The following is a 106,927-nucleotide window of genomic DNA, read 5'->3' on the forward strand; positions in this document are numbered from 1 at the left end:
TGCAGCGGGTCCAGGAGGAGATCGCTCGTGCCGAGGTGCTGGGGGAGGCGGGCGCGGGCATGGTCAAGGTCACCATGAACGGCCGCCATGACGTCAGCAAGGTGGATATCGATCCCAGCGTCATGGAAGAGGACAAGGAGCTGCTGGAGGATCTGCTGGCCGCTGCGGTGAATGATGCCGTTCGCAAGGTCGAGGCCAACTCCAAGGCCAAGATGTCCGAAGTCACCGATGGCATGAATCTGCCGGCCGGTTTCAAGATGCCGTTCTGATGAGCTTCTCCCCCCTCATCGAGCAACTGATGGAGTCGCTGCGGGTGCTGCCCGGCGTGGGGCCCAAGACCGCCCAACGCATGGCCATGCACCTGCTGGAACGCGATCGCGACGGCGGTCGGCGGCTCTCCTCGGTGCTCGACGACGCCCTGGCACGAGTCGGCTACTGCCGGCGCTGTCGAACGCTCACCGAGGAGGATGTGTGCCAGCTGTGTGCGAGTCCACGACGTGACGACGACCTGCTCTGCGTGGTGGAGTCGCCCGCCGACCAGCTCGCCATCGAGGAAGCCGGCGGCTATCGCGGCCGCTACTTCGTGTTGCATGGCCACCTTTCGCCTCTGGACGGCATCGGTCCCGAGGATCTGGGGCTCGACCGGCTCCTGGCCAGAGTCGGCGAGGAGGGGGTCGAGGAGGTTATCCTGGCCACCAACCCCACGGTCGAGGGGGAGGCCACGGCCCACTATATCGCCGCGCAACTCACCGCCCACGGGGTTCGCCTGTCGCGCCTCGCGTACGGCGTGCCCATGGGCGGCGAGCTGGAGTATGTCGACGGTGGCACCCTGAGTCGCGCCTTCAATGGTCGCCTGCCGTTCCGGAGCGAGTGAGCCTGCGCTCGGTTGCTCCACCCCATTCAACACTGCCGGAACCCTGATGCCCCTGACCCCCGAGATACACTGGATCGATACCCCCGAGGCGCTGGATGCCGCCTGTGAGGCGGTGAGTAATGACGATGTCATCGCCCTGGATACCGAGTTCTTTCGCGAGAACACCTTCTACCCGGTGCCGGCTCTGATTCAATTTTCCGCCGGCGGCGTGGCCTGGCTGGTGGATCCCCAGGCCGTGACATGTACCGCCGCCTTCCAGCGTCTGCTGGCCGAAGGGCCGCTCAAGCTGCTGCACGCCGCCAGCGAGGACCTGGAGGTCTTCACGCACTGGGCCGGTGTGACACCTCGCCCGCTGGTGGATACCCAGGTCGCCCAAGGCCTGCTGGGCGACAACCCCGGCATGGGCTATCAGAAGCTGGTGGAGCATTGGGTCGGCGAGACCCTGCCCAAGGACGAGACCCGCTCCGATTGGCTGGTACGTCCGCTATCGGAAACCCAGCTGCAGTATGCCGCCCTGGATGTGGTCTATCTGGTGCAGGTATGGGAGCAGCAGCGCCTCGAGCTCGAGCGGCTGGGGCGTAGCGAGTGGCTTCAGGCCGATGGTGAGGCGATGCTGGCCCAGGCCGAGCGCAGCGTCGAGGCCGATGGGCAGTGGTATCTACGCCAGCGTCAGCTGTGGCGCCTGGCGCCGCGCCAGATCGAGGCCTACCGGCGGATGACCATCTGGCGCGAAGGCGAGGCCCGCGCTCGCAACCTGCCGAGGGGCTGGCTGGTGCATGATCGAGTATTGTTCGCGATTGCCGAGGCGATGCCCCGGAATCGCCATGAACTGGCGCGGATCGAAGGTGTCAAGCCGAGTCTGGTCAAGCGCGACGGCGACACCCTGCTGGCACTGGTGGCCGAGGCGCAGCACCTTGATGAGACCGAGCTCCCCGGCGAGCTGCCATCGCCCATGGAGCCCGAGTTCAAGCGTGGCATCAAGACGCTGAAGAGGGTGGTGAATGCCGAGGCCGAGGCGCTGGGTGTTGCCCCGGAGGTACTGATGCGTCGCCGCGACCTGGAGGCCCTGCTGGTGGCCCATCTGGAAAAGCGTGACCCGCCGCTGCCGACGGGGTGGCGCGGTGAACGCCTGAACACGGGGCTGATAAAGGCCCTGGAGGAACTACCGAGATGAGTGATGACCGGATGTCCGGCAACCGCCTGCTGTGCCAGGTATTCAAGAGTTCGCGCAAGGATGAGATGTATCTCTATGTCGACAAGCGCGAGGGCACGCAGCGCGTTCCTGCTCCCCTGCTAGAGCGTTTCGGCAAGCCGGTACCGGCCATGACGCTGATCCTCAGCCCCGAGAAACGGCTGGGGCGCGCCAGTGCCGTGGAGGTGATGCAGGCGATCCGTGATAACGGCTTCTATCTGCAGTTGCCCCCGGCCAAGGAGGAGTATCTGCTGGATCTATATCGCACCCCAACTCAGGCGCGTTACTGACCCAATGTGCCCGGCATCGGCCGCGATAAACAGTGTCGCGCCCGACGACGCACAAACTCCGTTCAACCCAGGGGCGCCGGGGGCAGGCCGAAGAGGAGGTCCTACGCCAGGGAAGGCGTCGGTAGCGTACAGGGAGGTATTCACAGCGCCTCCTCGCAGGCCAGCCGCCGGTTCAGCCCCGAGATGCCTGCTGTTCAGCAGGAAGACTGGAAGGTGCCATGCGAGAACGTTTCTGGGAGCACTACCCCCTCGAAGAGCTGACCGCCGAGGAGTGGGAGGCGCTCTGCGACGGGTGCGGTCAGTGCTGCCTGCTCAAGTTCCAGGATGACGAGACCGGCGAGCTGGCGGTACTCAACCTGGCCTGCGAGCTGCTGGATATCCAGAGCTGTCGCTGCAGCGACTATCCCAACCGCCTGGAGCGAGTGCCGGAGTGCACCCAGCTGACGCCGGAGCGAGTGGACGAGTTTCGCTGGTTACCGCGCTCCTGTGCCTATCGGCGGGTCGCCGAGGGCCGCAAGCTGGCCGCCTGGCATCCGCTGCTCAGCGGAGATCCGGAGCGCGTTCATCGCAAGGGCGTCAGCGTTCGCAACTTTGCGGTCAGCAGCAGAGGTGTCCCCGAGGAGCACTACGAGGACCATATCATCGCGATCCTGCCCATCGATGGTTGATATCGCCAACCCTTCACCACGATACCGTCATCACACTATGCCTGCGACGCCTCGCCGATGGGCGTTCAGGCCCCGTCACCTTGCACCCTCGATTTATGCGCTCGTTATATGGCGGCGACCACCGCCGGGAACTATCCTTGATATGTGTAACAGTTTGTTTTAGGCATGGGCATATTTGCCCAACGCATGACGCCGCTTATTGAGAGGTGCGGGGTCGGGGGGATCGAACATGAAAGGTTTCAGGAAACTAGCGTTGGTCATGGCGGTGGGTGCCCTGGCCTCGTCCGGCGTTGCGGCGCAATCCTCTTCGTGGAGCGGCGATCCGCTTAGTGATGATGAGATGGCGGAGATGTTCAATGACCTCATGAACGAGGGCCGCGTGCTCGACAACCAGGAGATGGCGCAGCTGCAGTCGTGGCTGCCGACGCGGTTAAGCCCCGAGCAGTTGTTGCTGCTCTACCCGCCGAGCGCTGGAGACCAGGAAACGGATATGTCTGGCGCTCGCGACGGAGGTGAGGGCGTGTTGGTTGCCAGCAACGACGGCAGCGACGATGGAGCGGATGACGGCTCCGATGACGGAACGGATGATGGCTCCGATGACGGAACGGACGACGGCTCCGACGATGGAACGGACGACGGCTCCGATGATGGAGCGGACGACGGCTCCGATGATGGAACGGACGATGGCTCCGATGATGGAACGGACGATGGCTCCGATGATGGATCGGACGACGGCTCCGATGATGGAACGGATGACGGCGGTGGCGAAGGTGGCGGCTCCGGTGGGGGCGGCTCGGGGGGGGGTGAAGGTGGCGGTTCCGGCGGCGGCTCCGGTGGAGGTGGCTCGGGGGGTGGTGAAGGTGGCGGTTCCGGCGGTGGCTCGGGTGGCGGTTCCGGTGGCGGTTCCGGCGGTGGTTCCGGCGGTGGCTCGGGTGGTGGTTCCGGCGGCGGCTCGGGTGGTGGTTCCGGCGGCGGCTCGGGTGGCGGTTCCGGCGGTGGCTCGGGTGGTGGTTCCGGCGGTGGCTCGGGTGGTCGTTGACACCGCGCCATGCACTTTATGCGCATGTCACAGGGGCCCGGTTTCGGCCGGGTCCCTGCCGTCAGGGCGCTGTCATCAAGCATCAAGACATCATGCCTCCTGATCTGCCAGACCCAGCGCCCAGAGGATAAAGGCGTCCTGGCGGGCGCCGTCGTGCCACGCCTTGAAGCGTCCGGAAGCCCCACCGTGGCCGGCGGCCATATCGGAACGCAGTAGCACCGGCCCGCGAGCGCTGCCCAGCTCGGTGAGTCGGGCATAGAGCTTGGCCGGTTCCCAGTAGGGTACCCGAGTGTCGTGCCAGCTGCCCTGCAGGAACAGTGCGGGGTAAGGGGCCGCCTCCAGATTGTCCAACGGTGAATAGTCGGCAATACGTCGACGGACAGCGGCTTCGGCGGGGTTGCCCCACTCGGTGTATTCGGCGGTGGTCAATGGCAGGTCGGGGTTTTCCATGGTGCGCAGTACATCCACGAAGGGTACATCGAGCACCGCCGCACAGAACGCCTGCGGCGCCAGGTTGAGGCTGGCACCCACCAGCAGGCCGCCGGCGCTGGCACCGTAGGCGGCGATACGCTCACCGTCGCTGATACCGTGCTCCACCAGGGCGTCGCGTGATGCCAGAAAGTCGTGGAAGCTGTTGGCCTTGTGTGCCAGCTTGCCGGCCAGGTACCAGGGTTCACCGCGGTCACCGCCGCCTCTGACATGGGCCACGGCGAAGGCCACGCCACGAGAGAGTAGCTCCAGGCGGGCCACCGAGAACCAGGGGTCGAGTACCTCACCATAGGCGCCATAGCCGTAGAGCAGAGTCGGCAGAGTGTGACCGACCCGATCGGCGCGCATTACCACCGAGATGGGAATACGTTCACCATCGTGTGAGGTGGCCCATAGTCGCTCACAGGCGAGTTGTTCGGGTTTGAGGTCGCCATGAACCGGCTGCTGCTTGAGCAGGCGACGCTCGCCGCTGTCGAGGTCGTACTCCACCCAGCTTGCCGGCAATACAAAGGACTCTTCGACCAGACGCAGTCGGCGACTGTCGAAATGGGGCGTGTCGCCCAGCGCTTGACTGCAAGGTGTCTCCGGTAGCGGGAGGCGCTCGTCTCGGGTAACGACATGCTCGGGGTCGAACTCCAGGACCCTCAGGTGTACCTGGGCCTCGTTATGGTCGCGCTCGGTGGTCACGACTCCCCAGCAGAAGGCATCGACTCCCTCCAGAGTGTAATGGTCGCGATGGGGAATCAGCGGTTGCCAGTGCTCGGCATCGGCGGCCATCTCAAGAGATGATTCAGCCAGTCGGTCGAGCCGAAAGTGGGGGGCACCGCGGTTGTGCAGCAGGTAGAAGTAGCCGGGGCGGTGGTCCAGCGCGACTTCCACGCCGCTCTCGCGGGGGCGCAAGCAGCGCGGTGGGGTGGCCGGCGCCCGAGCCGGTATCAGGTGGCACTCGCTGGTATCCTTGGAGGCGCTCTCGAGCACCAGCCACTCCCGGGAGCGTGTCTTGCCCAGTCCCAGCCAGAACTCGGGGTCCTCCTCGCGCAGGACCAGAATCGGCTCGTCAGCCACCCCCTCGTGCAACCCCAGGCGCCATACGCTCTCGGGACGTTGAGTGGCATCATAGCGGGTGAACAGCAGGGTGGCGTTGTCCTCTGCCCAACTCAGCTCGGCGCCGATGTTCTCCAGCAGGTGGACGGGTTCTCCATCAGGGAGCCGCACCAGAAGGAGGTCGAATCTCTCATCACCGGTGGTGTCTTCGGTCCAGGCCAGCCAGCGTTCGTCCGGCGAGAGGGCCATATCGCCGAGCTCCAGAAAATCGTGGGCCGCGGCACGTGCCTCAAGATCAAGGAAGGGTGTGGCGCGATCGGGTTCTTCGTTGGGATGTCGCCACCATACAGGGTAGTCGGCGTCGGCCGCGGTCTCGCTCCAGTAGGTATAGTGGTCCAGCGGGGTGCGCAGACCATGCACGGCAAGCTCGCGACGTGCGAGATGGCCGTGGTAGAGCCGTTCGACCAGCGGCTCCAGGGGGCTAAACCAGGCATCACACTCGGCATTGGCGGCCTCCAGGAAGTCGGTGACCCCCGAGTCCTCGCGCTGCTCAAGCCAGTGCCACTCGGGGTCTTCTGGGCGGCGGAAGCGGGCGACGGGAGAAGCAGAGGAGTGCTCAGGGCGCTGTGGCGGCTGTGCTTTCATGGCGCGGGATGTACCATACTCGGATAAGTGAAAAGTGAGGTGGCAATGCCTATTACCGAATCGATGAGCCTACTATGGCTGAGCTACGGCGTCTTGTCGCTGGTGATATTGCTCACCGGTTATCTGGGGCTGGCCTTCCTGCCACGATTGTTGAGATTGCCAATCACCTGGCTGGTGGCGGGTGTCATGTGGATGCCCGCGCGTTTTCAACTCCCGCTGCTTGAAGATGGGGATGTCTACACCGGCTTTGCACCGGCAGTTGTCGTGGCCGCGGTTGCCTTTCTCGAGCGCAACGCCGACGCGTTGATGCCGGCCCTTGTCCTGACGCTGCTGGGTGCGGGGTTGGGGGCGCTCTTCGGACTGCTGCTGTGGTGGCGTGGCAGGGGCCCCAGCAAGTCGGTTTCCCCGGGAGAGCCTGAGAATGGCGCTGGTGTCGGTCCGCGTGGTGCCGTACGGCGAGAGCCGGTGGTCGGCCAGGGGTGACCGAACCAGGGGTAAGCGAATAAGGAGGCCGGGATGGCCAGCAGAGTCCGGGACAGGGCAGGGCGGTATATGGGTGCCTGGCTGGTGCTCACCTTCCTGTGCGCACTGGCTCCCGCCGTGCTGGCACAGCCGGTCGAGGAACGGCCCGAGGTGCGGGTGATCATCGATGTGTCGGGCAGCATGCGCGCCAACGACCCGGATCGTCTCAGGGCCAGCGCCCTTGAACTGCTGGTATCGCTGCTGCCCGAGGGCACCTCCGCCGGAGTCTGGACGTTCGGCGAGACGGTGGCGAATCCGCTGCCATCCGGAGAGGTCAATGCCGTCTGGCGACGTCGAGCTCAGGCGCTGGGCCCTGCGCTGGCGGGTGTGCAGCCCTATACCGATATCGAGGCCGCGGTACGCCGCGCCGCGGCGCCAGCGGCCGATGGCTGGCGCCACCTGGTTCTGCTGACCGATGGCGTGATCGACCTGCCCCCAGCGCGAGGCTCCAAGCCCGAGGTGGATGCGGCCTCGCGTCGAGAGCTGCTCGACGAGCTGGCAGTGGAGCTTGCCGATTCCGGGGTGGTCGTGCATGCCATCGCCTTCTCCGATCAGGCCGATATGGCTCTGGTGGAGTCGCTTTCCCGCACTACCGGTGGTTTGCCCGCCCTGGTAGCGTCTCCCGAGAGCCTGCTCGTCGCCTTCCTGGACATCGTCGAACGCATCTTTCCCACCGACCGTGTTCCCTTGGAGGGTGGACGCTTTCATATAGAGCCCGGCATCGAGACCTTCTCGGCGCTTCTCTTCCACGACCCCAATGCCGAGCCGCTGATGCTGTTGGGGCCGGAGGGCAGGGAGTATCGTGCCGACGCGCCACCCCAGGGGTGGCGATGGCAGGTAGAGCCTCGCTTCGACCTGCTGCGGGTTCCCGATCCCATACCCGGCGAGTGGCGCATAGAGGGCGAGGTGACCGAGCAGAGTCGCATCGGCGTTACCTCGGCACTGACCCTGCGTACCGGGGAGTTACCTGCCACGGCCTTCCTGGGCTTCCCAATACCGGTAGAAGCCTGGCTCGAACGCGATGGTATGCCCTACACAGACGAGCTAGAGGGGCTCTCGTTGCGTGCCGACCTCGCCGCCGCCGATGGCGAGGTGTGGGCCACGACCCGGCTTGCCCACGACGGCGAACGCTTTCGTGGCGAGCTGCCAGCCCCTACCTTGCCGGGGGGGGCGCGTCTGGTGATCACGGCCGAGGCCGAGGGGATGGTCCGTCAGCGCAGCCAGGCGATCAACCTGCTGGCCCCACTCGAGGCGAGCCATCAGCCCGAGTCGCGGCGCGTGGTGCTGACCGCTCGCCACCCCGAGCTGGCTCATCATAATACGCGTCCCTGGGCGGAACTGGCCGGGGAGCGCCTCGAGATCGAGCCTCGGGGCGAGCGAAGCTGGATGGTCGCCCTGCCCGAACTGGATGACAGCGTCAGTCGCCCCCTGAAGCTGGGCGCCGAGGTGCGCCTTCAGGCCCAGACCCATGAGCTGCGTCTGCCCCCCCTGATGCTGTTTGCCGAGTCTGCCACCGGCCTCGACCTGGCCAGAGGACGTGGCGAGCTTTCTGCCGAGCGTTTCCACCAGGATCTGGCCGCCGGTCATGGTAGAGACGCTGACCCTGGTGGTGTCGTCGAGCGATTTGTCGGGGCTATCAATCGGGGGGTTGCGTCCGGGGTAGAACATTGGCGCACCAGCTGGCAGCCGCGGCTATCGGGGCTGGCCGCCAGGCCGCTGGTCTGGGCGCTGGCCGGCGGCGCTGTTTTGATAGTGATACTGCTGTTCTTGTTACGCGGTCGTCGCCAGCGGCGGCGTCCTGCCCATCGGGAGGATCCCCATGTGTGAACTGTTGGGCATGAGTGCCAATGTGCCGACCGATATCTGTTTCAGCTTTACCGGTTTTCTGCACCGGGGAGGGGGGACAGGGCCGCATCGCGACGGCTGGGGAATCGCCTTCTACGAGGAGGGGGGCTATCGCGACTTTCGTGACCCGCACCCCTCGGTGCGCTCGCCCATCGCACGCCTGATCTGTGATTATCCGATCAAGTCGCATATCGTGATCAGCCATATTCGCCAGGCCAATGTGGGACAGGTGCGGCTCGCCAATACCCATCCGTTTGTCCGCGAGATGTGGGGACAGCCGTGGTGTTATGCCCATAACGGTCAGCTCGAAGGGTGGCAGTCGCTCCCCCTCTCCTTCTATCGCCCGGTAGGGGGTACCGACAGCGAGCACGCCTTCTGCTGGTTGCTGGGCGAGCTGCGCCGCGGTTTCCCTCGGCGTCCCGAGAACGCAGAGCAGCGCCAGGCCTTGTGGCGCTTGCTTCATGAGCTCTGCGAACGGCTCCGGGGGTTGGGGGTATTCAATCTGCTGCTTGCCGATGGTGACTATCTCTACACCTACTGCTCCACCAAGCTGGCCCATATCACCCGGCGTGCCCCCTTTGGCAGTGCGAGCCTGTCGGATGCCGAGCTGACGGTGAATTTCGCCGAACATACCACCAGCCGCGATATTGTCTCGGTGATTGCCACCGAGCCGCTGACCGATAACGAGGCCTGGGAGCGGATGGCGCCCGGTGAGCTGCTGGTGTGGCGAGATGGTCAGATACAGGCCCGTTTTGGCCAACGCGAAGAAGCACGGGACGCGCCAGGTCAAGAATCTAAACAGGGGTTTTAATCAATCGTTTTACAGCGCGGCAGGCACGGTAGTAAGGTAGCCTCGGGATAACAAGAAGCGTCGATGTCATATCGTCGATACTGCGGAGACACGTGATGAGTGAACATGCCCACGCCCCCATTCTCGAAGGCCCCGAGCTCAGCGGCATGGAGGCGTACCGGTCGGTCACCGACATCTTCCACGCGGCGGTGGGCAAATATGCCAAAAAGCCCGCCTTCAGCTGCATGGGGCAGACGCTGAGCTTCGCCGACCTGGAGCGTCTCTCCGGTGACTTCGCGGCCTGGCTGCAGCATGAAACCACCCTGCAGCCAGGTGATCGCATCGCCATTCAGCTTCCCAACCTGCTGCAGTTTCCGGTGGCGGTGTTCGGTGCCATGCGTGCCGGCCTGGTGGTGGTCAACACCAATCCGCTCTATACCGAACGCGAGATGGCCCACCAGTTCAAGGATTCGGGCGCCAAGGCGATCGTGATACTCGCCAACATGGCAGGCAAGCTCGAGAAGATCCTCGATCGTACCGATATCCAGCACGTGGTGGTGACCGAGCTTGCGGATCTGCATGGCTTTCCCAAGCGACCGCTGATCAACCTGGCGGTCAAGCATCTCAAGAAGCTGGTGCCGGCCTATCGGCTTCCCGGCCACACGCCGCTGCGCCAGGCCCTCAAGGTGGGAAGCGCCCAACAGCATCGCGAAGTGGAGCGCGAGCTCGATGATGTGGCGGCACTGCAGTACACCGGGGGGACCACGGGCCTGGCCAAGGGCACCATGCTGACCCATCGAAATCTGGTGGCAAACATGATCCAGGCCGGCCAGGCCATCGGCCCGGGTCTCGAACATGGCAATGAGGTGGTGATCGCGCCGCTGCCTGTCTATCACATCTATACCTTTACGGTGAACTGCCTGTTTCTGATGGAGACCGGCAACCACTCGCTGTTGATCACCAATCCGAGGGATCTCCCGGGCTTTGTGAAGGAGCTGCGCAAGGTGCCCTTCACCGCCTTTATCGGTCTCAACACCCTGTTCAATGCCCTGTGCAACCGCGAGGATTTCCGCTCTCTGGACTTCTCTCGCCTGCACCTGACCATCTCCGGGGGCATGGCCCTGACCAGGTCGGTGGCCGAACGCTGGAAGGAGGTCACCGGCTGCGAGATTGCCGAAGGTTATGGGCTGACCGAGACCTCTCCGGTGGTCAGCTTCAACCCCGTCGACGCGATACAGCTGGGGACCATTGGCAAGCCGGTTGCGGGTACTCGGGTCAAGGTGGTGGATGCCGATGGCAATGACCTGGCCTTCGGGGAGCCGGGTGAGCTCTGTGTTCAGGGTCCTCAGGTCATGAAGGGGTACTGGAACCGTGATGACGAGACCGCTCAGGTGATCGATGCACAGGGCTGGTTCCATACCGGGGATATTGCCGTGCTGCAGGAAGATGGCTATATCCGCATCGTCGACCGCAAGAAGGACATGATTCTGGTCTCGGGCTTCAACGTCTATCCCAACGAGATCGAGGACGTGGTGGCACAGCATCCCGATGTGCTGGAGGCGGCGGCGGTGGGGGTGCCCGATGTTGCCAGCGGCGAGACGATCAAGCTGTTCGTGGTGCCCCGTGGCAGCGCCGAGATCGACCCCGAGGCGTTGCGCGCCTGGTGCAAGAAGCAGCTCACCGGCTACAAGGTGCCGCGGGTCGTCGAGGTGCGTGACGAGCTGCCCAAGACGAATGTGGGCAAGGTGCTGCGTCGCCAGCTCAGGGACGAGGAGCGGGAGAAGTCGAGCGGGGCGAAGTAGGCAGCTTGCTGCCCAAGACGCTGATATGTTCAGCAAGGTGCTGCGTCGCCAGCTCAGGGACGAGGAGCGGGAGAAGGCCGGCACGGCCGGCTAGTGCCACTTGGAAGGGCGTCGTAATTAGCATGCGGCGATAGCGAAAGGCGCCGGGGATAGGTCGGAGAGGGGGTCCGAGGACCAGGGAAGGCCGAGGTAGCGTACAAGGAGGTATTTACAGCGCCCCCTCGAAGGCCTGTCGCCGGGAAAGCCTTGAGCGGTGTGGGCATCTGCGATCGCCCTGGTGAGCCACACTCATCGATTGGCCGCCGCTGCGGCCGCGGCGTTACAATAGGACGCCCGCGTCGGAGTCTCCGGCGCGGGCTTTGTTGTCACCCCTTGGTACCAGCCCCTAGTTGCCAGTCCTTACCGGAGTCGCCGTGCCCGACGAGACCCCTGCCATCACCTCACAAAGCCTGTCCGATGCCGAGCGACTGCGCCAGTTGCGCCTCGGACTGGATAGCGTGCTGTTGCGCGACCACCCGAACCTGGAAAAGCGCCTCAATGGGCTGTCGCGTCGCCTGAAGGAGGGCAAACCGGTGGATCGCGGCCTGGCCGAGGTGGAAAAAGCCATGGCGCGCTCTCGCGGCCTGATGGAGCGCCGTACGGCCCGGCCGGTCACGCTCAACTACCCGCCCGAGCTGCCAGTGGTAGAGCGTCGCGAGGATATCCTGGCGGCCCTTCGCGACCATCAGGTGGTAGTGGTGGCCGGCGAGACCGGCTCCGGCAAGACCACCCAGCTGCCCAAGCTCTGCCTGGAGCTTGGACTGGGGCGGCGCGGACTGATCGGCCATACCCAGCCACGCCGGCTGGCCGCTCGCTCGGTCGCCACGCGCCTGGCCGAGGAGCTCGAGACACCGCTGGGCGAGCAGGTGGGCTACCAGGTGCGCTTCACCGACCAGAGCGGCGATGACACCCTGGTCAAGCTGATGACCGACGGTATCCTGCTGGCCGAGACACGACACGATCCGGACCTGCGCCGTTACGAGGCGATCATCATCGACGAGGCTCACGAGCGCAGCCTCAATATCGACTTCCTGCTCGGCTATCTGCGCCGGCTGCTGCCGCGGCGCCCCGATCTCAAGGTGATCATCACCTCGGCGACCATCGATGTGGAGCGTTTCGCGGCGCACTTCGCGCTGCCAGGTGCCGAGGGAGAGGCGACACCCGCGCCGGTGGTGGAGGTCTCGGGGCGCACCTACCCGGTCGAGGTGCGCTACCGACCGCTGGTGCGCGAGGCCGATGACGAAGAGGACCGCACCCTGCAGGAGGGGATCCTCCACGCCGTGGAGGAGATCGAGCGTACCGAGCGCGAGAAGGGGTGGCGTCATGGCCCCCGTGATGTGCTGGTCTTTCTGCCCGGTGAGCGCGAAATCCGTGAAACCGCCGACACCCTACGGCGTGCCGATCTGCGTGGCACCGAGGTCCTGCCGCTCTATGCGCGGCTCTCCAATGCCGAACAGAATCGGGTCTTCGCCCCCCATGCCGGTCGACGAATCGTGCTCTCCACCAACGTCGCCGAGACCTCGCTCACCGTGCCGGGCATCCGTTATGTGATCGATCCCGGCCTGGTGCGTATCAGCCGCTACAGCTACCGCTCCAAGATCCAGCGCCTGCCGGTGGAGCCGGTCAGTCAGGCCAGCGCCAATCAGCGCAAGGGGCGCTGCGGGCGTATTGCCGAGGGTGTATGCATTCGCCTCTATGACGAGGAGGACTTCCTCGCTCGTCCCGAGTTTACCGATCCCGAGATCCGGCGTACCAATCTGGCCTCGGTGATCCTCTCGATGTTGTCGCTCAAGCTTGGCAGTATCGAGGCGTTCCCCTTCGTCGACCCGCCGGATGCGCGCTTCATTACCGACGGTTTCAAGCTGCTGTTCGAGCTGGGCGCGGTCGACCAGGAAAGCCGCCTGACCCCCATCGGACGCAAGCTGGCCCGACTGCCCATTGATCCGCGACTGGCGCGCATGGTGCTGGCCGGTGCCGAGCAGGGCGGGCTGCGTGATGTGCTGATTGTGGTGGCAGGCCTGGCGGTGCAGGACCCCCGTGACCGCCCGGCGGACAAGCGCCAGGCCGCGGACCAGGCTCACCGCCGATGGCAGGATCCCGAGTCCGACTTCATGGCGCTGCTCAACCTCTGGCACGGTTTCGAGGCCGCCCGGGAAGAGCTCTCCGGCAACCGTCTCCGGCGCTGGTGCAAGGAGCGCTACATCAACTACCTGCGCATGCGCGAGTGGCAGGATACCTTCCGGCAGCTGCGTCAGCTGCTGCGCGACATGCAGATCGAGGTGCCGCCACCGGCGCCTCTTCCCGTGGCCGATGAGAGTGAGCCCACGGAGGCCAGCCGTGAGGCGAGACGACAGAGCAGCGTGGCGCTGCATCGCGCGCTGCTGCCGGGGCTGCTCTCCCACCTGGGTTTGCTCACCGAGAATCGCGACTACCTGGGGGCCCGCAATCGCAAGTTCGTGATTCACCCGGGGTCGGGGTTGGCCAAGAAGTCGCCCAAGTGGCTGATGGCCTTCGAGCTGGTGGAGACCACGCGGCTTTTCGCCCGCACCGTGGCGAAGATCGACCCACGCTGGATCGAGCCCGTGGCCGGCCATCTGGTCAAGCGCAGCTACGCCGACCCGCACTGGGAAATGAAGCGGGCCCAGGTGGTCGCCAGCGAGCAGGTCACCCTCTTCGGCCTGCCCATCGTCAGTGGCAGGCGGGTGCACTATGGGCCCATCGCACCGGCCGAGGCCCGGGAGCTGTTTATCCGCCGGGCCCTGGTGGAGGGGGAGTTCAGAACCCGTGGGGAGTTCTTTACCCACAACCGGGCGCTGATCGAGGAGGTCGAGGATCTCGAGGATCGTGCGCGCAAGCGCGATATCCTGGTCGACGAGGAGAGCCTGTTTGCCTTCTACGATGAGCGCATCCCCGCCGAGATCCATCACGGCAAGGGCTTCGAGGCCTGGCGCAGCAAGGCCGAGCGCGATGACCCCGGCATCCTCAAGTTCGACCGGGATGCCCTGCTGGCGCGGGAGGCCAGCGAGGTCACCGCCAGCGACTATCCGGATGTGCTCTCGCTCAATGGGGTGCGCTACCCCCTCGACTATCACTTCGAACCTGGAGCGGTGGACGACGGGGTCACCCTCACCGTGCCGGCGGCGATGCTGCCACAGCTGCCGCTGGCACGGCTGGAGTGGCTGGTGCCGGGCATGCTGCGCGAGAAGTGCATCGCCCTGATGAAGTCGCTGCCCAAGTCGGTGCGCCGCCAGGTGGTGCCGATCCCCGACTGGGTCGATGCCGCCCTGGAGGCCATGGTTCCCGATGATACGCCGCTGACCGAGGCGCTGGGCGAGTTCCTGCGCCGCAGAACCGGCGTGCGGCTGCATCCCGATGACTGGCGCCTGGATCAACTCGACCCTCACCTGGTGATGAACCTTCGGGTGGTGGATCACGCCGGTGAGCTCCTGGGGCAGGGGCGCGATGCACGTGAACTGGAGCGGCGCTTCGAGGCGGCCGCCGGGGAGGGCGCCCGGGCCCTGGCACGGCAGGCCAGTGTGGCCGATGACCTGGAGAGCCTGCCCGCGGAGGGGCTTCCCGAGTCTCGGGTGACCACTCAGGCGGGCATTCGCGTCGAGGCCTTTCCGGCGCTGGTGCCCAGGGGGGATGCCTTCGGGGTGGAGCTCTTCGATCATCCCGACAAGGCGCGTCAGGCGCATCGCGATGGCATCCTGACGCTGGCCATGCGCAAACTGCCCCAGATCGTGCGCGAGGTCGAGCGGCTCAAGGGGGTGGAGACCTGTGCGCTGCTGTTTGCCAAGGTGGGCAGCCGTCGTCAGTTCGCCGATGATCTGGTGCGTGCGGTGTTCGCCAGCACCCTGGCGGTGGAGCCGCTGCCGCGCTCTACCGACGACTTCGAGACGCGTCTGGCACAATACCAGGAGGCGCTGCTGCCAGAGGCCAAGCGGCGTCTGGCCATCGTCGAGGATGCCCTGAAGGGCCATCTGGCCGTGACCAAGGCGCTGAAAGGCAACCTGAATCTGGCGCTGGCGCTGGTCTACGCTGATCTCAAGACGCAGATGGCTCGCCTCGTGCACCCCGGTTTTATCAGTGAGGCAGGCGAGTGGCTGCAGGCGTATCCTCGCTATATGGAGGCGGCGCTGATTCGCCTGGAGAAGGCTCCCAAGGAGCGCAATCGTGACCAGATGCATATGCAGCAGGTTCAGGAGCTCGAGGCGCGGCTCTCTGCGCGGCTGGAGAGCGAACGCCGCGGCGGCATGGTGCCGCCCGAGCTTGACGAGTTTCGCTGGTGGATCGAGGAGCTGCGCGTCTCGCTCTTTGCCCAGCAGCTGGGCACCGCCTTCCCCGTATCCGCGAAGCGACTCGAGAGGCGCTGGGCCGAAATTACCGGGCGTGGTTGAGCGTCCCGTCACACTGGGCGCCGCGGTGACCCTGGCGGTCGCGGCCGTCGCAAGGAGAATGGCATGAATCAAGTGGTGATAACCGGCACGGGACTCTATACGCCGGAACACAGCATCGACAACGACGCCCTGGTGGCCTCGTTCAATGCTTGGGTAGACGCCGAGAATGAGCGCCGCCAGCGGGCCGGCAACGAGCAGCGCCTGGCGCACTCGAGCAGTGATTTTATCGTCAAGGCCTCGGGCATTCACAGCCGCCATGTGCTCGATGCAGCGGGCATTCTCGACCCAGAGCGTATGCGCCCCAGGCTGCGCGAGCGTGATAACGACGAGCCCTCGATCCAGTGCGAGATGGGCGCCAGGGCCGCCCGTGAGGCCCTGGAATACGCCGGCGTGGAGGCCGGTGAAATCGATCTGGTCATCGTCGGCTGTTCCAACCTTGAGCGCCCCTATCCGGCGCTGGCGGTGGAGCTACAGGCCGAGCTCGGTGCTGGCGGTTATGCGTTCGACATGAATGTCGCCTGTTCCTCGGCTACCTTCGCCATCGAGACGGCAGCCAGCGCCATCCGCGCCGGCAGCGCCAGTCGTGCCCTGGTGGTCAACCCCGAGATCTGTTCGGCGCACCTCAACTTCCGGGATCGCGACAGTCACTTCATCTTCGGTGACGCCTGCACGGCGATCGTGCTGGAACGTGACGATCTGGCCACTGCCACGCAGCGCTTCGAGGTCCTCGGTACTCGTCTGGTGACACGCTTCTCCAATGCGATCCGCAACAATGCCGGCTTCCTGAATCGCGTGACCGATACCGATCCGCTGGCTGAGGACAAGCTGTTTGTGCAGGAAGGGCGGCGAGTCTTCAAGGAGGTGTGTCCCATGGTGGCGACACTGATCCGTGATCATCTGCAGAGTCTTGGCCTTGGAGGCGATGACCTGGCCCGCATGTGGCTGCATCAGGCCAACCGGCATATGAACGATCTGATCGCTCGTCGCGTGCTGGGGCGTGACCCCGACGAGCATGAGGCGCCGGTGATCCTCGACCGCTATGCCAATACGAGCTCGGCAGGCTCGATCATCGCCTTCCATCTGCACCGGGATGACCTGGCCGTCGGCGACAGTGGCGTGATCTGCTCGTTCGGTGCCGGCTACAGTGCCGGCAGCGTGGTGGTTCGGCGCGTCTGATACCAGAAATTCAGGGAGATGATGATGAGCGATGCCAAGGGGCAGGATAAACGGGTGTGGCGTGGTGTGCTGGTGCTGGCCATTGCCGGGGTATTGGCCGGATGCGCAAGCGGTGGCACGCAGCAGGAGCGTCATCCCGATGACCCCTGGGAAGGCTTCAACCGCAAGATGTTCGCCTTCAATGATGTGCTGGATCGATATGCGCTGAAACCGGTGGCGCGAGCCTATCGCTTCGTCACGCCAGACCCGGTGGAGACTGGAGTGGGTAACGTTTTCTCCAACCTTGGGGAACCGCGTACCGCGCTCAACAGCCTGCTGCAGGGCAAACCGCGTAACGCCAGCGTTGCCACGGCACGTTTCCTGATCAACTCCACCGTGGGGGTAGGGGGGCTGTGGGACGTCGCCAGTCGCCTGGAGGTCACCGGCAGGAAGGAGGACTTCGGCCAGACCCTCGGCGCCTGGGGGTGGGAGGAGTCGCGCTATCTGGTACTGCCGCTGTTCGGCCCGAGCACCGTGCGTGATGCCGGAGGCCAGCCCGTGGACATCTACTCCTACCCGACGACCTACATCGAGGATGATGGCACCCGTCTAGGGCTGACGGCCCTGCGCCTCGTCGATACACGGGCAGGGATACTCGACCAGGAGGCGCTGATCCAGGGGGATCGCTACAGTTTTGTGCGTGATGCCTGGTTGCAGCAGCGTCGTTTCGAGGTCAGTGATGGTGAGCTGGGCGACGATCCCTTTGCCAGCGACGAATTCAACTTCGATGATGGCGATTTCGACGACGCCTTTGCCGACTGAGGCCTGAACATGGAACGTCCCAAGCAGCTGATCGGCGTAATCGACATGCCAGGCCCGGCACGCGATGCGCTGGCAGAAACCATCGCCCGGGATGGTCTGGCGGTAGTGGCCGTCGCCGACAGTGAGGCTCTGCCTCCTGAAGTGGCGCTGGTGGTGGCCCATGTGCGGGCGGTACCGGCGGCCGACTGGCCAGCGTTATGCGAGAGCCTGCCGACCCTGGTGGTCAGCGATAATCGTGATGCTTCCGATCTGCTCTCGGCGGTGGATGCGGGACTCGTGGATTATATCGTCGAGCCTTGTCGGCACGGTCAGCTGCTGCGACGCATGATCCGCAAGGCGATTCGGCTGCATGAGCTCGAAGAAGCGCGCCGCCGCGACAAGCTGCGCCTGGAAGAGCTCAACGAGACCCTCGAGACACACCTGGCGATGTTGCGTCTCGACCAGCAGGCCGGCGGCCAGATCCAGCGCAAGCTGCTGCCGCCCAGGCCCCAGTCCCTGGGTGGTATCACCTGTGACTACTGGTTTGCCCCCTACCTCTACCTCTCGGGAGATTTCCTCGACTTCCATCTTCTCGATGAGCGCTATCTGTTGTTCTACTTTGCCGATGTATCGGGGCATGGGGCGTCATCGGCCTTCGTTACGGTACTGCTCAAGTACCTGGCCAATCGCTGGCAGGCCGAGTGGGATGGCGAGCATCCCGAGGCATTACCGGCACGCTGGCTGGAGGGTCTCAACCAGGAGTTGCTGGAGACCGGCATCGGCAAGCACGCCACCCTGTTTGTGGGTATCATTGACCTCGAGCGTCGCTATCTGCACTATTCGCTGGGCGCGCAACTGCCTATGCCGATGTTAATGACGGACGGCAAGGTGACCACTCTGGCGGGCGAAGGCATGCCGGTCGGGCTCTTTCCGGGCGCCGATTACCCGACCCTGGGCTGTTCGCTACCGGAAAGGTTTCACCTGTGGCTGTGTTCGGATGGCGTCCTGGAGTGCCTGCCGGGTGATACCCTCGAGGCGCGACTTGTGGAGCTCGAGCGGCAGATTCAGGCCAGCGCGACACTGGCGGACCTCACGGCCAATCTGGCCCTGGACACCGCGCCGGGTGACAAGGCGTTGCCCGACGACCTGACGATCATGATGTTGAGCGGATTTGGCCATGCTGATTCATGAAGGGCGTATCAAGGCGGCATTCGATGCCGGGGTATTCGTCCTCAAGCTTTGCGGCGACGTACGGCTGACACTCTGTGCCACCCTGGACCGTCAGGCCCAGCAGCTGGCGAGCACTCCAGGGCTCGAGTCGTTGATCATCGACCTGCGTGACGCCAGCAACGTGGACTCCACCGCGCTGGGCTTTCTGGCCAAGGTGGCCATGGCCGTCCAGGGGCGGCTGGCGGAGCGACCCACCATCGTGGTCGACAATCCTGACGTTCAGCGCATGCTGGATGTGATGGGCTTCTCGCGTTTCTTCACCATGGTGGAGTCGCCCATCACCGAGGTCTGTGAGCTCTGTGATCTACCCGAGATCCCCATCGATGTCGAGGAGACACGACGCCGGATCCTCGAGGCGCATCGCATCCTGATGCGCATGAACGAACACAACCGCGAGGAGTTCCAGCCCCTCGTGGAGATGCTCGAGGCTCAGGAAGACGCCTCCCGCCAGCAGTGAGGGGGAGGCCTCGGTAGGCTAGCCCCTTCTTAGCTCACTCAGCAGGCTTTCCAGCTTGCGCTGGTCCTCCATGAACTTGCGAATTCCCTCGGCCAGCTTCTCGGTGGCCATGGCATCCTCGTTGAATGCCCAGCGAAACTCGGCTTCGTCCAGCGGCTCGGGGGGACGGGTCTCGGCCCCCTGGGGCGTCAGCCGTCGCTCGAGAGGGCCGCGGGTCTCGGCAAGCTCGGCGAGCAGGGCCGGGGAGATGGTCAGGCGGTCGCAGCCGGCGAGGGCGAGAATCTCGCCGCTGTTGCGGAAGCTGGCGCCCATCACGATGGTCTGGTAGCCGTGGCCCTTGTAGTGCTCATAGATGCGTTTCACCGAGCGAACGCCGGGATCGTTGTCGCCGCTGAAGTCGGCCTCCGGCTGCTGTGCCTTGTGCCAGTCCAGGATGCGCCCCACGAAGGGGGAAATCAGGGTGACGCCCGCGTCGGCGCAGGCCTGGGCCTGGGTGAAGCTGAACAGCAGCGTGAGGTTGGTATGGATGCCCTCACGCTCGAGCTGACGTGCGGCGCGGATGCCCTCCCAGGTGGCGGCGACCTTGATCAGGATGCGTTCGGGACCCACGCCATGACGAGCGTAGCGTTCGATCAGCGAGTGGGCTCGTGCCAGGGTGGCGTCGGTATCGAAGGAGAGGCGAGCGCTCACCTCGGTGGACACGTAGCCAGGCACCAGTTCGCTGATCTCGCTGCCGATCTTCACCGCCACCGCGTCCAGGGCGTCATCGAGATCGATGGCCGAGCGGGCGATCTCGCCGAGACGCTGGCGGCGCGCCTCCTGTTGGGCCGCCTGCAGGATCAGCGAGGGGTTGGTGGTGGCATCGCTGGGTTGGAAGCGGCGGATGGCCTCGATGTCGCCGGTGTCGGCGACTACCGTGGTCATGTCCTTGAGTTGTGATAGCAGATCGTCGGCCATTGTGTGCTCCTCCATGAAGTGGACTCCCACTCTAGCAAGCTAGCCGGAGAGCGAACAGATCCGGCAAGTCGCGACGTTATCGGTTATTATTTGCAGGCTATTTAACTTCCACACGCTATCCGCAAGGAGCAGCCTTGACGCTCAACGCCCGCCGCCTGGCACTGCTGGTTGCGGCCAATACCGCGCTTGCACCCTTCGCCATCGATGCCTACCTGCCGGCAATGGCCGCCCTGGCGGAGGATATCGGCGCCAGCATTCATCATACCGAGCTGTCGCTGTCGGCCTTTCTGGCCGGTTTTGCCCTGGGCCAGCTGATCTTCGGCCCTGTCTCCGATCGAATAGGCCGCAAGCCGGTGCTGCTCGGTGGGCTGGTGGTGTTTCTGCTCGCCAGCCTGGTGATTACCACCGTGGGATCGCTGCCTGAACTGCTGGCGTGGCGCTTCGTCCAGGCCCTGGGCGGTGGCGCTACCGTGGTCAACTCGGCCGCCATCGTGCGCGACTGCTTCCAGGGCCGTGAAGCAGCCAAGGTGATGTCGACCATGGCCATCATCATGCTGATGGCGCCTCTCGCGGCACCGGTGGTGGGCAGTGCGTTGCTCTACCTGGGCGACTGGTGGTTGATCTTCGTGTTCCTGGCTGTCTACGCGAGCTTCCTGATGTGGCTGCTCGGTACGCGCCTTCCCGAGACTCGCGCCCCCGGGCGCTTCGCAACCACGCCACGGCAGGTGCTGGGCAACTACGTGTCGGTGCTGCGCGACCGCCGGGCCATGGGCTTCATCGCCGCCGCGTCGATGACATTCGCTGGTCTGTTTGCCTTCGTCACCGCCTCGCCGTTTCTCTATCTGGAGCATTTCGGCCTGACGCCCTCGCTCTATCCGCTGGTGTTCGGCGTCAATGTGGTGATCATGGTGGCCGCCAACCGTCTCAACATTCGCCTGCTGAGGTGGTATACGCCGCTGCAGAACTTGCGCCTGGGGCTGGGGATTCAGCTGGTGGCGGGTCTTGGGCTGGCGCTGCTGGTGGCCACCGGACTGGAGTCGCTGGCCACCATGGTGCCGCTGATCATGCTGTTTGCCGGCACCATCGGTCTGGTGGCGCCCAACGCCATCACTTCGCTGCTCGATCGCTTCCCGCATATGAGTGCCACGGCGGCAGCCCTGCAGGGCAGCATTCAGTTCTCCTGCGGTGCGCTGGCTGGAGTTCTGGTCGGAGCCTTCGAGATCGACAGTGCCTGGCCCATGGTGGGCACCATGCTCGGGGCGACGCTGCTGGCGAACCTGGGTATTCGAGTGCTGGCAGGCACGGCAGAGCCGGAGCAGCGGGCTCATGGCTGAGTCGCTGCTGCCGAGCGGGTTCGAGATGAACGGCGCGACCTGGTTGGGCTGTGCCCTGGTGCTGGCGCTGGGGGCCTTCGTGCAGCGTGCCACGGGGTTCGGCCTGGCGGTGGTGGGGGCGCCTCTGCTGCTGTTGCTGGAGCCGCGTTTAGTGCCGGTAGTGCTGGTGCTGTTCGGCTTTACCGTCTCGCTGTTGACCCTGCGCCATTATTTCCATGAGGTACGCTTCGGCGAGATCGGTGCGGCCCTGGTGGGGCGGCTGCCCGGCAACGGGTTGGGTGCCTGGCTGCTGCTGTCCGCCCCGATGGCAGTACTGGAAAAGCTGATCGCCGGCAGCGTGCTGTTTGCCGTCGCGGTGACCCTGTTTCGCCTGCGCTTGCCGGTCAATCGCGGCACGCTGTTCGGCGCCGGCGTGCTGTCCGGCCTCTTTGGTACGGTCGCGGCCATCGGTGGGCCACCGATGGTGCTGCTGCTGCATGGCCTCTCACCGGATCGTCTGCGCGGGACACTCTCGGCCTTCTTCGTGGTGACCTCGCTGATGACCCTGGCCACCCTGGGGCTGGTCGGCAGGGTTGATGTCTGGCATCTGGGCATGGCGGTGAGTTTCGTGCCGGCGGTGCTGTTCGGGACCTGGCTGGCCAATCGCGTCGCCCATCGTGTCGATCGTCGCCTGCTGCAGGGCGCCTCGTTGGCGCTCTGTACCCTGGCGGCGCTGGGCCTGCTGCTCTAGCGAGGAACTTCTAGCGAGAGCCCTGGGGGGCACTGGTTCTCTGATGGGCCTAGTGATGTCATAAAGCTGTCATCTGTGTGGGGCAAGGTGTGTGTCGCGAAGGTTGCACACCGTACCCATCAGGAGATCGCTCCATGAACCGCATCCTCACCAGCCGCACATTCAAGACCACGGCGATTGCCGCCGCCGTCATGGGCATGGCCACCGTGGCCCATGCTCGTGACCAGATTCGCATCGTCGGTTCCAGCACCGTCTATCCGTTCGCCAGCTACGTGACCGAGGAGTTCGGCGCGGTGACCGAGTACCCTACACCGGTCATCGAGTCCACCGGCTCCGGCGGCGGCATTCGTCTGTTCTGCAATGGCGTGGGTGAGGGGACGCCGGATATCTCCAATGCCTCGCGTCGCATCAAGGCCGCCGAGCTCGAGCGCTGCATCGAGAATGGCGTGACCGATGTGACCGAGGTCAAGATCGGCTCGGACGGCATCGTCTTCGCCCAGTCCAGTACCAACGAGGGTGTCGACCTGACCCTGGAGCAGCTGTTCCTGGCCGTCGCCGCCAAGGTGCCCGGACAGGGTGACAAGCAGGGCGAGCTGATCGACAACCCCTACCAGAAGTGGAGCGATATCGATGCCTCCCTGCCGGAGCGCGAGATCTCCATCTACGGCCCGCCGAGCACCTCTGGTACCCGTGATGCCTTCGAGGAGCTGGTCATGGAGGCCGTCTCCGAAGAGATCGATGGCTATGGCGGCGAGGGCTATACCGATATCCGTGCCGATGGCGCCTATATCGATGCCGGCGAGAACGACAACCTGATCGTTCAGCGCCTCACCGAGGACACCGACGCCTTCGGCATCTTCGGCTACTCCTTCCTGGTCGAGAATCCCAACGCCCTGATCGCCGCGGATATTGACGGTGTCGAGGCCGAGTCCGAGGCGATCAGCGCCGGCGACTACCCCATCGCGCGCTCACTGTTCTTCTACGTCAAGAACCAGCACGCCGACGCCGTGCCTCCGCTGTATGAGTACGTCGACATGTTCGTCTCCGAGATGATGATCGGTGAGGAAGGCTATCTGGGTGATTTGGGTCTGATTCCGCTGCCCGAGGGGGAGCGCGAGCAGACCCGCGAGAAGGTCGCCAACCGTGCCGCACTGCAGGTCGCCGATCTGTAAGGGAGCAGGACTCGGGCAAGGATGCCTGACCCGGCCGGCAGCCCTGGCTGCCGGCCGCTGCACCTTCCGACAGCCCGACTGTCGATGAACGCCATCGAGAGATCCCTATGCAGACCGATCAACTTCTTTCCCTGTTCGGCGGCGTGCTGCTGCTGCTGGGTCTGATCGCCTTCTTCCTGGGGCGTGCCAAGGCCGCGCGGGTGCGCGCCGGAGGCTCGACCATGCATGCACAGCCTGACCAGTATGCCTGGTTTGCGGTACTCGCCACCGCCGGCCCGGCCATCGTCGTAAGCGCGGTGGGGGCCTTCCTGTTGCTGTTGCTGGAGGTCGAGATTCCCCAGCTCGGCCTGCTGGCCGGCAGCCTGGCGGTGGCCGCCATCGGGCTGGGGGTGGGGATGCGCCAGGTAAGGCCCGACTTCCATGCTCGCAAGGCGATCGAACGGGTGATTCGTGGCGCGCTGCTCACCGCGGCCCTGATCTCCATCCTGACCACCTTCGGCATCCTGATCTCCATCGTCTTCGAGGCCCTGCGCTTCTTCCAGATGCACAGCTTCTGGGAGTTCATCACCGGCACGGTCTGGAATCCCGGGGCGAGCTTCCTGGCCGCCGCCGGACGCGCCGAGGAGGGCGCCAGCGCTGCCCAGTTCGGCTCGCTGCCGCTATTCGCCGGCACCTTCATGATTACCGCCATCGCCATGCTGGTCGCCATTCCCGTCGGTCTGCTGGCGGCGATCTACATGGCCGAGTTCGCCCCCAGGGGGGTGCGTACCCTGGCCAAGCCGACCCTGGAGGTGCTGGCCGGCATTCCCACCGTGGTCTACGGCTTCTTCGCCGCCATCACCGTGGCGCCGATCATCGTCTCCATCGCCAATGCCTTCGGCCTGGACGCCGCCTTCAACAACGCCGTGGCGCCGGGGATCGTGATGGGCATCATGATCATTCCCTTTATCTCATCGCTCTCCGACGACGTGATCAATTCGGTACCCGACAGCATGCGCCAGGGGGCACTGGCGCTGGGCATGACCAAGGGCGAGACCATTCGTGACGTGGTCATCCCCGCGGCGCTGCCCGGGATCATCTCCGCCTCGCTGCTGGCGGTCTCCCGGGCGCTGGGCGAGACCATGATCGTGGTGATGGCGGCGGGCATGCGCCCTAACCTTACCGCCAACCCCTTCGAGGACATGACCACGGTGACGGTACGCATCGTCGCCGCGCTGACCGGTGACCTGGAGTTCGAGAGCGCCGAGACCCTCTCGGCCTTCGCCCTGGGGCTGGTGCTGTTCGCCGTCACCCTGAGCCTGAATCTGGTCTCGGTGCTGATGATCCGTCGCTTCCGCGAGAAGTATCGCGTCAACAACCTGTAACGCCGAGGAATCGCCGAGATGAGTCAAACCTTCGACGAGATCAGCGCCCAGTTGCGCCGCCGCCATCGACGCTCGGCGCGGCTCAAGTGGGTCTCCATGGGCGCCCTGGGGCTGGCCGGCCTGTTCCTCCTGTGGTTCTTCTCCGACATGCTGGGCAAGGGGCTGCCGGCCTTTCAGCAGGCGCAGATCCACGTGGAGATCGACTACAACGAGGATGCCGCCCGCATGGGGCGGGCCGCCCTCGACCGTGACCTGTCACGCCTGGTGAGCCGCACCTTCGAGCGCATGATACCCGTGCAGATGCGCGAGAATCCCGAGCTGCTGGGCAGCAAGGAGACGCGCTGGGTGCTGGCCGACAGCGAGGTCGACCAGTACCTCAAGGGGCACCGTCACAAGCTCAACGACGCCCAGCGGGCCCTGGTCGACGAGCTGGAGGCCGAGGGACGGGTCGAGCTGCGCTTCAATACCACCTTCTTCACCACCGGCGACTCCAAGATGCCAGAGGCCTCGGGCATCCTTTCCGCCGCGGTCGGCACCATCATGACCATGCTGGTGACCCTGGCCATCGCCTTCCCCATTGGGGTGATGACGGCGGTCTACCTGGAGGAGTTCGCCCCAGATAACCGCTTCACCCAGCTGATCGAGATCAATATCAATAACCTGGCGGCAATCCCCTCGATCCTGTTCGGGCTTCTGGGGCTGGCGATCTTCATCAACTTCTTCGGAGTGCCTCGCTCCTCGCCGCTGGTGGGCGGCATGACCCTGGCGCTGATGACCCTGCCGGTGATCATCATTGCCACCCGCACGGCGCTGCGCAGCGTGCCGGATGCCATCCGTCATGCGGCCTTCGGCGTGGGCTGCTCGCGATGGCAGGTGGTCCGCGACCATGTGCTGCCGCTGGCCATGCCCGGCATCATGACCGGCTCGATCATCGGCCTGGCCCAGGCCATGGGCGAGACCGCGCCGCTGATCATCGTCGGCATGGTGGCCTTTATCCCCGACGTCTCGGCCTCCCTGACCGAGGCCGCCACGGTGCTGCCGGCGCAGGTCTTCACCTGGGCGGGGGAGCCCGAGAAGGCGTTCGTCGAGAAGACCGCGGGCGGCATCCTGGTCCTGCTGGCGATCCTGATCTTCCTCAACGCCACCGCCGTCATCCTGCGCAAGAAATTCGAGCGTCGCTGGTAAGCCCGCGCGCCATGGAGAACTCCGACATGAACATCCAAGCCGTTTCTCGTCACACCGGGGGTAGCGTCCCCGAGGTGGGTCAGCCCCATACCCGCAATGAGGCCGCCTGTCACGACCTGAGCATCCGCGTGCGCGATCTCAGCCTCTGGTACGGCGACAGCCAGGCGCTCAAGGGGCTCGATATCGACCTCTTCCAGAAGAACATCACCGCGCTGATCGGGCCCTCCGGCTGCGGCAAGTCGACCTTCCTGCGCTGCCTCAACCGCATGAACGACCTGATCCCCGGTGTGCGCATCGAGGGTCTGGTGGAGATGGATGGGCGTGACGTCAACCAGGTGAAGATGGACGAGGTGGCGCTACGTCGCCGGGTGGGTATGGTCTTCCAGAAGCCCAATCCCTTCCCCAAGTCGATCTACGAGAACATCGCCTATGCTCCGCGCATGCACGATCTGGTCAGCCGCAAGCCGGAGCAGGACGAACTGGTGGAGAAGGCACTGCGCGATGCCGGCCTGTGGGAGGAGGTCAAGGACAAGCTGCATCAGCCCGGCACCTCGCTCTCCGGCGGCCAGCAGCAGCGCCTGTGCATCGCTCGAGCCATCGCCGTGCAGCCCGACGTGATCCTGATGGATGAGCCCACCTCGGCACTGGACCCGATCTCCACCGCCACCATCGAGGACCTGATGGATCGCCTCAAGAAGCAGTTCACCATCATCACGGTGACCCATAACATGCAGCAGGCGGCACGCGTGGCGGACTACACCGCCTTCTTCCACCTTGGCGAGATCATCGAGTACAACGATACCAACACGATGTTCGCCAATCCGGCCACCAGGAAGGCCGAGGACTACATAACCGGCCGCTATGGCTGAGGGGACGTCAGAGGCTGGATCTCGGAGATTGAGCGGCATCACGGGGAGGCTTTGGCCTCCCCGTCGTCGTTTGTACGTGTCATGCAATTGACATCGCGGCGGTTTATATATGGAATTCCAGATATTATTATCTGTCCAGGGGAGACAACCATGAGCTTATCCATCGGCATCAACGGTTTCGGGCGCATCGGTCGGCTGGTACTGCGCAGCCTCTGGCCTCGCGTCGCGGCCGGCGAGGTCGAACTCGTGCGCCTCAACGACCCGGGCGGCGACGCCGCCACCTTCGCCCACCTGCTCGAGTTCGACTCGGTGCACGGCCGCTGGTCGCCGGGGCAGGGCATCCGCGCCGAGAAGGAGGCCATCGTGATCGACGGCCACCGCATCGCCTTCAGCGGCCACGACACCCTCGCCGCCGCTGACTGGTCCGGCTGCGACCTGGCCCTCGAGTGCTCCGGCAGGATGAAGACCCGGGAGGCGCTCCAGGCCTACCTCGACCAGGGCGTGGCGCGGGTGGTGGTCAGCGCGCCGGTCAAGGAGCCGGGCGTGCTCAACGTGGTGATGGGCGTCAACGACGACGCCTTCGATCCCGACGTCCATCGCATCGTCACGGCGGCGAGCTGCACCACCAACTGCCTGGCGCCGGTGGTCAAGGTGATCCACGAGACCTTCGGCATCCGCCACGGCTCGATGACCACGGTGCACGACATCACCAACACCCAGGTCATCCTCGACGCCCCCAGCTCCCCACAGAAGCCGGACCTGCGCCGTTCCCGGGCCTGCGGCATGAGCCTGATCCCGACCACCACCGGCTCGGCTAGGGCGATCACCGCCATCTTCCCGGAGCTCGAGGGCAAGCTGAACGGCCATGCCATTCGCGTGCCGCTGGCCAACGCCTCGCTCACCGACATGGTCTTCGAGCTGGCGCGCGATGTGACGGTGGAGGAGGTCAACGCGGCGCTCCAGGCCGCCGCCGAGGGCGAGCTCGCCGGCATCCTGGGCTATGAGGCGCGCCCATTGGTCTCCATCGATTACCGCACCGACCCGCGCAGCGCCATCGTCGACGCGCCCTCCACCATGGTGGTGAACGGCACCCAGGTGAAGCTCTACGCCTGGTACGACAACGAGTGGGGCTATGCCAACCGCACCGCCGAGCTGGCCCTGAAAGTGGGAAAGGAGTCGGTGGGCCATGTCTGAGGCGGGCGGTATCGCCGGGCGCATCAGGACGCTGCCCGTCGAGGTGCGCCAGTACCTGCTGATCACCGGCAACTACTGGGCCTTCACCCTCACCGACGGTGCCCTGCGCATGCTGGTGGTGCTGCACTTCCACCAGCTGGGCTACTCGCCGCTGGAGGTGGCGCTGCTGTTCCTCTTCTACGAGGCCTTCGGCGTGATCACCAACCTGGTGGGCGGCTGGCTCGGGGCGAGGCTTGGGCTGAACCGCACCATGAACGCCGGCCTCGCCCTGCAGATCGTGGCGCTGGCCATGCTGATGGTGCCGGCCAGTGTCTTGACCGTGCCCTGGGTCATGGCCGCCCAGGCACTCTCGGGCATCGCCAAGGACCTCAACAAAATGAGCGCCAAGAGTGCGGTGAGGGTGCTGGTGCCCAAGAACAGCCCCAGTGCCGGCTCCGCGCTCTATCGCTGGGTGGCGATCCTGACCGGCTCCAAGAACGCGCTCAAGGGGGCCGGGTTCTTCCTCGGCGGTGTGCTGCTGTCCGTCGTCGGCTTCCGTGGGGCGGTCATCGTCATGGCGGCCATGCTCATTGCCGTGTTGGCGCTGTCCCTGCTGAGGCTCAAGGCCGACCTGGGGCGCCAGAATCGCAAGCCGAAGTTCCGCGAGGTGTTCTCTTCCTCAAGGGCCGTCAATGTGCTCTCGGCGGCCCGGCTCTGCCTGTTTGCCTCCCGGGATGTCTGGTTCGTGGTGGCGCTACCAGTGTTTCTCTATGACCAGCATGGCTGGAGCCACTGGACGGTGGGCGGGCTGCTGGCGATATGGGTCATCGGCTATGGCGGGGTTCAGACCCAGGCGCCGCGGCTGACCGGCCTGGTCAAGGGCGAGGCGCGAGGCGTTACGGTCTTCTGGGCTCTCGCCCTGGCCGGACTGCCGGCCCTGCTGGCGCTGTTGCCACTGGCCGAGGTGGGTTGGCTGGTGGCGGGCCTGCTGGCCTTCGGCGTGCTGTTCGCCGTGAACTCCAGCTGGCACAGCTACCTGATCGTCCACTATGCGCGCGCCGATGGCGTCTCCATGGACGTGGGCTTCTACTACATGGCCAACGCCATGGGGCGCCTTGCCGGCACCCTGCTTTCCGGCTGGGTCTACCAGGCCCATGGCTTGGCCGCCTGCCTGTGGATCTCGTCGGCCCTGGTGGCGGCCAGCGCCTTGATGGCCCTGGCCCTGCCCAGGGGAGCGCGAGCCTGAACTTGGCTCGGGCCTTGGCGTAGAATGGCCGAAAGCCTCGACAAGGAACCCCCGATGACGCTGGACCCGCTGCGCCTGTTCAAGTGCCTGAGTGATGAGACGCGCCTGATGCTCACCCTGCTGATCCTGCGTGAGGGGGAGCTGTGTGTCTGCGAGATGACCCATGCCCTGGAGGCCTCGCAACCCAAGGTCTCTCGTCATCTCGCCCAGCTGCGCCACTGCGGGCTGCTCAACGACCGCCGTGAGGGACAGTGGGTCTACTACGGCCTGGCACCGGCACTCCCCCAGTGGGCGGCGGCCGCGCTGGAGGCTGCGGGCGAGGGGCACGCAGGCGCCCTTGTGACCCTGCAGGAGCGCCTGGCGCGCATGGGCAATCGACCCGAACGGCGGGCGGCACTGTGCTGATCAGCCTTGGCGTCTCTCGGCCTTGTCCCCCGATATGACAGAAGATCGTGCGTCGACGACCGGAAAGTGGACGCGTGTCTTATTGGCGATACGCACCAGCGCCAGCATCAGGGGGACTTCCACCAGCACGCCGACCACCGTGGCCAGGGCCGCGCCGGATTGCAGGCCGAACAGGGCGATGGCGGCGGCCACCGCCAGCTCGAAGAAGTTGCTGGCGCCGATCATCGCCCCGGGGGCGGCCACCGCATGGGGTACCCGCCACGCCTTGGCCCAGCCGTAGGCGATAAAGAAGATCAGGAAGGTCTGAATGATCAGCGGGATGGCGATCAGCACGATATGCAGCGGCGCCTCGAGGATCACCTCGCCCTGGAAGGCAAACAGCAGCACCAGGGTCACGATGAGCCCAATCGGTGTCACCGGGCCGATACGCTTCATAAAGACGGTGTCATACCACTCGCCGCCGCGGCGGGCGATCAAGGCGCGCCGGGTCACGACGCCCGCGGTGAGCGGGATCACGATGTAGAGCACCACCGACAGGGCGACGGTATCCCAGGGTACCTCGATATTGGAGACACCGAGCAGGAGTACCACGATGGGCGCGAAGGCGAACAGCATGATCAGGTCGTTGAGGGCGACCTGGATCAGGGTGTAGGCGGCGTCACCGCGGGTCAGGGTGCTCCAGACGAAGACCATGGCGGTGCAGGGGGCCGCCCCCAGCAGAATGGCCCCGGCCAGGTACTGGCTGGCCAGCGCCTCCGGAATGAAGGGCCGGAAAACTACCGTCAGGAAGAACCAGGCGATGGCGAACATGGTGAAGGGCTTGATCAGCCAGTTCACCGAGGTGGTGATGACCAGGCCCCGAGGCTGGCGGCGCACCCCGAGCACCGCAGAGAAGTCGATCTGGGCCATCATCGGAAAGATCATCGCCCAGATCAGGATGGCGACGGGGATCGATACCTGCGCGACTTCGAAGCGTGACAGCGTCTCGGGCACCGCCGGGACGAGCTGGCCGAGCAGCACCCCGGCGATGATGGCGAGCGCCACCCAAAGGGAGAGGAAGCGCCCGAAAAGCCCCATGCCCTCGGTGGTCACGATGGTGTTGGAAGTAGCGTGGTGGGCCATGGTGGCAGCCTTTGGCGAGGTGAATGAGAGTCCGTTGAAGATATTCGATTATCCATATGTCTTCAACATACATGCCATTGTGGCTGACCGCTGTTCGTTGGCCGCGAGCGTGCGCCTGCGCCTGGATCGTCTGTCTCGCCCCAGGGGATAGTCGGTCTCTTACCTCACTTGTGTACTCTCTCTTGTGTGCTTTATGTCGTCGCCACGGGATATGCTGGAATTAAATAGACGACTGGTCTATATTAATCTCATGACACAGGCAATCTCTCAACACCCCCGTCGCCGAGGCCGGCCCCCTAAGGTGCCACGGGACGATCCGGACACCCGTGCCGCACTGATCCGCAGTGGGCTCGAGGTCCTGACCGAGCAGGGCTTCACCGTTTCGGGCATCGACGGCATCCTCAAGCGTGTGGGGGTGCCCAAGGGCTCCTTCTACTACTACTTCGACAGCAAGGAGGCCTTCGGGCGTGCCGTGATGGAGCAGTATGGTGCCTATTTCGCCGCCAAGCTCGAACGTCATCTGGATGATGATTCACGGTCGCCGCTGGCGCGCCTCGAGGCCTTCGTCGAGGACGCCACGGCGGGCATGGCTCGGCACGACTATCGGCGTGGCTGCCTGGTGGGCAACCTGGGGCAGGAGGCCGGCAGCCTGCCGGAAGGCTACCGACAATGGCTGCGGGTGACGCTTGCCGACTGGCAGCGGCGCCTGTCCCGCTGTCTGCGCGAGGCCCAGGGGGTGGGCGAGCTCGCCGAGAGTGCCGACTGCGAGCGGCTCGCCGAGGCATTCTGGATCGGCTGGGAAGGGGCCGTGATGCGCGCCAGGCTGGAGGGTGGCCCGCGCCCCCTGGAGACCTTTATCGCGATCTACATGCAGGGGTTGCCCCGCTAGTTCGTGCAGAACGACCCGGAACGGCGGGATATTCAGGCCTTTTTATAGACGACCAGTCTAAAAGGGCGTCAACAACGTGAGGTGCATGATGTTCAAGGCAATTCTGATCGAAAAGCAGGACAACGGTCATGACAACAAGCAACGGGTTGGCCTCGAAACCCTTGATGAGTCGCGACTGCCGGAGGGCGACGTCACCGTCAGGGTCGACTGCAGTACCCTCAACTACAAGGATGCACTGGCCATCACCGGGAAGGGGCCGGTGGTGCGTCAGTTTCCGATGGTGCCGGGCATCGACCTGGCCGGCATGGTGGAGGAGTCCACCAGCGAGGCCTATGCCCCTGGAGATGCGGTGCTGCTCAACGGCTGGGGCGTCGGAGAGGCCCACTGGGGAGGCCTGGCCGAGAAGGCGCGGCTGGATAGCCGCTGGTTGATTCCGATGCCGTCGGCGTTCACCCCGCAGCAGGCCATGGCCATCGGCACCGCCGGGTACACCGCCATGCTCTCGGTGATGGCGCTGGAGCGGCAGGGTGTCACCCCGGATCAGGGCGAGGTGCTGGTGACCGGTGCCAACGGCGGGGTGGGAAGCTATTCGATTGCGCTGCTCGCGCAACTGGGTTATCGCGTGGTGGCCTCCACCGGGCGCCTCGAGGAGGCCGATTATCTCAAGGGACTCGGTGCCGAGCAGGTGATCGATCGGGCGGAGTTTTCCGAGCCGGGGCGTCCGCTGGCCAAGGAGCGTTGGGCAGGGGCCATCGACTCGGTGGGTAGCCACACCCTGGCCAACGTGCTGGCCTCGACCCGCTATGGTGGCAGCGTGGCCGCCTGCGGGCTGGCCCAGGGCATGGATCTGCCGGCCAGCGTGGCGCCCTTCATCCTGCGTGGCGTCAACCTGATGGGGATCGACAGCGTGATGCGCCCCTATTCGGATCGTGTGGAGGCCTGGCGGCGGCTCGGGGAACTGCTGGTGCCCGAGCAGCTCGATGCCATCACCCGCACCATCGCCCTGGAAGACGCCATCCAGGCGGCCGACGATCTGCTGGCCGGAAAGGTTCGTGGCCGCGTGGTAGTGGCCATGTCGGCCTGAGGCAGCCGGCGGGCGACATGGATGTCGCCCGCCTGCCCCTTAATCGATCAGCTCGACGGCCACCGCCGTGGCTTCACCGCCGCCGATGCAAAGGCTGGCGATGCCGCGCTTGCCACCCTTGGTGCGCAGGGCGTGGATCAGGGTCGCGATGATACGCGAGCCGGTGGAGCCGATGGGGTGGCCCTGGGCGCAGGCACCGCCGAAGACGTTGACCTTGTCATGGGGGATGTCGAGTCCGTCCATGGCCAGCAGGGTGACCACGGCAAAGGCCTCGTTGATCTCGAACAGGTCGACGTCGTCCACGCTCCAGTCGAGCTTCTTCATCAGCTTGTCGATGGCGCCCACCGGGGCGATGGTGAACTCGCTGGGGTGCTGGGAGTGGGTGCTGTGGCCCAGCATGCGTGCCAGAGGCTTGGCGCCGAGCCGCTCGGCGGCGGCACCGCTTGCCAGGATCAAGGCCGAAGCGCCATCGGAGATGGAACTGGCGTTGGCCGCGGTGATGGTACCCTCCTTGGCGAAGGCGGGGCGCAGCGAACGGATCTTGTCGAGCTTGGCCTGGAAGGGCTGCTCATCGTGGTTGACCACGCTCTCCCCCTTGCGGCTGGTGACGGTGACCGGTGCCATCTCGGCATCCAGGTGGCCGGCGTTGGTCGCCTCCATGGCACGTTCCAGCGAGGCGATGGCGAAGTCGTCGAGGCGCTCGCGGCTGTAGTCGCGCTGGGTGGCGATATCCTGGGCGAACACGCCCATCAGCTTGCCGGTCTCGGCATCCTCGAGACCGTCGAGGAACATGTGATCCTTCAGCTCGCCATGCCCCAGGCGATACCCGGCGCGGGCCTTGGGCAGCACATGGGGGGCGTTGGACATGGACTCCATGCCGCCGGCCAGGGCAACCTCGGCACTACCCGCGCGAATCAGGTCATGGGCCAGCATGGTGGCCTTCATGCCCGAGCCACACAGCTTGTTGATGGTGGTGGCGCCGATGGCATCTGGAATGCCGGCCTGGCGCATGGCCTGGCGTGCGGGCCCCTGCTTGACGCCGGCCGGCAGCACGCACCCCATGATGCCCTCATCGATGCTCTCGGCGTCGATGCCGGCACGTTCGATGGCGGCGCGGATGGCCACGGCGCCGAGCTCGGGGGCGGTGAGGCTGGAGAGGCTGCCGAGCATGCCGCCCATGGGGGTGCGAGCGGCGGAGAGGAAGACGATATCGTTGGAGTGGCTCATGATGGTTCTCCCGATGTGGAGAGCGGTTCCCGATGGAGCCGCGCTGTAATGGTCGTTATGGCTGTGATGGTCGTTATGGTTGTAGGTTGCCCTGTGTCACGTTGACCGACTGGCGGGGCTGTGGTTCTCTCACATTCAACCAAGCAAGCGCTAGTGTGAATGCCGATGAATGTAATGAATGCGTCCCCACGCCGCAAGGAGTTGACCCGCCTGGCCGCCCAGTTGTTCGTCCAGGAGGGCTTCGATCGTACCACGGTGCGTATGCTGGCCCAGGAGATGGGCATCAAGTCCGGTAGCCTCTTCCACCATTTCCGCGACAAGCAGGAGATCCTGGCCGCGGTGATCGAGGAGGGCACCGAGAATGCCCTGGTCATCGCTCGAGACGCGCTTGCCCGCTGTGACAGCGGTGCCTCGGCACGCTTGCATGCCATGGCGCGTGCCCACCTCGAGACCCTGCTCACCGATCGCAATGCCCATGTGGTTGCCCTCTATGAGTGGCGCCGACTCGACAGCGAGGCGCGTGCCCATCTGAGCCACCTGCGCGACGCCTATGAGGCGCTGTGGGAAGAGGTGATCGACGAGGCGCTGGCCGAAGGCCTGGTCCACGGTGATCGCTTCCTGGTCTCCCGTTTCGTGATGGGGGCGCTCAACTGGACGGTACGCTGGTATGACCCGGAAGGCACGCGTACCCCCGACGAACTGGCCGATGAGCTGGTGGCCATGATCACGCGCTCGGCCTCAACTCCTTGAATCCGGCGCCGCCTCGACCATCGTCTAGGCGCTTCTCTCTGCTCCTGCTCTTGTTCTGTGCGGTCCGACTCGCTAGGTTAGACCTAGCGCTTGTTAGGTTTACGCTTACGTTAACTGCTAACCATAACAATCACAAAACAACCCATGAGGACAGCCCATGAGCACGCACGCCAGCCTGCCCAACTACCGTGACTACCTGGAGCGATTCTCCATCGATGACGTCATCGCCCGCCTGGACGACCACCAGGATGGCAAGTTCAACGCCTTCGAGTCCTGCTGTGGCCGCCACCTTCGAGCCGGGCGGGGCGACGTGCTGGCCCTGGTCCATGAGGACACTCAGGGCAACGTCAACCGGATGACCTACGCCGAGCTCGAGGCCGAAAGCGCCAGGCTCGCCGGCTGGTTCGCCGAGCGTGGCCTCGGCGTGGGGGACCGCATCGCCTGCATGCTGCCGCGCTCGCCTCAGCTGCTGGTCGCCATACTGGCCACCTGGCGCATCGGTGCCGTCTATCAGCCACTCTTCACCGCCTTCGGCCCCGACTCCGTCGACTACCGCCTGGGGCGTGCCGATACCCGGCTGGTGATCACCGATCACGCCAATCGTTATAAGTTCGACGGCTTGAGCCAGTGCCCGCCGGTGCTGGCGGTGGGAGGCCCCAGCAGCGAGCATGCCGACGATCTCGACTGGCACCAGGCGCTGGCTCATGCACCGGTCGAGACCCAGCCGCCGCGTCTGGAGCGCGAGGCGCCTTTCCTGCAGATGTTCACCTCCGGCACCGTGGGCAAGCCCAAGGGCGTGGCCGTCCCGCTCGCCGCGATGCCGGCCTTCGCGCTCTACATGGAGCTGGCCGTCGGGCTGCGTGACAGCGACCGTTTCTGGAACATGGCCGATCCGGGCTGGGCCTACGGCCTCTACTACGCCATCACCGGACCGCTGCTGCTGGGTGTGACCACGCATTTCTGTGAGGCGGGCTTTACGGCCGAAGGCGCCCTGGCCTTCATGCGCCGTCACCGGCTTACCAACTTCGCCGCTGCCCCCACCGCCTATCGCCTGATGAAGGCTTCCGGTCTGTTCGATGATGCCCATGAGACGCTCGAGCTACGCGCGGCCAGCTCTGCCGGCGAGCCGCTCAATACCGAGGTGGTGAACTGGGTGGAGCACTCCCTGGGGTGCCCGGTAACCGACCACTATGGTCAGACCGAAACCGGCATGACCTGCAACAACCATCAGGCCCTCGAGCATCCCAAGCATGCCGGTGGCATGGGGGTACCCATGCCCGGCTATCGCCTGGCGATCCTCGATGCCGAGTACAACGAGCTGCCGCCGGGCGAGCCCGGGGTGCTGGCGGTGGATATCAAGAACTCACCGGCCTTCTTCTTCCCCGGTTATACCTGGCAGGAGAAGCACCCCTTCGCGGAGGGGTACTACCTGACCGGCGACGTGGTGGTCCGCAACGAGGATGGCACCTTCCAGTTCGCCGGCCGCGATGACGATATCATCACCACCGCCGGCTATAGGGTTGGGCCGACCGATGTCGAGAATAGTGTCATGACTCACCCGGCGGTGGCCGAATCGGCCGCCGTGGGCCAGCCTGATGAGATCCGCGGCGAGATCATCAAGTCCTATGTGGTGCTGCGCGATGGCTTTGAACCGAGCGATGTCCTGGCCGATGAGATCCGTCAGCAGGTCCGCGAGCGCCTCTCGACCCACGCCTTCCCGCGGGTGGTCCAGTTTGTGGATGAGCTGCCCAAGACACCGAGTGGCAAGATCCAGCGCTTCAAGCTGCGTGCCGATGCCGTCGACAAGGCCGCAGGCGAGTAATTCGAGGAGTTCCTATGCAGATCAAAGACAGTACCTTCCTGATTACCGGGGCCGCCTCCGGGCTGGGTGCGGCCACCGCCGAACGCCTGGTGGCCGCCGGTGGCCGCGTGGTGCTCTGTGACCTGAGCGATGCCGTGCATGACCATGCCGAGCGCCTGGGGGAAGCGGCCCGGGCAATACGTGGCGATGTCACCTCGGGAGAGGAGATCCAGGCCGCGGTGGACGCCGCCGTCGAGCTCGGCGGTGAGGGTGGTCTTGCGGGAGTTGTGCACTGTGCCGGTATCGTCAGTGTGGGCAAGCTGGTCGACCGCGAGGGCAACCCTGCCGACCTGGAGGCCTATAACCGTGCGATCCAGATCAATCTGGTGGGAACCTTCAACGTGATGCGCCTGGCCGCCGCCGCCATGTCGAAGAATGCACCGGGCGAGGATGGTGAGCGTGGGGTGATCATCAATACCGCCTCCATCGCCGCCTTCGACGGTCAGGTGGGGCAGTGCGCCTACAGCGCCTCCAAGGCCGGGGTGGTAGGCATGAGTCTGCCGGCAGCGCGTGAGCTATCGCGTCACGGTGTCAGGGTCATGGCCATCGCCCCTGGGGTCTTCGAGACCCCCATGATGAGCGAGATTCCCGATGAGGCCGCCCAGGCCCTGGCGGCCGCCGTGCCCTTCCCCAAGCGCCTCGGCCGGCCCGAGGAGTTTGCCCGCATGGCCGAGCAGATCATCACCAATACCATGCTCAATGGCGAGGTGATTCGCCTCGACGGTGGGATTCGCATGCAATAACCGGTTGCCTCGGAGCTGTAAGCCATCATCTATCAGCTCTAGAAAATGCTCGCGGTGTCGTTGAATAACACCCCGAAGGCTGGACACTCGATCCAACCTTCGGGGTGTTTTCTCTTTCGGGGTGTTTTCTCTTTCGAGGTGCTCTATGGGGGGTGGCAGCAGTGCCCGTGTCGTTCGAGTTTTCAAACGAACGCTTGACTCTCGGTTGTGTGGCGGCTAATTTCAAACACATGTTTGAAAGCGGTTGCCATTGCCTTCCTGCAATCGACAACAGGCGCCACTCTTGTGGTTCACCGAGACATTGGAGAGTTCGAGATGCCCGACTATCAGGCCCCCCTGCGTGACCTTCGTTTCGTGATGGATGAGATGCTGGACTACCCGGGCCACTATGCTCGCCTGCCCGGTGGGGAAGAGGCGACGCCCGACGTGGTCGCTGCCATCCTGGAGGAGGGGGCGCGCTTCTCTCGCGAGGTGTTGCTGCCGCTGAATCAGAGCGGCGACCGCGAGGGCTGCCTGCTGGAGGGTGGCGAGGTGAAGGCTCCCAGGGGGTTCAAGGAGGCCTACGCCCAGTATGTCGAGGGTGGCTGGCCGAGCCTGGCCGCCGACCCCGCCCATGGTGGTCAGGGATTGCCTCACTCGCTGGCCATGGTACTCAACGAGATGGTCTGCTCCACCAACCTGGCCTGGGGCATGTACCCGGGGCTCTCCCATGGCGCCGCCGACGCGCTGCGTCATCACGGAACCGAGGAGCAGCAGGCCACCTATCTCACCAAGCTGGTGGAGGGCACCTGGACCGGCACCATGTGCCTGACCGAGCCTCACTGTGGCACCGATCTGGGCCTGATCAAGACCCGTGCGATGCCCAATGACGATGGCAGCTACGCGGTGACGGGCACCAAGATCTTTATCTCCGCCGGTGAACATGATCTGGCCGAGAATATCGTCCATCTGGTGCTGGCCAAGCTGCCCGACGCGCCCGAAGGCTCCAAGGGCATCTCGCTGTTTGTGGTGCCGAAGTATTTACCCAATGAGCACCTGCCCGATAGTGATGGCAACCCCGGCGAGCGCAACGGCGTCACTTGCGGCTCCCTGGAGCACAAGATGGGCATCCACGGCAACGCGACCTGCGTGATGAACTTCGACTCGGCGAAGGGCTTCCTGGTCGGGGCACCCAACAAGGGCCTGGCCTGCATGTTCACCATGATGAACGCTGCCCGCATCGGGGTCGGCATCCAGGGTCTGGGCCTCACCGAGGCCAGCTTCCAGAACTCGCTGGCCTATGCTCGCGATCGCCTGCAGATGCGTGCACTCTCCGGTGCCAAGGCGCCCGAGAAGGTCGCCGACCCGATCATCGTTCATCCGGATGTGCGGCGCATGCTGCTGACCCAGAAGGCCTTCGCCGAGGGCGGCCGGATGCTGGTGCTGTATACCGCCCAGATGATCGATATCGTCGAGCAGGGCACCGATGCCGACGAGAAGGCGCGGGCCGAGACCCTGCTGGGCCTGCTGACGCCTATCGTCAAGGCATTCCTTACCGAGGTGGGCTTCGAGGCGACCAACGAAGGCGTGCAGGTCTTCGGTGGGCACGGCTTCATTCAGGAGTGGGGCATGGAGCAGCTGGTGCGCGATGCGCGCATCACTCGCCTCTATGAGGGCACCACGGGTATCCAGGCCCTCGACCTGCTGGGTCGCAAGGTGCTGATGAGCCAGGGCGAGAGCCTCAAGGCCTTTACCAGGGAGATCCACAAGTTCTGCCAGGCCGAGGAGGGCAACAGCCAGCTCGCCGAGTTCGTCCGCCCGCTGGCCAAGCTCAACCAGGAGTGGGGCGAGATGACCATGGCGATCGGCATGAAGGCGATGGCCGATCGTGAGGAGGTGGGGGCGGCCAGCGTCGACTATCTGATGTATTCGGGTTACGTGACCCTGGCCTACCTGTTCGCCCGTGCCGCCCGGCAGGCTCGCGCCGCACTTGCCGAAGGCACCGACGAGGCCGCCTTCTACCGCGCCAAGCTGGATACCGCGCGCTTCTTCTATCAGCGCCTGCTGCCGCGCACCCGCGCCCACAAGGGGGCACTCGAGGCCGGGGCCGATCCGCTGATGGCCATCAGCGCCGAAGATTTCGGGCTCGGCTTCGAGATCTGATACCCGATTTTCCTGGCAATAAAGATCGATGGGCGGCGAGGGCAACCTCGCCGCCTTTCTTGTTGGGGGCTCTGGTGCCGGCGGGGCTTGGCAGGCATTATGCGAGACATACACGGTGTATCGACGCGCGCCCTGGGCGCCGGGAGGCCAGCATGACCCGTTCCACCCGCCTGCAGACGCTCATTCGGCTCCTGCGCCATCGCCAGGAGCCCATGCCTGGCCCCGCCCTCGCCGAGGCCCTGGGCGTCTCGCTGCGCACCCTCTATCAGGAGATTGCCGTGCTTCGCGCGGTGGGTATCGAGGTGGTCAACGAACCCGGCCGGGGCTATCTCTTGCCCCCTGAGGTCGTGCTGCCGCCACCGGCTCTACAGGAACCCCAGGTGGTCGGACAGGGTGGAGGGGCCTCATCCCAGCCGACAGTCGACGCGCTGGTCTTCTATACCAACCCGCTGTCGCGTGGCGGTATCGTGCACTGGATGCTGGAAGAGCTTGGCATCAACTACCGCACGGTCACGCTGGAGTACGGCAGCGCCATGAAGTCCCCGGAGTACCTCGCCATCAATCCGCTGGGCAAGGTGCCCGCCATCCGTCATGGCGACACCGTGGTGACCGAGGCCGCGGCGATCTGCGCCTATCTGGCCGATGCCTTCCCCGAGGCGGGGCTGGCCCCGCCATTGGCCGCGCGGGGCGACTACTATCGCTGGCTGTTCCTTGCCGCCGGTCCACTGGAGAGCGCCATCGCCCTCAACGATCTGGGCGTCACGCCCACCCCGGAGCAGGCGATGCGCCTGGGTAGCGGTGACTACTGGGCGCTGGTGGAGACCCTCGCTGGCGCCGTGGCGGACAAGCCCTTCATCGCCGGCGACGCCTTCAGTGCGGCGGATGTCTATGTGGGCTCGCACATCGGCTGGGGCATGCACTTCGGCACACTCCCTCGCCGGCCTGAGTTCGAGGCCTACTGGGATGGCCTGCGCGAACGTCCGGCCCAACGGCGCTGCGAGGCCTTTATCGAGCGGGTGCTGGCTGGAGGTACCTGACTTCCCTCAGGCGCCGTGCAGGCGGCGGTGCAGAGAGCGGATCCGTTCGGCGAAGGCCGGTACCGGCCCCTCGACCACGGCGCCCGGCACCACCTGCTCGATGGGCAGTGGCGCCACCGGCGCCGGCGCAACGCCCATCTCCTCGAGCCAGCCGATCAGCTGCTCGGAAGAGCTGGCGTAGACGATGCGCCCCAGCCCCACCCAGCCATGGGCCGCTGCGCACATGGGACAGTGCTCGCCGGAGGTATAGACGGTCGCCCCGGCGCGCTGCTCGGGTGTGAGGTGCTCCGCCGCCCAGCGGGCCAGAAAGAATTCGGGGTGCTGGGTGGCGTCGCCGCCGGCCACATGGTTGTGGTCCTCGGCCAGCACCTCGCCCTCTGCACTCACCAGCACCGAGCCGAATGGCTCATCGCCCGCTTCCAGTCCCTTCTCCGCCAGCGCCACGCAGCGCTCCAGATGAATCATATCGGTGGCATCGATCATCGTTGGGTCTCCAGTGGTGAAAGGGCCTCCAGCATAGGAAGCCTCGCCGCGGTTTGCATCCCCCCCCGTCCATTGCCTGGCGGCGAGGTCCGGGCCGACCGAAGCGCTGGGGGGCGGCTGCCAGTCCTGTTACCAGAACTCGTCCAGCATCAGCAGCAGGGTGGCTCCCACGGCGGCGAGTAACAGGGCGTTGCGGACCCAGCGAATGCCACGGGTCAGGGAGCATAACCATCCGGCGGCGTTGGCGCTTTCGACCGTCACCTCCCTTTCCTGCCTCGCCCCCATGGAGCCGAGCGACAGCCGCCCCCTCAGCCAGTCGATCAGCGTCAGTGCGCTGACGGTGACCGCCGGCAGCCTGTCCAGCACCGCAGACAGCGCCGTCAGCAGCAGGACGACATAAAAGAGTGCGCCGATGCCCAGCAGCGGAGCCACCTCCGCTTCCCATCCCGGTGATATCTGAAACCCCGGTAATTCCGAGCGCACCATCGTGATGATACCGACCATGACTCCCAGCGCCTGCTGCAGATGGGAGAGCAGCCCCAGCAGCAGCAGGGTGAGCTCCGTGATGGCCAGCCAGCCCTGCCGGGCGGCATCGCTAAGCCACAGGCCGGCCCGGCGCAGCAGGGTTCGCAGGACGATCGGCAGCGCGAAGATCGCCGCGACGCTCAGGGCCAGGAGCAGCAGGTCCCGCGCCTCTCCGGGCTCGAGCCCGAGGATCAGCGGCAGACTCACCGTGCTGACCAGGGCCAGTCTGACCCAGCGCCCAGGGTGCCAGGGGGTGTGGGTGCCTTCCCGACGATCGCGCAGGCCGCTGCCCAGCGCACCGAAGGCGAAGGCCACCACCGGGGCGCCCAGGTTGGCACTGCTCCAGGCCAGGAGGACTCTGCTAGCCTCCACGATGGCGGCCATGCATATCACTCCGGCGACCCCGCGTCGCCGATAGCACCAGCCGGCCAGTAGGGCCGCCAGCGGGAGAGCGAGTCTGCTGCCCACGGGAGCGAGCTGGCGGAGCAGGTCGCCATGCTCTCCCGCCTGTATAACGAGAAAATGCCAGGCCGGATACCCGCCCCATAGCACCAGCAGCAGCGCACAAGTCCCAAGTGGCCTGGCCGGCAGCGGCGTGATGGGCCCCTGCGCCTCATGGAGCTCGCGGTGGTATCGCCCGGCCAGAAAGCAGGCCGCCCCGGTCAGGAAGTCGGCGGGGGTGTCGAGCCGGTAGCCGATCCGCCTGGGCAGCTCCAGCAGTGTCCCGTCGAGCAGGGCCAGGGCGAGCCCCGCGGCGGTGGCCAGGGCCAGGGGGGCCAGCACCGACAGTACCGGAGCTCGGGCACTACCGAGCAGAAACAGCAGGAAGAACAATATCGGCAGCAGACGGATCGAGACATCGATATCGACGCCATTGTCGAGCCCCTCCCTGGCCACGACCAGATGCAGCGGCAGCAGGAGGAGGGCGGCAAGGAAGCCGAAGCCCGGCCGGAAGCGATCGGCAAGGTCCGGCACCCTCCATCCGGACGCCAGCAGTGCGGCAAGCGCGATCGCGGCCAGATAGAGGCCGGGCTCGGCGGGAAAGCTGCCAACCGGTAGATAGAGACCGAAGGGAAGCAGCGATCCACCGACCACCACCATGCCGACTCCCCGCCAGCCATGGCGGTCGGCGGCGAAGGCCGCCAGTGGCACACAGGCGAGGGCGGCATGGAAGTACAGGGCACCGGTCAGGGGCCACTGGAAGGAGAGCAGCATGAGGCCAGGAAGCAGCCAGTAGGGGCTTGTCATCATTGCCTCTCCCGGGACCCGGTCGACTCGCCTCGGTCGCCTGCCCACGGCAGGTCAAGAGCGAAAGGTCCGCTCCTTCAATATAGTGAGCGTAAGGCCGTCACGTCGCCGCCACCGGCTGGGGGGGGCACTGACGGGCCGGGGAAACTGTCTGCCGTGGTGAGCCTGACTCCTTCAATTCCGGTGTCGGTCCGGGACGGCCTGGAGCCACCGCCCGCCACAGACGTTCTGCTAAGATGGCCGGCCCAGACCGGATGCTTCTGCCAGGAGTGGCTCGCTCAACATGATCCCCGACCGTCTTCCCCCGCTCGACAGCATCGCCGCGGAGCGTGCCGTGCGACGCCTCGACCAATTGACCAAGCCCCCGGGTAGCCTGGGGCGCCTGGAGCGTCTGGCCGTGGAGTTGGCGGCCATCCAGGGGGAGTCACTCCCCCAGGTTGCGCCCCCCGCCATGCTGGTGTTTGCCGCCGACCACGGGGTGGCCGCCGAGGGGGTGTCGGCCTTTCCCCAGGAGGTGACCGCCCAGATGGTGGCCAACTTCACCGCCGGCGGGGCCGCCATCAACGTTTTCGCTCGGCAACACGCGGCACATCTTGAAGTCATCGATGTGGGGGTTGCCACTCCCATGCCCGATGATGTCGCCCGTCACCCGCGACTGGTGAACGAGAAGGTTCGTCTCGGCACCGCCAATATGCTGGAAAGCGACGCCATGACACGGGACGAGGCCCTGCAGGCCATGGCGGCAGGGGCGCGCGCCGCGAAGCGTGCCGCCGCGGCCGGCTGTCGTTGCCTGATCATCGGCGAGATGGGCATCGCCAATACCACGGCGAGCAGTGCCTTGTTGGCCGTGCTGACCGGCGGTCCTGTGGCCGGGCTGGTCGGAAACGGTACCGGTCTCGATGCCAGTGGTGTGGCCCACAAGCGGTCGGTGATCGAGCGGGCCCTGGGGGCACGTCGGCCGGATCGCAACGACCCGCTGGGGACTCTCGCCGCGGTGGGGGGGCTGGAGATTGCCGCCATGGCCGGGGCCTTTCTGGGCGGTGCCGAACAGCGCCTGCCGCTGCTGGTGGATGGCTTTATCGCCACGGTGGCGGCGCTGGTGGCCCGTCGCCTCTGTCCCGGCCTGCGTGAATATCTGATCTTCGGTCACCGCTCCCAGGAGCCGGGGCACGAGCTGGCACTGAAGGCCCTCGATGCCCGGCCGCTGCTCGACTTCGGGCTGCGCCTCGGCGAAGGCACCGGCGCCGCCCTGGCCTTTCCGCTGCTGGACTCGGCGTGTCGCTTGCTGTCGGAGATGGCCACCTTCGATGATGCCGGTATCGGCGCTGGGTCATGACGTCGGAGACTATCCAGCTCGGCTTTGGGCCGGGGCTAACCCTGGCCGTCGATGAGGAGTGCGTGCACCTTGCCAGCCCTCAGCCACTCTGGACGCTGAGCAGCGCCCTGGTGGGTGGTGGCTTCGGCTGGCGCCACCACTTCTGCAACTTTCATGTAGACAAGGATTACGCTGGCCACGACCCGGCCGGGGAACTGGCGAGATGGCTGGCGGCGCGCGGTATCCCGCTAGAGGGGAGCCTGGCCATGATGACCGCGGTGCGACTCGAACACCTGACGCTGGTGGAAGGCGATGGGGTAGTGGTGGCGGTGACCGCGGGGGCAGGCAATGCCGTGGATATCACCGCTTCCCTGGTTGGCGATCCACGACCGGTAGGCACCATCAACACCCTGGTGCTTATCGATGGGTGCCTCAGCGATAGCGCCATGGTCAACGCCTGCCTGTCTGCCAGTGAAGCCAAGGTGCGCGCCCTTCAATCGCTGGAAGTGCGTGACCCCCACAGCGGCACGCCGGCCAGTGGTACCTCCACCGACTGTCTGGCGATCGCCGCGACCCAGCAGGGAGCGATGACGCCCTACGCCGGGTCCGGTACCCGACTGGGACGCGAGCTTGGCCAGGCGATATATCGGGCCACTCGAGAGTCGCTGCTCGCCTCCCAGGAGTGGCGGCGTGGTGCCGAGAAGCGGGCGGTCTTCCATGGCTGAGCCGCTATCGCTTGCACTGCTCGGCCTGGTGCTGGCCGCCGTGGGATTCGACCTGCTGATCGGTGACCCGCGTCGCCTGCCGCATCCGGTGGTGGGCGTGGGGCAGGTGATCACTCGTCTGGAAGCCGCCTTGAACCATGGCAGCCCGGTGAGTCGTCGGTGCAAGGGGGCGTTGATGACGGCGCTGGTGGTACTGGGCACCGGGGGGCTGGGCTGGGTGTCCATCACGCTACTGGCACGTGTTCATCCCTGGCTGGGCTGGCTCGCCGAGGGGTGGCTGCTGGCCAGCTGTCTGGCGATCAAGGGCCTGCGCGATGCCGCCCTCGCCGTGGCGACGCCGCTGGCGAGTGGTGACCTGCCAGGCGCTCGCCGGGCACTTTCCATGATCGTCGGGCGTGATACCGTCGAGCTGGATGAGGCCGAGATCGCCCGTGGCACGGTGGAAACCGTGGCCGAGAACAGCGTGGATGGCATCACCGCTCCGCTGTTCTTTGCGCTGCTCGGCGGTGCGCCGCTGGCGCTGGCCTACAAGGCGATCAACACCCTCGACTCCATGGTGGGCTACCGCAACGCACGCTATCTCGACTTTGGCTGGGCCTCGGCCCGACTCGATGACCTGGCCAACTGGCTGCCAGCACGCCTGACTGCCCTGACGCTATGGCTCGGCGCGCGACCGAGCGCTGGGTGGCGGAGCCGGGGAGCGCTGGTCGCCACCCGCCGGGAAGCGCCGCGCCACCTTAGCCCCAACAGCGGTTGGCCCGAGGCCATGGTGGCGAATCTGCTGGGCGTGCAGCTCGGTGGCAACAACCACTATCTCGGCGAACTCTCCGAGCGGGCTCGGCTTGGCTCCCCCCATGAGGCCCTCGGTGCCCGGCATATCCCGGCGGCGGTTCGCTTGATGCATGGCGGTTGGGTCCTCTTTCTGGCGCTGCTGGCCCTTGTCATCCTGTTCAAGGAGATGCTGACATGAGTGCGAAGGAGTGGCCGCTCCACGGCGGGCAGCCGGCGCCCTTGCTGGCTCGCTTCGGGCTGGCCGACGACACGCCGGTGCTGGATGCCAGCGCCAATCTCAACCCCCTGGGGCCGCCGACCTGGCTCGCCGACTGGGTGTCGGCTCGTCTGCAGGGAGAGGCACTGGCCCGCTACCCCGATCCCGACTATCGCGAGGCGCGAGAGTCGATCGCCGCCCGCGATGGGGTGGCACCCGATCAGGTGCTGCTGACCAACGGTGGCGCCGAGGCGATCTTTCTGGCCGTTGCCCTCCATGCCCGGGAGTTCCCTGCCGCTCCCGTGGCCATCGTCGAGCCCACCTTCGCCGAGTATGCACGAGCCTGCGCGGCCCATGGCCTGCCAGTCACTCGCCTGACGCTCGAGCCACCGGACTTTCGCCTCGACCCGGAGGCGGTGGTCGCCGCCCTGGGCGAGGCGCGACTGCTCTTCCTGTGCCGCCCCAACAACCCCACCGGCACCCTGGCGACGAAAGCCTCGGTGGAGCGGCTACTCGAACTCACCGCGCAGCGCGGCTGTCGCGTGGTGGTGGACGAGGCCTTTATCGATTTCGTGGGCGACGAGGCGGGAAGGCCGGCGGGGGAGGAGGCCTTGACGCCACTGCTGACCCGCTTCGAGCACCTGATCCTGCTGCGCTCGTTGACCAAGCACTTTACCCTGCCGGGGTTGCGCCTGGGCTATCTGCTGGCCGACCGCGAGACGGTGCGCCATGCCGCCAGCTGTCAGCCCGCCTGGAGCGTCAATGGGCTGGCGGCGGCACTGGTGGCCCCGCTGCTCGCCGATCGCGACTTCGCCGGTCACACCGAGGCGTGGCTCGCCACCGAGCGGCCGCGGCTGCAGGTGGGGCTCGATGCCCTGGGCCTGGAGGTGATCCCCAGTCGGGCCAACTTCTTCCTGGTGCGTCACCCCGGGGGGCGCGAGGCGACGCGCCAACTGCTGCCGGCGCTGCTGCGCCACGGTGTGCTGGTGCGTCATACCGAATCCTTCCCGGGTCTCGACGGCGGCTGGTTGCGTCTAGCCCTGGGCGATGCCACCACCAATGCGCGCCTGCTGGCGGCCCTGGCCGAGGTGTTGCGGGAAGCCGAGGAGGGCGGGTCATGATCGCCTTCGTCGGTGGTGGGGCCCGCTCCGGCAAGAGTCGACATGCCGAGACGCTGGCCGGCGCCTTGCATCGATCCCGCGGTGGCGCGCTTGTCTATCTCGCCACGGCCCAGGCCACGGACGACGAGATGGCCGCGCGAATAGCGCGCCATCGTCACGAGCGCGGCACCGGTTGGCGCACCCTTGAGGCGCCCCTGGCGCTGGACACGGCCCTTGCCGAGGTGGCCGAGGGAGATAGCGTGCTGCTGGATTGCCTGACCCTCTGGGCCAGCCAGTGGCTCTATGCCGGTGGCGGCCAGGAGGCTGAAGGGGAGGCGATGCTGGCCCGGGTGATCGAGATGGCCCGCACGCGCGATATCGCCCTGGTGGTGGTCTCCAACGACCTCAACGAGGATCTGCCACCAGCCGATGCCGAGACCTGGCGCTACCTGGCCTTTCTCCAGCGACTGCATCGCCGGCTGGCGCGAGAGGCGGACCGGGTGATCGAGGTGGTGGCCGGCATGGCGCTCGAGTGGAAAGCCACCGACGGCCAGGCTGCCGGGGAATGTCGCCCAGAGGCGAGACGATGAGAGAGGCCCTCCATGGGCTGGTGCTGGCCCTGCAGTTTCTAACCCGGGTTCCTCTGCCTGTTGCCTGCCCGTGGCATGCCGGCACCTGTCGCTGGGCGTTGCGCTGCTATCCCCTGGTGGGCCTGCTGATCGGCGCCGCCCTGACGGTGGTGGCCGCTCTCGGGGAAGGACTTCCCACCCCGCTGCTGGCGCTGACCCTGCTCAGCCTGTGGGTGGCGCTCAGCGGGGGGCTACACCTCGATGGCGTCATGGATCTGGCCGATGCACTGGGCAGCAATGCGCCCCTGGAGCGGCGCTGGGCGATCATGAAGGATAGCCAGGTGGGCAGCTTCGCCATTCTCGCCCTCGTCTTCCTGCTGGCCTGGAAGGGTGTGCTGATATGGGCGCTGCTCGACGCCGGGATCAGCCCCTGGCTATGGGTGGCACTGCCGGCCCTGGCGCGCTTCGGCGCCCTGGCGCTGTTGCGCCTGGCGCCCCTGGCACGCCGCGAAGGGTTGGCCTGGACCTGGCGGCAACACCTGAGGCATCGCGACCTGGCGCTATCGCTACTGCCGTTGCTGGCCATCTTCGGCTTCGTGCCCGGTGGGATCTGGCTGCTGGGGGCGCTGCTGGTCTTTCTATGCCTCTATGGCCTCTTTATGGTCAGGGCCTTTTCCGGCATCAACGGCGATATCGTGGGTGCCGCCATCGAGGGAGGAGAACTATGGCTGCTGCTCGCCGCCTGGAGCTGGTGGTGGTTCGGCATGGCGTGACGCGCTGGAATCTCGAACGACGCTACCAGGGGCAGCGCGACATCCCGCTTCTGCTGCCCGATGCCGTGCCAGACATGGAGCGATTGCGTGAGCACCTGTCGGGCATCGAGTTCGATGCCATCCACTGCAGTGACCTGGCCCGCTGCCGACAGACGCTGGCCCATGTTCAGCCGGGCCGCGACACCTCGGCGCTGTTCGACCCGCGCCTGCGAGAACTCGACTTCGGCGACTACGAGGGCCGCACCTGGGACGAGCTCAAGGACGATCCGCTCTATCGGGCATGGATCGATAGCGCCGGCATGCGGGCACCGCCCGGCGGTGAGTCGTCCGATGCACTCTGGGGCAGGCTCTCTGCCTGGCTGGAAGGTGTGCTTGCACAGTCAGGTGATCGAGAGCGCGTGCTGGCGGTCAGCCACGGGGGCGTGATTCGCGAGCTGCGCCGTCGTCTGGAGGCCGTCGACTTCTGGGAGGGCGTGGTGGGTCAGGCCCAGGGGCGTCACTTCACGTTTATCCATCAGGAGGGAGGCTGGCGATGCAGTGCTTCATCGGCGGTGCCTGTTCAGGGCGACGCGAACTAGTCGACGAACGCTTTCCGGCGGCGCACTGGGAGCGGCTGAACCCGGGGCAGGGTGTGGCGGACTGGCTCGGCGACCTGCCTGAAGGTGCGACCCTGGTGGTCACCGGCTGGGCCGGCTGGCTTACCGCCGCCCTGGCGGAAGATGGAGACGACGGTGTACGGCAAGGCTGGCGTGCCATGCTGGAGGCCCTGGCGGCGCGGGAGACCCGGGGGCTGGAGGTTGTTCTGATTCTCGACGAGATGGGGCGCGGCATCGTGCCCATGGCGCCCGAAGCTCGCCGGCTGCGGGATCTCAACGGCTGGCTGGTCCAGGAGGTCGCCTCACGCTGCTCGGCGGTGTGGTATGTGCGCCATGGCCTGGCCAGGCGACTGGACAGCGGAGAGTAGCGACCAAGCCTATGACGCCGCGTTGACGCTTCCCATGGGGATTGGTAGCTTACGCGCACTCTCAGGTGCTGGCGGAGTGAATGCCGCCAGGTAAACGGGAAGTCGGTCCATTCCGACGCTGCCCCCGCAACGGTGATCGAGTCAAGAGCCGCCACTACCTTCAAGGGTATGCCACTGTGCCCATCGGCATGGGAAGGCGGCGGTTCTGCAGGGTCGTTGGCGTCACGCCAGCCCCTCGCTCGTCAGCCCGGAGACCGGCCCGAGAGCGCATGCCGGACCGCGGAGGGTGGTCAACAGGCAGGGCCTCGACCGCACGCTTCCTCGCCGTCTCCCTACCTTCCGTCCCTCTGCACCGGCCCTAAAAAAGCAGTATGACACCGTGCGGGTGAGTACGGTGAGCAAGGGACAGAGATGAACACGACACACGCAACCCGTGGCCTGGCGACCTTCGCACTGGCCGCACTCCCCTTGGCTGTGCAGGCCGCTGACGCCCAGACCGCCGACACCGGCGAGACTCAGGTACTCAACCCCATGGTGGTCACTGCAGCTCTGGCGCCGCGTACCGCCGACGAGAGCCTCGCCTCGGTAACGCTGCTGGATGAGGTTACCCTGCGCCGCCAGGACCCCACCAGCCTGACCGATCTCTTCCGCGGCCAGCCGGGGGTGGACGTCAATACCAGCGGCAGTTTCGGCAAGGCTAGTAGCGTCTATATCCGCGGTACTTCGAATAACCAGAGCCTGTTGATGATCGATGGCATTCGCCTGCGCTCCGCGACACTTGGTGGCCCGGCGTGGCAATTCCTCGATCCGCGCATGTTCGAGCGTGCCGAGATTGTGCGCGGCCCCCGCGGTAGCCTCTATGGCGCCGATGCCATGGGTGGGGTGATTCAGCTGTTTACCCCCGAGGGAGAGGAGGGCGGGGCGACACCGCGCATCTCCTTCGGCGGCGGCTCCTTCGATACCCAGCGCTACAGCGCCAGCCTCTCCGGTGCCGAGGGTGGCACGCGATACCATTTCGCCGCCAGCCGCTTCGATACCGAGGGTGCACCGGTTCGACGCGACGGCGACGACAAGGGCTTCGACAATACCACCGGCCTGGCTCGACTCTCGCATACTTTCGAAAACGACGCCGAGGTGGGGGTGCTGGCGCTGCGGGCTCGTGGCAATACCGAGTTCGACAGCTTCGGTGCTCCAGCCGAGACAGACTTCGTCCAACAGGTGGCCGGTGTTTACGGCGAGATTCCTGTCAGCGAAACGTGGCGCAGCCGCCTGACGCTTAGCGAGGCGCGCGATGAGCAAGAGAATTTCTACGACTGGGGGAGGACGGTTTTCGATACCAAATCACGCACCGCCCGTTGGGAGAACACTTTTGGCTTGGGAGCGCATGAGCTTGTAGTAGGGGCTGAGTACTTGAAAGAATCAGTTACGACTTCTGATAATTATCTGGTGGAAAGTCGCGATAACGTCGCAGCCTTCACTCAAGGTCTGTTAGATTTTTCACCTTTTGCCATCCAGGCCAGCCTGCGTTATGACGACAACGAAGCCTATGGTAACGAGCTAACGGGTAGCCTGGCGCTGGGTTATGATTTCGATAACCATCATACCCTGCGTGCTAGCTATGGTACGGCCTTTAGGGCACCCACTTTCAATGACTTGTACTATCGGGACGAATGGGGAAGCGCTGGTGATCCCGGTTTGAAGGCAGAGACATCCAAAAGTTTTGAGCTCGGGATGAGAGGCCAATATCAACGTTATTTTTGGGATATAGCAGCTTATCAGACTGATGTAGATGATCTGATTCTATGGAAAGATCAAGGGAATTACATATCAGCTCCGGAGCAGGTTGACCGTGCTCGTATCCGTGGTGCCGAGCTTTCCATAGGGACCGAGATCGAGGACTGGACCCTGGCAACGGCGCTTACCTATACCGACCCTGAGGACCGCAGTACTGGTAATCGCCTGCCGCGACGTGCCAGCCAGAGTCTGCGCTTCGACGTCGATCGCGAAATGGGCGATTGGTCGCTGGGCGGGTCCTGGATCGCCCAGAACCATCGCTACGAGTATGACTATTTAACCGGTGAGCCCACGCGCCTGGATGGCTTTGGCCTGCTTAATCTGCGCGCCGGTTGGGAGTTTGCGCCGATGTGGTCGGCTCGCATGACTCTCGAGAATGCCCTGGACAAGGAGTACGAGACCGCGAAGGATTACATCAACGCCGGCCGTGCGGCCTTCCTGAGCGTGCACTTCGGACCGTGATAACGAGACGGCTTTCTCGGCTACTCCTGGCCGGCCTCGCGCTGCTGCCCCTGGCGGCGGCGCAGGCCCGGGCCGACATATGCGCGGTAGATGCCCTGGATCGCGAGGTGTGCCTGGAGCGGCCCGCCTCGCGCATCGCCGCGCTGTCACCGGGTGCCACCGAGCTCGCCTTCGCCGCCGGCGCGGGTGATCGGGTGGTGGCGGCAGTCGAGTACAGCGACTATCCGCCCGAGGCCCTCAAGATTCCTCGAGTCGGCAGTCATGGCCGCCTCGATCTGGAGCGCCTGCTGGCGCTCACCCCGGACCTGGTGATTGGCTGGGTCACCGGCAACCCCGCCGAGCAGCTCGAGCGCCTGGAGGCGTTGGGCATGGCGGTGTTCTATATCGAGCCACGCAACTTCGACGAAATAAGTGCCACGATCGAGCAGTTGGCCCGCTTCGCCGATACCCGGGAAGCGGGCGAGGCAGAGGCCGAGCAATTCCGCCGGGAGATGGCGGCACTGGCCGAGCGCCATGCCCAGGCCGAGCCGGTTTCTGTCTTCTACCAGGTGTGGGACCAGCCGCTGATGACCATCAACGACAGGCACTGGATCGGTCAGGTGATAGCACTATGCGGTGGCACCAATGTCTTCGGTGAGCTCGAGCGACTGGCGCCCCGTCTCGATGAGGAGGCGTTGCTGGCGGCGAACCCCGAGGTGATCCTCGCCGGTGGCAGAGGGGAGGATAACCGGGACTGGTTGGCACACTGGCGGGAATACCCGTCGCTCACGGCGGTTGCCCAGGACAACCTCTTCTTCGTGCCGCCCTCGCTGATCCAGCGTCCGACGCCCCGTCTCCTGGAAGGCGCCAGCATGGTCTGTGAACAGTTAGATCGGGCTCGGGCACGGCGTGAGGGGGAGCAGTGATCGCGCTGTTTCGCCCCCTGGGGGTGCTGACTCTCGCCGCACTGGCGGCGCTGGTGCTCTCCGTGGCGCTGGGTAGCGTAGCGCTGCCGCCTGGCGACGTTCTGGCGGCCCTGAGCGGGCGCGGCGAAGGGCTCGCGCGTACCCTGATCCTCGAGTTGCGCCTGCCCCGCTCGCTTGCCGCCTTTGCGGTGGGCGGGCTGCTCGCCGTGGCCGGGGCGCTGATGCAGGTGCTGCTGCGCAACCCTCTCGCCGACCCTTATGTGCTGGGGCTCTCCGGAGGGGCCGCGGTGGGGGCGCTGATGGCCATGCTGGCGGGCGTGGGAGGCCTGTTGATCTCGGGCTCCGCCTTCGTGGGAGCCCTGATCTCGACTCTGCTGGTGTTCGGCCTGGCCCATGGTCGTGGCGGCTGGACACCTTCACGGCTACTGCTGACCGGCGTGGTGGTGGCGGCCGGCTGGGGGGCGGTGATCACACTGATGCTCTCGGTCAGCCCCGTCGAACGCCTGCCCGGGATGCTCTACTGGCTAATGGGGGATCTCGCTCATGCCGGCTCACCCTGGCCGCTGTTGGCGCTGCTGCTGGGCGCCTGCCTGCTGGTGGTGCCCCTGGGGCGCCACCTCAATGTCCTGGCGCGGGGCCCCTTGCAGGCCGCCGCCCTGGGGGTGGCGGTGCGACGCCTGGAGTGGGGGCTCTATCTGACGGCAAGCCTGTTGACGGCGGCGGCGGTGACCGGTGCCGGCAGCATCGGCTTCGTCGGCCTGGTGGTGCCGCATATGCTGCGCCTGGCGCTGGGTAATGATCAGCGCCTGATCCTGCCCGCCTGTGCGCTGGCCGGGGGCACCCTGTTGCTGGTCGCCGATACCCTAGCCCGCACCGTGATCGCACCCGAGCAGCTGCCGGTGGGGGTGATCACCGCGCTGCTCGGCGTTCCCACCTTCCTCTACCTGCTCTATCGAGGCTCCTGATGGTCGATCCAGTGACACCGCCGCTGGTGGCCCGCCATCTGGTGATCGATGTGCCAGGACGCACCGACGGTGACGCCCTTGACCTCCGGGTCGAGCCGGGGCAGGTCTGGGGCGTGCTGGGGCCAAATGGTGCCGGCAAGACCACCCTGCTGCATACCCTGGCGGGGCTGCGCCCGCCTCGCGCCGGTGAGGTGCTTCTGGGGAAGGCGCCGCTTGCCTCGCTGCGTCGTCGTGAGGTGGCCAGGCGGCTGGGACTGGTGTTTCAGGAGCGCCACGACGGCTTTCCAGCCACGGTGCTAGAGACGGCGCTGATCGGCCGCCACCCTTGGCTTTCGCCCTGGCAGATGGAGGATGGCGAGGATCTCCGCCTGGCCGAGGCGGCACTAAAACGGCTCGATGTGGCCCATCTGGCCGAGCGCCTGGTGAGCACCCTTTCGGGGGGCGAGCGTCAGCGGCTGGCCATCGCCACGGTGCTGACCCAGGCACCGGCGATCTGGCTCGCCGATGAGCCCACCAACCACCTCGACCTGCATCATCAGACGGCGGTAATGGCCCTGCTCAACGAGCTGGCCGGTGAAGGGCGTGCGGTGATGATGTGCCTGCATGATCTCAACCTGGCCGCACGCTGGTGCGACCATCTGTTGCTGCTCTACCCGGATGGACAAGCGTGCTGGGGGCCGGCGCAGGAGATGCTGGTTCCCGAGGCGCTGGAGCGCCTCTACGGTCAGCGGCTGGCGAGTGCGGAGATCGATGGAGCCCCTGTCTTCGTACCGGCGCGCTGATTCGTTGGCGTTGGCGCCGAGGTATCTTGTTACAGTGTGACCCGGTCGATAAAGCGGCGGAAGTACATCTCCAGGCGCAGGGTGAGCGCCCAGCGGTGCTCGTAGTCCACATCGCGGGGGAAGTGCAGGGAGGGCGCGATGTCCAGAAAGGTGAAGCCCTTGTGGATATCGCGACGGAAGCGCAGCTGCAGATAGCTGTCCTCGATGGTGGTATGAGAGAGGCTCTCGCCCAGCACCACGGCGGAGTAGCGCAGTACACTGCGGCTGTTGATGCGCTGGTTCAGCTCGGCGGCCTGGCTGAACTCCAGGGTGTCGACCTCTTCGCGCCACTGGGCGTTACTGATGAAGCGAAGATGGCGCTTCTCATCTATCGGACGGCCGAGATCCCAGCGGGTACGCGCCGAGTAGCCGTCCTCGTTGAACCAGGAGAAACGGTTATCGCTATGCAGCTTCCAGGGTCCGTCATCCAGGGTCCAGAGCCGCTGGGTGGTGAGGCGGGCATAGGGGTCGAGGGGCAGGCGAACCTTGATGCCGGCGCCGATCTCGGTATCCCACTCCCGGGTCCTGTCGCCTTGCCCCAGGTGGCGTAGTCCCACCAGCACATCCTCGATGCTGTCGATACGATCATCGCTAAGCGACGACTCTTGCTCGCCGAGAGTGCCGCGCGTCTCGTCCGGCTCGCTCTCGATGATCAGGCGCAGTCGCTCCTCGGTGGTGGGCAGGTCGAGGCGGAAGCGAGCTCCCAGGTCATGATCGAACGCTTCGCCTTCCTTCCAGGCATTCTCCTGGCTGATGCGCAGGTAGGAGTCGGAGTCCACCGTCAGGGCGTCGGTGGTACCGAAGAATCTGTCGATGCTGCGCGAAGTACCGTCCACCCAGTCGGTCATGGTGGCATGGAAGGGGCCGATACGCTTCTCGGCCCATTCCGGGAGGTCGCTGTCATCATCGGGCTTCGGGGTATCGGCTTGTGCGGCCATGGTTAGGCAGGCCGTCAGGGCGATCAGCGCCTTCTTCATCTTGTTGATCTCGCGTCGGTTCCGTCTTGCGCAGAGTCTATCTGAACCAGCCCTTCATGACTTCGGTAATCTGCCGGATTTGTGCCTCCGAGGTGACATAGGCGGGCATGGTGTAGAGCCATCGGCCGATGGGGCGCAGCCAGATGCCCTGTTCACGCGCCCAGTCCGCTACGCCGTCCAGGGCGGCTGCGTCGTGAGTCTCAATCACCGCGGTGGCGCCGAGTACGCGTACATCCGCTACCGCCGGGTGCTCGGTCAGTCGCGTGTCCTCGAGCAGTTCCTGGCGCAGCACATCGCTGAGGAGAGCGATACGCCCCAGGTAGTCCTCCTCTTCGAACACCGCCAGGCTCTCCAGTGCTACCGCGCAGGCCAGCGGGTTGCCCATGAAGGTGGGGCCATGCATGAAGGCGTGTTCGGGCGAGTCGCCCACGAAGGTGTCATGCACCCGGGTGGTGGCCAGTGTCGCCGCATGGCCCAGATAGCCTCCCGTGAGCCCCTTCGACAGCACCATCATGTCCGGGGTGACGTCGGCGTGGTCGGCGGCGAACATTCGGCCGGTGCGACCGAAGCCCGTGGCCACTTCATCGAATATCAGCAGCACGTCGAACTCGTCGCATAGCTCTCGAGCCCCACGAAGGTAGTGGGGCGAGGTCATGTTCAGCCCGCCAGCGGCCTGCAGCAGTGGTTCCACCAGGAGGGCGGCGATCTCCTGGTGATGGCGTTCCAGTACGTTGCGCAGGGCGGCCAGGTCCGCCGCTACCGCTTCGGGGTCGGCATCGAAGGGGGCCTCTGGCGCCGGGGCGAAGTGATGGCGGGGGAGGTAGCCGGCGAACAGGGAGTGCATGCCCTCCTCGGGATCGCACACCGCCATGCAGCCTGCGGTGTCGCCGTGGTAGGCCTTCATCAGTGAGAGCATCCGGTGCTTACCGCTCCTGCCGCGCAGCTGATGGAACTGAATGGCCATCTTCATGGCCACCTCCATGCCTACCGAGCCGCTGTCGGAGAAGAACACATGGTTGAGCCCCCTGGGGGTGATGCGTACCAGCTCGCGTGCCAGGCGATCGGCGGGGTCGTGCGTCAGGCCCCCGAGCATCACATGACAGAGGGTATCGGCCTGCTGCTGGATGGCGCTTACCAGCCGCGGATGGCGATAGCCATGAATCATGCACCACCAGGAGCAGGTGGCGTCGAGCAGGGTCTCGCCGCTCTCCAGCCGGAAGCTCGGGCCTTCGCCGCCGACTACCTTGGGTGCCGGTTGCTGGGTCTTGAGATGGGCATAGGGGTGCCAGACGGGGGATGAGTCGAGTGAGCTAGACATCAGCAGGATCCAGGGCCGTTGAGGTCGGGAACGTTGTGAAGGGAAACGACAGACACGCGGAAACTCCGTACATCTCGTTGGAGATGACGGGGTGTTGGCGTTGGATGCTGGGGGGACTACTGGGGGAGAAGATGGTGCGGATGGGGAGACTTGAACTCCCACGCCCTGAGGCACCAGAACCTAAATCTGGCGTGTCTACCAATTCCACCACATCCGCACGGATAGGCTGGCGTGGTATTTTACGGACGCACACGGACAAGTCAATGATCATCGGGCAACTCCAGGTGGTCGGCAGCCGCCGCGGCCAGGGCCGGCGGGTCGCAGGCCGGCAGGTGCGGAACGACACCCAGGCAGGGGGCGTCCAGCGTTCTCGCCAGTGTTGCCAGGTTGTCGCGATAAAGACCTTCGTCGTTGCCGAATGCGGGGTCGACGAGGCTGCCGGCCCAGCCGGCCAGCCGCAGACCATCGGCGCGTATTGCCTCGGCCGTCAATCGTGCGTGACTGATACAGCCTAGCCGGAGGCCAACCACCAGAATCACCGGTAGCGCCAGCTGGGTTGCCAGGCCGGAGAGGTCCTCCCGGGCATTCAGCGGCACCCGCCAGCCACCGGCGCCCTCCAGCAGAGTGAGGTCCCGACCCAGGCCCAGCCCTTCGCGCATGCTCTCGCTCAAGGCGTCAAGCGTGAGCGTGACACCCGCATCTCGAGCGGCGAGGTGAGGCGCTATCGCCGGCGAAAAGGCGTGGGGATTGACCGTGGTATAGGGCACCGCGGGGTGGCTGCAGGCCTGTAATGCCAGGGCGTCGGTATTGCGCAGGCCCGCATCGGTGGGCTCACTGCCTGAGGCGACGGGCTTGAGGCCCAGGGTCGTTAGTCCCTTGCGGCGTGCCAGGGCCAGCAAGCCAGACGTGACCAGGGTCTTGCCGGCGTCGGTATCCGTGCCGGTGACAAGGTAGGCGGCCATATTAGCGTTCGAGCTCCAGCGTCAGTAGGTGATAGGTGACGGGCAGCCCCTCGGGTTCACGCAGGGCTTCGAACCGTTGTGAGGCGTGAACAAGGTCGGCCCGGGTCAAATGGCCCCTGGGGCGTGAGGCCTGGGCACCGATGCCCTTGATGGAGGCCATTACCGCGGTCATGTCGGGATAATGGAATCTTGGCCGACTTACCTCGACCGCGACGCGACGAAAACCCGCCAGGCAGGCGGCCTTGCGATAGTGTTCGGGGCTGCGAAAGTCGAGCAGGGCGGCGTGACGACCGGGCCGCTTCCAGGCGAAGCCCACTTCGCACAGGGTCTCGGGGCCGAGGGTGTTGATCAGGGCGCGACCGCCGGGGCGCAGCGTACGATACAGCTCGGCCATCACGGCGTCGAGGTCGGGGCACCATTGGAGGGCCAGGTTGGAGAACACCAGCTCCAGGCTGGCATCGGGCAGTGGTAGTGCGCCGGCATCAGCGCAGACCCAGTGCACCTTGTCGCCTCGCTCTCGTTGGGCGACTTCCAGCATTCCCGGGGCGATATCGAGGCCAATGACGCGGGCGTCGGGTGCATAATCATCGGCCAGTCGCTGGCTCCAGCTACCCGGGCCGCACCCGAGATCGAGGATTTGCATCGCTCCCCGGGGGAGCCTGGCCCAGAGAGTTTCGCCCATGTCCTGCTGTGCCGCCGCCAGGCGCTCGTAGTCATCGGCGGCGCGTGAAAAGGCATGGGATACACGCTGTTGCCAGCCGCCGGATGCCACCGTGGGAGTCAAGTCTGGTGAATTCATGGCTGGTGAATTCATGGCAGCACCTCGAGATTGGCCGCGCTCCTACTCCCAAGGCACTCCCGGGAGAGTTCAATCAGAGTCGTCACCAGGGTGGCTGGGCGTGACAGCATGGGGCAGTGGCCGGCCCCGTCGATGGTGCGATCGGCATCTTGCCGTCGTGTCGCGGGCAGCAGTGGGTCGTCGGTTCCAGACAGGAGGCGCATCGGGCAGGGTGGCTCGGCCAGGGGGCGACTGTTGTCAAGCTCGGCAAGCCATTGCAGCCCGGCGGCAAGGCTAGTCAAATCGGGGGGAGGGCCCTCCCCGAGCAGGTCGAGAAGGTGTCGGTATGCGTCCCGGGGAGACGCCTCTCCGCGCAGCATCCAGCGTCGAAAATGTGCCAGGGTCGCGTTCGGGTCTCGAGCGAAGGCACGGCGGAAGCGGCCAAGCTCCTGCTGTGTCACCCCCTCTGGGTGGCAAAAGCGTGGGCCCATGCCGATCTGGATCAGCCCCCGGGGCGGGGGAAGCGCAGTCGACGCAAGGCCGAGCAGGGTGGTTGCCAGCATCCCGCCCAGGGACCAGCCAACCCAGACGGCGTCTCGGGGGAGGTCGTCGATAAACGCCCCGGCAAGGGCTTCGAGGTCTGCAGGGTGCTCAAGGGCCGGCTGGGCCCCGTAGCCTGGCCAGTCTGGCGTCTCGATGGTGACCCCGGCCGGCCATATGGGCGCCAGGGGCTGCCAGACTCGCGCATCGATACCCCAGCCGGAAAGTAGCACCAGACGGATCATGCCAGGGGCTCCCCATTGGCCATGAGGCTCCTCTCCTGGCATTCGGCCAGGGCATCGATCAGGGCGTCTATATCATCGTCGGCATGGGCGGCGGAGAGGGTAATACGCAACCGAGCCTTCCCGCGTGGCACGGTCGGCTCGCGAATGGCGCCGACATTGATGCCACGCTCGGCGAGCCGTGTGGCCCAGGCCATGGTCGTTGTGTTGTCGCCGAGCACGATTGGCTGAATCGGTGTGGCGCTGGCCATCAGCGGTAGCCCGAGCTCGCTTGCTGCCGCGCGGAAGCGGGCAATCAGGGCATGCAGACGCGCGCGCCGTTCCGGCTCTTCAGCAAGGATATCCAGGGCTGCCAGGGTGGCGGCTGCCACCCCGGGTGGTTGAGCCGTTGTGTAGATGTAGGGGCGCGCGAATTGGATCAGATGCTCGATCAGTGCCTCGCTCCCCGCGACGAAGGCCCCGGCGGTGCCAAGCCCCTTGCCCAGGGTGCCGACCAGCGCGGCTACCTCATCGACGCCGTAGTTGCGGCCCACGCAGCCGTCGCCTCGCTCGCCCAGCACGCCCATGCCGTGGGCATCGTCGATCATCAGCCAGGCAGCGTGACGACGAGCGGTGGCCGCCAGGCCGGGAATATCGGCCACGTCGCCATCCATGCTGAAGACACCGTCGCTCACCACCAGCCTGGGGTGGTCTGCCGGGCTGCGCGCCAGTAGTCGCTCGAGGTCGGAGAGGTCGGCATGGTGGAAACGACGCGAACAGGCGCCGGCCAGCCTGGCGCCATCCAGCAGTGAGGCGTGGTTGAGGCGGTCCTGAAAGACCCGGGTATGCGGGTCACAGAGCGCCTGAATCACACCCAGGTTGGCCATGTAGCCGGTGGAAAAGAGCAGCGCTCGGGAGCGGCCGGTGAGCTCGGCGATACGACTCTCCAGGGTCTCGTGAACCGCCAGGTGGCCGTTGACCATGTGCGAGGCTCGGGCCCCGCCTCCGTAATGCCGTGCTCCCTCGGCCATGGCCTCGGCCAGGCGCGGGTCCCGAGAGAGGCCCAGGTAGTCATTGCCGGCAAAGTCACGCAGCCGGCTCGCCGGCTGACGTGTCGCGCGGTGTCGCCACAGACCGCTAACGCGGCACGCGCGGGCGCGTTCGGAAAGACGGCTTGGCCAGTCGTGCTGGGTCATGGCTCAACGCTTGTCGCATCGTAGGCCAACTCGCCGACCCGAGCGGCGGCCTGCTGTGCCGACTGCTGGACAAGGTCGGCTTCAACGCTTGCCTGGATCCAGTCGTCGTCGGCGCAGGTTTCCCTGCGCTCCGGATGCAGGCCGAGCCGGGAGAACAGGGCCCTGTCGCGCTCCGCCTGGGGATTGGCGGTGGTCAGAAGTCGATCACCATAGAAGATGGAGTTGGCGCCGGCCAGGAAGGCCAGGGCCTGGGTCGAGTCATCCATCTGCTCGCGTCCGGCGGAGAGGCGCACATGGCTCTGCGGCATCAGGATGCGCGCCACGGCGATGGCTCGAATGAACTCGATGGGGTCGAGATCCTCGACATCTTCCAGAGGGGTGCCGGGGACCTTGATCAACATGTTGATCGGCACCGACTCCGGATGCGGCTCAAGGCGTACCAGCTGCTGGAGCAGGGCGGCTCGGTCGCGGGGAGCCTCACCCATGCCCAGAATCCCCCCCGAGCAGACCTTCATGCCTGCCTCACGGACCTGGGCGAGCGTATCCAGACGCTCTGCATAGGTTCGCGTGGTGATGATCTCCCCGTAGTAGTCGGGAGAGGTATCGAGGTTATGGTTGTAGTAGTCGAGCCCTGCACGGGCGAGCCGCGCGGCCTGGTCGCCATCGATCATTCCCAGGGTCATGCAGGTCTCGAGCCCCAGCGCCTTGACCCGGCGGACCATCTCCAGCACCACCTCGAGATCCTTGTCACGCGGGCTCTTCCAGGCCGCCCCCATGCAGAAGCGACTGGCCCCGGCGGCCTTTGCCGCCTGGGCCTCCTCCACGACCCTCTCGATCTCCAACAGCTTCTCCTTGCCAAGGCCGGTGTTGTAATGGCCGGACTGGGGGCAGTACTTGCAGTCCTCGGGGCAGGCGCCGGTCTTGATCGAGAGCAGGGTGGAGACCTGAACGGCGTTGGGGTCGAAGTGGGCGCGATGCACCTGCTGGGCACGATAGAGCAGGTCATTGAAGGGCAGTGCGAACAGCGCCTCGATCTCATCGAGACGCCAGTCGTGGCGCATCTCGGCCGGTGCGGCTAGGGTCTGGGAATCGGCTGTACAGGCTTGCGACGCTTGAGACATGGGGGGAGACGCCTATGGTCAACTTGGTTCGTAGAGAAAAGTTGACGAACAGCTTACGGGCCGGGTTCGAGATGTCAACCAGAATAAAACTTATGGTTGACAGAGCCCTGCGCCGCGCCCTGCCTGGCCGCTGTGCCTTCTGCCTGGCCCCAACTCTCGATGATCGCCCCTGGTGTCGCGACTGCTTCGAGACACTGCCCTGGAACCTGGCCGCCTGTCCTGTCTGCGCCGAGCCGCAGCCGGTGGCAAGTCAGGGGCGCCGGTGTGGTACTTGCCTGCGACGCGCTCCTGCCTTCGTGCGTGCTCGGGTACCACTGCGCTATAGCGAGGAGGTGGTCTGGCTGGTGCGGCGCTTCAAGTTTCGGGCCTCGCCGAGGGCAGGGATGGTGCTGCTGGCGTTGCTGGAGGCGTCGCTCACCGAGGAGGCGCGGGCCTGGCCCCAGGCACTGGTACCAGTGCCGCTGCATGCCAGCCGTGCCCGTGACCGAGGTTTCGATCAGGCTGAATGGCTGGCGAAGCGCCTGGCCCTGCGACTGAGGGTACCGTTGCATCATGGCACTCGTCTGCGTGATACGCCCAGTCAGCGTGGACTCGATCGCCAACAGCGCCGGACCAACCTGCGGCGCGGATTTAGCGTGGTGGAGCCTCTGCCATCTCGAGTGGTGTTGCTCGACGATGTCATGACCACCGGGGCGACCCTGGAGGCGCTGGCCCTGGCCTGCCTGGCCGCCGGGGCCGAGGAGGTCGAGGCCTGGGCGATAGCCCGCACGCCGCTGGGGGGAAACATGAGTCAGGCCTGGTAGAGTAGGGGTTTTCTGGAGGATGGACCATGGACGCCGATCATCACCCCTTCTCCACGCTGTCGCCGGCTCGGGTCGTGGCGGCCATCGAGTCGCTGGGGTTCTGGCTGCCCGGTGAGCCCTTTGCGCTGAACAGCTACGAGAACCGAGTCTACCTGGTTCATGATGACGAGCGTCGTCGCTGGGTGGCGAAGTTCTATCGACCAGAGCGCTGGAGCGACGCGTGCATTCAGGAAGAGCACGACTTCCTCGCCGAACTCGCGTCAGCAGGCGTGGCGGTGGCCGCACCGTGGCGTGATGAGGATGGCCGCAGCCTGCTGCATGCCGAAGGGTTTCGCTTTGCGCTCTTTCCACAGCACCCCGGCCAGGCCCCGGAGCTGGAGAATCCCGACCATCTGTTTGCCCTGGGCGAGCTGATCGGCAGCGTGCATTCCGTGGGGGAGCGTGCCTCCTTCAGGCAGCGAGGTGTGTTGGACCTGGATGCGATGGTGATCGATGCCCGCGAGCGGGTGCTCGCCGGCCCCTGGCTGGACCAACGACAGCGCCAGGCCTATGAGCGGGTCACGGCGGCACTGCACGAGGCGCTGGTGGAATATCGCTGGAGCCCGGAGCGGCAGATTCGGGTCCACGGTGACTGCCATATCGGGAATATCCTGGGCCGCGACGACCACTTCGCGCTGGTGGACTTCGACGACTGCCTGATGGCCCCGGCAGTGCAGGACCTGTGGATGCTGATCACCGCACAGTCGCCCGAAGAGCGGCATATGCAGCTCTCGGAAGTGATCGAAGGCTATGAGCAGCGGCGTGAGTTCGATCGCCGTGAACTGGCTCTGAGCGAGCCATTACGGACCCTGCGGCTGCTGCGCTACAGCGCCTGGCTGGTATCACGCTGGGAGGATCCGGCCTTTCCGGCGGCCTTCCCCTGGGTGGCCGATAACGGCTACTGGGAGTCGCATATCAGAACGCTGGAGCAGCAGCGCCTGGCGCTGGATAGCGCGCCGCGCTGGCTGGCATAAGGGCAAGGGCCTGGTCCTGTCGCAGGACGACAAGGCCAGGCCCTTGCAAAACCAGGCCCTTGCAAAAAGTAGTGCAGGTCAGGGTTACGAGTCGTCGGGATCGGGCTGATCGGCGGGGATCGGGTTGGCGACACCGCTGCCTTCGGCCTGACGCCGTTCGATATTGAGCTGTTCTGAAGGGTTCTCCTGCTCCTCGATGGCCAGGTCGCTGGCCAGCTGGAGTTCGAAACCGTGCTCCGGAGAGAGCTCGCAGCGGCCATCCTGACAGGCGTCGATGCCGAACTTGCCGTCGCTGCCGTAGGCCGCCGCGGAGATCTCGCCGCTGTAGATATGGCTGTCGCTGCCTTCGGTGTCGATACAGGTGACGCTGGAGGTGGTGATGCGGATGCGCTCACCATCGAGCTGCGCGTCGCCGACCATCACGCAGTAATCGGGCACCTGGTGGCTCCCGCTGCCGTTGGCCACCGGCCGCAGCAGGACGTCGTCATGGCGGGGTGTGTCGGGGTCGAGGCTCAATGACTCGACAACCTGCACTTCCAGGCGAGCATCGGCAGGCAGTTCCAGGGTGGCGGCGAAGGCCAGGGAGGGGGCCAGCAGCAGGCCCAGCAGCAGGGATGTCTTGGTCATGTCGGGCTCTCGCGGAAAGGTCTGCACAGCATGAAAACCTGCATACTATCACAGCCTGATGCATCGACTCATCGACCTTGTCGGGGTGCGGCAGCATGTCGCGAGTCGAGCAGGGGACAGGGACAGCGAGAAAGTGGCGGCGAAGTGCCGAACCAGGAGGGCGGACTGATAGACTATAGGCTCGGGATGTTAGAATCTTGTACATTTTGAAGATTCTGTATATATATTGCATATGAAACGCGGCAACCAGCGACGACTTGACGGAGCCCCCCATGACAGAAGAGCTCGCCAACCACTATCGGCAGATTATCCTTGCGCTAGGCGAGGACCCCGAACGGGAAGGGCTGCGTGATACGCCAAAGCGGGCCGCCAAGGCCATGCAGTTTCTCAACCACGGCTATCTCCAGTCGCTGGAGGAGATCGTCAATGGCGCGGTCTTCGAGTCGGAAACCGACGAGATGGTGCTGGTCAAGGACATCGAGCTCTACTCCATGTGCGAGCACCACCTGCTGCCCTTTATCGGCAAGTGCCATATCGCCTATCTGCCCAATGGCAAGGTGCTGGGCCTCTCCAAGTTTGCGCGTATCGTCGACATGTTTGCTCGGCGCATGCAGATCCAGGAGAGCCTCACCCGGCAGATCGCCGAGGCCGTGCAGGAAGTAACCGGCGCCCGGGGCGTGGCGGTGGTAGTCGAGGCCCGCCACCTGTGCATGATGATGCGTGGCGTCGAGAAGCAGAACTCCAGCATGACCTCTTCGGTGATGCTCGGTGGCTTTCGAGAGAATCAGGCGACCCGCCAGGAGTTTCTGACCCTGATCAACGGGCGCTGAATCGATCCAGGCGCACGACACGGATGTAATTCACAGGTGCACTTATTGAGGAGAGTCGGCCATGCCGCTGCACGCCATCGATGACCAGCACTTCGATCACGGTCTGGCGACCATTCGCATCAAGAACCTTCGCCTGCGCACGCATATCGGCATCAAGGAGGAGGAGATTGCCAACCGCCAGGATGTGGTGATCAATGCGGTAATTCGCTATCGCGCCGACAAGGCAGTGGCGTTCAACCATATCGAGCAGGCGTTGAACTACCGCACCATCACCAAGCAGGTGATCGCCCACGTCGAGGAGAACCGCTTCCTGCTGCTCGAGCGCATGACCCGCGAGGTACTCGACCTGATCATGTCCCACGAACAGGTGCTGACGGCCCAGGTCGAGATCGACAAGCCCCATGCCCTGCGCTTCGCCGACTCGGTTTCCATCACCCTGTCCGAGAGCCGCAAGCCGCGTTGATCTTACCGTGGGAATAAGGTGGCCCCGTCACTTGGAGTGTCGGGGCTTTTGCGCTTAGCATGAGGGCAAACCGGTCAAAGCCGCAATGCGGCAGGAGAACGTCATGGAAGCCCTCAAGGAAACGCAACTCTACTGCCCCTTCGCCTATATCGACGGCAGCTGGGTGGCCGCCGACAGCGGTGAGCAGATTCAGGTGATCAACCCGGCCAACGGCGAGGCCGTAGGCGATGTGCCGCGCCTGGGGCTTGCCGAGACCGAGCGGGCCATCGATGCCGCCAACGTTGCACTGCCGGCCTGGAGGGCGCTGAGTGCCCTGGAGCGCGCCGATATCCTGATGAAGTGGCATGACCTGATGCTGGAGCATCAGAATGACCTGGCAATGATCATGACCCATGAGCAGGGCAAGCCACTCAAGGAGGCCGCCGGGGAGATCGCCTATGCAGCCAGCTTCCTGCGCTGGTTCGCCGAGGAGGCTCGGCGCATCTACGGCGAGACCATTCCGCCTGCCAAGGCCAATCAGCGCATCGTGGTGACCAAGCAACCCGTCGGTGTGGTGGGCGCCATCACCCCCTGGAACTTCCCGGCGGCCATGATTACCCGCAAGGCAGGCGCGGCGTTGGCTGCGGGCTGCACCATCGTCTGCAAGCCAGCCAGCCAGACCCCATTCTCGGCCACCGCGCTGGCGCTGCTGGCCGAGCGCGCCGGCGTGCCACGGGGGGTGTTCAATGTGGTGCCGGGGCGGGCGTCGGAAATTGCCGCGGCCATGACCGAGTCGCCGTTGGTGCGCAAGATCACCTTCACCGGTTCGACCGAGGTGGGGCGCGAGCTGATGGCCAGCGCCGCGCGGCATATCCAGAAGATTTCCCTGGAACTGGGCGGCAATGCGCCCTTTATCGTCTTCGAGGATGCCGATCTGGACGCCGCGGTCGAAGGCGCCATGGCGGCCAAGTTCCGCAATGCCGGCCAGACCTGCGTCTGTACCAACCGATTCCTGGTGCAGTCCAGCGTCGTCAATGCCTTCTGCGAAAAGCTTGCCGTGGCCATGAACAGCGAGCTCAGGGTTGGTGATGGCACCGAACCGGACGTCAATATCGGTCCGCTGATCGACGACAAGGCGGTGGCGAAGGTCAGCGAGCATGTCCAGGACGCCGTGGACAAGGGGGCAGAGCTGCTGCTGGGGGGGCATCCACACCCGCTGGGAGGCAACTTCTTCACGCCAACTCTGATCAGCTTCGCCACCGAGCAGATGCAGGTGGCCCGCGAGGAGACCTTTGGCCCGCTGGCGGCGGTATTCCCCTTCGATGACGAGGAGAGTGCCGTGGAGATGGCCAATGACACCGAGTACGGCCTCGCCGCCTACTTCTACTCCCGCGATCTGGGCCGCGTATGGCGTGTCGCCGACGCCCTGGAGTACGGCATGGTGGGGATCAATACCGGGCTGATCTCCAACGCCGCCGCGCCCTTCGGTGGTGTCAAGGAGTCTGGACTCGGTCGCGAGGGCGGCCACCAGGGGCTGGACGAGTTCCTGGAGACCAAGTACCTCTGCATCGACCTGGGGTAGTAGGGACGAGGTTCGAGGGGCGAGGGATCTCGCCCCTCGCCCCTCGCTTCAGGCGTTAGTGGCGGAAGTGACGCATGCCGGTAAACACCATGGCGATGCCCGCCTCGTTGGCGGCGTCGATCACCTCCTGGTCACGCATGGATCCGCCAGGCTGAATCACCGCGGCGATGCCGGCGGCGGCGGCGGCATCGATGCCATCACGGAACGGGAAGAAGGCATCGCTGGCCATCACCGAGCCGGGCACCGAGAGGCCCTCATCGGCGGCCTTGATGCCGGCGATCTTGGCCGAGTAGACACGGCTCATCTGGCCGGCACCCACGCCGATGGTCTGCCCATCCTTGGCGTAGACGATAGCATTGGACTTGACGTACTTGGCCACCTTCCAGGCGAAGGCCAGATCGCGTAGCTCCTGCTCGGTCGGCACACGCTCACTGACCACGGTGAGCTCATCGCGTCCCACCATGCCGAGGTCACGATCCTGCACCAGCAGGCCACCGGTGACACGCTTGAAGTCATGGGCATGGCCCCGCTCGCCAGGCCAGCTGGCACCCACGTCGAGCAGGCGCACGTTCTGTTTCTCGGCGACGATCCTGGCGGCCTCGCCATCGACTCCGGGGGCGATGATCACCTCGACGAACTGGCGGTCGATGATGGCGCGAGCGGTGTCGGCGTCCAGTGGCACGTTGAACGCAATGATGCCGCCGAAGGCGCTGGTGGGGTCGGTGGCGAAGGCCTTGTCATAGGCTTCCCTCGCGCTGGCGCCTACCGCTACGCCGCAGGGGTTGGCATGCTTGACGATGACACAGGCGGTATCGGTGAAGGCCTTGACGCACTCGAAGGCGGCATCGGTATCGGCGACGTTGTTGAAGGAGAGGGCCTTGCCGTTGAGCTGCACGGCGGTAGCCACGCTGGGTTCACTGGCACCGGCCTCGACGTAGAAGGCCGCCTGCTGGTGCGGGTTCTCGCCGTAGCGCATGGACTGCTTCTTCTCGAACTGCAGGTTGTAGGTGCGCGGGAAGCCATCCTCACCACCCTGCACCCGCTGACCAAGGTAGTCGGCGATGGCAGCGTCGTAGCCCGCAGTGTGCTCGAAGGCCTTGACGGCCAGGTCGAAACGAGTGGCTTCCGACACCCTGCCATCCTGGGAAGCGATCTCGCCCAGCACTCGGGCATAGTCGGCGGCATCGACCACGATGCTGGTGTGGGCATGGTTCTTGGCGCAGGCGCGCACCATGGTGGGGCCACCGATATCGATGTTCTCGATGGCGTCCGTGAGGGTGCAGTCGGGCTTGGCGACGGTCTGGGCAAAGGGGTAGAGGTTGACCACCACCATATCGATCGGCGTGATGTCATGCTCGGCCATCACCGCGTCGTCCTGACCACGACGGCCGAGGATGCCGCCGTGGATCTTCGGATGCAGGGTCTTGACGCGACCATCCATGATCTCGGGGAAGCCGGTGTGCTCGGACACCTCAATGACCGTGACTCCGTTCTCCTGGAGCAGGCGGAAGGTACCGCCGGTGGAGAGTAGTTCAACGCCGTGCTCGCTGAGTCCACGAGCGAACTCGACGATGCCGGTCTTGTCGGAAACGCTGATCAGGGCACGGCGTACCGGGAGGGAGGAGACTTGGGCCATGGGGTCACTCTCTTGACGTCTAGGGCGATGGATGGGGATGCGAATGGGATGCTGGCGGCGCGTGAAACGCGCCGAGGAGGGCCAGAGGCTCTCCGCTTTATATCAGATCATACTGCTTCAGCTTCTTGCGGAGGGTGCCGCGATTGAGGCCGAGCATTTCGGCGGCGCGGGTCTGGTTGCCTTGGGTATGTTCGAGCACCGAGGCGAGCAGCGGAGCCTCGACCTCGGCCATCACCATGGCATGGAGCCCGGTCACCTCGCCGCCATCCAGGTGGGCGAAATAGCGGCGCATGGAGAGCTCTACCGCTTCACGCAGCGGTGGCTGCCCGTCTGTCGGCGCGGACAGCTCGGTGCTGGCATCATTCGGCGAGCGACCTGTTGCAATCTGTGGGTCGGAGGGAAGGGCTTGACTGGTCATGCGGCTCGTATTCCTTTCGCGGTCGCGCCCTGCTCGTCCGGCGCAGTGGCAGGCGAGGGGGCATGACCAAAGAGGTCGTCGATAAAACGATACTGGTCGGCACGGCTTTCGAGACGGTTGAAGTGTCCCTTCAGCTCACGCCGCTGCGCCTCGGTGAGTCGAGCATCGCCGGCCAGGTACCAGCCAACGTGCTTGCGCGCGATGCGCACCCCCATGGTGTCACCATAGAAGTCATGTAGTGCGACCAGATGGTGGCGGAGCACACTCGCACGTTCGCCATCACTGGGGGGAGGGAGGCAGTCACCGTGACACAAGTAGTGGTTGATTTCACGGAAGATCCAAGGGTTGCCCTGGGCGCCTCGGCCGATCATCACCGCATCAGCGCCAGTATAGTCGAGGACGGCGGCGGCCTTCTCGGGAGAGTCGATATCGCCATTGGCGAAAACCGGGATCTTCACCTCCGCCTTGATGGCGGCAATGGTGTCATACTCGGCATAACCAGCGTAGCGCTGCTGACGATGGCGGCCGTGCACCGCCAGTGCCTGGATGCCGGTCTCTTCGGCCAGGCGCGCTATCCGTAGGCCATTATTGCTTTCGGCGCACCAGCCGGTACGGATCTTCAGCGTGACCGGTATATCCACCGCTGCTACCACCGCCGTCAGGATCTCGGCCACCAGCGCCTCGTCGCGGAGCAGGGCAGAGCCGGCGGCCTTGTTGCAGACCTTCTTGGCCGGGCACCCCATGTTGATATCGATGATCTCGGCGCCCTGGTCAGCATTGAAGCGGGCCGCCTCGGCCAGCATGGCGGCATCGCCGCCGGCGATCTGCACGCTGCGTGGGCCCGGCTCGCCCCGATGGTCCATGCGTAGCCTTGATTTGCGGGTGTGCCACAGGCTCGGGTCGGAGGTCACCATCTCGCCCACCACCATGCCGGCGCCCAGCTGCCGACACAGCTGTCGGAACGGGCGGTCGGTGACGCCGGCCATCGGTGCCAGGATGGTCCGGTTCGGCAGCGTATGGTGGGCGATGCGGGGCAGTGACTGGCTAGCGTCGAACATGGCTCGGAACGATGGCGGCAAGGGGGGCATATCATACGCCCCGCGTCGAGTAGGGTGAAGTGGTGTTGTCGGGCCAGGCTAGCTCGGTCGACGCCCGGTGAGACGAACCCACCCTTCGCGAGTGACCGGCTCATCCATCCGCAGCCCCTGCTCGCGATAGGCCTGAAGCACCTGTTCGGCCTGGCCCTCGAGGATGCCGGAGAGCGCCAGGCGCCCCCCGGGAGCAACATGGCTGGCGATCATAGGCGCCATCTCGACCAGTGGCCCGGCGAGGATATTGGCCACCACCACGGGGAATGTCTCCGCGCCGTCGAGCTGCTCGGGGTAGCAGAGCCGCAGGGCCTGTTCCTGTACCCCGTTACGCTCGGCATTGTCGCGACTCGCCGTCAACGCCTGGGGATCGATGTCGGTCGCCACCGCCTGCCTGGCGCCCAGCTTGAGGGCGGCGATGGCCAGGATACCCGAACCGGTGCCGATATCGAGTACCGTCTGGCCCTCGAGGGCCTCGCAGATGGCGAGAGCGTCGAACCAGGCCAGGCAGAGGGCGGTGGTGGGATGTGTGCCGGTGCCAAAGGCGAGGCCCGGATCGAGATGCAGGTTGACCGCGCCGGGTTCGGGTGGCGTGTGCCAGCTGGGTACGATCCACAGGCGTTCACCCATCTGCAGCGGCACGAAGTCCTCCATCCATTCGCGCTCCCAGTCCCGGTCGGCGACCAGTTCCACCTCGATCTCGGGGCAGGGCTCTTCGGGTTGGGCGACGGCCCAGGCGTGTTGCACCCGCTCGAGCATGGCGTCAACGCCTTCGAGGTCGTCGTACAGTCCGGTGAGCACCGTTTCGTGCCACAGCGGCGTGCTGCCGCGCTCGGGCTCGAAGACTGGATCGTCGTGGGCGTCCTGCAGGGTAATGGCAGTAGCCCCCTCGGCGAGCAGCAGCTCCTCGAGGGTCTCGGCCTGTTCCGGGGCGACATGGGCCTTGAGTTGCAGCCAGGGCATGGTATCTCCGATAAGCGGGGGGAAGCGCAAGCGGGGCGGCCGAGGCCGCCCCGCTAATACCGAAGCCGGGAAGGTTAGAGGCCCAGCTTCTTCTCCAGATAGTGGATATTGACGCCACCCTGTCGGAAGTCGCCATCGCGCACCAGATCCTTGTGAAGATCGGTGTTGGTCTTGATGCCTTCCACCAGCAACTCGTCCAGGGCGACTCGCATGCGGGTCAGTGCGGTTTCACGGTCGCTGCCCCAGGTGATCAGCTTGCCGATCAAGGAGTCGTAGTGGGGCGGCACCGTGTAGCCGGTATAGAGGTGGGAGTCCATGCGCACCCCGATGCCGCCCGGGGGGTGAAAGAGCGTCACCTTGCCGGGGGAGGGGATGAAGGTGCGCGGATCCTCGGCGCAGATGCGACACTCGAAGGCGTGGCCGTTGAGAGTGACATCCTCCTGCCGGATGGAGAGCGGCAGACCGGAGGCGATGCGCAGCTGCTCCCTGATGATATCCACGCCGGTGACCATCTCGGTGATCGGATGCTCTACCTGTACGCGGGTATTCATCTCGATAAAGAAGAACTGGCCATCTTCGTAGAGAAACTCGAAGGTACCGGCGCCGCGATAGCCAATGGTGATGCACGCCTGGCGACACGCCTCGAGTACATCGGCGCGGGCCTTGGGGTCGAGCTTGGGGGCCGGCGCCTCTTCGATCACCTTCTGATGACGGCGCTGCAGCGAGCAGTCGCGGTCATAGAGGTGGATGGCGTTGCCCTGACCGTCGGCCAGCACCTGCACCTCCACATGACGTGGATTCTGCAGGAACTTCTCCATATAGACGGTGCCGTCACCGAAGGCCGAATGCGCCTCGGTGCGGGTCACGGTGACCGCCGAGAGCAGGTGAGCCTCGGTGTGTACCACACGCATGCCGCGACCACCGCCGCCGGCCGCGGCCTTGATGATCACCGGGTAGCCGATGCGGCGTGCGGTGGCCAGAATCTGGCCATCGTCATCCTCGGGCAGCGGGCCATCGGATCCGGGCACGGTAGGAACGCCTGCCTTCTTCATCGACTCTATGGCACTGACCTTGTCGCCCATCAGGCGAATGGTCTCGGCCCTGGGCCCGATGAAGGTGAAACCGGAGCGTTCCACCTGTTCGGCGAAGTTGGCATTCTCGGCGAGGAAGCCGTAACCGGGATGGATGGCGCTGCTGTCGGTAACCTCGGCGGCACTGATCAGTGCCGGAATGTTGAGATAGGACTGGGCCGAGGAGGCCGGCCCTATGCACACGACCTCGTCGGCGAGGCGCACATGCATCAGCTCACGGTCGGCCTTGGAGTGGACCGCCACCGTTCTGATACCCAGCTCCTTGCAGGCACGCAGGATGCGCAGGGCAATCTCGCCGCGGTTGGCTATAAGAACCTTGTCCAGCATGATGGGTCCGCCAGTATCGAGTGAATGACCAGTATCGGATAATTGAAGAGAGGGCGACGCTTAGGCGATCACGACCAGGGGCTGATCGTATTCTACCGGCTCGCCATCCTCGACCAGAATGGCCTCGACCACGCCGTCGCGCTCGGCCTCGATCTGGTTCATCATCTTCATGGCCTCAACGATGCACACCGTCTCGCCCTTCTTGACCTGGGAGCCCACTTCAACGAACGCCTTGGCGCCCGGAGCCGGTGAGCGGTAGAAGGTGCCTACCATGGGTGAGGTGATGGCTTGGCCCTGGAAGCTGGGGCCCTCGGCGGCGGCAGGCTCGGCACTCTCGATGGGTGCCGGTGCGGCGGCGGGAGCCGGGTATGCCGCAGGGGCATAGGCCTCAGGCATGCTTGGCTGCCAGCTCACGCCATTGGGGTGACGGCTGATGCGGACCGACTCCTCGCCCTCCTGGATCTCGATTTCGCTGATGTTCGACTCTTCCAGCAGCTCGATCAGCTTCTTGACCTTGCGGATATCCATGACGTTCGTCCCGATCGGTTGGGTGCGGTGAATGGTCGTTGGCCCGGCGCTGTCAACCCGGTCCAAGTTTCATTAGATCGCGGCAAGATGGCGACTCTTCCGCCTCTAAGGACCATGAAAAGTGGGTAGCGGCGGAGTTTGCCGAAAAACCTGTGCGATGTCCAGCATCGCTGAAAACGCTGTTCGAACAACTGTTTGAGGGCGTCTTCCTGACAGGATTGTCCGGGCTCAGGCGTCACTACCCTTATCGATCCAGTCGCGCACACTATTCAGGTGGCCGGCGAGCTCCCTGGCATTCGGAGCGCCTAGTATGCGTGCCTCGCGGATCTCCTCGCCTGCACGGAAGAATAGCAGGCTCGGCGGGCCAAAGAGCTCGAATCGCTCAAGAAGTTCGCGGCTGGTGGCATCGCTGTCGGTGACATCGACGTTGATGCGCGCGAAGTCCGCGAGCGGCTCCGCGACCCGTGGGTCCGGGTAGACCCGGCGTTCGAGCTGTTTGCAGGAGATGCACCAGTCGGCCGTGAAGTGGACGAAGGCGGCCTGATCATTCGGCACGGCGGCGAGCGCCTGGTGCAGCTGATCGAGCCTGTCCACCGTGATGATCTCTTGTGGCGCGGAGGTGTCGGCGAGGGGTGACGAGTTCGCTTCGCCAGTCAGTGGCGCCAGGGGGCGCAGTGGATCGCTGGCGCCACTGGCCGCACCGAGAACCAGCGCCATGCCCCAGGCGAGCAGCAGCAGCCCTAGCGCTTGACGCGCGCGTGCCCATCCCTGAGGGAGGTTGGTGGAAATAGCGCCCAGCGCCACCGCGGTGCCAACCGCCAGGCCGGCCCACAGCAGTAGCACCAGTGTCGCCGGCAGCAGGCGTTCGACCAGCCAGATTGCCACGCCCAGCAGCAGAATACCGAAGGCAATCTTCACACCATTCATCCAGGCGCCGCTGCGCGGCAGCAGGGTGGTGCCAAAGGTGCCGACCAGCAGCAGAGGGACCCCCATGCCCAGTCCCAGGGCGAGCAGGGCGGCTCCGCCCAACAGCGCATCGCCGGTGGTGGAGATGAAGACCAGCGCGCCTGCCAGCGGCGCCGAGACACAAGGGGAGACCACCAGCACCGATAGCGCCCCGGCCAGTGCCAGGCCGGCAGGGCCGCTCCGCTGGGCGCGGGCCTGCCAGCCATCGATACGCTGGGTCAGTCTGGGCGAGAGACGCAGGTCGAAGGCGCCGAGCATGGCCAGGGCGAAGAGGATAAAGAGAATGGCAAAGGTGATCAGCACCGGTGCCGACTGTAGCCGAGCCTGAAGATTGAGTCCGGCGCCGAACAGTCCCATCAGTACCCCGACCAGCGCGTAGGTGAAGGCCATGCCTGCCACATAGCTGGCGGACAGGGCGAAGGCGCGCGGCCGGCTCGGGTTCTGGCCGACGATGATGGAGGAGAGGATCGGCACCATGGGCAGTACACAGGGCGTGAAGGTGAGCCCCAGGCCGGCCAGGAAGAACAGCGCCAGGGCCAGCGGCAGGCTGGCCTCACTCATCAGCGCCTGAAAGCGGCCATCCTCGCTCTGCGGGGCAGCGGGTAGTGTGGAGCTGGCCGAGCTGGTGTCATCGGCCAAGCTGGTGTTGACGACAGAAGTGTTGTCATTCGTGGCCTGCCAGCCGGCAAAGATTGCCGGTGCCTGTTGTTCGGCGGCATCCAGATCGACATGCTCGGGGGGATAGCAGAGTCCGGCATCGGCACAGCCCTGAAAGGTTACCGTGACCGGTATCACGCCGCTGGCCTCTTCCTCGAAGGGAACCTCGAAGACCAGGGTGTCGCGGAACACATAGGCGTCGCCGAGGAACTCGTCGCTGGTGAAGGTGCCTTCGGGGATCTCGGGATCACCCAGTGCTGCCGCATCGCTCTCTACCGCGAACTGATGGCGATAGAGATAGTGACCCTCAGCAGCTTCCATGCCGATATAGAGAGTCTCGCCATCATGCCAGGCGCTGGGTTGAAAGGCCTCCAGGACCGGCAGAAACTCCGAGTCATCGTTGGAGAACCACTGTGCCTGAGCGACGGTCGGTAGCAGCAACAGCAGTAGCAGGGCGTTCAGGGCGTGGCGTTGAATGCGGATCACGAAAGTCCTGTCCTTGGTTGATAGTGTGGCTGGCGTTCAGACCTCACCTGCCGCACGGGGTTCCGGTGCACCCCCGGGGCAGGGGTAACTCCATCAGGACGCGTTCGCATCAGGAACCTGGTGAGCAGACAGGGGTTAGCTGACCGCGGGTGCTGGTCGGATGCTAGGATAACCCAAGGGGAGGGGGTGTCTTCAGTGAGAGGCGTGGCGAGAGGTGTGCCACGTTGTCGCACATCCCGATGTTTCGTATGGGCATGCTCTTATATTTCGTATAGGCATGCTCTTATGCTTCGTAAAGGAAAGGAACCTGCACATGGCTTGGATGGGCAACCGCGACGCCAAGCGTCGCAAGAAGATGGCAGCGTTGGAGCGACCCGACTACGGCTGGATCTGGAAGCCGCTGCTGGCACTGCTGGTGCTCTATCTGGTGGTGACGCTGGTGCTCGGGGTCTGGTGGAGTCGCACGCCGGCCCCCCATAGCGTCGAGCGGGTGCCCATGGAGCGTCGTGGCGATGCCGGCAGTGAGCCCGCCGCCAGAGGAGCGGTGACGGTGGCTACCCTGGCTTCCATCGTCGAGACGCTTTATGCCAAGCCTGGCGGCTACTTGCGTAACGACCGACTGCCGCCCGGTCTGTGGCTGGACAACATGCCGAGCTGGGAGCAGGGCGTATTGCAGCAGTCGAAGGATCTGGCGCGGGCGCTGCCCTCGATGGACCCAACCGAGGTCGAGTTGCTGGAGGAGGCGGTTCGTGGCCTGGCCGGTGACGGTCTCGACTGGTATCGGCCCGCCACCGAGGACCGCCTGATGTCGGCGGTGACCGCCCTGGACAGCCAGCTGATGGCGTTGAGCGGCATGGAGGCCGAAGGCTTCGTGCCCGGAGCGGGGCTACGTCGCTGGCTGGCCGATGTTCGGGTAAATCTCGACGACCTGTCGTTGCGTCTGGCTTCGGGTGCCGAGGGGCATCAGCTGCTGCAGGAGCTCGCCATCGACAACGAGGCGCTTCCCGAGGGCACCCCCTGGTATCGAGTCGACAACGTCTTCTTCGAGGCACGCGGCGCCGGCTGGGCGCTGGTGCAGATGCTGGAGGGGGTGCAGCGTGATCAGGCCGATGTGCTGGAGGCGGCCGAGGTGGTCGAGCTGTGGGAGCGTCTGCGGGCGGAACTCGCCATGACCCAGCGTCGCCTGTGGAGCCCCGTGGTGATGAGTGGCCGGGGTTTTGGTCCCTTCGCCAATCATACGCTGGTGATGGCACATCACATCAGCCGGGCCCGCGATCTGGTCGAGTCGATCATCACTCGGCTTGCCGAGAGTGCCGAGCAGGTGGTGGTCGGAGAGGAAGTCCAGCCAACACCCGCCAGCGAACCTGACGTACTCGATGTGGCGCCCAACGCCCAGCCTGATCAGGAAGCTACCGACCATCAGGAAGTCGAGCAGGAGACTGAGCAGAAGGCCGAGCAGGGGGCCGAGCAGGGGGCCGAGGCGGATCAGGCGCCCAGTCTGGATGACCAGGTGGAGCCGGTAGCGCAAGAGGATCAAGCTGCCGAGCAGTGAACTGGCCTCCTTGGCTGGGTTTTCAATGCCCATAAACGCAGCGGGCCGCCTCAAGGGGCGGCCCGCTGCGTTTATGCTCGACGCTCACGACCCGGAGCGCAGAGTGTCGGTGTCCTGAGTGGTTTCTCAATCAGGCCTTGTGATAGGCGTCGGAAGCCTTCTCGATGGCCTTGCGCGCCGCCTCGGCACCTTCCCAGGACTCCACCTTGACCCACTTGCCCTTCTCGAGATCCTTGTAGTTCTCGAAGAAGTGGGCGATCTGCTGGCGCAGGAGTTCAGGCAGGTCGGTCACTTCCTGAACGTCGTCATAGAGGCTGGACAGCTTTTGATGGGGCACGCATACCAGCTTGGCATCTTCGCCCGCTTCATCGGTCATGTTGAGGATGCCCACCGGGCGGGCGCGGATGATGCTGCCGGGCTGTACCGGGCAGGGGGTAACCACCAGGGCGTCCAGGGCGTCACCGTCGTCGGCCAGGGTGTGCGGGATGAAGCCGTAGTTGGCCGGGTAGAACATCGGCGTGGCCATGAAGCGGTCTACCAGCAGGGCACCCATGTCCTTGTCGATCTCATACTTGACCGGCGAGTGGTTGGCCGGAATCTCGATCGCTACATAAATGTCGTTCGGGAGTTCCTTGCCGGCGGGGATATTATCGAAGTTCATCGTCGCTTCCTTGGGTAGGTAGAAGAAGGGGTTGGCAGAAGGTCCTGGCGCGTCGTCTGGAAGAAAAATCCGCGAAATTATACGGGCCAGCCTGACTGAATACCAATTCGACATAGGTGCCGGCGCGATTTTCGGTGCTGGCAAGATGCCACTATGGTCATGCTGTTGCACCCGTGCAGGTCTGCGGCGTGTATGATGGCCGCGCATGATTCATCGGGTAAGGAGAGGCGAGTGTCACCCGCACAGCTGTCATTGAGTTTTGGTCAGGCCTTCGTGGCGCCGGATCGCCGGCGACACCGCAGCTCCATGTCGGTAAGCCTACCCGAGCCACCTCTGCTCAACGCCAAGGGCGCCTGTGCGCTGATCAGCGATGCGACCCAGCGCAATCGCATGGCCAAGCAGGCCGGAGATCTCAGTGTACGTAGCTTCCTGAGCGACTACTACTCCACCCCCGATCACTGGGACATCAAGACATCGGCGACCCGTGTGCTGCGTGCGCTCAATGCCTGGACCTATAGCCAGAGTCGCCAGGTAGCGGACGGCAGTTACGTCACTTCTCTGTCGGCCCTCGTGTTGCGCGGCACCGAGGGCCATCTCTTCCATATGGGTGACACCGTGGTGTTTCGGCTGCGCGGGGCAGAGTTCGAGCAGCTGACGCGAGATCATGTCACCGATCTGGGGGGGTATCGCTACCCTTCGCGTGCGCTGGGCATGGATAACAGCATCGACATCGACTATGCGCGCTTTCCGGTCAAGCAGGGAGATATCTTTCTGTTTACCACCCAGGCGGTGCTGGGCACCTTGATGCCATCCGACTATGTGCAGTTGATCCGGCAGGACGCCAGTGATCTGCATGCCGCCTGCGACCGTCTGGCCGAAGCGGCAGTGCAGCGAGCACAGTCCCGCGGTTACGGTGCCGATCAGTTCTGTTTTCAATTGCTACGCATCGATGAGTTGCCCGAGGAGCAGTCGGATAACCCGGCCAAGGTGTATGGCGAGCTACCGATCCCGCCGGAGCTCTCGCCCGGTGACCGTCTCGAGGGCCTGGAGGTGCAGGCCGTGCTGTCGCGTACAGCGCAGTCACGCGTCTATCGAGTGCGTGACCTCCAGAGCGGGCGTGAGATGGTGATGAAGGCGCCGAGTCCCGAGCTCTCCCTTCGTAATATCTATCTGGAGCATTTCCTGCTGCAGCAGTGGGTGGTGGAGCGCGTCAAGTCCCCCTTCGTGGCGCACATCATGGAGCCGTCGCGGCCGCGGCGCTATCTCTACTATCTGATGGCTTATGTCGAGGGCGAGACGCTGGCCGACTGGGCGCGACGCCACCCCCAGGCGAGCCTCGCCCAGCGGCTGGATATCGCCAATCAACTGGGCAAGGCGGTGCAGGCCCTGCATCACCGGGAACTGCTGCACCAGCTGATCCATCCCGGCAATGTGCTGATCGATGCGCATGGCAAGGTGGTGCTGACCGACTTCAGCGCCTGTCGGGCGCGTGACGGATCGGGGCTCAAGGATGCCCACGAACTGCTTCGTCAGGTGGGGCTGACCGAACACAGTGCTCCCGAGTATGCGCTAGGGGACGGGATCGGCCGGCGTAGTGACCAGTACTCCTATGCCTCGACGGTCTACTGGCTGCTGACCGGGGAGTTGCCCTACGCGGTATCGCCCAATCGTCTGCTGCGGCATACCGATCTTGAACAGCTGGCCTATCGCAGCGCACGGCAGCGTAACCCCGAGGTGCCCAAGCCGCTCGACGAGGCATTGCGTCGGGCACTGGATCCCCAGCGCGCGCTCCGCTATCGACGCATGTCGGAGTTTCTGCGTGAGCTGCGCCAGCCTCTCGCCACTCTGCAGCGTGAGCCCACGGCGCGCGGCACCTCGAGGAGAGTCCGGGATGCCGGCCAGTTCTGGCAGGGGGTCGCCGCGATACTGCTGTTGTTGCTGGTGCTTTCCTGGTTGCTGAGATAGGCCTGCGGCCAGGCTCAAGGAACTAGGAACGAGGGGCAAGGAGTTGCCCCTCGTGACTTAAAGCTCGAAATCGGGCAGCTTGCGCTCGACGCGGTGCTTGGCAAGCTTGGCCACCCGGGGCAGGCCGTTATCGAACGGGGGGAAGTCCTCGCCCTGAATCAAGGGCAGCAGGTAGTCACGACAGGCTTGGGTGATGCCTAAGCCATCCTCGCTGATGTAGTCGCGGGGCATGAACTTCTCGCGGTTGGCGATCTCGGCCAGTGGGGCCGGCTCGATATGCCACTGATAGGGTGTACCCGCCGCCCGCTTGATGGCCGGCATCATCGCATTCTTGCCTTCGATGGCCAGCTCCACCGCCGCTTCGCCGACGGCGTAGGCCTGCTCCACGTCAGTTGCGGAGGCCAGGTGGCGGGCGGCGCGCTGCAGATAATCGGCCACCGCCCAGTGGTACTTGTAGCCCAGATCCTGCTTGACCATGCCGGCCAGGGTCGGCGCCACGCCGCCCAGCTGACGATGGCCGAAGGCGTCGGTGTTGCCGGCATCGGCGAGGAAGGTGCCATCCTCGTAGCGGGCCCCCTCGGAGACCACGATCACGCAGTAGCCGTAGGTCTTGACCGCATAATCGACGCGGGCCATCACCGCTTCGCGGTCGAAGGCGATCTCGGGGAAGATCACCAGGTGGGGCGGCTCGCCCTCGCCCTGGCCGGCCAGGGCGCCGGCGGCGGCGATCCATCCTGCATGGCGTCCCATCACCTCGAGCACGAAGACCTTGGTGGAGGTCGCGCACATGGAGGCGATGTCCAGGGAGGCTTCGAGGGTCGAGGTGGCAATATACTTGGCCACGCTGCCGAAGCCTGGCGAGTTGTCGGTGATCGGCAGGTCGTTGTCCACGGTCTTGGGCACGTGGATGGCGGTGAGCGGGTAGCCGAGTTTCTCGGAGAGCTGCGAGACCTTGAGGCAGGTGTCGGCGCTGTCGCCGCCACCGTTGTAGAAGAAATAGCGGATATCGTGGGCGCGGAACACCTCGATCAGCCGCTCGTACTGGGCGCGGTGGGTCTCGATGTCCTTGAGCTTGTAGCGGCAGGAGCCGAACGCGCCGCCCGGGGTGTGGCGCAGCGCGGCGACCGCCTCGTCTGACTCTCGACTGACGTCGATCAGCTCCTCGGTGAGGGCGCCGATGATGCCGTTGTGGCCGGCATAGACCTTGCCGATCTGGTCGGGATGGCGGCGGCAGGCCTCGATCACGCCACAGGCGCTGGCGTTGATCACGGCGGTGACGCCGCCGGACTGGGCGTAGAAGGCGTTATGGGCCATGGGGCTGTTCTGCTCCTGGTCGTCGCTACTGTTGGGATGGAAGGGGTTGAAGGTGGAGGGGATTCTAGCCGAAACCCCCGCGCCCTGCACCCGGGGGAGCTGGAGGGGCTCCGTGGGGGCGTGCTAGTCTCGCCTCTCCTCGCGCCTTGCGGGCGCGGTCACCACCCATGCTGGAGCGAGTCCCATGCACCTTCATATCCTCGGTATCTGTGGCACCTTCATGGGCAGCCTGGCGCTGTTGGCGCGCGAGCTGGGCCACACGGTCAGCGGCTCGGATGCGGGGGTCTATCCCCCCATGAGCACCCAGCTGGAGGAGGCCGGTATCGCCCTGTGCGAAGGGTACTCGCCCGCCAATCTTGAGCCACGTCCCGACCTGGTGGTGATTGGCAATGCGCTGTCGCGAGGCAATCCCGAGGTGGAGGCGGTGCTCGATGCCGACCTTCCCTATGTCTCGGGCCCCCAGTGGCTGGCCGAGCATGTGTTGCCCGGCCGGCGGGTGATCGCCGTGGCCGGCACCCATGGCAAGACCACCACGGCGAGCCTTGTCGCCTGGCTGCTGGAGTCGGCGGGGCTTGCGCCGGGGTTTCTGATCGGCGGTGTGCCGCGCAACTTCGGTGTCTCGGCTCGCCTCGGTGCGGCAGACGCGCCCTTCGTGGTGGAGGCCGATGAGTACGATACCGCCTTCTTCGACAAGCGCTCCAAATTTGTTCATTACCGACCCAATATCGCCGTACTGGGCAATCTGGAGTTTGATCATGCGGATATCTTCGATGATATCGCCGCGATCGAGCGCCAGTTTCATCATCTAGTGCGCACGGTGCCGGGCAATGGCATGTTGCTGGTGGGCGACGGCGAACCGGCCCTGGAGCGGGTGCTGGCCATGGGAGTCTGGAGCCCGGTCGTGCGTATTGGCGAGGCTCCCACCAGCGCCTGGCGGCTCGAGCTCGAACGCGACGACGCCTCCCGCTTTCGGGTCATTCACCAGGATGCCGATGCCAATGAGGATGCGGTGGTCGACTGGTCCCTGACCGGTCTCTACAACGCTCGTAACGCCCAGGCGGCGCTGGCTGCTGCCCATGCCTGTGGGGTAAGCCTGGATCGGGCGGCCGCCGCCCTGGCGCGCTTCGAGTCCCCGCGGCGACGCCAGGAGGTGCGCGGGGAGGTCGCCAATATCCAGGTGATCGATGACTTCGCTCATCACCCCACGGCGATCGCCGGGACGCTGCAGGGGCTGCGCGCCGCCACCGTGCGGGGGCGGCTGCTGGCGGTGATCGAGCCTCGCTCCAATACCATGCGCCTGGGCACTCTGCGAGATCGTCTGGCTTCCAGCGTGTCCGCCGCCGATATCGTCTTCTGGTATCGACCGGAGGGACTGGACTGGCCCCTGGAGCCCATCATCGCCGAGAGCCCGATACCGGCGCGACTCGAACAGGATCTGGCGACCCTGGTGTCGGCACTCGTCGCCGAGGCGAGGCCCTATGACCGCATCGTGGTGATGTCCAACGGCGGTTTCGGCGGTATTCATGAGAAACTGCTGACAGCACTGGAGGCGGCCCATGGCTGAGGAGTTTGCTGCGCCGGTCACGGTGGCGCTGACCGGCGCCTCCGGCGCGCAATACGGTCTGCGCTTGATCGACGCCCTGGTGGCGGCGAATCATGAAGTGTGGGTGATGATCTCCAAGGCGGCCCATCTGGTGATTGCCACCGAGACCGATGTTGAACTGCCTGCCCGCCCCGAACGGCTGGCCGAGACCCTTGTGGCACGTAGCGGGGCACGGCCGGGTCAGATTCGCTGCTTCGGTCGCGAGGACTGGATGGCGCCGGTGGCCTCCGGCTCCGGCGCCCCCTCGGCCATGGTGATCTGTCCCTGCTCGACCGGGACCCTCTCGGCGGTGGCCACGGGGGCCAGCAACAACCTGATCGAGCGGGCCGCCGACGTGGCGCTCAAGGAGAGGCGCACCCTGGTGCTGGTGCCGCGCGAGACGCCGCTCTCGGCGATCCATCTTCAGCACATGCTCGATCTGACCCGTCTGGGCGCGGTGCTGTTGCCGGCCGCGCCGGGGTTCTATCATCGTCCCGAGACGGTGGATGATCTCATCGACTTTATCGTGGCGCGCATCCTCAATCAGCTAGGGATAGAACACCGCTTGATGCCGCGCTGGGGAGAGTCGGGCCACTAGCTGTTTGGCGCTTGGCCGCTCAGCGCTTCACCGCATAAAACAGTGTGACAGGGAGGTCTCGAACATGATCAATCCGGGTTTGCTGTCGGTATTCCTGCCGACCTTCTTTCTGGTCTCCCTGACGCCGGGAATGTGCATGACCCTGGCCATGGTGCTGGGCATGACCCAGGGCGTTCGCCGCAGCCTGTGGATGATGGCCGGAGAGCTGGCCGGGGTGGGGGTGGTGGCCGCTGCGGCCGGCGTCGGCGTGGCGGCCTTGATGCTTCGTCAGCCGGAGCTCTTTGCGCTGTTCAAGTGGCTCGGTGGTGCCTATCTGGCCTACCTGGGCATCATGATGTGGCGCTCCCGTGGACGCATGGCGATCCCCGAGGAGGGGCTGGAGGTAGCGCCCGCGGGGCGCGGTCAGCTGGCCATGCAGGGGTTCGTGACCGCCGTGGCCAATCCCAAGGGGTGGGCCTTCTTCGTGGCGCTGCTGCCCCCCTTTCTCGACGCCGGACGACCGCTGGCCGGCCAGCTCGTCGTGCTGGTGGCGCTGATACTGGTCATCGAGTTTATCTGCCTGCTGCTCTACGCCACCGGTGGCAGCAGACTGCGTCGTCTGCTGGCGCGCGGTGGCAGCGTGCGCCTGCTCAACCGTATCGCCGGCACCCTGATGGTCGGGGTAGGGATATGGTTGGCGCTGGGCTGACCCGGCTGAATGGGGGCTGCATGGGGACTGTCCCCTAACCCCATGAATTTGGGTTCATCGCAGACTAACGTGAAACCTGTAGGTGGGAGGGATGTTCCTCTACCCACTGGGCGATGGCGCCACCCTGTGGGAGGCCGGGTTTCCCGGGCGAAGGCGCCGATAGGCGCCTTGGTGGTGTTGCCCAGTATTGTGCCATTACCGGGAGGCCTCTGGCCTCCATTCGCCCGGCCGAGCCGGCCTCCCACCATGAACCCCGGCTTCCCACGATGAACTCGGCCTCCCAATACTCACTGCCAAACGGATTCACGCCAGCTTGCGATGAACCTGAATTTGACACCGCCTCGCACCTCGCACCTCGCACCTTAAATCGGCGGCAGCCAGGCGATTCGTGCCGCCGCCAGGCCGAGAGAGGCGATGGCTAGGCGGAGCCACGGGCAGGGAGCAAGGGCGGGACGTGCTCGGGCCTGCCAGGAGAGCTGCACCAGGGCGCAGACGACCAACCCCAGCAGGGCACCGCCGACCAGGTCGCTGAACCAGTGCACGCCGATCATCAGCCGTGAAAGCGCCATCAGTGTCACGGCGAGCGTCGCCGCCCAGTAGGCCCAGTGGCGCCAGGCGGGGGCGAGCTCCCGGGCGGCGAAGGCGGCCGCCAGGCCGAACAGCACCACGGCGCCGGAGGTGTGAGCGCTGGGGTAGGAGAAGGAGTCGGCGAGATGGGCCGGGGTATCGGGCCGCGGCCGCGCGAACATTGCCTTGCCCAGGACATTGAGCATTGAGATGCCCAGCAGTCCCGTGATGATATGCCAGAGGGCATCCAGACGTCGTCGCCACAGCAGCCATGCGGCCCAGGGCAGGGCGAGTGCCACCACGCCGAGCAGATCGCCGGCTCGCGCCAGCCCCTGGCCGGCGAGGGTCAGGGTCGGGGTGGCGATCGCCTCGAACAGCATCTGGACCTGACGGTCGATGGGCAGCGGGCCCTGCAGGCCATGCTGCATGACATGCAACGTCCAGCCCGATACCCCGCCCAGCGCCAGAATCAGTAGCAGCAGGCTGCCCAGAGGAACCTCGCCGTCGCTACTCTGGCGCAGCCACAGACCACGCAGTAACGGCTGGCGCCGTACCAGCCCGGCACACAGCCGATAGGCGCGCCCATTTCGGCTCGCGTGGTGGCGCAGCCAGGAGAACGTTACCACCAGCACGAGCAGGATCACGGCCAGCAGCGCCAGCGGTTGGTGAAAGGCTGGAGGCACCTCGATCAGCTGGTCCCACGTCCGTCCCAGAAGATAGCCAGGCAGCACAAAGGCGGGTGCCCACAGGGCGGCGGAGGCCAGGTTGGCCCACAGGAAGGTGCGCGGGGGCATGTGCAGCATGCCGGCGATCAGCGGCACGATAGGTCGAACGGGGCCCACGAAACGCCCCAGAAATACCGACGGTACTCCCTGGCGCTGAAAGAAGCGCGCTCCCCGGGCAAGAAACTCGGGATGGCGTGAGAATGGCCAACACCGGGTCACGCGCTCACGCTGGGTATACCCCAGCACGAAGCTGGCGCTATCGCCGGCAACCGCACCGAGAAAGGCGGCAAGCAGAGGGGCCGGTAGCGCCAGCTCCTGGTGGCCGGCCATGGAGGCCGCGGCGGTGATCAGTAGCACGCCGGGTACCAGAACGCCCACCACGGCCAGTGACTCCAGCATGGCGATAATGGCGATGATCAGCAGCAACATGCCGGGCGAGGGCGTGAGCTGGCCCAGCAACGAAGCAAGGTCCATGACAAGAGGTCTTCCCGTATCGAAGCCGTCAGGGTTCAGCCGTCGGCGAGTCGTCGCGTGGTGGCATCCAGCCGGCGCTTGAGTTCCATGAAGGGTTGCTTGGGAGAGAGGGGGCAGATGGCACCACGTACCTCCACCCCGCCGGTGTCGTGGAGGGTGGCGATCGCCGCGGCCTCCTCGATACGCTGGCGTACCAGCAGAGCCCCGCTCTCGCTGGTGCCGGGCATAACCAGCCAGAAGTCGGCATCGCCGATGCGTCCCAGCATATCATGGTCGCGACTATGCTCTGATACGGTAGCGCAGAAGGTATTGAGCAGAGCCTGCCGGGCAAGCCCGCCGAACTGTTCTCCCGCCATCTCCAGCTGTGGCAGATGCAGCACCGCCACGGCGAGTCGTTGATCGAGAAGATCGGCACGTTCCACCTCGCTCTTCAGTCGTTCGAGCAGTGGTGCCGCCTTCAGGGCGGAACACTCCTGATCACGGGGGTCGGTGACGAGCCAAAGCGCATGCTGATGGCGTATTCCCCAGGGGGCGAGCCCCGTGGCGACCACCAGTGTCAGGTAGGCCAGCGATTCTGGAGAGGGTAGTGCGAGGTTGGCCAGCAGCAGCCAGATCGGTGCCAACACCAGGTTCAACAGGGTCGCCTGGCCAAGCGGCAACAGCAGCAGGGTCAGTACCGGGGGCAGCCCTAGCCACAGCAGCTCCAGGGTGGACTCTTTCGGCAGATGGGTGGCGACCAGCAGGTAGCTGCAGGCCAGTACCAGGTAAGCCGACAGGCGCGCCGTCTCCTGCTCCCCCAGGCGCATCAGGGCAGCGGTCAGCATCAGCGGGGCGAACAGGGCGGGCAGAAGAATTCGCGTGTAGTCACCGATCAGGTAGTGCCAGAGCGCCTGGCCAAAGAGCAGCACGGCACCTAGCGCAAACAGGCACGCCAGCAGGCGCGGCGTATCAGGCGTCAGCATGGATCAGAGTCCCAGGTGTCAAGGTGATGGGCAGCTTCTGACGCTCCAGGGCGCGCAGCTCCTCGGCAAGCGAGCGAGCATGCGGCAGAGCGACCACCCGCGCTCGCTCCACCTCACTCAGGCGCTCCAGCAGCCGCTGGCGACGAGGCGTCGCCAGGGCGGCGTCGCGGCTGATCAGTAGTGCCCCCAGGGTGCGCTTATCGAGTCGATAGCAGTGCTCGAAGCCCCGAGTCATCTCACACAGCTGACGCGCCACGCTCCACAGGTGGCGGCGTCGTGTTCGCAGCAGCACGAGTTCGGCATGGGTACCATCGCGCTGGGCGCGGCCCTGCTCCCGGGCCAGGTCACCGGCCAGTCGGGCGCGGGGCCAGAGTCGCTCTCCCGGCACCAGGCTGACCCGCCCCTTGGCCTGGGCGAACAGCGGGGTCAGCCGTCGTGTGCGGATCAGGCCGAGCAGCAGCATCGGGGCGAGCACCAGACCGGCGGTCATGGCCTGCTCGATGGGAAGCTGCCGCGCCACCCAGGCCAGGGATAGTGATGCCAGCAGGACGTTGATCGCCGCCATCCAGGCCGGCTGAGGCAGAATGATCAAGGCGGCCCAGGCCCAGAGCAGGAAGGGGTAGCGGTCGGCCGAAGACCAGAGCAGGGCGCCGAGCAGCAGGCTGGGCAGAAGCTGCCAGGGAATCAGTGGTGGGCGGCGATGGCTGAACTCCACCAGGGTCGCGCTGATGGCGAGCCAGGCGGCGGCCAGGCCAAGCAGCATGGCCTCCGAGTGGTCGCGGGCATAGGGCACCAACAGCGCCGGAAGCAGCGCCGCCAATAGCAGATTGAGGCGTAGCAGGCTGACTTTGTACTTGTTATGCATGGTGGCTTACTATGACCCCCCTTATCTGCAACGAGCCCATCGTGCGCCAGTATAGCGCCATTGCGGCTCGTTCTGGCCCCGCTTACAGGAGACACCTTCTGGCATGACAGCTCAAGTCCAGCGCGACGGCGCCGCCGCGGCAGGCGCCGCAGAGATCCGCGATATTGATGCCTACATGACCGGCCTTGGAGAGGTGGCACGGCGTGCCGCCGCGAGTCTGCGCCGTACGCCCACTGGACCCAAGAATGCCGCGCTGCTGGCCATGGCCGAGAGGCTGGAGGCATCGCGGGAGGAGATCTTGTCGGCCAATGCCCGTGATCTTGCGCGGGGGCGCGAAACCGGCCTGGACGATGCGCTGCTCGATCGCCTTGCGCTGGACGACCAACGAGTCGATGGCATGATCGAGGGTTTGCGTCAGGTGGCGGCGCTGCCCGACCCGGTGGGAGAGATCGACGGACTAAGAGCGCGTCCCAGCGGTATTCAGGTGGGCCAGATGCGGGTCCCCCTGGGGGTGATCGGCATCATCTACGAGTCACGGCCCAACGTCACCCTCGAGGCGGCCAGTCTGTGTCTCAAGTCGGGCAACGCCGCCATCCTGCGCGGCGGTTCCGAGGCGCGCGACTCCAATGCCGCCATCGCGACCTGTATCCGTGAGGGGCTGACGGCCGCAGGGCTGCCGGAGGGAGCCGTGCAGGTGGTGGCAACCACCGACCGCGCCGCCGTGGGTCGCCTGATCGCCATGCCCGAATTTGTCGATGTGATCATTCCGCGAGGCGGCAAGTCGCTGATCGAGCGCATCTCGCGTGAGGCACGCGTGCCGGTGATCAAGCACCTCGATGGTATCTGTCATGTCTATCTGGATGCCACGGCGGACCCCGACAAGGCGCTGGCGATCGCCGTGAATGCCAAGACTCACCGCTACGGCACCTGCAACACCATGGAGACGTTGCTGGTGGATGCGCCTCTGGCCGCGTCGCTGTTGCCGAAGCTTGCGGCGGCCTACGCCGAACATGGCGTCGAACTGCGGGGTTGCGAGCGCACCCGCGCGATATTGCCGCAGGTCTCGGTGGCCGTTGAAGAGGATTGGCAGACCGAGTATCTGGCCCCGGTGCTGGCGATTCGCGTGGTCGATGGCATCGATGCCGCCATGGCACATATCGAGTGCTACAGCTCTCATCACACCGATGCCATCGTCACCGAATCCTGGAGTCTTGCACGGCGGTTCCTGGCCGAGGTCGACTCCAGTTCGGTAATGATCAATGCCTCGACCCGCTTCGCCGATGGCTTCGAGTACGGCCTGGGTGCCGAGATTGGCATCTCGACCGACAAGTTGCACGCCCGCGGGCCAGTGGGCCTGGAGGGCCTCACCACACGCAAGTATGTGGTACTGGGCGATGGCCAGGTCCGCCAGTGAGGGAGCGGCAACGCCTGGGGCAGGGAGGTCGCCCGGCGCGCATCGCCATGCTGGGTGGCACCTTCGACCCGGTACATCTGGGGCATCTACGCAGCGCCGTCGAGCTGCGAGAGGCACTGGCGCTCGATTGCGTCCACCTGATCCCCGCCAAGGCGCCGCCGCTGCGCGGTGAACCCAGCGTCTCGCCTGCCGAGCGCCTGGCACTGCTGCGCCTGGGGATCGGCGATACCCCGGGGCTGGTCGCCGACGACCGCGAACTATGGCGCGAGGGCCCCTCCTACAGCGCCGATACGCTGGCGTCACTGCGAGAAGAGCTGGGCAGCGAGGCGCGACTCGTCATGGCGCTGGGTCATGATGCCTTCCTGCGCCTGGCCGATTGGCATGCGCCACAGCGGCTGTTCGAGCTGGCCCACCTGGTGGTGGTAGACCGCCCCGATCATCAGGCGGCGCTGCCGGTCGCGCTGCGTGACCTGGTCGCCGGGCGCGAAAGCGACGATGTCGACGCCCTGATGGCGCGTCCCGCCGGCGGTCTGCTTCGCCTGCGGCTGCCATCCCGAATGGCGATCTCGGCAACGGAGCTGCGTCGACGCCTCGCCAGAGGACTCAGCGTTCGCTATCTGCTGCCCGAGGCGGTAGAGGCACACATCATGGACCACAACCTCTATCGTCGGTCTTGACGATATGTCGACCAGGTGGAAAAGCCCCGGACTCAGTTGAGGGGGCCTCGACTGAACGAAACCTGTCAGACGAAGGTCAAGGCGTTACAATGGTCATTCAACGACAGCCCACAGAAGACCCTATGCATAACGATGCTCTCAAGACTCTAGCGGTGGATGCGCTGGAAGAACTCAAGGCCAAGGATATTGTTCAGCTGGATGTTTCGCGGCTTACCAGCGTGACGGATCTGATGATCATCGCCAGCGGTACCTCCACCCGTCATGTAGCCGCGCTGGCACAGCGAGTGGTGGAGCGTGCCAAGGAGCAGGGCCTGCAGCCCCGCGGTGTCGAGGGGGAAGCCGGTGCCGACTGGGTACTGGTCGATCTGGGTAGCCTGGTGGTGCACGTGATGCTGCCCGAGACCCGCCAATTGTATGATCTGGAGCGACTCTGGGCCGACCTGCCCAGCGACCTGGAGCGTGAAAGCGAGCTTTCGGGTACATGAAGGTACGGCTTTTGGCGGTGGGTACGCGCATGCCCGCCTGGGTGACCGAAGGTGTCGAAGAGTACCGCAAGCGCCTGCCTCGCGATTTTGCCCTGCAGGTGGAGGAGATCCCTCCCGGACAGCGCGGCAAGAATGCCGATCTTGCGCGCGCCATGGCGAGCGAGGCCGAGCGGATCCGGGCCAAGCTGCGTGGCGATGAGCATGTGGTCGCCCTGGAGGTGGGTGGCAAGGCATGGAGCACCGAACGCCTGGCCGAACAGGCCGAGGCCTGGCGACTGGCGGGACGTGATGTTGCCCTGCTGGTCGGTGGGCCCGAGGGGCTGGCACCGGAGCTCTCCGCCGCGGCCGACCAGCGCTGGTCACTGTCGCCGCTGACCCTGCCTCACCCCCTGGTGCGTATCCTGCTGGCCGAGCAGCTCTACCGCGCCTGGACGCTGATGGTTGGCCATCCCTACCATCGCTGAGTCGTCGACTCGCCCACCGGACACTCCATGCGCAAGCGGTCACGTCAAAATCTCAAGAGCCCCGAACAGGAGCTGCGCATCTTTCGGGTGCGTGCGCTGCTTGCGCTGCTGGTGGTGTTTGCCCTGACCGGCCTGCTGATGGGCCGGCTGGCCTATCTTCAGATCGTGCAGCACGAGGTCTACACCACTCGCTCCGAGAAGAATCGAGTGCGGGTCGAGCCACTGCCACCCACGCGCGGCTTGATCTACGACCGCAACGGTGAGCTGCTGGCCGAGAACCGGCCGACCTATAACCTCACCCTGGTGCGTGAACGGGTCGAGGATCTCGACGCCACCCTGAATCGTCTGGTGGAGATTCTCGAGCTGCCCCCTGAAGAGGTAGAGGCCTTTCGTGTGCGCTCGCGCCAGCGTCAGCGGCCTTTCCAGCCGGCGCTGCTGATGAGCGACCTCGACGAGGGGCAGATCGCGCGGCTGGCGGTCAATCGCCACCTGCTGCCGGGGGTCGAGGTGGAAGCGCAGCTGCTTCGCTACTACCCCGATGCCGAGGTAATGGCCCATGCCCTGGGCTATGTGGGACGCATCAATGCCGAGGAGCTCGCGCGCCTGGATACAGGGCGCTATGCGGGGACCCATTTTATCGGCAAGACCGGCGTCGAGCGCTTCTACGAGGACGAGCTGCATGGCGAGTCCGGCCTGCGCAAGGTGGAGACCAATGCCAGGGGCCGAGTGCTCCGCGAGCTCGGGCGCACCGACCCCACGCCCGGCAAGGACCTGACCCTGACGCTGGACAAGAAGCTCCAGCATCTGGCCTACGATCTGCTTGATGGTCGGCGAGGTGCCATCGTCGCCATCGAGCCCGCCACCGGAGGAATCCTGGCGATGGTCTCGGCGCCAGGCTACGACACCAATCAGTTCGTTACCGGCATCGATGTGGCCTCGTACCGTGGATTGCAGGAAGATCTGGATCTGCCGCTCTACAATCGAGCGATCCGCGGTCACTACCCTCCCGGCTCCACCATCAAGCCATTCCTGGCCCTGGCGGGCCTTGTCGAAGGCGTGATCACGCCCGAAGATACCATCTACGATCCTGGCTATTTTCAGCTGCCCAACGACAAGCGGCGCTATCGAAACTGGCTGCGCTGGGGGCATGGCCGGGTCGATCTCGAACGCTCCATCGCCGTCTCCAACAACACCTACTACTATACCCTGGCGCACGAGCTGGGCATCGACCGCATTCATGCCAACATGACCAACTTCGGTTTCGGCACACGGGTCGGCCACGACATCTTCGGCGAGAGCCGTGCCCTGATGCCATCCCGGGAGTGGAAGCGCGAGCGTTACAATCAACCCTGGTACCCCGGAGAGACGCTGTCGGTGGGGATCGGTCAGGGCTATTGGCAGATCACGCCGCTGCAGCTGGCAACGGCCACCGCGGTGCTGGCCAATCGTGGTACCTGGGTCAAGCCGCGCCTGGCCATGCGCCTCGGCGATGAGGCACTGCCGACCCCCCTGGCGGATACCCCCCAGGATATCGAGTTGGCCAACGAGGGGTGGTGGGATCGTGTCTTCTCCGGCATGGAGAAGGTGATCTCCGGTCGTGAAGGAACCGCGCGACGCACGGGGGTAGGGCTCGAGTATCGCATGGGGGGCAAGTCGGGCACCGCTCAGGTCTTCTCGCTGGGACAGGACCAGAAATATAACGCCGATGAACTGGCCGAGCGGCTGCGTGACCACGCTCTCTTCATGGCCTTCGCGCCGATTGAGTCACCCCGGATCGCGGTGGCGGTGATCGTCGAAAACGCCGGTGGTGGCAGCACGCATGCGGCCCACCTGGCCCGAGCGATGACCGATGCCTGGCTGCTGGACGACAAGCAGCCCGATGCAGAGCAGATCCGTGAGGAGATGGAGGAAGAATGAGCGTTCGGCGGAGTACTGATCCATGGCGTTGAGTGGATTGTCGCGTCACTGGCGGCCCCACCCGGTCAAGGCGTCGGCCAGTGGTATGGCGCGTCGACGCGGCTTCTGGGAGCGGGTGCACCTGGATCCCTGGCTGCTCGGCATGCTGCTGGTACTGATGGGAGCCGGCCTGGTCGTGATGTACAGCGCCAGTGGTCAGCGTATCGATACCGTGATCTCCCAGGGTGTCCGTTTCGGCGTGGCGCTGGGGGTAATGGTGGTGATCGCCCAGTTCAGCTCGGCGACCCTGATGCGCTGGGCGCTGCCGGCCTATCTGCTCGGCGTGGTGATGCTGATAGCGGTAGAGCTGGTCGGAGATACCGGCATGGGGGCCCAGCGCTGGCTGGTGGTGCCGGGCGTGATCCGCTTCCAGCCCTCCGAGCTGATGAAACTGGCGATGCCGCTGATGGTGGCCGCCTACCTGAGTCGACGTGAACTGCCGCCCAGGCTGGGGGATCTTGCGGTATGTGCACTGATCATCGGGGCACCGGTGGTGCTGATCGCCAAGCAGCCCGATCTGGGGACGTCGCTGCTGGTGGCGACCGCGGCGATCTTCGTGGTGCTGCTGGCGGGGCTCTCCTGGCGCATCATCGGGCTACTCACCGCCCTGGCCGCGGCGGCGCTGCCACTCCTGTGGATGAACATGCACGACTATCAGCGCCGGCGCGTGCTGACCTTTCTCGACCCCAACAGCGATCCGCTGGGAGCCGGCTGGAACATCATCCAGTCCACCACCGCCATCGGCAGTGGTGGCGTGTTGGGCAAGGGCTGGCTGGAGGGCACCCAGTCCCAGCTCGAATTCCTGCCAGAGCGACATACCGACTTTATCGTCGCGGTGTTGGGTGAGGAGTTCGGCCTGGTGGGCATGCTGACCTTCCTGCTGCTCTATCTGCTGATCGTCTGCCGCGGACTGTGGCTCGCTGCCGAGGCCCAGGAGACCTTCGGGCGCCTGTTGGCCGGCAGCATCATCCTGACCTTCTTTATCTATGTATTCGTCAATATCGGCATGGTCAGCGGCATCCTGCCGGTGGTCGGTGTGCCGCTGCCGCTGGTCAGCTATGGCGGCACCTCCAGCGTGACCTTGATGGCCGGTTTCGGTATTCTCATGGCCATTCATGCCCACCGCCGGCTGCTGCCTCGCTGACCGCGGTAGGGTCTGGCATCGACAGGGGAGAGCGTACATGACGTCGTCATGGATTCATGGAAGGAAGAGGCGCCTGGCGACGGTGGCCTGTGCCGCCTTGCTGGCCAGCTCGACGCTGGCGGCACAGGAGCTTTCGCCCACACAGCATTTTTCGCCCACTCAGCATGGCGGTGCCCGGCAGCTGGTCGATGAGCTGGCCGATGACGGAATCGAGCGTGCCTGGCTGGAGAGTGCCATGCAGCAGGCACGTTATCGCCAGGAGGTTCTCGACGCCATGTCGGGCGCCGCCGAGCGGCGCCTGCGCTGGGACGAGTATCGGGCGATCTTCCTGGATGACGAGCGCATCGAGGCCGGCGCTGCCTTTATCGAGGCGCACCCGGAGGCCTTCGCCCGCGCCGAGGCGACCTATGGGGTTCCCGAGGAGATCATCGCCGCCATTCTCGGCGTCGAGACCCGCTACGGGCGCATCACCGGCCGGCACCCTGTGCTCGACTCCCTGGCGACCCTGGCCTTCCACCATCCACGACGCGGCGACTTCTTCCGCGGCGAACTGGCGGCTTTCCTGGAGATCGCCTACCAGCAGCAGGTTGCGCCGAACGAGCCCCAGGGCTCCTATGCCGGTGCCATGGGCTATCCGCAGTTCATCCCCACCAGCTATCGCGCCTATGCCGTCGACTTCGATGGCGATGGCCTGCGTGATCTCTGGAACAACCCGGTGGATGCCATCGGCAGCGTGGCCAACTACTTCGCCGAACACGGCTGGCAGGCCGGCGAGCCGGTCCTGTATCAGGCCTCGGGTCCCGCACGGCCACCCGAGGAGATCGACTTCAATCGCGCGGCGCGGCGCCCCGCGGCAAGTGTGCAAACGCTGCGTGAGGCCGGCATCGAGGTTCCCGCGGCATTGCCCGATGAGCAGCTTCTGCTGCCGGTGGCGCTGGAGGAGGGGGAAGGCAACTGGCGCTATGTGCTGGGAGACGTCAACTTCTACGTGATTACCCGCTACAACCACAGTCATCTTTACGCCATGGCGGTGATGGAGCTGGCCGAGGCCATCGCGAAGGCGCGTGACCTCGAGGGCGGCTGGCACCTGGCGGTGGATATCGATGACGAGGAGGCGCGTCGATGAGGCTACGCTGGTTGGGCATCGCCCTCGCCGCCACCCTGGTCGGTTGTGCCGGCGGCGGTGGAGCCAAGCCGGGCGGTTCGGGACAGGCCGATACGATATCCCAGGTTGGGCGATATGCCATGTCCGGCGATGCCTATCCCGAGGAGCCGCCGGATGTCAGTCGAGTCGCCGATGCGCAGCCGCGCCATGAGCCCCGCTCACGAGGCGGCAATCGGCCCACCTACCAGGTGTGGGGCAAGACCTATCACGTGCTGCCCGATGCCAGCGGCTACGTGAAGCAGGGGACGGCCTCCTGGTATGGGAAGAAGTTCCACGGTTACGCCACCTCCAATGGCGAGATCTACGACATGTACAAGATGTCGGCGGCCCATCGCTCACTGCCGCTGCCGACCTTTGCCCGGGTCACCAGTCTGGACAACGGCCGCTCGGTGATCGTCAGGGTCAATGACCGTGGCCCCTTCCATAGTGACCGCGAGATCGACCTCTCCTATGCCGCGGCGGCGCGCCTGGACATTCTCGACAACGGCACTGGCCGGGTGCGGGTCGAGGCCATCGACGTCGATCGCTGGCTGGCCGAGAACGGTAGCGGCAGGGCGGGTGAGAGTGGCACCGTCGAGCGCCAGGACGTCGTCCAGGCGGGGACGTCACCGACGGCCCCGGTGTCTGACCAGACGCCTGTCACGCGGGCCCAGGCACCGGAGGGTCGCCCCCTGGAGAGTAGTTCCCTGGATGGCGATGGCCGCACCACGGAACGCCCGCTCTATCTTCAGGTGGCCGCGCTGGGTTCTGCCAGCAATGCCCGGGCGCTGCGTGCCCGGCTCGAGCGCGAGCTGACGCAGCCGGTGCGTGTGGCAGGGGGCTCGGGGGTCCATCGCGTGCAGGTGGGTCCCATTACGCGTGCCGCCCAGCTCGAGCCGCTGCGCCAGGCGCTGCGGCGTGCCGGCTTCGGCGATAGCTTTATCGTCAAGGGGGCCGAGTGATCGGTCTCCACTCCCTTTTCCAGAATGACCTGACGAGAGTCACCCCATGAAAGAGCTGTTCTTCCTACGATGTGGTCGTCGGCTGGCCGTGCTGCTGGCCAGCCTGACACTGTTTATCATCGCCCCTGCCATGGCCCAGGAGGTCCCGGTCCCTCGGCCACAGACGCTGATACCCGCAGCGCCCCAGCTGGCGGCGAGCAGCTGGATCCTGATGGATGCCGACAGCGGCCGCGTCCTGGCCGAGCATAACGCCGACGAGCGCCTGCCGCCGGCCAGCCTCACCAAGTTGATGACCGCCTATCTGGTCGAGCGCGAACTCGATCGTGGCAACATCAGCATGGAGGACCGGGTGCCGGTCAGCGAGAACGCCTGGCGCACCGGGGGATCGAAGATGTTTATCGAGGTGGGTACCGAGGTCTCCATCCGCGACCTGCTCTACGGCATCATCATCCAGTCGGGCAATGACGCCAGCGTGGCCGTCGCCGAGTATCTGGCAGGCGGCGAAGCGCCCTTTGCAGACCTGATGAACCAACACGCCGATCGCCTGGGGATGATCAATACCAGTTTCCGTAACGCCACCGGTCTCCCGGCCGAGGACCACTACTCCACGGCCCGGGATCTGGCCCGTCTCTCGCGCCATATCATTGAAGACTATCCGGAACACTACAAGATCTACGCCGAGAAGTACTTCACCTACAGCGACATCCGTCAGCCCAACCGTAATCGTCTGTTGTGGCGTGATCCCAGCGTCGATGGCCTCAAGACCGGGCATACCGAGGAGGCGGGCTACTGCCTGGTCGCCTCGGCCAAGCGTGACGACATGCGCCTGATCTCGGTGGTGATGGGTACCAACTCCGAGGAGGCGCGTGCCCAGGAGACACAGAAGCTGATCAGCTATGGTTTCCGCTACTTCGAGACCCTCAAGCTCTACGATCGCGGTTCGGTGCTGAATACCCCGCGCGTATGGGGCGGGGAGATCAATGAGCTGCGTGTCGGCGTCGACAGCGACGTGGTGATGACCGTGCCGCGGGCGAGAAACGATGAGCTTACCGCCAAGCTGGATATCCAGGCCGATATCGAGGCGCCGGTCCAGCAGGGCGACCGGGTCGGTACCCTGGAGGTGCGTCTGGGTGACGAGCTGGTCGGCGAGCGTCCCCTGGTGGCCCTGGAGACGGTCGAGGAGGGTGGCTTCATCAAGAAGCTGATCGACCAGGTGCAGCGCTTCTTCTCCAACCTGATCGGTGGCTGGTTCGGCTGATCACTCGTGTTGCCCAGCCCAGTCGACGTGGAGCAAGCCCAGGGGGCTTGCTCCACGTCGTTTATGCAGGGCTATCGGATATATGTAGCCCATAGCTCGGGGCTGATCTGGCGACAAGCCCCGGAGCGCCGGACCGTCAAGGAGGCGCTGTGAACCCCTCCCTGGGCGCTACCGACGCCCTGCTTCGCTCTCGCATCCTGCTCCGCTTGCAGGACCGGTGCTGGCCATCCATGGCCAGCCCGTTCGAAGCCATGCTTCTCACCCCTGGCGTAGGACCTCCTTTACGGCTTGTCCCCAGCGCCCCTCGGCTCCTGCAATTGCAATTGCCCTGTTAGCTTGGACCTAGTATTGGTCACCCGGACAGGGCTTGAGTAAAATGGTCGCCTATTCTCGACTCTCTGGAACTCGCATGAACGACAAGTCACTGCGCGATCTGCGTCGCCCCAGCCAGCCGGTCTCCGGCAAGCCACCCAAGATCACCTTTCCATGCGACTACTCGGTGAAGGTCGTCGGGGATGCCGCCGATGACTTCGCGGCGGTGGTGTGTCAGATCACCTGCCGTCATGACCCCGAATTCGACGCCACCAGCGTGCAGGTGATCGACAGCCGCAATGGCCGCTTTCAGTCGGTTCGGCTCACCATCATCGCCACCAGCGAGGCTCAGCTGAAGGCGTTGTTCGAGGAGCTCAAGGCGACCGGCCGCGTGCATATGGTGGTGTGATGAGCGATCAAGTCGCGCATCCGCCGATCGAACTGCATCGCCTGGGTCGTCGTCCCTACGAGCCCGTCTGGAGCGCAATGCGCGAGCTGACCGACCAGCGCGATGCCGCCACGCCGGATCAGTTCTGGCTGGTCGAGCACGATCCCGTCTTCACTCAGGGCAAGGCGGGCAAGCCCGAGCATCTGCTGCTGCCTGGTGATATCCCGGTCGTGCAGACCGACCGTGGTGGTCAGGTGACCTACCACGGCCCGGGCCAGGTGGTGCTCTACCCCTTGATCGATGTGCGCCGGGCCGGGCTGGGTGTACGGGACCTGGTCACCGCCCTGGAAGACGCGGTGATCGCCATGCTCGCCGAGTATGGGGTCGAGGCGCGGGCGCGCCCCGATGCTCCCGGCGTCTATTTGGAGCAGCCGGGTATGGGGGAGGCCAAGATCGCCTCGCTGGGCTTGCGCATTCGCCGCGGTGGCAGCTTCCATGGCGTGGCGCTCAATATCGACGGCGATCTGTCACCGTTTCAGCGCATCAACCCCTGTGGCTATGCCGGCATGCGGATGACGCGCCTGGCCGACCTGGTCGATGAGTGCCCCGGTGTGGAGGCGGCGGGTGAGCACCTGGCACACTGCCTGGCACGGCAGCTGGGGCGGGAGCTTCAAAACGACGAGGGGTAAGGGCGAAGGCCAGGGCTATCGCAGTTGCCGGAATCAAGGGGCGCTGGGGACAAGCCGAAGAGGAGGTCCGAAGACCAGGGACGGCTGAGGTAGCGTACAGGGAGGTATTAACAGCGCCTCCTCGTCGGTCCGGCGCTCCGGGGCTTGTCCCCAGATCAGCCCCGGGCTACCGAACTGCCAGACTATCTGCGGAAGCCCTGGGGCGAGGATGTGTTATCCCACGTTGATCGCGTCGATGCGGTTGGCATCCGGCGCCTGGCCGGGAACCTCGGCGGGCGCCGCCAGCCCCAGGTTGTTCTTCTCGAACACCCGATCGGCGCGATAGCTGGAGCGCACCAGCGGCCCCGCTGCCACCTCCATAAAGCCCTTCTCGAGCCCCAGGCGACGATAGCGGTCGAACTCCTCGGGGCTGACCCAACGCTCCACCGGCAGGTGGTTGCGGGTTGGGCGCAGGTACTGGCCCAGGGTGACGATATCCACGCCGATGGCGCGCAGGTCGTCGAAGGTGGCCAGGATCTCCTCGTCGCTCTCGCCCAGGCCCAGCATCAGACTGGTCTTGGTCAGCACGCGAGGATTGTGAGCCTTGGCGTGAGCCAGCACGTCCAGCGTCTTGCGGTAGCCGGCGCGAGGGTCGCGCACCCGCTCGGTGAGACGTTCCACGGTCTCGACGTTCTGGGCGAACACCTCGAGGCCAGAGTCGACGACCCGCTCGATGGCGGCGTGAACCCCGTCGAAGTCGGGGGTCAAGGCCTCGACCACCACCTCGGGGGTGTTGGTCTTGATGGCCTGGATGCAGGCGGCGTAGTGAGTGGCGCCGCCATCGTCGAGGTCGTCACGATCCACCGAGGTCAACACCACGTAGCGCAGCCCCATCAGCTCCACCGACTTGGCGGTGTTGGACGGCTCCTCGTCGTCCAGCCAGCCGCCAGGGTTGCCGGTGTCCACGGCGCAGAAGCGGCAGGCGCGGGTGCACACGGAACCCATCAGCATGATGGTGGCGGTGCCGTTGCTCCAGCACTCCCCCATATTGGGGCAGTGGGATTCGGCACACACCGTGCTCAGGCGATGTTCGTTGACGTTGCGCTTGACGGCCTCGAAGCGTTCGCCGCCGGGAATCTGGGCGCGCAGCCACTTCGGCTTGCGGCCTGTTGCCACGCCGCCCTCATCGTGCTCGCCCTGCTCGCGGCGTTGCTTGATGCCGTCCTTGATGGCGGCAAAACCGTGCTCGGTGCGAAATTTCTGGCCGCTGGAGATGGTGGTTTTCGGGGTGCTGTCGCTCATAGGGTGTGAACCCCTCCGCTCGGCGTCTGTTGGGCTGGCGTGGCCGCGGTGTCCCGCTGCGGGCTTGGCCCGGTCTGGCCCGCCTAGGCGCAATTGGGTGGCTGATAACGGCTGACAATTTACCATAGCTGAGCGCTTGCGGCATGGTATTGAGACTGGTGTGGCATGCTACCGCAGCCGCGTTGCTCCGTCGCTAACCAGCCGAGACTCGTCGTCGACACTCAATTGCGTTATATTGCAGTGCAACAAGTGCCGACCGAACGGCACGTCGTCCATTCCATTCCCTGACCGCCAACCCCAGGAGGTCACATGATGACCCTTCCGATACCCTCGGCGCCGGCCGAAACGCTCTCCCTGGTCGATCCATTCGGCTTCGGGCGTGCCGCCGGCCGCTACTGGCTCGATGCGTTCGAGCGCGGAGTGCTGTTCCTGGACGTGATGCGCCAGCGTGGCAATCAATACCTCGAACATATCGAGCAGACCAACCTCAGCGTGCTGGGCTTCGAGTCCGAAGTGCTGATGGATGGTCGCGACCTGCCTCGCCCGGTCAACTACGAGCTCCTGCGTATCGTGCCCCCCGCGGGGCAGCCCACGGATCTGCAGATGCGTCCCTTCGTGGTGGTGGACCCGCGCGCCGGTCACGGCCCGGGCATCGGTGGCTTCAAGCCCGATAGCGAGATCGGCGTGGCGCTGCGCGCCGGCCACCCCTGCTACTTTATCGGTTTCCTGCCCTATCCGGTGCCCGGCCAGCAGGTCGAGGACGTGGTGGAGGCGGAGATCGCCTTCCTGCGCCATATCAATGAGCGCCATGCCGAGCTCTCCGAGAAGCCCATGGTGGTGGGCAACTGTCAGGCAGGCTGGCAATTGATGATGGCCGCCTCCCTGGAGCCCGATCTATTCGGTCCGATTCTGACGGCCGGTGCGCCGCTCTCCTACTGGGCGGGCGAGCGCGGCAAGGCCCCCATGCGCTACTCCGGCGGCATGGCCGGGGGCAGCTGGATGACCTCGCTGCTCAGCGACCTGGGCAACGGTCAGTTCGATGGTGCCTGGCTGGTGCAGAACTTCGAGAACCTCAACCCGGCCAATACCTTCTGGTCGAAGCAGTATCGTCTCTATTCCCAGGTGGATAGCGAGGCCGAGCGCTATCTCGAGTTCGAGCGCTGGTGGGGTGGCCATGTGGTGCTGGGTGGCGACGAGATCCAGTATATCGTCGATAACCTGTTTATCGGCAACCGGCTCTCCACCGCCCAGCTGGTGACCTCCGATGGCCGCCGTATCGATCTGCGCAACCTACGTTCGCCGGTCGTGGTGTTCTGCTCCCAGGGTGACGACATCACCCCTCCGCCACAGGCGCTGGGTTGGATACGCGACCTCTACGAGGGGAGTGACGATATCCTCGCCAATGAGCAGACCATCGTCTACTGCATTCACGACACCACCGGCCACCTCGGCATCTTCGTGTCCGGCAGCGTATCGCGCAAGGAGCACACCGAGTTCACCGCCAACATGGACTATATCGATGTGCTGCCCCCTGGCCTCTACGAGACCACGGTCACCGAGGCCGAGGAGCGCGACGATAGCGAGTTGATCGAGCGCGACTATCTGCTCGAGTTCATGCCCCGCAGTGTGGAGGAGCTCGATGAGGTGGTGAAGCCGAGCCTCGAGGACGACACCCGTTTCGCGACCGTGGCGCGGATCTCGGAGATCAATCTGGGTCTCTATCGGCTCTTCGTTCAGCCCTGGGTGCGTGCCATGGCAACGCCCGAGTCGGCCCACTGGATGCGTCGGCTGCACCCCAGCCGCCTGGGCTATCGACTGCTCTCGGATCGCAATCCGTTGATGGCCTCGATTCCCGTCCTGGCCGAGCACATCCGCGCCGATCGCCACCCCCTGGAGGAGGCCAATCTCTTGCGGGTGGTGGAGTCGATCGCCTCGGATCAGATCACGCGCAGTCTCAATGCCTGGCGTGATCTTCGCGATGGCAGTGTCGAGCGGCTGTTCCTGGATATCTATGGCCAGCCGCTGCTGCAGGCGCTGGTCGGGCTGGGAGGGGATGCTCATGTCCATCGTCGTCGCCCCGGCGCCGAACCGGAGCATCGTCGCTTCGTCGAGCGCCGGCGTGCCGAGCTTGTCGAGCGTCTTGCCGAGGGTGGCAGTCACGAGGCGGTGGTCCGCGCCCTGATCTACGTGCTGGGAGGGGCACCCTCCACCGACGAGCGCAACTTCAAGCGCCTGCGGGCCTCCCACGCCGAGCTCGAGCCGAAGCTCTCGCTGGCCGACTTCAAGTGTCTGATGCGAGAGCAGTTCTTTATCCTAAAGCTGGACCGGGAGGGAGCGATCGAAGCGTTGCCGAGGCTGCTCGATGGACAGAGCGGCGAGCAGATCGCGGCGTATCTCGACCATATCGAGCATGTGCTGGCGGCCAGTGGCGAGCTTTCTGAAGCATCGGCGGAGCGCATGGCGCGAGTAAGGGAGCTCTTCGAGCGCGCCATCGACCATGCCCCACGGATCGAGGCGGAGTCCCGTGCCGAGGCCGAAGCCTGGCTGGGCGAGCAGGCCCAGGCCCAGCACCTGGCCTACCGTGAGCTGAAGGAGGTCATGGAGGCCCAGGCCGAAGCGGCCAAGCCAGAAGCCGCCAAGCCAGAAGCGGCCAAGCCAGAAGCCGCCAAGCCAGAAGCCGCCAAGCCAGAAGCCGCCAAGCCAGAAGCCACCAAGCCAGAAGCCGCCAAGCCCGAAACGGCCAAGCCCGAAGTCGCCAAGCCCGAAACGGCCAAGCCGGCTGGCAAGCAGGCGCCTTCACAGCGACGTGGCAGCGCTACCCGCCGCAAGCCGAAAGGTGGGAAGGGGTCGCGCTGATCGGTGACCCTGCCACACTCAATGCCCCCGTTGCCTTCTGCAACGGGGGCATTGTGGCTTCTGGAGAGGCTTGCCCGAGCCGGATCTGCGGTCTAGGGTCAGAGTGCGGCTCCGGTGTGCCACTGGCGTGATGCCTGGTGCTGGGGTAGGGTAAGCGCATTTTTCAAACGCCCAGGTAGGGCGGCAGGAATTCGCCAGGCACGGCACCGCGCCCGTGTCACCGACACTGAGTGGAGCACTATGGGCAAGTCACTGGTCATCGTCGAGTCGCCGGCCAAGGCGAAGACGATCAACAAGTATCTCGGCAGCGACTTCATCGTGAAGTCGAGCGTAGGTCATATCCGCGATCTGCCGACCAGCGGCTCGGGCAAGACCTCCTCCGATCCCAAGGAGCGTGCTCGTCAGGCCGCGGCCACTCGCAAGATGTCGCCGGAAGAGAAGGCAGAGCATCGGCGTCGGAAGGCCCAGGCTCAGCTGATTCGCCGCATGGGGATCGACCCCGAGGATGGCTGGAAGGCCAACTACGAGATACTGCCCGGCAAGGAGAAGGTCGTTGCCGAGCTCAAGAAGCTCGCCGAAAAGGCCGATGCCGTCTATCTCGCCACCGACCTTGACCGCGAGGGTGAGGCGATCGCCTGGCACCTGCGCGAGACCATCGGCGGCGACGCTGCACGCTACAAGCGAGTGGTCTTCAACGAGATCACCAAGAACGCCATCCAGGAGGCGTTCGAGGACCCCGGCACCCTCAATATCCCGCGGGTCGAGGCCCAGCAGGCGCGGCGCTTCCTGGATCGGGTGGTGGGCTTCATGCTCTCGCCGCTGCTGTGGGCCAAGGTGGCGCGCGGGCTCTCGGCGGGGCGCGTGCAGTCGGTGGCCATGCGGCTGATCGTCGAACGCGAACGCGAGATCCGCGCCTTCGTGCCCGAGGAGTTCTGGGACGTTCATGCCGACCTGATGGCCGACAGCGGCGAGTCGGTGCGCTTCGAGCTGGTGCGCCAGAACGGCAAGGCCTTCCGGCCCACCTCCGAGGCCGAGACCCTGGAGCGCATCGCGGCGCTGCGCAAGGCGTCGCTTGTCATCACCGCCCGGGACGACAAGCCGACCCGCTCGAAACCCAACGCCCCCTTTATCACCTCGACCCTGCAGCAGGCCGCCAGCGGCCGCCTGGGCTTCTCGGTCAAGAAGACCATGACCCTGGCCCAGCGCCTCTACGAGGCGGGCTATATCACCTATATGCGTACCGATTCCACCAATCTCTCGAAGGATGCCGTGGAGAGTGCGCGTGACTTTATCGGCAGCGAGTTTGGTTCCCGCTACCTGCCGGAGTCGCCGCTTCGCTACTCCAGCAAGGAGGGGGCCCAGGAGGCCCACGAGGCGATCCGACCCTCCGAGGTAGGCCGGCGTGCCACCGACCTGTCCGGCATGGAGCGTGATGCCGAGCGCCTCTACGAGCTGATCTGGCGTCAGTTCGTGGCCTGCCAGATGACGCCGGCCGAGTACCTCTCCAGCGTCCTGACCGTGGAGGCCGACGGCTACGAGCTGCGTGCCAAGGGACGGGTGCTGAAGTTCGACGGCTACACGCGAGTCATGAAGCCCATGGGCCGCAAGGAGGAGGACCAGTCACTGCCGGACCTCGCCCAGGGTACCGCCATGAGCCTGGAGGCGCTCGATCCCCGCCAGCACTTCACCAAGCCCCCGGCGCGCTACACCGAGGCGAGCCTGGTCAAGGAGCTCGAGAAGCGCGGCATCGGCCGGCCCTCCACCTATGCCGCCATCATCTCCACCATTCAGGATCGTGGCTACGTCAAGTTGGAGAACCGTCGCTTCTATGCCGAGAAGCTGGGCGATATCGTGACCGAGCGCCTCAAGGAGTCCTTTCCCGACCTGATGGACTACTCCTTCACCGCGCGCATGGAGGACGGCCTCGACGAGGTGGCCGAGGGCGAGCGCAACTGGCAGGCACTGCTCGATGCCTTCTATGCCGAGTTCAAGAAGGAGCTGCAGGCCGCGGAGAGCGAGGAGGGCATGCGCCCCAACCAGCCGGTGCCGACCGATATCGACTGTCCCAGCTGTGGGCGCAAGATGCAGATCCGCACGGCGTCCACCGGAGTCTTCCTGGGCTGCTCCGGCTATAACCTGCCGCCCAAGGAGCGCTGCAAGACCACCATCGACCTGCTGCCCGGGGAAGAGGCGGTGGCCGCCGATGCCGACGAGGCCGCCGAGACCGATGCCCTGCGTGCCAAGCATCGCTGTGCGAAGTGCGGCACCGCCATGGACAGCTACCTGATCGACGAGACGCGCAAGCTGCATATCTGCGGCAACAGCCCGGATTGTGACGGCTACGAGATCGAGCAGGGCAAGTTCCGCATCAAGGGCTACGATGGACCCACCATCGAGTGCGACAAGTGCGGCAGCGAGATGCAGCTCAAGAGCGGACGCTTCGGCAAGTACTTCGGCTGTACCAACAGCGAGTGCAAGAACACCCGCAAGCTGTTGCGAAGCGGCGAGGTGGCACCGCCCAAGATGGACCCCATCGACATGCCGGAGCTGGCCTGCCAGAAGGTCGAAGATCACTATGTGCTGCGCGACGGCGCCAGTGGCCTGTTCCTGGCCGCCAGCAAGTTCCCCAAGAACCGTGAGACCCGGCCGCCGCTGGTCAAGGAGCTCAAGGCTCACGCCGAGGAGCTGCCCGACAAGTACCGCTACCTGCTCGATGCCCCGAGCGAGGACCCCGATGGTCGTCCCGCCCAGATCCGCTTCTCGCGCAAGACCAGGGAGCAGTTCGTGATGAGCGACGAAAACGGCAAGGCCACCGGCTGGAAGGCGACCTATGACGGCAGCAAGTGGCAGGTGGAGGACAAGCGCAAGTGACCCCTCGCGCACGCACCAATCAGCTGCTCTACCAGGCCGAACTGCTGTTGCAGGTTCCCGCCGGCGATGACGAGCACACCGAGGCCCGGCGCATGGCGGCAGAGGAGGGCGCCCTGGCGCTGACCGAACTGGCGCTTCAGGCGCTGCTGCGCGAGGTGACCGAACATGCCCGCCTCTCCAACCATGACTGGCGCGAGCTGCTCGGCCCCGAGGGGGCCGGCATCGCCGAGCTGCAGCGGCTGCGCGAGCTGGCTGCCCGCGAGGGCAGCTGGCTTCACTGGCTGATCGCCAGGCTTGCGGCGCTGCATGGCGATGAGGGGGCCGCCCGCCGTGGCCATGGCGGCACTGGCCTGATCGCCGTGGGTGGCGCCGCCCAACTGGGGCAGGCGCTCGATGACTGCCTGCGTCAGGCCAAGGCCGAGATCGCCGCGCTCCGCCAGACTAGCCAGGAGTGGTAGGCCGGGTGGAGCGCCTGGCCATCTTCGTCGACGTTCAGAACGTCTACTACACCTGCCGCCAGGCCTTCGGCCGCCATTTCGACTACAACGCCTTCTGGGCCCGCTTCGCCGCGGGCCACGAGATAGTGGTGGCCAACGCCTACGCGGTGGAGCGCGGCGATCCTCGCCAGCAGCGCTTCCAGACGATCCTGCGTGCCATCGGCTTCAACGTGAAGCTCAAGCCCTTTATCCAGCGCCGCGATGGCTCGGCCAAGGGGGACTGGGATGTCGGGATCACTCTCGATGCCATGGAAGCGGGGCCGCTGGTCGATCATGTGGTGCTGGTCTCCGGCGACGGCGACTTCGACCTGCTGGTGAGCCGGCTGCGTGACCGTTACGGGGTGAGGGTCACGGTCGTCGGGGTATCCTCCCTCAGCGCCGACTCCCTGGTGCGCGAGGCCAGCGACTTCGTGCCCATCGAAGGCGCGCTGTTGCTCTGATCCTCGTCGCTAGCCATGGCAACCATTGGCGCACGCTACATCACCGTTCGTTGATGCCCGGCAAGGCGCCGCTCCACCAGCTTGGCTACGCTTGAGATATCAGCCCATCGTCACGCGGCTGCCACGGCTGACCATCACGAGCCGTCCGAGAGAGGAGTACGCCATGCGATTTCATCAGGTGAAGGAGCTGGTCGACTGGGCGGTCGACTTTCATCGACGCCTCGGCGAGCAGTACACGGCACTGGCCCAGGGCGAGGTGAGCGAGCGCGTGAAGATGGCCCTGGAGTACCTGGCCGAGCATGAAGAGAAGATGCAGCGCGAGCTCGAGGAGTATCGCCAGGAGGATCAACGCGGCGTGCTCGATGCCTGGTTCGATGACCCGAGTGACTTTCCGCACCCCCCCATGCTGGAGCGCCTGCCCAAAAGCCTCGACTGCAGCAGTGTGCAGAGCGTGCTCGCCACGGCATTGACCGCGCATCGTACCCTGCAGGACCTCTATGAGCATCGAGCCGAGGGTGCTGTCGGTCGCGATGAGCACGCCTTCTTCGCGGCGCTCTCCCGCGGCCACGAGGCAGAGGTGCGGCGTGTGGCGCGTGATATGCAGCGACTCGAGGACTACTGAGGAGAAGTGGCCATGAACGACCAGATTCTTTCGCCCAAGATGCTCGGCTACTGGAGCGATGAGGATATCGCCCAGGCCACGGACGAACCGGGGATCTACTGCATCTATCGTGCGGCCGAAGACCCGGAGACCGGCAACATGGAGGTGCAGGAGCTGCTCTATGTCGGCGAAAGCGGCAGCGCGCGTTACGGTATCCAGCACGGCGAGGCTCGCCCACGCTGGGAGGCGCACCTGCAGCCCGGCGAGGCGCTCTGGTACTCCATCGGTCCCTGTGGCAGGGCCAACCGCGAGCGTCTCATGGCGGCCCTGATCCATGCCCACAAGCCGCGTTATAACAACGATAGCCCCTATCTGGAGCGCTTCCCCTTCGACCGCACCACCGTGCATCTCTACGGCCAGAAGGACAAGCTACAGGCCATCTTCACCGTCGAACGCCAGGAGTGAACGTACTCCCTGGCGGGGGATAGGTGGCGGGGGAAGGGGGGAGCTTGCCGAGAGTCACCGTGGGAGGGCGGCTTTGCCGCGCGAAGGCGCCGACAGGTGCCCAGGCGATGTCACTGACGTTGTGCTTGTCGCCGGGGAGTCCTTCGGCCTCCATTCGCCCGGGGGACCCGGCCTCCCACAGCAAACCGGCGAAGGCGCCGACAGGCGCCCCGAATCGAGAGTCTCTGTGGGAGGGCGGCTTTGCCGCGCGAAGGCGCCGACAGGTGCCCAGGCGATGTCACTGACGTTGTG

General features: G+C 65.4%; 97 protein-coding genes, 1 tRNA gene and 1 riboswitch (1 of these 99 running past the window's edge). Of the genes, 70 read left to right on the forward strand and 28 right to left on the reverse strand.

Features of this window, described 5'->3' with window-relative positions; all coding sequences use genetic code 11:
- From E0702_RS02840 to E0702_RS19530, 6 genes are all read left to right on the forward strand, one after another.
- Positions 1-269, forward strand: partial view of a YbaB/EbfC family nucleoid-associated protein gene (locus tag E0702_RS02840; RefSeq protein WP_132041440.1) — the 3' portion only. 61 nt of this gene lie to the left of the window's left edge; the window shows 269 of its 330 coding nt (coding positions 62-330); its start codon lies off the left edge, out of view; the stop codon is at positions 267-269.
- Entirely contained in the window at positions 269-874 is a 606-nt protein-coding gene (gene recR / locus E0702_RS02845) for a recombination mediator RecR (protein WP_132041441.1), read from the forward strand. Before E0702_RS02840 ends, recR begins: the two co-directional genes overlap by 1 nt.
- Positions 875-920: 46 nt before the next feature.
- Positions 921-2,048, forward strand: a complete 1,128-nt coding sequence (gene rnd, locus E0702_RS02850) for a ribonuclease D (protein WP_132041442.1) — start codon at positions 921-923, stop codon at positions 2,046-2,048.
- Complete coding sequence (locus E0702_RS02855) at positions 2,045-2,356, forward strand: YcgL domain-containing protein (RefSeq protein WP_132041443.1); 312 nt, start codon at positions 2,045-2,047, stop codon at positions 2,354-2,356. The genes rnd and E0702_RS02855 overlap by 4 nt, the downstream gene beginning before the upstream one ends.
- 218 nt (positions 2,357-2,574) lie before the next feature.
- Entirely contained in the window at positions 2,575-3,024 is a 450-nt protein-coding gene (locus tag E0702_RS02860; protein WP_202597140.1) for a YcgN family cysteine cluster protein, read from the forward strand.
- A 229-nt stretch (positions 3,025-3,253) separates the two neighbouring features.
- Positions 3,254-4,063: a hypothetical protein gene (locus E0702_RS19530; RefSeq protein WP_132041445.1), complete on the forward strand. Its 810-nt coding sequence runs from the start codon at positions 3,254-3,256 to the stop codon at positions 4,061-4,063.
- A 90-nt stretch (positions 4,064-4,153) separates the two neighbouring features.
- On the opposite strand, the gene E0702_RS02870 is transcribed toward E0702_RS19530, so the two are convergent.
- Positions 4,154-6,241, reverse strand: coding sequence for a S9 family peptidase (locus E0702_RS02870; protein ID WP_132041446.1), 2,088 nt, complete (start codon positions 6,239-6,241; stop codon positions 4,154-4,156).
- Between the two features lie 45 nt (positions 6,242-6,286).
- Between E0702_RS02870 and E0702_RS02875 the strand changes: the two genes are divergently transcribed.
- The 9 genes from E0702_RS02875 (at position 6,287) to E0702_RS02915 (ending at position 19,282) form a co-directional block, all read left to right on the forward strand.
- Positions 6,287-6,724, forward strand: a complete 438-nt coding sequence (locus tag E0702_RS02875; protein ID WP_132041447.1) for a hypothetical protein — start codon at positions 6,287-6,289, stop codon at positions 6,722-6,724.
- A gap of 33 nt (positions 6,725-6,757) precedes the next feature.
- Complete coding sequence (locus tag E0702_RS02880; RefSeq protein WP_132041448.1) at positions 6,758-8,590, forward strand: VWA domain-containing protein; 1,833 nt, start codon at positions 6,758-6,760, stop codon at positions 8,588-8,590.
- The gene (locus E0702_RS02885; RefSeq protein ID WP_132041449.1) at positions 8,583-9,419 is read left to right on the forward strand and encodes a class II glutamine amidotransferase; all 837 of its coding nucleotides are present in this window, start codon (positions 8,583-8,585) and stop codon (positions 9,417-9,419) included. The genes E0702_RS02880 and E0702_RS02885 overlap by 8 nt, the downstream gene beginning before the upstream one ends.
- A 95-nt stretch (positions 9,420-9,514) precedes the next feature.
- Positions 9,515-11,200: an AMP-binding protein gene (locus tag E0702_RS02890; RefSeq protein WP_132041450.1), complete on the forward strand. Its 1,686-nt coding sequence runs from the start codon at positions 9,515-9,517 to the stop codon at positions 11,198-11,200.
- 449 nt (positions 11,201-11,649) lie between these two features.
- Positions 11,650-15,639, forward strand: coding sequence for an ATP-dependent RNA helicase HrpA (gene hrpA, locus E0702_RS02895; RefSeq protein ID WP_240721660.1), 3,990 nt, complete (start codon positions 11,650-11,652; stop codon positions 15,637-15,639).
- A gap of 63 nt (positions 15,640-15,702) precedes the next feature.
- Complete coding sequence (locus E0702_RS02900; protein ID WP_132041451.1) at positions 15,703-16,815, forward strand: beta-ketoacyl-ACP synthase III; 1,113 nt, start codon at positions 15,703-15,705, stop codon at positions 16,813-16,815.
- Positions 16,816-16,839: 24 nt separating this feature from the next.
- The gene (locus E0702_RS02905; RefSeq protein WP_240721652.1) at positions 16,840-17,616 is read left to right on the forward strand and encodes an MlaA family lipoprotein; all 777 of its coding nucleotides are present in this window, start codon (positions 16,840-16,842) and stop codon (positions 17,614-17,616) included.
- A gap of 9 nt (positions 17,617-17,625) precedes the next feature.
- Complete coding sequence (locus tag E0702_RS02910) at positions 17,626-18,786, forward strand: PP2C family protein-serine/threonine phosphatase (RefSeq protein WP_132041453.1); 1,161 nt, start codon at positions 17,626-17,628, stop codon at positions 18,784-18,786.
- Complete coding sequence (locus E0702_RS02915) at positions 18,773-19,282, forward strand: STAS domain-containing protein (RefSeq protein WP_132041454.1); 510 nt, start codon at positions 18,773-18,775, stop codon at positions 19,280-19,282. Before E0702_RS02910 ends, E0702_RS02915 begins: the two co-directional genes overlap by 14 nt.
- A gap of 18 nt (positions 19,283-19,300) precedes the next feature.
- Here E0702_RS02915 and tal read toward each other — a convergent pair whose 3' ends face one another.
- Positions 19,301-20,239: a transaldolase gene (tal, locus tag E0702_RS02920; RefSeq protein ID WP_132041548.1), complete on the reverse strand. Its 939-nt coding sequence runs from the start codon at positions 20,237-20,239 to the stop codon at positions 19,301-19,303.
- A 134-nt stretch (positions 20,240-20,373) separates the two neighbouring features.
- Here tal and E0702_RS02925 point away from each other — a divergent pair, with 134 nt between their 5' ends.
- The 9 genes from E0702_RS02925 (at position 20,374) to E0702_RS02965 (ending at position 29,717) form a co-directional block, all read left to right on the forward strand.
- On the forward strand, positions 20,374-21,573 hold the full coding sequence (locus tag E0702_RS02925; protein WP_132041455.1) for a Bcr/CflA family multidrug efflux MFS transporter: 1,200 nt from the start codon (positions 20,374-20,376) through the stop codon (positions 21,571-21,573).
- Positions 21,566-22,303, forward strand: coding sequence for a sulfite exporter TauE/SafE family protein (locus E0702_RS02930; protein WP_132041456.1), 738 nt, complete (start codon positions 21,566-21,568; stop codon positions 22,301-22,303). Before E0702_RS02925 ends, E0702_RS02930 begins: the two co-directional genes overlap by 8 nt.
- Before the next feature lie 134 nt (positions 22,304-22,437).
- Positions 22,438-23,475: a substrate-binding domain-containing protein gene (locus tag E0702_RS02935; protein WP_132041457.1), complete on the forward strand. Its 1,038-nt coding sequence runs from the start codon at positions 22,438-22,440 to the stop codon at positions 23,473-23,475.
- A 107-nt stretch (positions 23,476-23,582) separates the two neighbouring features.
- On the forward strand, positions 23,583-24,839 hold the full coding sequence (gene pstC / locus E0702_RS02940) for a phosphate ABC transporter permease subunit PstC (protein WP_132041458.1): 1,257 nt from the start codon (positions 23,583-23,585) through the stop codon (positions 24,837-24,839).
- A gap of 18 nt (positions 24,840-24,857) precedes the next feature.
- Positions 24,858-26,024, forward strand: coding sequence for a phosphate ABC transporter permease PstA (gene pstA, locus E0702_RS02945; RefSeq protein WP_132041459.1), 1,167 nt, complete (start codon positions 24,858-24,860; stop codon positions 26,022-26,024).
- 26 nt (positions 26,025-26,050) lie between these two features.
- The gene (pstB, locus tag E0702_RS02950; RefSeq protein WP_132041460.1) at positions 26,051-26,893 is read left to right on the forward strand and encodes a phosphate ABC transporter ATP-binding protein PstB; all 843 of its coding nucleotides are present in this window, start codon (positions 26,051-26,053) and stop codon (positions 26,891-26,893) included.
- Between the two features lie 150 nt (positions 26,894-27,043).
- Positions 27,044-28,087, forward strand: coding sequence for an ArsJ-associated glyceraldehyde-3-phosphate dehydrogenase (locus E0702_RS02955; protein ID WP_132041461.1), 1,044 nt, complete (start codon positions 27,044-27,046; stop codon positions 28,085-28,087).
- Positions 28,080-29,312 (forward strand): organoarsenical effux MFS transporter ArsJ, encoded by a 1,233-nt coding sequence (arsJ, locus tag E0702_RS02960; protein ID WP_132041462.1) that lies wholly within the window; start codon positions 28,080-28,082, stop codon positions 29,310-29,312. The genes E0702_RS02955 and arsJ overlap by 8 nt, the downstream gene beginning before the upstream one ends.
- A 54-nt stretch (positions 29,313-29,366) precedes the next feature.
- Positions 29,367-29,717, forward strand: coding sequence for a metalloregulator ArsR/SmtB family transcription factor (locus tag E0702_RS02965; protein ID WP_132041463.1), 351 nt, complete (start codon positions 29,367-29,369; stop codon positions 29,715-29,717).
- On the opposite strand, the gene arsB is transcribed toward E0702_RS02965, so the two are convergent.
- Complete coding sequence (gene arsB / locus E0702_RS02970; protein ID WP_240721653.1) at positions 29,718-30,839, reverse strand: ACR3 family arsenite efflux transporter; 1,122 nt, start codon at positions 30,837-30,839, stop codon at positions 29,718-29,720.
- A gap of 250 nt (positions 30,840-31,089) precedes the next feature.
- Here arsB and acuR point away from each other — a divergent pair, with 250 nt between their 5' ends.
- Together acuR and acuI are read left to right on the forward strand one after the other, a co-directional pair.
- Complete coding sequence (gene acuR, locus E0702_RS02975; protein ID WP_132041464.1) at positions 31,090-31,728, forward strand: acrylate utilization transcriptional regulator AcuR; 639 nt, start codon at positions 31,090-31,092, stop codon at positions 31,726-31,728.
- Between the two features lie 88 nt (positions 31,729-31,816).
- Positions 31,817-32,812, forward strand: coding sequence for an acrylyl-CoA reductase (NADPH) (acuI, locus tag E0702_RS02980; RefSeq protein ID WP_132041550.1), 996 nt, complete (start codon positions 31,817-31,819; stop codon positions 32,810-32,812).
- Between the two features lie 39 nt (positions 32,813-32,851).
- Here the strand turns inward: acuI and E0702_RS02985 are convergent, their stop codons facing one another.
- Complete coding sequence (locus E0702_RS02985) at positions 32,852-34,039, reverse strand: acetyl-CoA C-acyltransferase (RefSeq protein ID WP_132041465.1); 1,188 nt, start codon at positions 34,037-34,039, stop codon at positions 32,852-32,854.
- A 174-nt stretch (positions 34,040-34,213) separates the two neighbouring features.
- Between E0702_RS02985 and E0702_RS02990 the strand changes: the two genes are divergently transcribed.
- The 5 genes from E0702_RS02990 to E0702_RS03010 all read left to right on the forward strand — a co-directional run bounded on the left by E0702_RS02990 (position 34,214) and on the right by E0702_RS03010 (position 40,572).
- Entirely contained in the window at positions 34,214-34,789 is a 576-nt protein-coding gene (locus E0702_RS02990; RefSeq protein ID WP_132041466.1) for a TetR/AcrR family transcriptional regulator, read from the forward strand.
- 157 nt (positions 34,790-34,946) lie between these two features.
- Positions 34,947-36,611 (forward strand): AMP-binding protein, encoded by a 1,665-nt coding sequence (locus E0702_RS02995; RefSeq protein ID WP_132041467.1) that lies wholly within the window; start codon positions 34,947-34,949, stop codon positions 36,609-36,611.
- A 14-nt stretch (positions 36,612-36,625) separates the two neighbouring features.
- Positions 36,626-37,393 (forward strand): SDR family NAD(P)-dependent oxidoreductase, encoded by a 768-nt coding sequence (locus E0702_RS03000; protein WP_132041468.1) that lies wholly within the window; start codon positions 36,626-36,628, stop codon positions 37,391-37,393.
- A 315-nt stretch (positions 37,394-37,708) separates the two neighbouring features.
- Entirely contained in the window at positions 37,709-39,535 is a 1,827-nt protein-coding gene (locus tag E0702_RS03005) for an acyl-CoA dehydrogenase C-terminal domain-containing protein (RefSeq protein WP_132041469.1), read from the forward strand.
- A 152-nt stretch (positions 39,536-39,687) separates the two neighbouring features.
- Positions 39,688-40,572, forward strand: coding sequence for an HTH domain-containing protein (locus E0702_RS03010; protein ID WP_132041470.1), 885 nt, complete (start codon positions 39,688-39,690; stop codon positions 40,570-40,572).
- A gap of 6 nt (positions 40,573-40,578) precedes the next feature.
- On the opposite strand, the gene E0702_RS03015 is transcribed toward E0702_RS03010, so the two are convergent.
- Positions 40,579-41,055, reverse strand: a complete 477-nt coding sequence (locus E0702_RS03015) for a nucleoside deaminase (protein WP_132041471.1) — start codon at positions 41,053-41,055, stop codon at positions 40,579-40,581.
- 129 nt (positions 41,056-41,184) lie between these two features.
- On the reverse strand, positions 41,185-42,831 hold the full coding sequence (locus tag E0702_RS03020) for a hypothetical protein (protein ID WP_132041472.1): 1,647 nt from the start codon (positions 42,829-42,831) through the stop codon (positions 41,185-41,187).
- A gap of 280 nt (positions 42,832-43,111) precedes the next feature.
- On the opposite strand from E0702_RS03020, the gene cobT reads away from it, so the two are divergent.
- The 12 genes from cobT (at position 43,112) to E0702_RS03080 (ending at position 54,170) form a co-directional block, all read left to right on the forward strand.
- Positions 43,112-44,164, forward strand: a complete 1,053-nt coding sequence (gene cobT / locus E0702_RS03025) for a nicotinate-nucleotide--dimethylbenzimidazole phosphoribosyltransferase (protein ID WP_132041473.1) — start codon at positions 43,112-43,114, stop codon at positions 44,162-44,164.
- Positions 44,161-44,868, forward strand: coding sequence for an adenosylcobinamide amidohydrolase (locus E0702_RS03030; protein WP_132041474.1), 708 nt, complete (start codon positions 44,161-44,163; stop codon positions 44,866-44,868). Before cobT ends, E0702_RS03030 begins: the two co-directional genes overlap by 4 nt.
- Positions 44,861-45,838: an adenosylcobinamide-phosphate synthase CbiB gene (gene cbiB / locus E0702_RS03035; RefSeq protein ID WP_132041475.1), complete on the forward strand. Its 978-nt coding sequence runs from the start codon at positions 44,861-44,863 to the stop codon at positions 45,836-45,838. Before E0702_RS03030 ends, cbiB begins: the two co-directional genes overlap by 8 nt.
- The gene (gene cobD / locus E0702_RS03040) at positions 45,835-46,977 is read left to right on the forward strand and encodes a threonine-phosphate decarboxylase CobD (protein WP_132041476.1); all 1,143 of its coding nucleotides are present in this window, start codon (positions 45,835-45,837) and stop codon (positions 46,975-46,977) included. Before cbiB ends, cobD begins: the two co-directional genes overlap by 4 nt.
- Complete coding sequence (locus E0702_RS03045; protein WP_132041477.1) at positions 46,974-47,546, forward strand: bifunctional adenosylcobinamide kinase/adenosylcobinamide-phosphate guanylyltransferase; 573 nt, start codon at positions 46,974-46,976, stop codon at positions 47,544-47,546. The genes cobD and E0702_RS03045 overlap by 4 nt, the downstream gene beginning before the upstream one ends.
- Positions 47,543-48,298 (forward strand): adenosylcobinamide-GDP ribazoletransferase, encoded by a 756-nt coding sequence (gene cobS, locus E0702_RS03050; RefSeq protein ID WP_132041478.1) that lies wholly within the window; start codon positions 47,543-47,545, stop codon positions 48,296-48,298. The genes E0702_RS03045 and cobS overlap by 4 nt, the downstream gene beginning before the upstream one ends.
- Positions 48,250-48,876, forward strand: coding sequence for a histidine phosphatase family protein (locus tag E0702_RS03055; RefSeq protein ID WP_132041479.1), 627 nt, complete (start codon positions 48,250-48,252; stop codon positions 48,874-48,876). Before cobS ends, E0702_RS03055 begins: the two co-directional genes overlap by 49 nt.
- Complete coding sequence (locus E0702_RS03060) at positions 48,831-49,262, forward strand: bifunctional adenosylcobinamide kinase/adenosylcobinamide-phosphate guanylyltransferase (protein ID WP_132041480.1); 432 nt, start codon at positions 48,831-48,833, stop codon at positions 49,260-49,262. Before E0702_RS03055 ends, E0702_RS03060 begins: the two co-directional genes overlap by 46 nt.
- Positions 49,263-49,308: 46 nt before the next feature.
- Positions 49,309-49,539, forward strand: a riboswitch (cobalamin riboswitch).
- A gap of 134 nt (positions 49,540-49,673) precedes the next feature.
- Complete coding sequence (locus E0702_RS03065) at positions 49,674-51,518, forward strand: TonB-dependent receptor domain-containing protein (RefSeq protein ID WP_132041481.1); 1,845 nt, start codon at positions 49,674-49,676, stop codon at positions 51,516-51,518.
- On the forward strand, positions 51,515-52,423 hold the full coding sequence (locus E0702_RS03070; protein WP_205741865.1) for a cobalamin-binding protein: 909 nt from the start codon (positions 51,515-51,517) through the stop codon (positions 52,421-52,423). Before E0702_RS03065 ends, E0702_RS03070 begins: the two co-directional genes overlap by 4 nt.
- The gene (locus E0702_RS03075) at positions 52,420-53,388 is read left to right on the forward strand and encodes a FecCD family ABC transporter permease (protein ID WP_132041482.1); all 969 of its coding nucleotides are present in this window, start codon (positions 52,420-52,422) and stop codon (positions 53,386-53,388) included. Before E0702_RS03070 ends, E0702_RS03075 begins: the two co-directional genes overlap by 4 nt.
- Positions 53,388-54,170 (forward strand): ABC transporter ATP-binding protein, encoded by a 783-nt coding sequence (locus E0702_RS03080; protein WP_132041483.1) that lies wholly within the window; start codon positions 53,388-53,390, stop codon positions 54,168-54,170. Before E0702_RS03075 ends, E0702_RS03080 begins: the two co-directional genes overlap by 1 nt.
- A 29-nt stretch (positions 54,171-54,199) precedes the next feature.
- Here the strand turns inward: E0702_RS03080 and E0702_RS03085 are convergent, their stop codons facing one another.
- The 8 genes from E0702_RS03085 to bioB all read right to left on the reverse strand — a co-directional run bounded on the left by E0702_RS03085 (position 54,200) and on the right by bioB (position 61,322).
- Complete coding sequence (locus tag E0702_RS03085; RefSeq protein WP_240721655.1) at positions 54,200-55,186, reverse strand: hypothetical protein; 987 nt, start codon at positions 55,184-55,186, stop codon at positions 54,200-54,202.
- A 37-nt stretch (positions 55,187-55,223) separates the two neighbouring features.
- Entirely contained in the window at positions 55,224-56,504 is a 1,281-nt protein-coding gene (gene bioA, locus E0702_RS03090) for an adenosylmethionine--8-amino-7-oxononanoate transaminase (RefSeq protein WP_132041484.1), read from the reverse strand.
- A gap of 132 nt (positions 56,505-56,636) precedes the next feature.
- Positions 56,637-56,721 (reverse strand) — tRNA-Leu (locus tag E0702_RS03095).
- Positions 56,722-56,764: 43 nt separating this feature from the next.
- On the reverse strand, positions 56,765-57,466 hold the full coding sequence (bioD, locus tag E0702_RS03100) for a dethiobiotin synthase (protein ID WP_132041485.1): 702 nt from the start codon (positions 57,464-57,466) through the stop codon (positions 56,765-56,767).
- A gap of 1 nt (position 57,467) precedes the next feature.
- Positions 57,468-58,265, reverse strand: coding sequence for a malonyl-ACP O-methyltransferase BioC (bioC, locus tag E0702_RS03105; RefSeq protein ID WP_240721656.1), 798 nt, complete (start codon positions 58,263-58,265; stop codon positions 57,468-57,470).
- Positions 58,266-58,276: 11 nt separating this feature from the next.
- Positions 58,277-59,029, reverse strand: a complete 753-nt coding sequence (locus E0702_RS03110; RefSeq protein ID WP_132041487.1) for an alpha/beta fold hydrolase — start codon at positions 59,027-59,029, stop codon at positions 58,277-58,279.
- Entirely contained in the window at positions 59,026-60,201 is a 1,176-nt protein-coding gene (bioF, locus tag E0702_RS03115; protein ID WP_132041488.1) for an 8-amino-7-oxononanoate synthase, read from the reverse strand. Before bioF ends, E0702_RS03110 begins: the two co-directional genes overlap by 4 nt.
- On the reverse strand, positions 60,198-61,322 hold the full coding sequence (gene bioB, locus E0702_RS03120; protein ID WP_132041489.1) for a biotin synthase BioB: 1,125 nt from the start codon (positions 61,320-61,322) through the stop codon (positions 60,198-60,200). The genes bioF and bioB overlap by 4 nt, the downstream gene beginning before the upstream one ends.
- A gap of 92 nt (positions 61,323-61,414) precedes the next feature.
- On the opposite strand from bioB, the gene E0702_RS03125 reads away from it, so the two are divergent.
- On the forward strand, positions 61,415-62,125 hold the full coding sequence (locus E0702_RS03125) for a ComF family protein (RefSeq protein ID WP_237561899.1): 711 nt from the start codon (positions 61,415-61,417) through the stop codon (positions 62,123-62,125).
- 26 nt (positions 62,126-62,151) lie between these two features.
- A complete protein-coding gene (locus tag E0702_RS03130) occupies positions 62,152-63,138 on the forward strand; it encodes a serine/threonine protein kinase (protein WP_132041490.1) in 987 nt (328 codons plus the stop codon).
- 84 nt (positions 63,139-63,222) lie between these two features.
- Here E0702_RS03130 and E0702_RS03135 read toward each other — a convergent pair whose 3' ends face one another.
- Positions 63,223-63,765, reverse strand: coding sequence for a hypothetical protein (locus E0702_RS03135; protein ID WP_132041491.1), 543 nt, complete (start codon positions 63,763-63,765; stop codon positions 63,223-63,225).
- 272 nt (positions 63,766-64,037) lie between these two features.
- Between E0702_RS03135 and folE the strand changes: the two genes are divergently transcribed.
- From folE to E0702_RS03150, 3 genes are all read left to right on the forward strand, one after another.
- A complete protein-coding gene (gene folE, locus E0702_RS03140; RefSeq protein WP_132041492.1) occupies positions 64,038-64,595 on the forward strand; it encodes a GTP cyclohydrolase I FolE in 558 nt (185 codons plus the stop codon).
- Between the two features lie 61 nt (positions 64,596-64,656).
- Positions 64,657-65,058, forward strand: coding sequence for a dihydroneopterin triphosphate 2'-epimerase (gene folX / locus E0702_RS03145; protein ID WP_132041493.1), 402 nt, complete (start codon positions 64,657-64,659; stop codon positions 65,056-65,058).
- Positions 65,059-65,161: 103 nt separating this feature from the next.
- Positions 65,162-66,619 carry an NAD-dependent succinate-semialdehyde dehydrogenase gene (locus E0702_RS03150; protein WP_132041494.1) on the forward strand — a complete coding sequence of 486 codons (1,458 nt, stop codon included), beginning with the start codon at positions 65,162-65,164 and terminating at the stop codon, positions 66,617-66,619.
- 55 nt (positions 66,620-66,674) lie between these two features.
- Here E0702_RS03150 and purH read toward each other — a convergent pair whose 3' ends face one another.
- From purH to dsbD, 7 genes are all read right to left on the reverse strand, one after another.
- On the reverse strand, positions 66,675-68,255 hold the full coding sequence (gene purH / locus E0702_RS03155) for a bifunctional phosphoribosylaminoimidazolecarboxamide formyltransferase/IMP cyclohydrolase (protein WP_132041495.1): 1,581 nt from the start codon (positions 68,253-68,255) through the stop codon (positions 66,675-66,677).
- 97 nt (positions 68,256-68,352) lie between these two features.
- On the reverse strand, positions 68,353-68,673 hold the full coding sequence (fis, locus tag E0702_RS03160; protein WP_132041496.1) for a DNA-binding transcriptional regulator Fis: 321 nt from the start codon (positions 68,671-68,673) through the stop codon (positions 68,353-68,355).
- Positions 68,670-69,731 (reverse strand): tRNA dihydrouridine synthase DusB, encoded by a 1,062-nt coding sequence (gene dusB / locus E0702_RS03165; protein WP_132041497.1) that lies wholly within the window; start codon positions 69,729-69,731, stop codon positions 68,670-68,672. Before dusB ends, fis begins: the two co-directional genes overlap by 4 nt.
- A gap of 78 nt (positions 69,732-69,809) precedes the next feature.
- Positions 69,810-70,724 carry a 50S ribosomal protein L11 methyltransferase gene (prmA, locus tag E0702_RS03170; RefSeq protein WP_132041498.1) on the reverse strand — a complete coding sequence of 305 codons (915 nt, stop codon included), beginning with the start codon at positions 70,722-70,724 and terminating at the stop codon, positions 69,810-69,812.
- Between the two features lie 74 nt (positions 70,725-70,798).
- Positions 70,799-72,142, reverse strand: coding sequence for an acetyl-CoA carboxylase biotin carboxylase subunit (gene accC, locus E0702_RS03175; protein WP_132041499.1), 1,344 nt, complete (start codon positions 72,140-72,142; stop codon positions 70,799-70,801).
- Between the two features lie 60 nt (positions 72,143-72,202).
- Positions 72,203-72,670, reverse strand: a complete 468-nt coding sequence (accB, locus tag E0702_RS03180) for an acetyl-CoA carboxylase biotin carboxyl carrier protein (RefSeq protein WP_132041500.1) — start codon at positions 72,668-72,670, stop codon at positions 72,203-72,205.
- Between the two features lie 228 nt (positions 72,671-72,898).
- Entirely contained in the window at positions 72,899-74,779 is a 1,881-nt protein-coding gene (gene dsbD, locus E0702_RS03185) for a protein-disulfide reductase DsbD (RefSeq protein ID WP_132041501.1), read from the reverse strand.
- A gap of 313 nt (positions 74,780-75,092) precedes the next feature.
- Here dsbD and E0702_RS03190 point away from each other — a divergent pair, with 313 nt between their 5' ends.
- Positions 75,093-76,331, forward strand: a complete 1,239-nt coding sequence (locus tag E0702_RS03190; RefSeq protein WP_165927467.1) for a DUF2333 family protein — start codon at positions 75,093-75,095, stop codon at positions 76,329-76,331.
- Between the two features lie 130 nt (positions 76,332-76,461).
- Here the strand turns inward: E0702_RS03190 and ppa are convergent, their stop codons facing one another.
- Entirely contained in the window at positions 76,462-76,992 is a 531-nt protein-coding gene (ppa, locus tag E0702_RS03195; protein ID WP_132041503.1) for an inorganic diphosphatase, read from the reverse strand.
- 231 nt (positions 76,993-77,223) lie between these two features.
- On the opposite strand from ppa, the gene E0702_RS03200 reads away from it, so the two are divergent.
- The gene (locus E0702_RS03200) at positions 77,224-78,957 is read left to right on the forward strand and encodes a bifunctional protein-serine/threonine kinase/phosphatase (RefSeq protein ID WP_132041504.1); all 1,734 of its coding nucleotides are present in this window, start codon (positions 77,224-77,226) and stop codon (positions 78,955-78,957) included.
- A 57-nt stretch (positions 78,958-79,014) separates the two neighbouring features.
- Here the strand turns inward: E0702_RS03200 and E0702_RS03205 are convergent, their stop codons facing one another.
- Positions 79,015-80,271, reverse strand: a complete 1,257-nt coding sequence (locus tag E0702_RS03205) for a 6-phosphofructokinase (RefSeq protein ID WP_132041505.1) — start codon at positions 80,269-80,271, stop codon at positions 79,015-79,017.
- 184 nt (positions 80,272-80,455) lie between these two features.
- Here E0702_RS03205 and mpl point away from each other — a divergent pair, with 184 nt between their 5' ends.
- The 3 genes from mpl (at position 80,456) to E0702_RS03220 (ending at position 83,139) form a co-directional block, all read left to right on the forward strand.
- Positions 80,456-81,835, forward strand: a complete 1,380-nt coding sequence (mpl, locus tag E0702_RS03210; RefSeq protein ID WP_132041506.1) for a UDP-N-acetylmuramate:L-alanyl-gamma-D-glutamyl-meso-diaminopimelate ligase — start codon at positions 80,456-80,458, stop codon at positions 81,833-81,835.
- Positions 81,828-82,451 carry a flavin prenyltransferase UbiX gene (locus tag E0702_RS03215; RefSeq protein WP_132041507.1) on the forward strand — a complete coding sequence of 208 codons (624 nt, stop codon included), beginning with the start codon at positions 81,828-81,830 and terminating at the stop codon, positions 82,449-82,451. The genes mpl and E0702_RS03215 overlap by 8 nt, the downstream gene beginning before the upstream one ends.
- Before the next feature lie 64 nt (positions 82,452-82,515).
- Positions 82,516-83,139, forward strand: coding sequence for a LysE family translocator (locus tag E0702_RS03220; protein WP_205741866.1), 624 nt, complete (start codon positions 82,516-82,518; stop codon positions 83,137-83,139).
- A 362-nt stretch (positions 83,140-83,501) separates the two neighbouring features.
- On the opposite strand, the gene E0702_RS03225 is transcribed toward E0702_RS03220, so the two are convergent.
- From E0702_RS03225 to E0702_RS03235, 3 genes are read right to left on the reverse strand one after another with little or no spacing between them, the layout of a single operon-like run.
- The gene (locus E0702_RS03225) at positions 83,502-84,905 is read right to left on the reverse strand and encodes a bifunctional DedA family/phosphatase PAP2 family protein (protein ID WP_132041508.1); all 1,404 of its coding nucleotides are present in this window, start codon (positions 84,903-84,905) and stop codon (positions 83,502-83,504) included.
- A gap of 35 nt (positions 84,906-84,940) precedes the next feature.
- Positions 84,941-85,867 (reverse strand): diguanylate cyclase domain-containing protein, encoded by a 927-nt coding sequence (locus tag E0702_RS03230; RefSeq protein ID WP_132041509.1) that lies wholly within the window; start codon positions 85,865-85,867, stop codon positions 84,941-84,943.
- Complete coding sequence (locus E0702_RS03235; protein ID WP_132041510.1) at positions 85,854-86,732, reverse strand: hypothetical protein; 879 nt, start codon at positions 86,730-86,732, stop codon at positions 85,854-85,856. The genes E0702_RS03230 and E0702_RS03235 overlap by 14 nt, the downstream gene beginning before the upstream one ends.
- A 103-nt stretch (positions 86,733-86,835) precedes the next feature.
- Here E0702_RS03235 and E0702_RS03240 point away from each other — a divergent pair, with 103 nt between their 5' ends.
- The 11 genes from E0702_RS03240 (at position 86,836) to lipB (ending at position 97,625) form a co-directional block, all read left to right on the forward strand.
- Positions 86,836-88,146, forward strand: a complete 1,311-nt coding sequence (locus tag E0702_RS03240) for a glutamate-5-semialdehyde dehydrogenase (protein ID WP_132041511.1) — start codon at positions 86,836-86,838, stop codon at positions 88,144-88,146.
- Positions 88,147-88,193: 47 nt separating this feature from the next.
- Positions 88,194-88,823, forward strand: coding sequence for a nicotinate-nucleotide adenylyltransferase (gene nadD, locus E0702_RS03245; protein WP_132041555.1), 630 nt, complete (start codon positions 88,194-88,196; stop codon positions 88,821-88,823).
- 122 nt (positions 88,824-88,945) lie between these two features.
- The gene (gene rsfS, locus E0702_RS03250; RefSeq protein WP_132041512.1) at positions 88,946-89,308 is read left to right on the forward strand and encodes a ribosome silencing factor; all 363 of its coding nucleotides are present in this window, start codon (positions 88,946-88,948) and stop codon (positions 89,306-89,308) included.
- Positions 89,305-89,772, forward strand: coding sequence for a 23S rRNA (pseudouridine(1915)-N(3))-methyltransferase RlmH (rlmH, locus tag E0702_RS03255; RefSeq protein ID WP_132041513.1), 468 nt, complete (start codon positions 89,305-89,307; stop codon positions 89,770-89,772). The genes rsfS and rlmH overlap by 4 nt, the downstream gene beginning before the upstream one ends.
- A 27-nt stretch (positions 89,773-89,799) precedes the next feature.
- Complete coding sequence (mrdA, locus tag E0702_RS03260) at positions 89,800-91,689, forward strand: penicillin-binding protein 2 (protein WP_132041514.1); 1,890 nt, start codon at positions 89,800-89,802, stop codon at positions 91,687-91,689.
- A gap of 22 nt (positions 91,690-91,711) precedes the next feature.
- Complete coding sequence (rodA, locus tag E0702_RS03265; protein ID WP_132041515.1) at positions 91,712-92,872, forward strand: rod shape-determining protein RodA; 1,161 nt, start codon at positions 91,712-91,714, stop codon at positions 92,870-92,872.
- 37 nt (positions 92,873-92,909) lie between these two features.
- Positions 92,910-93,998 carry a lytic murein transglycosylase B gene (gene mltB / locus E0702_RS03270; RefSeq protein WP_132041516.1) on the forward strand — a complete coding sequence of 363 codons (1,089 nt, stop codon included), beginning with the start codon at positions 92,910-92,912 and terminating at the stop codon, positions 93,996-93,998.
- Positions 93,995-94,978 (forward strand): septal ring lytic transglycosylase RlpA family protein, encoded by a 984-nt coding sequence (locus E0702_RS03275; protein WP_132041517.1) that lies wholly within the window; start codon positions 93,995-93,997, stop codon positions 94,976-94,978. Before mltB ends, E0702_RS03275 begins: the two co-directional genes overlap by 4 nt.
- A 46-nt stretch (positions 94,979-95,024) precedes the next feature.
- Positions 95,025-96,236: a D-alanyl-D-alanine carboxypeptidase family protein gene (locus E0702_RS03280; RefSeq protein WP_132041518.1), complete on the forward strand. Its 1,212-nt coding sequence runs from the start codon at positions 95,025-95,027 to the stop codon at positions 96,234-96,236.
- 409 nt (positions 96,237-96,645) lie between these two features.
- On the forward strand, positions 96,646-96,957 hold the full coding sequence (locus E0702_RS03290; RefSeq protein WP_132041520.1) for an HP0495 family protein: 312 nt from the start codon (positions 96,646-96,648) through the stop codon (positions 96,955-96,957).
- Positions 96,957-97,625 carry a lipoyl(octanoyl) transferase LipB gene (gene lipB / locus E0702_RS03295; RefSeq protein WP_132041521.1) on the forward strand — a complete coding sequence of 223 codons (669 nt, stop codon included), beginning with the start codon at positions 96,957-96,959 and terminating at the stop codon, positions 97,623-97,625. The genes E0702_RS03290 and lipB overlap by 1 nt, the downstream gene beginning before the upstream one ends.
- Positions 97,626-97,838: 213 nt before the next feature.
- Here lipB and lipA read toward each other — a convergent pair whose 3' ends face one another.
- Positions 97,839-98,906 carry a lipoyl synthase gene (gene lipA, locus E0702_RS03300; RefSeq protein WP_132041522.1) on the reverse strand — a complete coding sequence of 356 codons (1,068 nt, stop codon included), beginning with the start codon at positions 98,904-98,906 and terminating at the stop codon, positions 97,839-97,841.
- A gap of 309 nt (positions 98,907-99,215) precedes the next feature.
- On the opposite strand from lipA, the gene E0702_RS03305 reads away from it, so the two are divergent.
- The 6 genes from E0702_RS03305 (at position 99,216) to E0702_RS03330 (ending at position 106,636) form a co-directional block, all read left to right on the forward strand.
- Positions 99,216-101,762 carry a DUF3141 domain-containing protein gene (locus E0702_RS03305; protein ID WP_439952321.1) on the forward strand — a complete coding sequence of 849 codons (2,547 nt, stop codon included), beginning with the start codon at positions 99,216-99,218 and terminating at the stop codon, positions 101,760-101,762.
- A gap of 240 nt (positions 101,763-102,002) precedes the next feature.
- Complete coding sequence (topA, locus tag E0702_RS03310; RefSeq protein ID WP_132041523.1) at positions 102,003-104,633, forward strand: type I DNA topoisomerase; 2,631 nt, start codon at positions 102,003-102,005, stop codon at positions 104,631-104,633.
- The gene (locus tag E0702_RS03315) at positions 104,630-105,091 is read left to right on the forward strand and encodes a DUF6586 family protein (protein ID WP_132041524.1); all 462 of its coding nucleotides are present in this window, start codon (positions 104,630-104,632) and stop codon (positions 105,089-105,091) included. Before topA ends, E0702_RS03315 begins: the two co-directional genes overlap by 4 nt.
- A gap of 5 nt (positions 105,092-105,096) precedes the next feature.
- Positions 105,097-105,570 (forward strand): LabA-like NYN domain-containing protein, encoded by a 474-nt coding sequence (locus E0702_RS03320; protein WP_132041525.1) that lies wholly within the window; start codon positions 105,097-105,099, stop codon positions 105,568-105,570.
- A gap of 163 nt (positions 105,571-105,733) precedes the next feature.
- Positions 105,734-106,192, forward strand: a complete 459-nt coding sequence (locus E0702_RS03325; RefSeq protein WP_132041526.1) for a 2-hydroxyacyl-CoA dehydratase — start codon at positions 105,734-105,736, stop codon at positions 106,190-106,192.
- A 12-nt stretch (positions 106,193-106,204) separates the two neighbouring features.
- Entirely contained in the window at positions 106,205-106,636 is a 432-nt protein-coding gene (locus tag E0702_RS03330) for a hypothetical protein (RefSeq protein ID WP_132041527.1), read from the forward strand.
- Positions 106,637-106,927: the final 291 nt, after the last annotated feature.

It is taken from the genome of Halomonas marinisediminis (genome assembly GCF_004347715.1).
In the GTDB taxonomy this organism is placed as follows: domain Bacteria; phylum Pseudomonadota; class Gammaproteobacteria; order Pseudomonadales; family Halomonadaceae; genus Halomonas; species Halomonas icarae.

Coding starts and splice junctions, on each gene's coding strand:
- folX (WP_132041493.1), top strand. CDS start 64,657: ATGCCGCTGCACGCCATCGATGACCAGCACTTCGATCACGGTCTGGCG.
- E0702_RS02955 (WP_132041461.1), top strand. CDS start 27,044: ATGAGCTTATCCATCGGCATCAACGGTTTCGGGCGCATCGGTCGGCTG.
- E0702_RS03275 (WP_132041517.1), top strand. CDS start 93,995: ATGAGGCTACGCTGGTTGGGCATCGCCCTCGCCGCCACCCTGGTCGGT.
- lipA (WP_132041522.1), bottom strand. CDS start 98,906: ATGAGCGACAGCACCCCGAAAACCACCATCTCCAGCGGCCAGAAATTT.
- cobS (WP_132041478.1), top strand. CDS start 47,543: ATGAGAGAGGCCCTCCATGGGCTGGTGCTGGCCCTGCAGTTTCTAACC.
- recR (WP_132041441.1), top strand. CDS start 269: ATGAGCTTCTCCCCCCTCATCGAGCAACTGATGGAGTCGCTGCGGGTG.
- arsB (WP_240721653.1), bottom strand. CDS start 30,839: ATGGCCCACCACGCTACTTCCAACACCATCGTGACCACCGAGGGCATG.
- bioD (WP_132041485.1), bottom strand. CDS start 57,466: ATGGCCGCCTACCTTGTCACCGGCACGGATACCGACGCCGGCAAGACC.
- E0702_RS03055 (WP_132041479.1), top strand. CDS start 48,250: ATGGCTGCTGCTCGCCGCCTGGAGCTGGTGGTGGTTCGGCATGGCGTG.
- E0702_RS03150 (WP_132041494.1), top strand. CDS start 65,162: ATGGAAGCCCTCAAGGAAACGCAACTCTACTGCCCCTTCGCCTATATC.
- E0702_RS03220 (WP_205741866.1), top strand. CDS start 82,516: ATGATCAATCCGGGTTTGCTGTCGGTATTCCTGCCGACCTTCTTTCTG.
- E0702_RS19530 (WP_132041445.1), top strand. CDS start 3,254: ATGAAAGGTTTCAGGAAACTAGCGTTGGTCATGGCGGTGGGTGCCCTG.
- arsJ (WP_132041462.1), top strand. CDS start 28,080: ATGTCTGAGGCGGGCGGTATCGCCGGGCGCATCAGGACGCTGCCCGTC.
- cbiB (WP_132041475.1), top strand. CDS start 44,861: ATGGCTGAGCCGCTATCGCTTGCACTGCTCGGCCTGGTGCTGGCCGCC.
- E0702_RS02860 (WP_202597140.1), top strand. CDS start 2,575: ATGCGAGAACGTTTCTGGGAGCACTACCCCCTCGAAGAGCTGACCGCC.
- prmA (WP_132041498.1), bottom strand. CDS start 70,724: ATGCCCTGGCTGCAACTCAAGGCCCATGTCGCCCCGGAACAGGCCGAG.
- E0702_RS03330 (WP_132041527.1), top strand. CDS start 106,205: ATGAACGACCAGATTCTTTCGCCCAAGATGCTCGGCTACTGGAGCGAT.
- E0702_RS03130 (WP_132041490.1), top strand. CDS start 62,152: ATGGACGCCGATCATCACCCCTTCTCCACGCTGTCGCCGGCTCGGGTC.
- E0702_RS03015 (WP_132041471.1), bottom strand. CDS start 41,055: ATGATCGATGCCACCGATATGATTCATCTGGAGCGCTGCGTGGCGCTG.
- E0702_RS02915 (WP_132041454.1), top strand. CDS start 18,773: ATGCTGATTCATGAAGGGCGTATCAAGGCGGCATTCGATGCCGGGGTA.
- rlmH (WP_132041513.1), top strand. CDS start 89,305: ATGAAGGTACGGCTTTTGGCGGTGGGTACGCGCATGCCCGCCTGGGTG.
- E0702_RS03110 (WP_132041487.1), bottom strand. CDS start 59,029: ATGATCCGTCTGGTGCTACTTTCCGGCTGGGGTATCGATGCGCGAGTC.
- E0702_RS03325 (WP_132041526.1), top strand. CDS start 105,734: ATGCGATTTCATCAGGTGAAGGAGCTGGTCGACTGGGCGGTCGACTTT.
- E0702_RS03125 (WP_237561899.1), top strand. CDS start 61,415: ATGGTTGACAGAGCCCTGCGCCGCGCCCTGCCTGGCCGCTGTGCCTTC.
- E0702_RS03215 (WP_132041507.1), top strand. CDS start 81,828: ATGGCTGAGGAGTTTGCTGCGCCGGTCACGGTGGCGCTGACCGGCGCC.
- E0702_RS02875 (WP_132041447.1), top strand. CDS start 6,287: ATGCCTATTACCGAATCGATGAGCCTACTATGGCTGAGCTACGGCGTC.
- E0702_RS03085 (WP_240721655.1), bottom strand. CDS start 55,186: ATGAAGAAGGCGCTGATCGCCCTGACGGCCTGCCTAACCATGGCCGCA.
- E0702_RS02855 (WP_132041443.1), top strand. CDS start 2,045: ATGAGTGATGACCGGATGTCCGGCAACCGCCTGCTGTGCCAGGTATTC.
- E0702_RS02990 (WP_132041466.1), top strand. CDS start 34,214: ATGAATGCGTCCCCACGCCGCAAGGAGTTGACCCGCCTGGCCGCCCAG.
- E0702_RS02905 (WP_240721652.1), top strand. CDS start 16,840: ATGAGCGATGCCAAGGGGCAGGATAAACGGGTGTGGCGTGGTGTGCTG.
- E0702_RS02900 (WP_132041451.1), top strand. CDS start 15,703: ATGAATCAAGTGGTGATAACCGGCACGGGACTCTATACGCCGGAACAC.
- E0702_RS03000 (WP_132041468.1), top strand. CDS start 36,626: ATGCAGATCAAAGACAGTACCTTCCTGATTACCGGGGCCGCCTCCGGG.
- E0702_RS02885 (WP_132041449.1), top strand. CDS start 8,583: ATGTGTGAACTGTTGGGCATGAGTGCCAATGTGCCGACCGATATCTGT.
- fis (WP_132041496.1), bottom strand. CDS start 68,673: ATGACCAGTCAAGCCCTTCCCTCCGACCCACAGATTGCAACAGGTCGC.
- acuI (WP_132041550.1), top strand. CDS start 31,817: ATGTTCAAGGCAATTCTGATCGAAAAGCAGGACAACGGTCATGACAAC.
- E0702_RS02935 (WP_132041457.1), top strand. CDS start 22,438: ATGAACCGCATCCTCACCAGCCGCACATTCAAGACCACGGCGATTGCC.
- bioB (WP_132041489.1), bottom strand. CDS start 61,322: ATGTCTCAAGCGTCGCAAGCCTGTACAGCCGATTCCCAGACCCTAGCC.
- E0702_RS02930 (WP_132041456.1), top strand. CDS start 21,566: ATGGCTGAGTCGCTGCTGCCGAGCGGGTTCGAGATGAACGGCGCGACC.
- E0702_RS03010 (WP_132041470.1), top strand. CDS start 39,688: ATGACCCGTTCCACCCGCCTGCAGACGCTCATTCGGCTCCTGCGCCAT.
- mpl (WP_132041506.1), top strand. CDS start 80,456: ATGCACCTTCATATCCTCGGTATCTGTGGCACCTTCATGGGCAGCCTG.
- E0702_RS03005 (WP_132041469.1), top strand. CDS start 37,709: ATGCCCGACTATCAGGCCCCCCTGCGTGACCTTCGTTTCGTGATGGAT.
- E0702_RS03020 (WP_132041472.1), bottom strand. CDS start 42,831: ATGATGACAAGCCCCTACTGGCTGCTTCCTGGCCTCATGCTGCTCTCC.
- rnd (WP_132041442.1), top strand. CDS start 921: ATGCCCCTGACCCCCGAGATACACTGGATCGATACCCCCGAGGCGCTG.
- tal (WP_132041548.1), bottom strand. CDS start 20,239: ATGGCCGACGATCTGCTATCACAACTCAAGGACATGACCACGGTAGTC.
- pstA (WP_132041459.1), top strand. CDS start 24,858: ATGAGTCAAACCTTCGACGAGATCAGCGCCCAGTTGCGCCGCCGCCAT.
- E0702_RS03190 (WP_165927467.1), top strand. CDS start 75,093: ATGGCTTGGATGGGCAACCGCGACGCCAAGCGTCGCAAGAAGATGGCA.
- pstC (WP_132041458.1), top strand. CDS start 23,583: ATGCAGACCGATCAACTTCTTTCCCTGTTCGGCGGCGTGCTGCTGCTG.
- E0702_RS03225 (WP_132041508.1), bottom strand. CDS start 84,905: ATGGACCTTGCTTCGTTGCTGGGCCAGCTCACGCCCTCGCCCGGCATG.
- E0702_RS03290 (WP_132041520.1), top strand. CDS start 96,646: ATGAACGACAAGTCACTGCGCGATCTGCGTCGCCCCAGCCAGCCGGTC.
- lipB (WP_132041521.1), top strand. CDS start 96,957: ATGAGCGATCAAGTCGCGCATCCGCCGATCGAACTGCATCGCCTGGGT.
- E0702_RS03240 (WP_132041511.1), top strand. CDS start 86,836: ATGACAGCTCAAGTCCAGCGCGACGGCGCCGCCGCGGCAGGCGCCGCA.
- E0702_RS02910 (WP_132041453.1), top strand. CDS start 17,626: ATGGAACGTCCCAAGCAGCTGATCGGCGTAATCGACATGCCAGGCCCG.
- pstB (WP_132041460.1), top strand. CDS start 26,051: ATGAACATCCAAGCCGTTTCTCGTCACACCGGGGGTAGCGTCCCCGAG.
- accC (WP_132041499.1), bottom strand. CDS start 72,142: ATGCTGGACAAGGTTCTTATAGCCAACCGCGGCGAGATTGCCCTGCGC.
- bioF (WP_132041488.1), bottom strand. CDS start 60,201: ATGACCCAGCACGACTGGCCAAGCCGTCTTTCCGAACGCGCCCGCGCG.
- bioC (WP_240721656.1), bottom strand. CDS start 58,265: ATGAATTCACCAGACTTGACTCCCACGGTGGCATCCGGCGGCTGGCAA.
- E0702_RS02985 (WP_132041465.1), bottom strand. CDS start 34,039: ATGAGCCACTCCAACGATATCGTCTTCCTCTCCGCCGCTCGCACCCCC.
- rsfS (WP_132041512.1), top strand. CDS start 88,946: ATGCATAACGATGCTCTCAAGACTCTAGCGGTGGATGCGCTGGAAGAA.
- mltB (WP_132041516.1), top strand. CDS start 92,910: ATGACGTCGTCATGGATTCATGGAAGGAAGAGGCGCCTGGCGACGGTG.
- E0702_RS03045 (WP_132041477.1), top strand. CDS start 46,974: ATGATCGCCTTCGTCGGTGGTGGGGCCCGCTCCGGCAAGAGTCGACAT.
- mrdA (WP_132041514.1), top strand. CDS start 89,800: ATGCGCAAGCGGTCACGTCAAAATCTCAAGAGCCCCGAACAGGAGCTG.
- E0702_RS02965 (WP_132041463.1), top strand. CDS start 29,367: ATGACGCTGGACCCGCTGCGCCTGTTCAAGTGCCTGAGTGATGAGACG.
- E0702_RS03065 (WP_132041481.1), top strand. CDS start 49,674: ATGAACACGACACACGCAACCCGTGGCCTGGCGACCTTCGCACTGGCC.
- dusB (WP_132041497.1), bottom strand. CDS start 69,731: ATGTTCGACGCTAGCCAGTCACTGCCCCGCATCGCCCACCATACGCTG.
- acuR (WP_132041464.1), top strand. CDS start 31,090: ATGACACAGGCAATCTCTCAACACCCCCGTCGCCGAGGCCGGCCCCCT.
- bioA (WP_132041484.1), bottom strand. CDS start 56,504: ATGTCTAGCTCACTCGACTCATCCCCCGTCTGGCACCCCTATGCCCAT.
- E0702_RS03030 (WP_132041474.1), top strand. CDS start 44,161: ATGACGTCGGAGACTATCCAGCTCGGCTTTGGGCCGGGGCTAACCCTG.
- rodA (WP_132041515.1), top strand. CDS start 91,712: ATGGCGTTGAGTGGATTGTCGCGTCACTGGCGGCCCCACCCGGTCAAG.
- E0702_RS03135 (WP_132041491.1), bottom strand. CDS start 63,765: ATGACCAAGACATCCCTGCTGCTGGGCCTGCTGCTGGCCCCCTCCCTG.
- nadD (WP_132041555.1), top strand. CDS start 88,194: ATGCTGGGTGGCACCTTCGACCCGGTACATCTGGGGCATCTACGCAGC.
- E0702_RS03235 (WP_132041510.1), bottom strand. CDS start 86,732: ATGCATAACAAGTACAAAGTCAGCCTGCTACGCCTCAATCTGCTATTG.
- E0702_RS02890 (WP_132041450.1), top strand. CDS start 9,515: ATGAGTGAACATGCCCACGCCCCCATTCTCGAAGGCCCCGAGCTCAGC.
- E0702_RS03230 (WP_132041509.1), bottom strand. CDS start 85,867: ATGCTGACGCCTGATACGCCGCGCCTGCTGGCGTGCCTGTTTGCGCTA.
- cobD (WP_132041476.1), top strand. CDS start 45,835: ATGAGTGCGAAGGAGTGGCCGCTCCACGGCGGGCAGCCGGCGCCCTTG.
- cobT (WP_132041473.1), top strand. CDS start 43,112: ATGATCCCCGACCGTCTTCCCCCGCTCGACAGCATCGCCGCGGAGCGT.
- accB (WP_132041500.1), bottom strand. CDS start 72,670: ATGGATATCCGCAAGGTCAAGAAGCTGATCGAGCTGCTGGAAGAGTCG.
- folE (WP_132041492.1), top strand. CDS start 64,038: ATGACAGAAGAGCTCGCCAACCACTATCGGCAGATTATCCTTGCGCTA.
- E0702_RS03305 (WP_439952321.1), top strand. CDS start 99,216: ATGATGACCCTTCCGATACCCTCGGCGCCGGCCGAAACGCTCTCCCTG.
- E0702_RS02995 (WP_132041467.1), top strand. CDS start 34,947: ATGAGCACGCACGCCAGCCTGCCCAACTACCGTGACTACCTGGAGCGA.
- E0702_RS03280 (WP_132041518.1), top strand. CDS start 95,025: ATGAAAGAGCTGTTCTTCCTACGATGTGGTCGTCGGCTGGCCGTGCTG.
- purH (WP_132041495.1), bottom strand. CDS start 68,255: ATGGCCCAAGTCTCCTCCCTCCCGGTACGCCGTGCCCTGATCAGCGTT.
- ppa (WP_132041503.1), bottom strand. CDS start 76,992: ATGAACTTCGATAATATCCCCGCCGGCAAGGAACTCCCGAACGACATT.
- E0702_RS03205 (WP_132041505.1), bottom strand. CDS start 80,271: ATGGCCCATAACGCCTTCTACGCCCAGTCCGGCGGCGTCACCGCCGTG.
- E0702_RS03080 (WP_132041483.1), top strand. CDS start 53,388: ATGGTCGATCCAGTGACACCGCCGCTGGTGGCCCGCCATCTGGTGATC.
- E0702_RS02880 (WP_132041448.1), top strand. CDS start 6,758: ATGGCCAGCAGAGTCCGGGACAGGGCAGGGCGGTATATGGGTGCCTGG.
- E0702_RS02870 (WP_132041446.1), bottom strand. CDS start 6,241: ATGAAAGCACAGCCGCCACAGCGCCCTGAGCACTCCTCTGCTTCTCCC.
- E0702_RS03060 (WP_132041480.1), top strand. CDS start 48,831: ATGCAGTGCTTCATCGGCGGTGCCTGTTCAGGGCGACGCGAACTAGTC.
- topA (WP_132041523.1), top strand. CDS start 102,003: ATGGGCAAGTCACTGGTCATCGTCGAGTCGCCGGCCAAGGCGAAGACG.